Annotated in this window: 106 protein-coding genes, 1 tRNA gene and 3 pseudogenes (2 of these 110 running past the window's edge); 39 read left to right on the forward strand and 71 right to left on the reverse strand. The window is 70.6% G+C overall.

Translation table 11 applies throughout. The features are described from left to right. Nucleotides 1–697: the end of a D-glycero-beta-D-manno-heptose 1-phosphate adenylyltransferase gene (gene rfaE2 / locus V6U86_RS20780; protein WP_334505515.1), read on the forward strand. Its footprint begins 1148 nt before the window's first position; 697 of the gene's 1845 nt are visible here — the last part of the coding sequence; its start codon lies off the left edge, out of view; the stop codon is at nt 695–697. Beyond that, nucleotides 694–1572: a glycosyltransferase family 2 protein gene (locus V6U86_RS20785; protein WP_334505516.1), complete on the forward strand. Its 879-nt coding sequence runs from the start codon at nt 694–696 to the stop codon at nt 1570–1572. The genes rfaE2 and V6U86_RS20785 overlap by 4 nt, the downstream gene beginning before the upstream one ends. Nucleotide 1573: 1 nt before the next feature. On the opposite strand, the gene V6U86_RS20790 is transcribed toward V6U86_RS20785, so the two are convergent. From V6U86_RS20790 to V6U86_RS20800, 3 genes are read right to left on the reverse strand one after another with little or no spacing between them, the layout of a single operon-like run. Next, complete coding sequence (locus V6U86_RS20790) at nt 1574–2680, reverse strand: glycosyltransferase family 9 protein (RefSeq protein WP_334505517.1); 1107 nt, start codon at nt 2678–2680, stop codon at nt 1574–1576. A gap of 8 nt (nt 2681–2688) precedes the next feature. Next, nucleotides 2689–3240: an Hsp20/alpha crystallin family protein gene (locus tag V6U86_RS20795; RefSeq protein ID WP_334505518.1), complete on the reverse strand. Its 552-nt coding sequence runs from the start codon at nt 3238–3240 to the stop codon at nt 2689–2691. Continuing rightward, entirely contained in the window at nt 3240–3743 is a 504-nt protein-coding gene (locus V6U86_RS20800) for a DUF2231 domain-containing protein (protein WP_334505519.1), read from the reverse strand. Before V6U86_RS20800 ends, V6U86_RS20795 begins: the two co-directional genes overlap by 1 nt. Nucleotides 3744–3897: 154 nt before the next feature. On the opposite strand from V6U86_RS20800, the gene V6U86_RS20805 reads away from it, so the two are divergent. Together V6U86_RS20805 and V6U86_RS20810 are read left to right on the forward strand one after the other, a co-directional pair. Beyond that, on the forward strand, nt 3898–4515 hold the full coding sequence (locus V6U86_RS20805) for a pyridoxamine 5'-phosphate oxidase family protein (RefSeq protein ID WP_334505520.1): 618 nt from the start codon (nt 3898–3900) through the stop codon (nt 4513–4515). Between the two features lie 8 nt (nt 4516–4523). Beyond that, entirely contained in the window at nt 4524–5168 is a 645-nt protein-coding gene (locus tag V6U86_RS20810) for a class I SAM-dependent DNA methyltransferase (protein ID WP_334505624.1), read from the forward strand. Between the two features lie 128 nt (nt 5169–5296). Here the strand turns inward: V6U86_RS20810 and V6U86_RS20815 are convergent. Then, nucleotides 5297–5370 (reverse strand) — tRNA-Thr (locus tag V6U86_RS20815). Nucleotides 5371–5484: 114 nt separating this feature from the next. On the opposite strand from V6U86_RS20815, the gene V6U86_RS20820 reads away from it, so the two are divergent. Next, a complete protein-coding gene (locus V6U86_RS20820) occupies nt 5485–7257 on the forward strand; it encodes a metallophosphoesterase family protein (RefSeq protein WP_334505521.1) in 1773 nt (590 codons plus the stop codon). Between the two features lie 190 nt (nt 7258–7447). On the opposite strand, the pseudogene V6U86_RS20825 reads toward V6U86_RS20820, so the two are convergent. The 8 genes and pseudogenes from V6U86_RS20825 to tmk form a co-directional block, all read right to left on the reverse strand. Further along, nucleotides 7448–7657 (reverse strand): annotated as a pseudogene (locus V6U86_RS20825) (regulatory iron-sulfur-containing complex subunit RicT); the annotation flags it as partial. Further along, nucleotides 7658–8161: an AAA family ATPase gene (locus V6U86_RS20830; RefSeq protein ID WP_334505522.1), complete on the reverse strand. Its 504-nt coding sequence runs from the start codon at nt 8159–8161 to the stop codon at nt 7658–7660. Between the two features lie 96 nt (nt 8162–8257). Continuing rightward, the gene (locus V6U86_RS20835; protein WP_334505523.1) at nt 8258–9118 is read right to left on the reverse strand and encodes a PSP1 domain-containing protein; all 861 of its coding nucleotides are present in this window, start codon (nt 9116–9118) and stop codon (nt 8258–8260) included. 321 nt (nt 9119–9439) lie between these two features. Further along, nucleotides 9440–10114 (reverse strand): hypothetical protein, encoded by a 675-nt coding sequence (locus V6U86_RS20840; protein WP_334505524.1) that lies wholly within the window; start codon nt 10112–10114, stop codon nt 9440–9442. Then, a complete protein-coding gene (locus V6U86_RS20845; protein ID WP_334505525.1) occupies nt 10114–10419 on the reverse strand; it encodes a type VII secretion target in 306 nt (101 codons plus the stop codon). The genes V6U86_RS20840 and V6U86_RS20845 overlap by 1 nt, the downstream gene beginning before the upstream one ends. A 1-nt stretch (nt 10420) precedes the next feature. Further along, entirely contained in the window at nt 10421–10750 is a 330-nt protein-coding gene (locus V6U86_RS20850) for a YbaB/EbfC family nucleoid-associated protein (protein WP_007454690.1), read from the reverse strand. Nucleotides 10751–10872: 122 nt separating this feature from the next. Continuing rightward, nucleotides 10873–12132 (reverse strand): DNA polymerase III subunit delta', encoded by a 1260-nt coding sequence (locus tag V6U86_RS20855; protein WP_334505526.1) that lies wholly within the window; start codon nt 12130–12132, stop codon nt 10873–10875. Next, nucleotides 12132–14231: a dTMP kinase gene (tmk, locus tag V6U86_RS20860; protein WP_334505626.1), complete on the reverse strand. Its 2100-nt coding sequence runs from the start codon at nt 14229–14231 to the stop codon at nt 12132–12134. Before tmk ends, V6U86_RS20855 begins: the two co-directional genes overlap by 1 nt. A gap of 308 nt (nt 14232–14539) precedes the next feature. Here tmk and V6U86_RS20865 point away from each other — a divergent pair, with 308 nt between their 5' ends. Continuing rightward, complete coding sequence (locus V6U86_RS20865; RefSeq protein ID WP_334505527.1) at nt 14540–15748, forward strand: amino acid deaminase/aldolase; 1209 nt, start codon at nt 14540–14542, stop codon at nt 15746–15748. A 51-nt stretch (nt 15749–15799) separates the two neighbouring features. Here the strand turns inward: V6U86_RS20865 and V6U86_RS20870 are convergent, their stop codons facing one another. Further along, nucleotides 15800–16405, reverse strand: coding sequence for a TetR family transcriptional regulator (locus V6U86_RS20870; RefSeq protein ID WP_334505528.1), 606 nt, complete (start codon nt 16403–16405; stop codon nt 15800–15802). 226 nt (nt 16406–16631) lie between these two features. Between V6U86_RS20870 and V6U86_RS20875 the strand changes: the two genes are divergently transcribed. Further along, nucleotides 16632–17948, forward strand: a complete 1317-nt coding sequence (locus tag V6U86_RS20875; protein WP_334505529.1) for a D-arabinono-1,4-lactone oxidase — start codon at nt 16632–16634, stop codon at nt 17946–17948. A gap of 32 nt (nt 17949–17980) precedes the next feature. On the opposite strand, the gene V6U86_RS20880 is transcribed toward V6U86_RS20875, so the two are convergent. The 7 genes from V6U86_RS20880 to V6U86_RS20910 all read right to left on the reverse strand — a co-directional run bounded on the left by V6U86_RS20880 (nt 17981) and on the right by V6U86_RS20910 (nt 26308). Then, complete coding sequence (locus tag V6U86_RS20880; RefSeq protein WP_334505530.1) at nt 17981–18139, reverse strand: hypothetical protein; 159 nt, start codon at nt 18137–18139, stop codon at nt 17981–17983. A gap of 140 nt (nt 18140–18279) precedes the next feature. Beyond that, nucleotides 18280–21150 (reverse strand): type I DNA topoisomerase, encoded by a 2871-nt coding sequence (topA, locus tag V6U86_RS20885; protein WP_334505531.1) that lies wholly within the window; start codon nt 21148–21150, stop codon nt 18280–18282. A gap of 349 nt (nt 21151–21499) precedes the next feature. After that, nucleotides 21500–22261 (reverse strand): hypothetical protein, encoded by a 762-nt coding sequence (locus tag V6U86_RS20890; RefSeq protein WP_334505532.1) that lies wholly within the window; start codon nt 22259–22261, stop codon nt 21500–21502. Then, the gene (locus V6U86_RS20895) at nt 22252–22791 is read right to left on the reverse strand and encodes a hypothetical protein (protein WP_334505533.1); all 540 of its coding nucleotides are present in this window, start codon (nt 22789–22791) and stop codon (nt 22252–22254) included. Before V6U86_RS20895 ends, V6U86_RS20890 begins: the two co-directional genes overlap by 10 nt. 51 nt (nt 22792–22842) lie before the next feature. Further along, the gene (locus tag V6U86_RS20900; protein WP_334505534.1) at nt 22843–25203 is read right to left on the reverse strand and encodes a sodium-translocating pyrophosphatase; all 2361 of its coding nucleotides are present in this window, start codon (nt 25201–25203) and stop codon (nt 22843–22845) included. A 314-nt stretch (nt 25204–25517) separates the two neighbouring features. Next, the gene (locus tag V6U86_RS20905; protein WP_334505535.1) at nt 25518–25955 is read right to left on the reverse strand and encodes an ATP-binding protein; all 438 of its coding nucleotides are present in this window, start codon (nt 25953–25955) and stop codon (nt 25518–25520) included. Beyond that, on the reverse strand, nt 25952–26308 hold the full coding sequence (locus tag V6U86_RS20910; protein WP_334505536.1) for an STAS domain-containing protein: 357 nt from the start codon (nt 26306–26308) through the stop codon (nt 25952–25954). The genes V6U86_RS20905 and V6U86_RS20910 overlap by 4 nt, the downstream gene beginning before the upstream one ends. A gap of 131 nt (nt 26309–26439) precedes the next feature. Here V6U86_RS20910 and V6U86_RS20915 point away from each other — a divergent pair, with 131 nt between their 5' ends. The 3 genes from V6U86_RS20915 (at nt 26440) to V6U86_RS20925 (ending at nt 29900) form a co-directional block, all read left to right on the forward strand. After that, nucleotides 26440–28920 (forward strand): DEAD/DEAH box helicase, encoded by a 2481-nt coding sequence (locus V6U86_RS20915; RefSeq protein WP_442934983.1) that lies wholly within the window; start codon nt 26440–26442, stop codon nt 28918–28920. A gap of 99 nt (nt 28921–29019) precedes the next feature. Beyond that, on the forward strand, nt 29020–29229 hold the full coding sequence (locus tag V6U86_RS20920; protein ID WP_030334221.1) for a hypothetical protein: 210 nt from the start codon (nt 29020–29022) through the stop codon (nt 29227–29229). Nucleotides 29230–29321: 92 nt separating this feature from the next. After that, on the forward strand, nt 29322–29900 hold the full coding sequence (locus V6U86_RS20925) for a hypothetical protein (RefSeq protein WP_334505538.1): 579 nt from the start codon (nt 29322–29324) through the stop codon (nt 29898–29900). 500 nt (nt 29901–30400) lie between these two features. Here the strand turns inward: V6U86_RS20925 and V6U86_RS20930 are convergent, their stop codons facing one another. The 10 genes from V6U86_RS20930 to V6U86_RS20975 form a co-directional block, all read right to left on the reverse strand. Further along, nucleotides 30401–30826 carry an Rv3654c family TadE-like protein gene (locus V6U86_RS20930; RefSeq protein WP_334505539.1) on the reverse strand — a complete coding sequence of 142 codons (426 nt, stop codon included), beginning with the start codon at nt 30824–30826 and terminating at the stop codon, nt 30401–30403. Then, complete coding sequence (locus V6U86_RS20935; protein WP_334505628.1) at nt 30820–31212, reverse strand: TadE family type IV pilus minor pilin; 393 nt, start codon at nt 31210–31212, stop codon at nt 30820–30822. The genes V6U86_RS20930 and V6U86_RS20935 overlap by 7 nt, the downstream gene beginning before the upstream one ends. 50 nt (nt 31213–31262) lie before the next feature. Next, nucleotides 31263–31430, reverse strand: coding sequence for a DUF4244 domain-containing protein (locus V6U86_RS20940; RefSeq protein WP_334505540.1), 168 nt, complete (start codon nt 31428–31430; stop codon nt 31263–31265). A 22-nt stretch (nt 31431–31452) separates the two neighbouring features. Then, nucleotides 31453–32112 (reverse strand): type II secretion system F family protein, encoded by a 660-nt coding sequence (locus V6U86_RS20945; protein WP_442934984.1) that lies wholly within the window; start codon nt 32110–32112, stop codon nt 31453–31455. Continuing rightward, nucleotides 32109–33401, reverse strand: coding sequence for a hypothetical protein (locus V6U86_RS20950; RefSeq protein ID WP_334505541.1), 1293 nt, complete (start codon nt 33399–33401; stop codon nt 32109–32111). The genes V6U86_RS20945 and V6U86_RS20950 overlap by 4 nt, the downstream gene beginning before the upstream one ends. Further along, nucleotides 33398–34609 carry a TadA family conjugal transfer-associated ATPase gene (locus V6U86_RS20955; RefSeq protein ID WP_334505542.1) on the reverse strand — a complete coding sequence of 404 codons (1212 nt, stop codon included), beginning with the start codon at nt 34607–34609 and terminating at the stop codon, nt 33398–33400. The genes V6U86_RS20950 and V6U86_RS20955 overlap by 4 nt, the downstream gene beginning before the upstream one ends. Further along, nucleotides 34606–35709, reverse strand: a complete 1104-nt coding sequence (gene ssd / locus V6U86_RS20960) for a septum site-determining protein Ssd (RefSeq protein WP_334505543.1) — start codon at nt 35707–35709, stop codon at nt 34606–34608. The genes V6U86_RS20955 and ssd overlap by 4 nt, the downstream gene beginning before the upstream one ends. Nucleotides 35710–35929: 220 nt before the next feature. Further along, a complete protein-coding gene (locus tag V6U86_RS20965; RefSeq protein ID WP_334505544.1) occupies nt 35930–36940 on the reverse strand; it encodes a CU044_5270 family protein in 1011 nt (336 codons plus the stop codon). Beyond that, on the reverse strand, nt 36940–37494 hold the full coding sequence (locus V6U86_RS20970) for an RNA polymerase sigma factor (protein ID WP_334505545.1): 555 nt from the start codon (nt 37492–37494) through the stop codon (nt 36940–36942). Before V6U86_RS20970 ends, V6U86_RS20965 begins: the two co-directional genes overlap by 1 nt. Nucleotides 37495–37604: 110 nt before the next feature. Next, nucleotides 37605–38795, reverse strand: a complete 1191-nt coding sequence (locus V6U86_RS20975) for a serine hydrolase domain-containing protein (protein WP_334505546.1) — start codon at nt 38793–38795, stop codon at nt 37605–37607. Between the two features lie 100 nt (nt 38796–38895). Here V6U86_RS20975 and V6U86_RS20980 point away from each other — a divergent pair, with 100 nt between their 5' ends. The 6 genes from V6U86_RS20980 to V6U86_RS21005 all read left to right on the forward strand — a co-directional run bounded on the left by V6U86_RS20980 (nt 38896) and on the right by V6U86_RS21005 (nt 44318). Then, entirely contained in the window at nt 38896–39252 is a 357-nt protein-coding gene (locus V6U86_RS20980; protein WP_334505547.1) for a hypothetical protein, read from the forward strand. After that, on the forward strand, nt 39249–39512 hold the full coding sequence (locus V6U86_RS20985) for a hypothetical protein (RefSeq protein WP_334505548.1): 264 nt from the start codon (nt 39249–39251) through the stop codon (nt 39510–39512). Before V6U86_RS20980 ends, V6U86_RS20985 begins: the two co-directional genes overlap by 4 nt. 96 nt (nt 39513–39608) lie before the next feature. Further along, nucleotides 39609–40046 carry a hypothetical protein gene (locus V6U86_RS20990; RefSeq protein WP_334505549.1) on the forward strand — a complete coding sequence of 146 codons (438 nt, stop codon included), beginning with the start codon at nt 39609–39611 and terminating at the stop codon, nt 40044–40046. A 1407-nt stretch (nt 40047–41453) separates the two neighbouring features. Then, entirely contained in the window at nt 41454–41618 is a 165-nt protein-coding gene (locus tag V6U86_RS20995) for a hypothetical protein (protein WP_334505550.1), read from the forward strand. A 13-nt stretch (nt 41619–41631) separates the two neighbouring features. Continuing rightward, entirely contained in the window at nt 41632–42405 is a 774-nt protein-coding gene (locus V6U86_RS21000) for a DUF6338 family protein (protein WP_334505551.1), read from the forward strand. A 257-nt stretch (nt 42406–42662) separates the two neighbouring features. Next, nucleotides 42663–44318, forward strand: a complete 1656-nt coding sequence (locus tag V6U86_RS21005; protein ID WP_334505552.1) for an HNH endonuclease family protein — start codon at nt 42663–42665, stop codon at nt 44316–44318. Between the two features lie 45 nt (nt 44319–44363). Here V6U86_RS21005 and V6U86_RS21010 read toward each other — a convergent pair whose 3' ends face one another. Both V6U86_RS21010 and V6U86_RS21015 read right to left on the reverse strand, forming a co-directional pair. Next, the gene (locus V6U86_RS21010) at nt 44364–44831 is read right to left on the reverse strand and encodes an NUDIX hydrolase (protein WP_334505553.1); all 468 of its coding nucleotides are present in this window, start codon (nt 44829–44831) and stop codon (nt 44364–44366) included. 24 nt (nt 44832–44855) lie between these two features. After that, nucleotides 44856–46079 (reverse strand): helix-turn-helix domain-containing protein, encoded by a 1224-nt coding sequence (locus V6U86_RS21015; protein WP_334505554.1) that lies wholly within the window; start codon nt 46077–46079, stop codon nt 44856–44858. A 383-nt stretch (nt 46080–46462) separates the two neighbouring features. Between V6U86_RS21015 and V6U86_RS21020 the strand changes: the two genes are divergently transcribed. After that, complete coding sequence (locus V6U86_RS21020; protein WP_334505555.1) at nt 46463–46720, forward strand: hypothetical protein; 258 nt, start codon at nt 46463–46465, stop codon at nt 46718–46720. Nucleotides 46721–47491: 771 nt separating this feature from the next. Further along, nucleotides 47492–48292, forward strand: coding sequence for an HAD family hydrolase (locus tag V6U86_RS21025; RefSeq protein WP_334505556.1), 801 nt, complete (start codon nt 47492–47494; stop codon nt 48290–48292). Nucleotides 48293–48310: 18 nt separating this feature from the next. On the opposite strand, the gene V6U86_RS21030 is transcribed toward V6U86_RS21025, so the two are convergent. Continuing rightward, nucleotides 48311–49057: an oxidoreductase gene (locus V6U86_RS21030; protein WP_334505557.1), complete on the reverse strand. Its 747-nt coding sequence runs from the start codon at nt 49055–49057 to the stop codon at nt 48311–48313. 262 nt (nt 49058–49319) lie between these two features. On the opposite strand from V6U86_RS21030, the gene acs reads away from it, so the two are divergent. The 5 genes from acs to V6U86_RS21055 all read left to right on the forward strand — a co-directional run bounded on the left by acs (nt 49320) and on the right by V6U86_RS21055 (nt 58679). Next, nucleotides 49320–51284, forward strand: coding sequence for an acetate--CoA ligase (gene acs / locus V6U86_RS21035; RefSeq protein WP_334505558.1), 1965 nt, complete (start codon nt 49320–49322; stop codon nt 51282–51284). Nucleotides 51285–51519: 235 nt separating this feature from the next. Further along, nucleotides 51520–54315 carry an immune inhibitor A domain-containing protein gene (locus V6U86_RS21040; protein ID WP_334505559.1) on the forward strand — a complete coding sequence of 932 codons (2796 nt, stop codon included), beginning with the start codon at nt 51520–51522 and terminating at the stop codon, nt 54313–54315. Between the two features lie 333 nt (nt 54316–54648). After that, a complete protein-coding gene (locus V6U86_RS21045; RefSeq protein ID WP_334505632.1) occupies nt 54649–57042 on the forward strand; it encodes an immune inhibitor A domain-containing protein in 2394 nt (797 codons plus the stop codon). Nucleotides 57043–57173: 131 nt separating this feature from the next. Further along, the gene (locus V6U86_RS21050) at nt 57174–57671 is read left to right on the forward strand and encodes a hypothetical protein (protein WP_334505560.1); all 498 of its coding nucleotides are present in this window, start codon (nt 57174–57176) and stop codon (nt 57669–57671) included. 75 nt (nt 57672–57746) lie between these two features. Continuing rightward, a complete protein-coding gene (locus tag V6U86_RS21055; protein WP_334505561.1) occupies nt 57747–58679 on the forward strand; it encodes an alpha/beta fold hydrolase in 933 nt (310 codons plus the stop codon). 4 nt (nt 58680–58683) lie between these two features. On the opposite strand, the gene V6U86_RS21060 is transcribed toward V6U86_RS21055, so the two are convergent. Beyond that, nucleotides 58684–59049 (reverse strand): hypothetical protein, encoded by a 366-nt coding sequence (locus tag V6U86_RS21060; protein WP_030334177.1) that lies wholly within the window; start codon nt 59047–59049, stop codon nt 58684–58686. Next, nucleotides 59046–61910 carry an SseB family protein gene (locus V6U86_RS21065; RefSeq protein WP_334505562.1) on the reverse strand — a complete coding sequence of 955 codons (2865 nt, stop codon included), beginning with the start codon at nt 61908–61910 and terminating at the stop codon, nt 59046–59048. The genes V6U86_RS21060 and V6U86_RS21065 overlap by 4 nt, the downstream gene beginning before the upstream one ends. Nucleotides 61911–62062: 152 nt before the next feature. On the opposite strand from V6U86_RS21065, the gene mycP reads away from it, so the two are divergent. Further along, nucleotides 62063–63286 carry a type VII secretion-associated serine protease mycosin gene (gene mycP / locus V6U86_RS21070; RefSeq protein ID WP_334505563.1) on the forward strand — a complete coding sequence of 408 codons (1224 nt, stop codon included), beginning with the start codon at nt 62063–62065 and terminating at the stop codon, nt 63284–63286. A gap of 85 nt (nt 63287–63371) precedes the next feature. Here mycP and V6U86_RS21075 read toward each other — a convergent pair whose 3' ends face one another. Together V6U86_RS21075 and V6U86_RS21080 are read right to left on the reverse strand one after the other, a co-directional pair. Continuing rightward, complete coding sequence (locus V6U86_RS21075; RefSeq protein WP_030334171.1) at nt 63372–63665, reverse strand: WXG100 family type VII secretion target; 294 nt, start codon at nt 63663–63665, stop codon at nt 63372–63374. A gap of 21 nt (nt 63666–63686) precedes the next feature. Then, on the reverse strand, nt 63687–64007 hold the full coding sequence (locus V6U86_RS21080) for a WXG100 family type VII secretion target (protein WP_030334170.1): 321 nt from the start codon (nt 64005–64007) through the stop codon (nt 63687–63689). A gap of 288 nt (nt 64008–64295) precedes the next feature. On the opposite strand from V6U86_RS21080, the gene eccE reads away from it, so the two are divergent. The 4 genes from eccE (at nt 64296) to rarD (ending at nt 68209) form a co-directional block, all read left to right on the forward strand. Further along, nucleotides 64296–66218 carry a type VII secretion protein EccE gene (eccE, locus tag V6U86_RS21085; RefSeq protein ID WP_334505564.1) on the forward strand — a complete coding sequence of 641 codons (1923 nt, stop codon included), beginning with the start codon at nt 64296–64298 and terminating at the stop codon, nt 66216–66218. Nucleotides 66219–66278: 60 nt separating this feature from the next. Then, the gene (locus V6U86_RS21090; RefSeq protein WP_124778570.1) at nt 66279–66665 is read left to right on the forward strand and encodes a phage holin family protein; all 387 of its coding nucleotides are present in this window, start codon (nt 66279–66281) and stop codon (nt 66663–66665) included. Between the two features lie 123 nt (nt 66666–66788). Further along, nucleotides 66789–67286, forward strand: a complete 498-nt coding sequence (locus V6U86_RS21095) for a GNAT family N-acetyltransferase (RefSeq protein ID WP_334505565.1) — start codon at nt 66789–66791, stop codon at nt 67284–67286. Beyond that, nucleotides 67283–68209, forward strand: coding sequence for an EamA family transporter RarD (rarD, locus tag V6U86_RS21100; RefSeq protein WP_334505566.1), 927 nt, complete (start codon nt 67283–67285; stop codon nt 68207–68209). Before V6U86_RS21095 ends, rarD begins: the two co-directional genes overlap by 4 nt. Nucleotides 68210–68315: 106 nt before the next feature. Here rarD and V6U86_RS21105 read toward each other — a convergent pair whose 3' ends face one another. Next, nucleotides 68316–69026: an anti-sigma factor family protein gene (locus V6U86_RS21105; protein ID WP_334505567.1), complete on the reverse strand. Its 711-nt coding sequence runs from the start codon at nt 69024–69026 to the stop codon at nt 68316–68318. Then, nucleotides 69023–69538, reverse strand: coding sequence for a sigma-70 family RNA polymerase sigma factor (locus tag V6U86_RS21110; protein WP_051708644.1), 516 nt, complete (start codon nt 69536–69538; stop codon nt 69023–69025). Before V6U86_RS21110 ends, V6U86_RS21105 begins: the two co-directional genes overlap by 4 nt. Nucleotides 69539–69776: 238 nt before the next feature. On the opposite strand from V6U86_RS21110, the gene V6U86_RS21115 reads away from it, so the two are divergent. Further along, complete coding sequence (locus tag V6U86_RS21115) at nt 69777–71906, forward strand: PhoX family protein (RefSeq protein ID WP_334505568.1); 2130 nt, start codon at nt 69777–69779, stop codon at nt 71904–71906. Nucleotides 71907–71990: 84 nt separating this feature from the next. Here the strand turns inward: V6U86_RS21115 and V6U86_RS21120 are convergent, their stop codons facing one another. After that, the gene (locus V6U86_RS21120) at nt 71991–72773 is read right to left on the reverse strand and encodes an IclR family transcriptional regulator (protein ID WP_334505569.1); all 783 of its coding nucleotides are present in this window, start codon (nt 72771–72773) and stop codon (nt 71991–71993) included. Nucleotides 72774–72927: 154 nt separating this feature from the next. Here V6U86_RS21120 and V6U86_RS21125 point away from each other — a divergent pair, with 154 nt between their 5' ends. Next, nucleotides 72928–74151, forward strand: a complete 1224-nt coding sequence (locus tag V6U86_RS21125) for an MFS transporter (RefSeq protein ID WP_334505570.1) — start codon at nt 72928–72930, stop codon at nt 74149–74151. On the opposite strand, the gene V6U86_RS21130 is transcribed toward V6U86_RS21125, so the two are convergent. The 21 genes and pseudogenes from V6U86_RS21130 to V6U86_RS21230 form a co-directional block, all read right to left on the reverse strand. Beyond that, on the reverse strand, nt 74127–75212 hold the full coding sequence (locus V6U86_RS21130; protein WP_334505571.1) for a polyprenyl synthetase family protein: 1086 nt from the start codon (nt 75210–75212) through the stop codon (nt 74127–74129). The genes V6U86_RS21125 and V6U86_RS21130 overlap by 25 nt on opposite strands. Before the next feature lie 90 nt (nt 75213–75302). After that, entirely contained in the window at nt 75303–76856 is a 1554-nt protein-coding gene (nuoN, locus tag V6U86_RS21135) for an NADH-quinone oxidoreductase subunit NuoN (protein WP_334505572.1), read from the reverse strand. 52 nt (nt 76857–76908) lie between these two features. Further along, nucleotides 76909–78528, reverse strand: a complete 1620-nt coding sequence (locus V6U86_RS21140) for an NADH-quinone oxidoreductase subunit M (protein WP_334505573.1) — start codon at nt 78526–78528, stop codon at nt 76909–76911. 64 nt (nt 78529–78592) lie between these two features. After that, nucleotides 78593–80521 carry an NADH-quinone oxidoreductase subunit L gene (nuoL, locus tag V6U86_RS21145; protein WP_334505574.1) on the reverse strand — a complete coding sequence of 643 codons (1929 nt, stop codon included), beginning with the start codon at nt 80519–80521 and terminating at the stop codon, nt 78593–78595. Between the two features lie 12 nt (nt 80522–80533). Continuing rightward, on the reverse strand, nt 80534–80833 hold the full coding sequence (nuoK, locus tag V6U86_RS21150) for an NADH-quinone oxidoreductase subunit NuoK (RefSeq protein ID WP_030486270.1): 300 nt from the start codon (nt 80831–80833) through the stop codon (nt 80534–80536). Further along, a complete protein-coding gene (locus V6U86_RS21155) occupies nt 80830–81600 on the reverse strand; it encodes an NADH-quinone oxidoreductase subunit J (protein ID WP_334505575.1) in 771 nt (256 codons plus the stop codon). Before V6U86_RS21155 ends, nuoK begins: the two co-directional genes overlap by 4 nt. Next, nucleotides 81597–82238, reverse strand: a complete 642-nt coding sequence (gene nuoI / locus V6U86_RS21160; RefSeq protein WP_196920665.1) for an NADH-quinone oxidoreductase subunit NuoI — start codon at nt 82236–82238, stop codon at nt 81597–81599. Before nuoI ends, V6U86_RS21155 begins: the two co-directional genes overlap by 4 nt. 1 nt (nt 82239) lies before the next feature. After that, complete coding sequence (gene nuoH, locus V6U86_RS21165) at nt 82240–83592, reverse strand: NADH-quinone oxidoreductase subunit NuoH (protein WP_334505576.1); 1353 nt, start codon at nt 83590–83592, stop codon at nt 82240–82242. Continuing rightward, nucleotides 83589–86102: an NADH-quinone oxidoreductase subunit G gene (locus tag V6U86_RS21170; protein ID WP_334505577.1), complete on the reverse strand. Its 2514-nt coding sequence runs from the start codon at nt 86100–86102 to the stop codon at nt 83589–83591. Before V6U86_RS21170 ends, nuoH begins: the two co-directional genes overlap by 4 nt. Next, nucleotides 86102–87418, reverse strand: coding sequence for an NADH-quinone oxidoreductase subunit NuoF (nuoF, locus tag V6U86_RS21175; RefSeq protein ID WP_334505578.1), 1317 nt, complete (start codon nt 87416–87418; stop codon nt 86102–86104). Before nuoF ends, V6U86_RS21170 begins: the two co-directional genes overlap by 1 nt. Next, on the reverse strand, nt 87415–88413 hold the full coding sequence (gene nuoE, locus V6U86_RS21180) for an NADH-quinone oxidoreductase subunit NuoE (protein ID WP_334505579.1): 999 nt from the start codon (nt 88411–88413) through the stop codon (nt 87415–87417). Before nuoE ends, nuoF begins: the two co-directional genes overlap by 4 nt. Then, on the reverse strand, nt 88410–89735 hold the full coding sequence (locus V6U86_RS21185; RefSeq protein WP_091395578.1) for an NADH-quinone oxidoreductase subunit D: 1326 nt from the start codon (nt 89733–89735) through the stop codon (nt 88410–88412). The genes nuoE and V6U86_RS21185 overlap by 4 nt, the downstream gene beginning before the upstream one ends. Then, entirely contained in the window at nt 89732–90469 is a 738-nt protein-coding gene (locus V6U86_RS21190; RefSeq protein ID WP_334505580.1) for an NADH-quinone oxidoreductase subunit C, read from the reverse strand. The genes V6U86_RS21185 and V6U86_RS21190 overlap by 4 nt, the downstream gene beginning before the upstream one ends. Beyond that, nucleotides 90466–91143 (reverse strand): NuoB/complex I 20 kDa subunit family protein, encoded by a 678-nt coding sequence (locus V6U86_RS21195; protein ID WP_145785918.1) that lies wholly within the window; start codon nt 91141–91143, stop codon nt 90466–90468. The genes V6U86_RS21190 and V6U86_RS21195 overlap by 4 nt, the downstream gene beginning before the upstream one ends. 14 nt (nt 91144–91157) lie before the next feature. Further along, entirely contained in the window at nt 91158–91523 is a 366-nt protein-coding gene (locus V6U86_RS21200; RefSeq protein WP_007454588.1) for an NADH-quinone oxidoreductase subunit A, read from the reverse strand. 191 nt (nt 91524–91714) lie between these two features. Next, a complete protein-coding gene (locus tag V6U86_RS21205) occupies nt 91715–92992 on the reverse strand; it encodes a geranylgeranyl reductase family protein (RefSeq protein ID WP_334505581.1) in 1278 nt (425 codons plus the stop codon). A 139-nt stretch (nt 92993–93131) separates the two neighbouring features. Further along, nucleotides 93132–93356 carry a hypothetical protein gene (locus tag V6U86_RS21210; protein WP_030334118.1) on the reverse strand — a complete coding sequence of 75 codons (225 nt, stop codon included), beginning with the start codon at nt 93354–93356 and terminating at the stop codon, nt 93132–93134. Nucleotides 93357–93442: 86 nt separating this feature from the next. Continuing rightward, nucleotides 93443–94153, reverse strand: coding sequence for a demethylmenaquinone methyltransferase (locus V6U86_RS21215; RefSeq protein ID WP_334505582.1), 711 nt, complete (start codon nt 94151–94153; stop codon nt 93443–93445). Nucleotides 94154–94988: 835 nt separating this feature from the next. Continuing rightward, nucleotides 94989–96038: pseudogene (locus V6U86_RS21220) on the reverse strand (cell wall anchor protein); the annotation flags it as partial. A gap of 374 nt (nt 96039–96412) precedes the next feature. Next, nucleotides 96413–97603 (reverse strand): cyclic dehypoxanthinyl futalosine synthase, encoded by a 1191-nt coding sequence (gene mqnC, locus V6U86_RS21225; protein ID WP_334505583.1) that lies wholly within the window; start codon nt 97601–97603, stop codon nt 96413–96415. A gap of 218 nt (nt 97604–97821) precedes the next feature. After that, nucleotides 97822–97917: pseudogene (locus V6U86_RS21230) on the reverse strand (DUF397 domain-containing protein); the annotation flags it as partial. A 144-nt stretch (nt 97918–98061) separates the two neighbouring features. On the opposite strand from V6U86_RS21230, the gene V6U86_RS21235 reads away from it, so the two are divergent. Next, a complete protein-coding gene (locus V6U86_RS21235) occupies nt 98062–98346 on the forward strand; it encodes an AAA family ATPase (protein WP_334505584.1) in 285 nt (94 codons plus the stop codon). Here the strand turns inward: V6U86_RS21235 and paaE are convergent. The 6 genes from paaE to paaA are packed head-to-tail and all read right to left on the reverse strand — an operon-like array spanning nt 98334 to nt 102261. Next, nucleotides 98334–99470 (reverse strand): 1,2-phenylacetyl-CoA epoxidase subunit PaaE, encoded by a 1137-nt coding sequence (gene paaE, locus V6U86_RS21240; RefSeq protein ID WP_334505585.1) that lies wholly within the window; start codon nt 99468–99470, stop codon nt 98334–98336. The genes V6U86_RS21235 and paaE overlap by 13 nt on opposite strands. Further along, entirely contained in the window at nt 99467–99943 is a 477-nt protein-coding gene (paaD, locus tag V6U86_RS21245) for a 1,2-phenylacetyl-CoA epoxidase subunit PaaD (protein WP_334505586.1), read from the reverse strand. The genes paaE and paaD overlap by 4 nt, the downstream gene beginning before the upstream one ends. Then, nucleotides 99937–100662 (reverse strand): 1,2-phenylacetyl-CoA epoxidase subunit PaaC, encoded by a 726-nt coding sequence (gene paaC, locus V6U86_RS21250; RefSeq protein WP_334505587.1) that lies wholly within the window; start codon nt 100660–100662, stop codon nt 99937–99939. The genes paaD and paaC overlap by 7 nt, the downstream gene beginning before the upstream one ends. Further along, entirely contained in the window at nt 100659–100871 is a 213-nt protein-coding gene (locus V6U86_RS21255; RefSeq protein ID WP_334505588.1) for a hypothetical protein, read from the reverse strand. Before V6U86_RS21255 ends, paaC begins: the two co-directional genes overlap by 4 nt. Further along, nucleotides 100868–101188, reverse strand: a complete 321-nt coding sequence (gene paaB, locus V6U86_RS21260; protein ID WP_425778963.1) for a 1,2-phenylacetyl-CoA epoxidase subunit PaaB — start codon at nt 101186–101188, stop codon at nt 100868–100870. The genes V6U86_RS21255 and paaB overlap by 4 nt, the downstream gene beginning before the upstream one ends. Then, on the reverse strand, nt 101185–102261 hold the full coding sequence (paaA, locus tag V6U86_RS21265; RefSeq protein ID WP_334505589.1) for a 1,2-phenylacetyl-CoA epoxidase subunit PaaA: 1077 nt from the start codon (nt 102259–102261) through the stop codon (nt 101185–101187). The genes paaB and paaA overlap by 4 nt, the downstream gene beginning before the upstream one ends. Nucleotides 102262–102632: 371 nt before the next feature. Here paaA and V6U86_RS21270 point away from each other — a divergent pair, with 371 nt between their 5' ends. After that, nucleotides 102633–103619: a hypothetical protein gene (locus tag V6U86_RS21270; protein WP_334505590.1), complete on the forward strand. Its 987-nt coding sequence runs from the start codon at nt 102633–102635 to the stop codon at nt 103617–103619. Further along, the gene (locus tag V6U86_RS21275) at nt 103619–104575 is read left to right on the forward strand and encodes a serine hydrolase (RefSeq protein WP_334505591.1); all 957 of its coding nucleotides are present in this window, start codon (nt 103619–103621) and stop codon (nt 104573–104575) included. Before V6U86_RS21270 ends, V6U86_RS21275 begins: the two co-directional genes overlap by 1 nt. Before the next feature lie 134 nt (nt 104576–104709). Here V6U86_RS21275 and V6U86_RS21280 read toward each other — a convergent pair whose 3' ends face one another. The 3 genes from V6U86_RS21280 to V6U86_RS21290 are packed head-to-tail and all read right to left on the reverse strand — an operon-like array spanning nt 104710 to nt 107567. After that, nucleotides 104710–105561, reverse strand: a complete 852-nt coding sequence (locus tag V6U86_RS21280; protein ID WP_334505593.1) for a menaquinone biosynthetic enzyme MqnA/MqnD family protein — start codon at nt 105559–105561, stop codon at nt 104710–104712. Further along, nucleotides 105513–106940 (reverse strand): MFS transporter, encoded by a 1428-nt coding sequence (locus V6U86_RS21285; protein WP_334505595.1) that lies wholly within the window; start codon nt 106938–106940, stop codon nt 105513–105515. Before V6U86_RS21285 ends, V6U86_RS21280 begins: the two co-directional genes overlap by 49 nt. Nucleotides 106941–106982: 42 nt before the next feature. After that, nucleotides 106983–107567 carry a winged helix-turn-helix domain-containing protein gene (locus V6U86_RS21290; RefSeq protein WP_334505597.1) on the reverse strand — a complete coding sequence of 195 codons (585 nt, stop codon included), beginning with the start codon at nt 107565–107567 and terminating at the stop codon, nt 106983–106985. A 444-nt stretch (nt 107568–108011) separates the two neighbouring features. Between V6U86_RS21290 and V6U86_RS21295 the strand changes: the two genes are divergently transcribed. Next, entirely contained in the window at nt 108012–109262 is a 1251-nt protein-coding gene (locus V6U86_RS21295; protein WP_334505599.1) for an HNH endonuclease signature motif containing protein, read from the forward strand. Nucleotides 109263–109700: 438 nt separating this feature from the next. After that, nucleotides 109701–111938: a HelD family protein gene (locus V6U86_RS21300; RefSeq protein ID WP_334505601.1), complete on the forward strand. Its 2238-nt coding sequence runs from the start codon at nt 109701–109703 to the stop codon at nt 111936–111938. On the opposite strand, the gene V6U86_RS21305 is transcribed toward V6U86_RS21300, so the two are convergent. Next, complete coding sequence (locus V6U86_RS21305) at nt 111927–112535, reverse strand: hypothetical protein (protein WP_334505603.1); 609 nt, start codon at nt 112533–112535, stop codon at nt 111927–111929. The two genes, V6U86_RS21300 and V6U86_RS21305, sit on opposite strands and share 12 nt — an antisense overlap. A 256-nt stretch (nt 112536–112791) precedes the next feature. Here V6U86_RS21305 and V6U86_RS21310 point away from each other — a divergent pair, with 256 nt between their 5' ends. The 4 genes in view from V6U86_RS21310 to V6U86_RS21325 are tightly spaced (at most 10 nt apart) and all read left to right on the forward strand, a layout consistent with a single transcriptional unit that may run on beyond the window. Continuing rightward, on the forward strand, nt 112792–113436 hold the full coding sequence (locus V6U86_RS21310; RefSeq protein ID WP_334505605.1) for a transporter: 645 nt from the start codon (nt 112792–112794) through the stop codon (nt 113434–113436). Continuing rightward, nucleotides 113433–113729, forward strand: a complete 297-nt coding sequence (locus V6U86_RS21315) for a transcriptional regulator (RefSeq protein WP_334505607.1) — start codon at nt 113433–113435, stop codon at nt 113727–113729. Before V6U86_RS21310 ends, V6U86_RS21315 begins: the two co-directional genes overlap by 4 nt. A 10-nt stretch (nt 113730–113739) precedes the next feature. Further along, nucleotides 113740–114735: an ABC transporter ATP-binding protein gene (locus tag V6U86_RS21320; protein WP_334505609.1), complete on the forward strand. Its 996-nt coding sequence runs from the start codon at nt 113740–113742 to the stop codon at nt 114733–114735. 10 nt (nt 114736–114745) lie between these two features. Further along, nucleotides 114746–115093: the 5' end (the start) of an ABC transporter permease gene (locus tag V6U86_RS21325; RefSeq protein WP_334505611.1), read on the forward strand. Its footprint extends 390 nt past the window's final position; only the first 348 of its 738 coding nucleotides appear in the window; the start codon lies at nt 114746–114748; its stop codon lies off the right edge, out of view.

Consider the following 115093-nt stretch of genomic DNA (forward strand, 5'->3'; position numbering starts at 1 on the left):
CGACGCGCCGCTGCCCACCGCCGCCCAACTCGCCCAGCTGGCGGCCACCATCACCGTCTCGGACACCGGCACCTGTGTGTGCCGACGGGACGACCTGCTCGCCGCGCTCGACCAGCCGACAAACACCACGACCCACCCCGCTGTGGTCGGCGGCAACGAGTTGGACGCGATCGTCGCCGAGCACCGCGAGGCGGGACGGTCGGTGGTGTTCACCAACGGCTGCTTCGACGTGCTGCATCGCGGGCACGTGCGCTACCTGGAGCAGGCCCGCGCGTTGGGTGACCTGCTCATCGTGGCGGTCAACTCCGACGGCAGCGTACGACGGCTGAAGGGCCCGGACCGGCCGGTCAACCCGGTCGAGGACCGGGGGGCCCTGCTCGCCGCCCTCGCCTGCGTGGACCACGTGGTGGTCTTCGAGGAGGACTCACCCGCCGCGCTGATCGAGGCGGTCCGACCGGACGTGTACGTCAAGGGCGGCGACTATCCGCCGGAGCTGGTGCCGGAGGCGCCACTGGTGCGCCGGCTGGGCGGCCAGGTGCGCACCCTGGGGTACGTGCCGGACCGGTCCACCTCCGCGATCATCGAGCGGATCCGGTCGCACAGCCAGGATCCGTCCGCGCACCCCACGGAGCCCTCGCCGTACGCCGAGGACCGGCAGCCGGACCCGTCCCTGCGCACCCGCACCCAGGCGTCGTGAACCGCCCTCTCGACCTCGGCACAACGGCGGAGTTCCGCGCCGACCGGCTGGTCGACGTGCTGATTCCGACCCGGAACAGGCCCGCCGAGTTGGCCGTCACCCTGGGCGGGCTCGCCGCCCAGGACGGGCTGCCCGGCTTCGGCGTGGTCGTCAGCGATCAGTCCGATGGGGATCCGGCGTACGCGCATCCCGCCGCGGCCACCATGGTCCGGGCCCTGCGCCACCGGGGTCACCCGGTGCTGCTGACCCGCCGGCTGCCCCGTCGGGGGTTGGCCGAACACCGGGCGTACCTGCTCGCCGCCTCGGCCGCCCGGTACGTCCTCACCCTCGACGACGACATCTGGTTGGAACCGGGTGCGCTGCGCCGGCTGGTCACCGCGATCGGTGAGCTGGGCTGTGGGTTCGTCGGTAACGGCGTACACGGGCTCTCGTACACCGATGACGTGCGGCCGGAATCGCACGGCCACTACGAGGAGTGGGCCGGCCCGCCCACACCGGAACGGATCCGACCCGACACCCCGCAGTGGAAACGGGCCCGGATCCACTCCGCCGCGAACCTGCTGCACATCACCGAGCAGTTGGCGCTGCCGCCGGGCTCGTGGCGGGCGTACAAGGTCTCCTGGATCGGCGGGTGCGTGCTCTACGACCGGGCCAAGCTCGTCGACGCCGGTGGCTTCGACTTCTGGCGTCGGGTGCAGGAGAAGCACCAGGGCGAGGACGTGGCCGCGCAGCTGGCCGTGATGTCGCGTTACGGCGGCGCGGGAATCCTGCCCAGCGGCGCGTACCACCTGGAGTCCCCCACCACCGTCACCGACCGGGACGTGGAGGCGTGGGAGGTCGTCCTCGCCGACGAGGACACCCCGCAGCCGGCTTGACCTACCGGGTGAGCAACTCCCGGGCGGCCTCCAGCACCTCGATGACCGGTACGTCGGTCACGAACGAGTCCCGGTGCGGGCACTCGCCGTCGCCCGGCCGGTGCGGATAGATGCCCGGTGTGCAGTCGACCCCACAGACCGGGCAGTGCACGGTCCACGAGCTGATCGGCCGGTGCCGGCCCCGCAGCGGGCTGGCCCCGTTGATCAGGTTGCCGACCCAGAAGATGCCCACCGTGGGAGCGCCCACCGCGGCGGCCAGGTGCAACGGGCCGGTGTCGTTCGAGACGACCAACGCGCAGTCGGCGTAGCAACCCGCCAGCCCACCGAGGCTGAGCGTGCCCACCTGTGGGCGCACCGGCACCTGCGCCGCGGCGACGACCCGGTCCACCACCTCCTGCTCGGAGGGAGTGCCGGTGACCAGCACCTCGTACCCGTCGTCGTGCAACGCGCGGGCCACCTCGGCGAAGCGCTCCGCGGGCCAGCGGCGGCGCGTGTCGGTGGCACCCGGGTGCAACGCCACCCGCTGACGGCCCGCCGGGCCGAGCACCCGGGCGGCCTCGGCCCGGTCGGCGTCGGTCACCGCCAGCGTCGGCGTGATGGTCGTGGCCGGCGCTCCCACCAGCGCCACCACCTCCAGATAGCGGATCACCTCGTGCTGGTAGTAGACGTAGCGCAGCCACCGGTCCAGCGGCGGCGCGTCGTCGGCGCGCAGGCCGACGGTCACCCGGGCGCCGAGCCGACCGATCAGCGGGTTGGAGTTGGCGCCCCCGCCGTGGATCTGCACCGCCAGGTCGAATTCCGCACCGGTGGCAGCGGCCAGGAAGTCGTCCATCGACGACTCCGGCTCGCCCTGCTCCGGCGTACGGATGCCGGCCGCCGGCGGCACCACCAGCACCCGGTCCACCGGGCCGGGCCGGTCGCGCCAGAGCTTCGCGTGCCACGGCGCACCGAGCAACACGATCTCCGCCGAGGGGTACGCGCTGCGCAACGCGTCCAGCGCCGGCAGGGCGAAGATGAAGTCGCCGAGCGCGTTGGCGCGCAGCACGGCGATCCGCCGCACGTCCGGAAGGCGCTCGGCGGTCGGGCCGAGCACGGGAGGGCTGACCACGCGGCGCGCTACGGCCGGTCGATCTCGGTAGCGGTGTCCGGGCGGTGCAACTCCCGGTCCGCGGCGGGATCGGCCGGCATCGGCGTACCCGGCAGGAGGTCGCCGGAGCGCGGCCCGGTGCGCCCCACGGTGATGGTGCGCGGCGCGGGCCGGGTCGCCCGAGGCAGGCGGACCCGCAGCAGGCCGTGGTCCATCACCGCATCGATGGCGTCCGGGTCGACCCGCGCCGGCAGGTTGACCCGGTATTCGAAGCCGCGCGTCTCGAAGCCGCCGGGGATGCCCTGGTCGGCGTTGACCTCCGCCTCCGAGCGGGCCCGCACGCACAGCTCACGGTCGTCCAACTCGACCGCCACCTCCTCCGGCGCCACCCCGGGCAGCCGGACGACGACCTCCCAGCCGTCCGAGGTCTCGGTCAACTCGACGTCCGACGCCCCGGCGCGACCACCGACCAGGCGGCTCAGCTCGGCGCGCAGTGACTGCAACTCCCCCATCGGGTCCCAACCCTGCTGCCGGCTGCCCCGCCACCCTCGGCCGAAGCCACCGAACTGCTGCTCGCTCATCACACCCCTCCGATCCGCTGGGTCGACGCCGGCGGCCGCAGGGAGCTGGGCGCGTCCAGGCCGGCGTCGCGGTCGACGCCCACACCGAGCCGGTCGACCAGCTCGCCACCGAGCCAGGCGCTGATGCCGAGGATCGCCACCGCGACGACCTCGATGGCGACCAGGGCCCCGCCGGCGGCCCGCGAATCCGCGTTGAGCCGCACAACCCACACGGCGGCGAAGAGCAGGACCACCGCGACGTTGGCGCCGGCGTGCAGCAGACCCACCCGCTTGGCGCGGGTGCCGGTCGGGATCGCCAGCAGGTCGAACGAGCCGGCCGCCGCGGCGAGCAGGCCGCCGATCAGGCCAACGGTGATGTTCCAGTACGCGACCTCGCCGAGGAAGTCGGGACCACCCACGGTGTCGATCACATCGAACAGCACCGCCGTGGCCAGCAGCGCGACCGGGAACATGACCAGCATCGGATGGACTGGGTGACCCAGCACCTTGAGTCGGCTCTCCATCTCCCGGCCTCCACTGGTCGGCTGCGCTGCGCGACGGTCTCGTACGGCGGGCCGTACCCCCGGTGATCCGGCGCAAACCTCACGCTGGTCACGGCGGTTTAGGCTGACGAATGGTGGTGCCCGCCACCGGCTCAACGGTCGAGGGAGGATCAACGTGACGGTGGAGATCACCTCGCACGAGGAGTTGCGCGAACTGCTCGGCGTACCGCACCCGCGCGCCGCCACCAAGGACCGCCCCCGCCTGCACGAGCGGGACCGCGAGTGGCTCGACGCCTCACCGTTCTGTCTGCTGGCCACGGCCGGCGCTGACGGCACCTGCGACGTCTCACCCAAGGGCGACCCGGCCGGGTTCGCCCTGGTGCTGGACGACACGACAATCGCGCTGCCCGAGCGGCCCGGCAACCGGCGGGCCGACGGCTACCGCAACATCCTCGACAACCCGCACGTCGGGTTGCTCTTCCTGATCCCCGGGCGGACCGACACGCTCCGGATCAACGGGCGGGCCCGGCTCGTGCGCGACGCGCCCTGGTTCGACGACATGGTGGTCAAGGGGCACCGGCCGGTGCTCGCCGTGGTGGTGGAGATCGAGCAGATCTTCTACCACTGCGCGAAGGCGTTCCTGCGGTCCGAGCTGTGGCGGCCGGAGACCTGGCAGCCCGAGGTGTTGCCGTCCCGGGCACGCCTGATCAAGGAGGTCGAGGCGCCGGCGGAGACCCTGGAAGACCTGGAACGGCACTACGGCCCGGAGTACGCCACGAAGATCTACACCTGATCGTCGTGGTGACAGCAGACGACTGGCTGTCGCGGACCCGCACCTCCTACGACAGGGTGGCGGTCAGCTACGCGCACCTGGTACGCGACCTCTTGGCGCAGGCACCGCACGAACGAGCCGCGCTGGCGTCGTTCGCCGATCTCGTGCAGGGTGCCGGCGGTGGGCCGGTCGTAGAGGTGGGCTGCGGGACTGGGCGGATCACCGCCCACCTGCGCACGCTCGGCGTCGACGCCTTCGGGATCGACCTCTCGCCCGGGATGATCGACGTGGCCCGCCGTGATCACCCTGAGCTGAGGTTCGAGGTCGGTTCGATGACCGACCTCGATCTGGCCGATGGCTCGGTCGCCGGCCTGGTCGCCTGGTACTCCCTCATCCACATCCCCGACGACCAGATCGGCGCGGTGTTCGCGCATTTCCGGCGGGTGGTTCGTCCCGGCGGCCCGCTGCTGCTCGGCTTCCACGTAGGCGACCAGACGACGCTCAAGACGGAGGGCTACGGCGGCCACCCGATGAACGTGCACGTCCATCGTCGGCAGCCAGTTCAGGTGGCGGCCTGGCTGTGCCGGAACGGGTTCACCGTCGACTCGCAGACCACCGTCACCTCGGCGGAGAGCCGGCTCGGCGGCATCATCGTCGGACGACGGGAGCCCTGATCGCCAGTCGTCAACGGCCCTGAGCCACCCCATCGCCCTCAACGACGCCGGCGCGGATACGGCGTCGGCGGTGTCGTCGACCGTGGAAAACGGCGAAGCCCAGGCCAATGACCTGGGCTTCCGTACCGAGCCGCCTGACGGAATCGAACCGTCGACCTACGCATTACGAGTGCGTCGCTCTAGCCGACTGAGCTAAGGCGGCAACGATCAGCAAGTGTACGGCACCCCGGCGGCACCGACCGAACGGGATACCCCCGCCGAGCGTGCCAGCACTAACCGGACATCGGCCGCCATCTGGACGTTTACCGGACAGCGAATGATCGTGACCAGGACTACGCTGCGGCGGGTGAGCGACGAACGCGACGAATCCCCCCGCCCGGAGCGTCCTGACCGTGCGGCGGCCGGTGAACGCGCCGCCCACCGGCCACGCAACACCGATCCGCTGGAGTTGGGCTTCACGCCGCGCAAGCCGGTGCCGTGGCTGGCACCGTTCCTGCTGATCAGCACCGGCATCCGGACGCTGCTGGCGGTGCTCTTCGGGGCGTACCTCGACAAGCGCGAGTTGCAGAACGCGTTCGGCGACGGCGTTTTTCGCCAGGTCGGGCCGGACGGCGGGCTGTGGCTCGACTACGTGGCCGACCTGGGTGACGGCTTCAACGCGACGTACTCGGTGGCGTACCTGCTGGCGCAGCCCGAGCTGACCGTCGACGGGCACCGCCTGCCCCGGGCGCAGACCCTGGTGATGGGCGGCGACCAGGTGTACCCGTCGGCGGCCTACGCCGCATACGAGGACCGGTGCAAGGGCCCCTACCAGGCCGCGCTGCCGGTGGCGCCGGTCGAGAAGCCCACGCTCTTCGCGGTGCCCGGCAACCACGACTGGTACGACGGTCTCACCGCGTTCCTGCGATTGTTCGTCCGTTCTCGGGACCGGAACTTCGCGGGCTGGGGCACCGGGCAGTCCCGGTCGTACTTCGCGGTGGAGTTGCCGGCCGGCTGGTGGTTGCTCGGCGTGGACGACCAGTCCGGCTCGTACCTGGACGACCCGCAGTTGGCCTACTTCGACGAGGTGGCCCGGCGGCTCGGGCCGGAGTCCAAAGTGATCATCGCGGCGCCGGCGCCGACCTGGGTCAAGGCCGTCGACGACCCCACGGCGTACGACTCGATCGACTACTTCATCCGTACCATCATCGACCCGACCGGGGCGCGGGTGCGGCTGCTACTCTCCGGCGACCTGCACCACTACGCCCGCTATTCCGGGGCGGACCGGCAGCTGATCACCTGCGGTGGGGGTGGCGCGTACCTCTATCCCACACACAAGCTGCCGGAGCACATCGAGGTGCCACCGCGGGACACGCCAACCCGCAAGGCCAGCCCCGCCCAGCCGTACGACCTGGTGGCCCGTTACCCGGACGCCGCGCGGTCCCGTCGCTACGGCTGGGGCATCTTCCCCCGGTTGCCGTTCCGCAATCCCGGCTTCACCACGTTGCTCGGCACCCTGCACACCCTGCTGATGCTGGCCATGGCGGGGGCGACGGCGAACTGGGCCGACAGCACCGACCAGCGGCTGTTCACCGTCCCGCTGGTGGTGATGGTGCTGGTGACAGTGCTGGCTGCGGCCCTGTTCGCAAAGCCCCCGAGCGCGAGCGGCAAACGCCACGCGCGGCACTGGATCCTCGGCGTCAGCCACGGCGTGGCGCAGGTGTCTCTGGCGGCGGCCGGCACGTGGGTCTGGTTGGCGCTGCCGTTCTACGACTGGCCGTGGCCACTGCCGGCGGCCGCTGCGGCGGTGCTCTACGGCCCGGTGTCCGGTCTGGTGGCCAGTCAGCTGGTGGCGGCGTACCTGCTGGTGGCGAGCTCGTTCGGCGTGAACGTCAACGAACTCTTCGCCGGCCAGGGCATTGAGGATTCCAAGTCGTTCCTGCGGCTGCGCATCGACCCGGACGGCACGCTGACGATCTACCCGCTGGGGGTGGACCGGGTCTCCCGCGACTGGCAGGTGAACCCCGACCAGTCCCCCACCCAAAGCTGGCTGACCCCCAAATCCCCCTTAACCCCCCACCTAACCGAACCCCCCACAGTCCTGCACTAACCCACCCCGCTCCACGCCCACGCTCCGCGCTCCGCGCCCACCCCCGCGCTCCGCGCCCCGCCCCCGCGTTGATCATGAAGTTATTGCCCCGACACGCCGACAGAGATGGCAATAACTTCATGATCAACGGGGACGGGAAGGGGGGCGGGAGGCCGGGGGCCGGGCTGGGGAGTGGGGAGTGGGGAGTGGGTTAGGGGGTGTAGTGCTGGTCGTGGGCTTGGCGTGGGGCGCAGACGGAGGCTCGAGAGCAGGAGCAGCGGGAGCCGTCGGCGTCCAGGCGTACGGTCACCGCGTCTCTCGGGACGCTGTGGCCGACGACCCGGCCGTCACCTTCCGGGGTGGAGACCCGACTGCCGACCGCCGGGGCGGTCTCCTGGAAGCGTTGGTACAGCGGGTGTTCTCACTTGCCCGGAGACAGCATTACTTGACGAAGGATCTCGTCGACGACGCTCGCAAGAGGTGCGGTGGCGTCGATCACGCTACCGTTTCTCGGAATGTCTTCCCTCGTTCGATGCAATCGAACGATGAGTTCGCGCTCCGCCTCTCCCCCACCCCATTCGTCTTCCGATCGTCCGTCAAGTCGTCCTTGCAAGGTGTCCAGGTCGACGTCAAGCACGAAGACGCCATCGAACAGATCGATGAACTTGTGGAAGTTCCGTGAGCCTCCGCAGAAGAAGGTCACCTGCTCGGCGTGTTCGGCGACCAGCGCCTGCACGTCATGCACGCGCCAGATGTGGTGCTCGTGCCCGCGCCCGTCCAACGGCTCACCAGTCTCCGGGTCGCCTTGATAAGCCAGTTCCCGGTCACCATTGATGGCGTGGTAGCCACGCCGCTGCAGTTCTTTGCAGACCGATGTCTTACCGGTACCGGAGACGCCTTCGATCAGATAGTTCCGCAGGCCCATCGCCGGATCCCCATCAACACGGTGAGACAAATGCTGTCCCTCATGGCTGCTCGGTCATCTCAAGGATTTGCGACCGTGAGCGAGGAGGCACGCCGATCACCGCGCTGCACCCTCCGGGCCCGACTGGTCACGGCTGTCGTAGGCGCGGCGGGAGCCGCAGACGTCGGCGCGGGAGCACATGGAGCGCGAGCCGTCAGCGTCCAAGCGGACGGTCACCGCGTCTCTCGGAACGCTGTGACCGACCACGCGGCCCTCCCCTTCCGGCGTGGTGACCCGGCTGCCGATCGCCGGAGCTGACTCGGCAAACCGGGCATACAAAGGATGCTCGTACTTGAGGCAGCACATCAGCCGGCCGCAGGCGCCGGAGATGCGCAGCGGGTTGAGCGGCAGGTCCTGGTCCTTCGCCATCCGGATGGTCACCGGCTCGAAGTCGGTGAGGAACGTGGCGCAGCACAGGTCCCGACCGCAGGAGCCGATGCCGCCCTGCACCCGTGCCGAGTCGCGGGCGGAGAGCTGACGCAACTCCACCCGGCAGTGCAGGGTCGCGCCCAGGTCGCGGACCAGGGATCGGAAGTCCACCCGGTGCGGGGCGGTGAAGTAGACGGTGCTGCGCTCACCGCCGCTCTCGGCGGAGCCGAGCACATGGTCGACCGCCACCACCTTCATCGGCAGGCCGTGCGAGCGGATCAGCCGCTTCGCGGCCACCTTCGCCTCGGCCTTGCGCCGACGCAACGCCTCATCCCGGCGTAGGTCGTCGTCGCCAGCCAGCCCCACCAGGCGGGGGAAGCCGTCGGTCTCCTCGGTCACCCACTGCGCGGCCCACACGCACTCCGCCACCTCGGGCCCGTCATCGGTGGGCACCAGCACCCGGTCGCCCACCTGCGGACGCAACTCACCCGGGTCGAGATAGTAGAGCCGCCCGTACCGGTTGAAGCTGACCGCGCAGAGCATGCCCATCCCCCCACCCTACGACGGGTCGCGGCGCAGGGCGCACCGGCCGGCTACGCCCTGCTGCCATTCATGGCCGTCGACTCGACCCAGTGCCGGGCGTCCCGTCGTCTGGTTGCTCCTCGCCCGGACGGCTGAATCCGGGGCCGCGCGGAAGACAAGACCTGCCTCGACGGCGTTGAGTGGAGGCAGGCCTGCGGGGGGTGCAGGGGGAAGACCACGGCGTCGCCGTGGGCGCCGGCTCCGGTCAGGCGCCCGCGAGCGACGCCGTGGCCTGTCCAAAAGCAACCCAGCAACCCAGCAACCCGCCGGCAACCCGGGCGCAGTCGGTTACCAGCCGACCCGGGTGGGTTGGTCGTAGCGGGGTCGCCCGTCCGTCGGCGGACGCCACGCGGTCTCGGCCAGGCTCGGCGCCCACTGTCGCAGCAGCGTCTCCGCGCCGTCGTACGCGACGCAGAGCACCGCCAGAACCCGTGCGGCGATCTCGGCGGCGTCGGCCACACCAGGCCCGACCGGACCGGGGCGCGTCGACGCACCGCTGGCGGCGACGACGGCGACCGCTTCGGCCGAACGGAGCACGTCGGCCAACGTGCGGGCCAGTGCGAGACGGCTGCCCTCCACCCAGTCGGCGAGAGCGTCGGCGTATCCGGCGGTGGATTCGAGTCGCCCGACCAGGCTGTCCGGCCCCTCGTCGAGGTGGCGTAGCAGCGCGGCCCGCTGTTGCCCGTACGCCGTGGCGGCCGGGCCGGACCAGAGCACCGAGTCGGTGAGCGCGGCGGAGACGTCGTCGTACCCCCGGACGAGCCGGCGCACCGCGTGGCCGGCGCTCGCGAGCGGCACCGGGTGCAGGTCGAGGAAGCTGCGAACCGCGTCGCCTGGCAGCACCTGCATGCGGCGCAGCAGCGGCCAGACCCGGTGACCCTCGGGGACGCCGGCCGCGATCAGCGTGTCCACCCGGCGGAGCAGGTCGAGGCCGGGCTCGGCGAGCCGGTCCAGCGCGTCCATCACGGTTCCCCGGTGAGCCGGCGGCGGGCCGCCTGGTCGACCTCGGTGTAGCGGTCGGCGGCCTCCCGCACCGCCGCCGCGGCGGCGGCCAGTCGACCGGCGGCGGCGCGGGCCTCCCGGGCCCGGTCGTCGGTGGCGGTGGTCCACTGCCGGTGCAGCGCCCGCCCGATCTCGCCCGGGCGGCCCGGTGCGTCGGCACCGAACGCGGCCTGGGCCGGATCGCTGGCGGTGACGGTGTGCGAAACGACGGTGAGCGTGGCGCTCGCCTCGTCCAGTCGGGCGGAGAGCGCGCGCAGCGTGTCCATCTCAGGCCCCCGCGAGCGGTCGGTAGGCGGCGAACGTCTCGTTGTGCAGCTTCTCCCGGGCCCACTCGGCGGCGTCGGCTGCGGCGGTGACCGCGGCCTGCACGGAACCGGCCACGTCGCGTGGGCTGCGGGTGTGCAGCGGCCCGAGGAACCGGACGTCGGTGATCCGTCCGCCAGCAGTGACCACCACCTCGACCAGACCGTCCGGCGAGCGGACGGTCACCTCGACGGTCGACACCGCCTGGTCGAACTCGGCCTGGAGGGACTCGATCCGGCGGTAGCGTCGCACCGCCTCCTCGATCCAGGCTTCGTCGATCTCCCCCCGCGGCATCGGCGGACTCCTCCCGGGTGGCCCATCACTCAGTGTGCTGTCACCGTCACCACGGCACACGGACCGTACCGCACCACAATCGGGCCTGTCGATGCCTGTGGACAACGCCGGGAAAGTGCGGGTCAGCCCTTCCAGAGGGCGAGCATCATCGCCTCGACCGCGATCCGCGGCTTGACGTTCGCCTCGATGGCCGCACGGCAGGCGAGCACGGCCTCCAGCCGACGCAACGCCCCCTCGGCGTCCCACTTCTGGGCGCCGGCGCCGGCCAGCGCGGCGGTGTCGGTGTGCACCGGGGCGACGGGTGCGCGCAGCGCCATGGTGAGCGCGTCCCGGTAGAAGCCCGCCAGGTCGACCAGCGCCCGGTCCAGGGCGTCGCGCTGGGCCCGGGTGGCCCGGGATTTCTGCCGCTTTTCCAACTCCTTGAGCTGCCCGGCAGCACCCCGGATGGCGCCCGCCGCGCCCCGGCCGGTGCCGCCCGCACCGAGCGCGGTCTCCAGTGCCGCCCGCTCGGTCGTGTCGGCCTCGGTGACTGACGCCTCGGCCTCCGCCTCGGCCGCTTCGATCAGCGCGGACGCCGCGTCGAACGCCGCGCCGACGCCGGTCAGCCGGCGCGGCACGGCGAGCACCGCCTCGCGTCGCTTGCGGGCCTCCGGGTCGCGGGCAAGCCGACGGGCCCGCCCCACGTGCCCCTGCGCGGCCGCCGCCGCCCACTGCGCCACGTCGGGCGCGACGCCGTCCCGACGGACCAGCACCTCGGCCACCGCGGCGGCCGGCGGCTGCCGCAGGGGTACGACCCGACAGCGCGACCGGATGGTCACCGAGATGTCGTCCGGGTGGGTGGACGGCGCGCAGAGCAGGAAGACCGTCCGCGGCGGCGGTTCCTCGATCGCCTTGAGCAGCGCGTTGCCGGCAGCCTCGGTGAGTCGGTCGGCGTCCTCGATGACCACCACCTGCCAGCGCCCGCCGGACGGGGTGCTGGCTGCGCGGAGCACCAGCGCGCGCATCTCGCCGACGCCGATGGAGAGTCCTTCCGGCACCACCATCCGCACGTCCGCGTGGGTGCCGCCCATCGTGGTGTGGCAGCCGGGGCACTCGCCGCAGCCCGTGCCGTGCACGCACTCGAGTGCGGCGGCGAACGCCCGGGCGGCAACCGAGCGGCCGGAGCCCGGCGGCCCGGTGAAGATCCACGCGTGCGTCATCCCGGACGACGGGTCCAACCCGTCGGCCGGGAGCGCGTCGTCGCTGGTCGGGGCGGCGGCGACCAACGCGGGTGCCCGGTCGGCCGCGCCAGCCCGCAGCACGGCGGCGGCTGCTGCGGCGGCGCGGCGCAGCTCGACAACCGCCTCGTCCTGACCGACCAGGTCGGCGAAGACGTCCGGCATCAGGTCTTGTGCTCCATCGTCACCAGCTCCGCGTCGGATAACTCAGGCTGCACCGAGGTGTCCGGACCTTGCGCCGGTCGCGGGTGCACGATGCCGCCCGGCTTGCCGAGCATCTCCTCGACCCGCCGGACCACCAGCGTGGTGATCTCGCCGGCCGGTCGGGAAGCGTCGAGCACCAGGTAGCGCTTCGGGTCGGCGGCGGCGAGGTCGAGGAACGCGTACCGGACGCGCTCGTGGAAGGCGATCGACTCGGCCTCCAGCCGGTCGGTGCCGGTGTTGCGCGAGGCCACCCGGGACAGGCCGGTGTGCGGCTCGACGTCGAGCAGCACCACCAGGTCGGGCTTGAGGCCACCGGTGGCCCAGGAGGAGAGCCAGGAGACCTCGTCGACGGGCAGCGTCCGGCCGGCGCCCTGGTACGCCAGGGACGAGTCGACGTACCGGTCACTGATCACCACACCGCCCCGGACCAGCGCGGGTCGGACGACGGTGGCCACGTGGTGCGCCCGGTCGGCGGCGTAGAGCAGCGCCTCGGCCCGGGGGGAGGGCGCGTCCTCGCCGGAGGTGTCCAGCACCAGCGACCGGATCCGCCGACCGACCGCTGTGGCCCCGGGTTCACGGGTGACCACGACGTCGCACCCCTGGCCCCTCAACCGCTCGGCGAGCGCCGTGAGCTGAGTGGACTTGCCTGCGCCCTCGCCACCCTCGAACACCACGAACAGCCCGGCGGAGACGAACGGCTCGGCCGGCATCAGCGGCCGACCCCGGATGGAGCCCCAGAGGTCGGCGAGGACCGGTACGCCCTTCTTGTCGTCCATCTGGCCGAACGCGCTGATCCCGGCGAAGATGCCGGCGGCACCGGCGGCCAGCAGCAGCAGTCGGGTGGAGGAGACGGAGATGCCGAGGTCGGCGATCTCCAGCTTGCGCGAGCCACCGACGCCGACCAGCACGCTGCTCAGACCGATGGCCAGGATCAGCACCAGTCGGGTGCCGATCTGCACCACCGCGAAGACCCGGCCGCGCACCTCGTCGGCCACCTCCCCGCCCAGCAGTGTGGTGCCGGCCAGGAAGGCCATGCCGGCGCCGGCACCGACCAGCACCGCGCCGACGATCGCCATGGACAGGTGGATGGCGAAGGCGAGGGTCATCACGGCGGCGCTGGCCAGCACGATGCTCATGCCGAACCAGCGACGCCGGGACATCTCCTTGACGACCATCGGGCCGAGCCCGATGCCGAGCGCCAGACCGACGAAGATCGCGCCGAAGAGCAGCGAGAACGCGGCATCGCCGGCGCCGAGTGAGTTGGCGAAGAACTTGGCCGTGCCGACCACGATGCCGCCACCGGCGAACGCGCCGAAGATGCCCAGCACCAGGCCACGCACGAGCGGGGTCTGGCCGATGTACTTCCAGCCCTCGGAGAACTGCCGGAACATGCTCTGCTCGGAACGCTCCGCCTCGCCGCGCTGCGCCTCGCTGATCTCCTTGATCCCGAACGCCACCACCAACGCGGTGGCGAGCCGGGAGAAGGCGTTGAACCAGAGTGCGAGCTGAGCCGGTTCCGCCCAGTTCGGCAGGTCGCCGCCGACGGCACCACGGACGCCACGGTCGAGCACGGCGAGGCCGATGGCGGCGGCGACCGGGGTGAGGCCGTACGTGGTGATCAGGGTGAGCTGGTTGGCCGCTTCCAGCCGGGCCCGCGGGATCAGGTTGGGGACCGCGGCCTCCTTGGCCGGGATCCAGAGCAGGGTGAGCGACTCGATCAGGAAGGTAGCGATGAGCGCCCAGCCGACCACCAGGCCGCCTGCGGCGCCGCTGAGGGCGTAGAGCGGAATGGAGGCGAAGAGCACGAAGCGCAGCAGGTCACAGATGACCATGGTCCAGCGCCTGTCGAACCGGTCGGCGAAGACGCCGGCCACCGGGCCGAGCACCAGCGCGGGCAGCAGCCGGATCGCGGTGACCCCGCCGAACGCGGCGCCCTGGGCGGTGCTGCCCTGCACCTGCGAGGCGGCGAAGAGGGCGGTGGCCAGCAGGCCGAGCCAGTCGCCGAAGGAGGCCGCGCCGAGCACGATCCAGAGCCGGCGGAACGGCTGGATGCGCAGCACGGACCGGATGGCGGCATAACCAGACGGATCTACCTGACCACCGCTGGACGGGTTGGCGGCGTTGCCCGACTGGTCGCTCGATCGCGACACGCCGGGCGACTCGCCGCTGTTCTGGCTTTCGATGGCCGTACCTCCACGTGCCGGCCCATCGCTGGGCACCTCCGGTGCAACACTCTAGACCCGGTGGGGGCCACCCCCACGGGCGACATTCTCCTGCTCGCTGAGCCTAGGCCGCCGGAGGTACCGGCCGCAGCCCGGACGTACGCGAGGGTATTTCGCATTCTCCGTCAGACAGTTAGCGTGCACACGTGGCCATCGAAAGCGACAAACTTCGCGAGCGCCTGGATCGGGCGACTGCCCACCTCGACCCCCCGTACGCGGTGGTCGACCTCACGGCCTTCGACGCCAATTCGGCCGCCCTGGCCGATCGCGCCGCCGGAAAGCCGGTCCGCCTCGCCAGCAAGTCGGTCCGCAGCCGAGAGTTGATCAGCCGGGCTCTCGCGCGGCCCGGCTGGCAGGGCGTGATGGCGTTCACCCTGCCCGAGGCGATCTGGCTGGTCCGCGCCGGCGTCAGCGACGACGTGCTGGTCGCGTACCCGAGCGCGGACCGGGCCGCCCTCGCCGAGCTGGGCGCCGACCCGACACTCGCCGCCGCGATCACCCTGATGATCGACGGCACCGGCCAACTCGACCTCATCGACGCCATCAGGCCCCCGGGGCAGCGCGCCGAGCTACGACTCTGCCTGGATCTGGACGCCTCCTGGCGACCGCTGCGCGGCCGGGTGCACGTCGGCGTCCGCCGCTCACCGGTGCACAGCGCGCGGGCGGCCGGCGCGCTCGCCGCCGCCGTCGCCGGTCGGCCCGGCTTCCGGTTGGTCGGGCTCATGTCGTACGAGGCGCAGATCGCCGGCCTGGGCGACGCGCCGCCGGGGCAGACGCTGCTGGCCGGCGCGATCAGGCTGGCCCAGCGCGGGTCGTACCGCGAGTTGCTGGCCCGCCGTGGTGCGGCGGTCGCCGCGGTACGCGAGCACGCCGACCTGGAGTTCGTCAACGGCGGCGGCACCGGCAGCGTGGCCGCGACCAGCGCCGATCCCGCGGTCACCGAGGTCACCGCGGGATCGGGCCTGTACGGGCCGACGTTGTTCGACGCGTACCGCGCCTGGCGGCCCACCCCGGCGGCGTTCTTCGCCTGCGCGGTGGTCCGCCGGCCGACACCGGAGCTGGCGACGGTGCTCGGCGGTGGCTGGATCGCCTCCGGCCCAGCCGCCGACAGCCGGCTTCCCCGGCCATGGTTGCCGGCAGGGCTGAAACTGGTCGGCACCGAAGGCGCCGGCGAGGTGCAGACGCCGCTGTCCGGAGCGGCGGCGGCCGATCTGCGCGTCGGCGACCGGGTGTGGTTCCGGCATGCCAAGGCAGGTGAGCTGTGTGAACGGGTCAACGAGCTGCACCTGATCGAGGGGGGCACGGTGGTGGCGACCGTTCCCACCTACCGGGGTGAGGGGCAGGCCTTCCTCTGAGGCCGGGCAACCGCCCCCCACCGCCGGCCGAGACCCGCGCCCCGCGCCGACTCAGACGGCCTGGGCCGCCTCGGCCTGATTCCCGACGGTGGACCGGCCGTTGTCCGGGCCGTCGACCTGGCGGTGCAGGTACTCCCGGATGAGCGCCTTCGCCTCCAGCAGCACCCGCTCGTCGCCGTCGGACTTCCGACGGAACGCGAGCTTGATCAGCGCGTCCGCCGCCTCGACCGCGATCTCCAGCACGAAGCGCAGCTTGGGCACGTCGGTGAGCCCGAAACGCTCGGTGAGCACCCGGGCCAACTGGTCGGCGATCACGCCGTTGTTGTCCCGCTGCTCGTCGAGCAGGTGCAGGTCGACCACGTCGCCGAAGTGCAGGGTACGGAAGCCGGGGACGGTGCGGTGCATCGTGATGTACTCGTCGATGCCCGCGTCGACGCCGTCCCACCAGTGGGTCATCTCGTCGGACGCGAACCGCTCGTCGAGGCGCTGGAGGTAGGACTCCATGGTCCGCAGGGTCAACGCCTGCACGATGGCGCGCTTGTCCGGAAAGAACTGGTAGACCGACCCGATCGCCACCTCGGCCCGCTCGGCGAGCAGGGTGGTCGTCAGCCCCTCGTACCCCACCTCGTCGACGAGCTCGGCGCAGGCATCCAACATGCGCTGTACCCGCGCGACACTTCGACCTTGCACCGGTACGCGGCGCAGCGGCCCGGTCGTGGCGGCTGGTGTGGACACTCTGCGCCACCCCCCTTCGACGGATGAACATATCTCCACGTCACGAGTCCGTGACTACCGGTACAACGAGCGGATCGCAATTGCGGTATTTACCAGCTAGAACGTTCCTGATATGAAGTCAGTTCATATTCATGAATGAGGAGCGCGCATGGTCCGCACCGCACCGCCCAGGGCTGGATGGTCCAACTGGGCCGGGAACCAGCGTGGCAGCGCCAGCGCGATCCTGCGCCCCGGCTCGCCGGCCGACGTCGCAGAAGCCGTCCGATCTGCCGTCGCCGACGGCGCCCGGATCCGGGTGACGGGCAGCGGCCACTCGTTCACCGCCGTCGCGCTCCCCGACGACCGTCGGATGGACCTGTCCGAGCTGGACACCGTGGTCAGCGTGGACGTCGCCCAACGGCTCGTCACCGTGCCGGCGGGAATGACCCTGCACACGCTCAACGGCCTGCTCGCCCGGCACGGCCTCGCGCTGCCCAACCTCGGCGACATCGACGCGCAGACCGTCGCCGGGGCCATCTCCACCGGCACCCACGGCACGGGCGCCGGCTACGGGTGCCTCTCCACCTTCGTCGAGGCGATCACACTGGTCACCGGCACCGGCGAGGTGCTGCACTGCTCCGCCGACGAGCACCCCGACGTCCTCGCCGCCGCCCGGGTGTCACTCGGCGCGCTCGGCGTCCTGGTCGAGGTGACCCTGCGCTGCGTGGACGCCTTCGTCCTGCGCGCCCACGAACGCCCGGCCGAACTGGCCGACGTGCTCGGCGAACTGCCCGCGCTGATCGGCCGGCACGACCACGTCGAGTTCTACTGGTTCCCGTACACGTCCCGGGTCCAGGTCAAGGCCAACGACCGGGTACCCGCCAACGACCGGCCGCTGTCCCGCTGGCGCGGTTGGATGGACGACGACTTCCTGTCCAACCGGGTCTTCGCCGGGGCCTGCCGGCTCGGCCGGGCCGTGCCCGCGCTGGCCCCCGGAATCAGCGCGGTCTCCGCCCGCGCCCTCACCGAACGCCAGTACACCGGCCGCTCCGACCGGGTCTTCTGCACCCCGCGCCGGGTCCGCTTCGTGGAGATGGAGTACGGCCTGCCCCGCGAGGCGTTGCCGGAAGCGCTCGCCGCGCTCCAGCGCATCGTGGACGGCCTCCCGTTCAAGGTGCTCTTCCCGGTGGAGGTGCGATTCACCGCCCCCGACGACATCTGGCTGTCGCACGGCTACGGCCGGGACAACGCCTACATCGCCGTGCACCAGTACGTCGGCATGCCGTACGAGCCGTACTTCCGGGCCTTCGAGGAGGTGGCCACCGGGCTGGGCGGCCGTCCACACTGGGGCAAGCTGCACTACCGCGACGCCGCCTCGCTGGCCACGGCGTACCCCCGCTTCTCGGACTTCCAGGCCGTCCGCGACCGCCTCGACCCGAACCGCGTCTTCACCAACCCCCACCTGAACCACATCCTCGGCGCCTGACGGCACGCGCCAGCCGCGAGTCGCCGATCGCGCTAGAGCGCGAGGTCGTCCAGGTTCACCGCATTGGCCATGGCCTCGGCGCCCCTGTCGTTCAGGTGCATGCCGTCGCCGCTGTCCAGTGCGCTGTGGATGTGGTCGGGGGTGGGTGGGTCCGCGACCATACCGGCTAAGCAGCGAAGCTGCACGGGCATGCATGACAGGGAACACCCGAACACGGGCCGGATCGCGGCCGTCGAGCGGAAAACAGCAGCCAGAAACAGATCTTGGACAGTTTCCGTCCGGACAGAACGGAAACTGTCCAAGATCTGAACAGGCCAGGAGCGGCGGTGGGTTACTCCGTGCTGGTGGCGGCCTTGCGCGGGGCGGCCTTCTTGGCCGGGGCCTTCTTGGCCGCCGTCGCCTTCGCGGCCGTCGTCTTGGCCGCCGTGGTCTTCGCCGTGGTCGTCTTCTTCGCGGCCGTGGACTTGCTGGCCGCAGCCGTCTTCTTGGTGGCCGTGGCCTTCTTCGCCGGGGCCTTCTTCGCCGCCGCCTTCTTCCGCGGCGCCGGACCCTTCGCCCGCTTCTCAGCCAGCATCTCGGACGCTTCCTCGAGGCTCAACGCCTCCGGCGTCTGCCCACGCCGCAGCGACGCGTTGAACTCCCCGTCGGTCACGTACGGGCCGAACCGGCCGTCCTTGATCACCAACGGCTTCTCGGTCGCCGGGTCCACGCCCATCTCACGCAACGGCGGCGCCGCAGCGCGCCGTCCACGGGCCTTCGGGGCGGCCAGCAGAGCCAGCGCCTCGTCCAGCCCAACCGTGAACATCTGATCCTCGGACTCGAGCGACCGGAACTCCTCGCCCCGCTTGACGTACGGGCCGTAGCGACCGTTGTTCGCGAAGACCTCGACGCCGTCCGGCGCGACACCGATCAGCCGGGGAAGGCTGAGCAGCTTGAGCGCCTCCTCCAGGGTCAGCGAGTCGGGGGTCTGCGTACGCAGCAGCGACGACTTTCGCTCCCCGCTGGACACGTACGGGCCGAACCGGCCGGACTTCAGCACGATCGGCTCACCGGTGGCGGGGTCGTCGCCGAGCTTGCGCTCGCCGCTGCCGCCGAGGAACAGCTCGTGCACCTTCTCCGGGGTCAGCTCGTCCGGGGCAAGGCCCTCGGGGATCGGCGCCCGGTCACCCTGGGTGCCGCCCTCCTCGCCCTCGCCCGAAGCCGCAGCCGGGGCCGGCTGCTCGCCGCCGGGCAGCTCCCGTTGCAGGTACGGCCCGTAGCGGCCGACCCGCACCACGACCTCGCGGCCGTCGTCGTCGGTGAAGAGCGGGATGGAGTTGACGCTGCGGGCGTCGATGTCGCTGAGGTTCTCGGTGACCAGCTTCTTGAGCCCGCCGGAACGAGCGATGTCCTGGTCGCCGGCACCGTTGGAGCTGCCGAAGTAGAACGCGGTGAGGAAGTCGACAGCGGCGTGGTCGCCGCCGGCGATCTCGTCCAGCTCGTTCTCCATGGTGGCGGTGAAGTCGTAGTCGATGAGGCGGGGGTAGTGCCGCTCCATCAGCCCGATCACCGCGAAGGCCAGGAACGTCGGGATCATCGCCTGGCCGCGCTTGGTGACGTACCCCCGGTCCTGAATCGTCTGCATGATCGACGCGTAGGTGGACGGGCGGCCGATGCCCAGCTCTTCCAGGGCCTTGACCAGCGACGCCTCGGTGTAGCGCGACGGCGGCTGGGTGTGGTGGCCCTGCGCGGCCAGCTCGTCGGCGGTCAGCGGCTGGTCCTTGACCAGGGTGGGCAGCCGACGCTCGGCGTCCTCGGCCTCGGCGTTCTCGTCGTCGCTGGACTCGACGTACGCGCGCAGGAAGCCCGGGTCGGTGATGGTCTTGCCGGTCGCGCCGAAGTCGGCTTCCTCCTGCGCGGTGGAGACCGCCCGGATGCGCACCGACACGCTGGAGCCGACCGCGTCGGTCATCTGCGAGGCGATGGTGCGTCGCCAGATCAGCTCGTAGAGCTTGAACTCCTCGGCGGACAACTCCTTGGCCACCTCGCCCGGGGTACGGAAGTTGTCCCCCGCCGGGCGGATCGCCTCGTGCGCCTCCTGCGCGTTCTTCACCTTGCCGGTGTAGCGGCGCGGCTCCGGCGGAACGCTGCGCTCGCCGTACAGCTCGACGATCTGTCGGCGGGCCGCCGAGATGGCGGTCTCCGACAGGTTGACCGAGTCGGTACGCATATAGGTGATGTAGCCGTTCTCGTACAGCCGCTGCGCGGTGCGCATCGTCTGCTGCGAGGACAGGCGCAGCTTGCGGGCCGCCTCCTGCTGGAGGGTCGAGGTGATGAACGGCGCGTACGGGCGACGGCGGTAGGGCTTCTCCTCGACCCGGGTGACGGTGAACGGCCGCCCCTCCAGGCGGGCCGCGAGGCCCCGGGCACCGCTCTCGTCGAGGTGCACGACGCCGGCGCCGGCCCGGACCCGACCGGTGGTCGGCTCGAAGTCCTTACCGGTGGCGATCCGGTCGCCGTTCAGGGCGATCAGGGTGGCGTTGAAGGCCCGCGGACCCTCGCCGGCGTTGGTCACCGCGAGGGTGGCCAGGATGTCCCAGTATTCGGCGGTGCGGAAGGCCATCCGCTGCCGTTCCCGCTCGACCACGATGCGGGTCGCCACGGACTGCACCCGGCCAGCCGAGAGCCGCGGCATGACCTTCTTCCACAGCACCGGGGAGACCTCGTAGCCGTACAGGCGGTCGAGGATCCGTCGCGCCTCCTGGGCGTCGACCAGGTCACGGTCGATTTCCCGAGGGTTGGCCACCGCCGCCTGGATCGCCGGCTTGGTGATCTCGTGGAAGACCATCCGCTTGACCGGCACCTTGGGCTTGAGCGTCTCGACCAGGTGCCAGGCGATCGCCTCGCCCTCGCGGTCCTCATCCGTCGCCAGGAGGATCTCGTCGACCTCCTTGGCCAGCTTCACCAGCTTGCTGATCTGCTGCTTGCGGTCGGCGGAGACGACGTAGAGCGCGTGGAAGCCGTTGTCGACGTCCACCCCGAGCCGGGCCCAGGGCTCCTTCTTGTATTTGGCCGGCACGTCGGCGGCGTTGCGCGGCAGGTCGCGGACGTGACCGAAGCTGGCCTCCACGACGTACCCCGGGCCAAGGTAGCCCGAGATCGTCTTGGCCTTCGCCGGTGACTCGACGATGACCAGACGGGTGGTTCCAGCGTTGCTCGGCACGTCTCTCCCCGACCTCACTCCTGCTCGTGGCCTGCCGGCGCCCGGACAGCGACCGCTTTCGACCCCGCCGTCGCACCGGCGGTCCGGATGTCCAACGTAACGCGCCGCCCGCGTTTCGGGTTTCGCGGGCCGCAAACCGCTTCGACGCGGCGGTCGACACCGCCCCGCCGCGCTCGGCACTGCCGGACGGCGCCACCGTACACCGTGGGTAGGGCTCGAAGCGGGTCACTGTGACGATGGCGGACTCACGGCCGAGGTCCGACCCGCCCGTTTTCCGCCTGGATCAACCCGCCAGCTGTCCGGCACCGGACACCCGGACGCCGCTGCCGACCTGGGCGAAATGACCGGTTCACTGCCGAGTTGGCCAGGCTGCCGGCGGTGCGGCTCGCGGCGGTTCGCCGACCAACTCGGCCAGGCGGGCGAGTCGCCGGCGGCTGGTGATCCGGTACGCCGGGCCGCCATCCGCCGCGCCGAGCAGCGTCCCAGCCAGTCCGGCCGCCGCGAGCGCGCCGCCGATCGACTCCCAACACTCCTGGCCGTCGTCGGCGCCCAGCCGCAACAGGAAGCAGTCGGGAGGCTCCGGCGTCCCGGCGGCGGCGAGCCACAGCCGCAACCGCCGGCCGGTCAGATGAAAGGCGGCGGGTGGGCGTTTCGTCGTACCGTGCAGCCAGGCCGCCGCGAGCGGCTTCAAGACCCGGGTGTACGACGTACGAACGCCGTGTCGCTCGCCCTCGATCGGCTCCCAGCTCGCCGCCAGCCCGCGCGAGGCCAGTTCGGCGACGAGCACGTGCACCCGCCACGCGGCGTCCACCTGCACCGAGAGACGGGCGGTGCCGCCCATCCGGACCACCTCGGCGGGCCCGGCGAGCAGCCCGGCGAGGTCGGCGACGGTGGGTTCGGCCGCATCCGCGCCGAAGAAGACAAGTTGCCGGCCCGCGTCGTCACCCTGGGCCGGAGCGGAGCCGTGCTGAGCCGAGCCGCTCTGCGAGGGGCCGTTCTGCGGCGCGCCGCTGCGGCGTCGCCCGGAGGTGGGCGTGTCGGATTCGGGCGCGGGGAACAGCGCCGGGGGTGGCTGCGCCTTCCCGGTGTCATCGAGCCCGCTCAGCGACACTCCGGCACCTCGTCGAATGCCTGTTTCAACTCCTCGGAGTTGAGCTTGCTGGTGTCCAGCGCGCTGGCGTCGTACTCCTTGTTGAGGGTCTCCACCGCGGCGCGCACGCCGTCGTAGAAGACGGTCGGCTCGCCGGTGCCCAGGCCGTCGATGGTGTCCCGGGCGCGGCCGTACGCGTCCCGCATCTTCCCCAGTGAGCTGCGGAAACCCGCGGAGATGGCCTCGCCGTTGTCGGTCTCCGGGATGCCCGCCTTCTCCACCTTGCGGCGCGCGGCCTCACTGGCCTGCTCCGCCCCACCGAAGAGCCGCACCAGGTTCTCCTTGGCCTGCGCCGGCGTGGTCTGCGCGGTCATCTGCTCGTCCGTACTGCTGGTCAGCTTGTTGATCTCAGAGCGCCACGGGGTGAGCGCGCCGCAGACCGAGGCCGCCCAGGCTCGTGGACTGGGACCGCCGCCGCAGCCAGCCAGGATGACGATCGTGGCCAGGACCACCGTGAGCTTTCCGGCGGCAGACGCCCGGCACGTACGCATGCGTTGCAGCGTACGGCCTTTGGCCAGGTGTGGCACCGGGCCGGTCCCGGGTCAGGCGTTGACCGTCTCCGGATGGTGATCGGTGCTGCCCGCGCCGGTGTTGCCATCGGCGTCCGAGTCGGACATCGCGATGCCCTTGCGCTTGCTGAACACCACCGACGCCACGATGATCAGCGTCGCGACCAGCGCGATGCCGACGCGCAGGCCGACGTTGCGGTCGTCGCCGACGCTCCAGGCCACCACGGCGGGCGCGATCAGCAGCGAGACCAGGTTCATCACCTTGATCAGCGGGTTGATCGCCGGGCCGGCGGTGTCCTTGAACGGGTCACCGACGGTGTCGCCGATGACCGTGGCGGCGTGCGACTCGGAGCCCTTGCCGCCGTACGCGCCGTCCTCGACCAGCTTCTTGGCGTTGTCCCAGGCCCCGCCGGAGTTGGACAGGAACACCGCCATCAGGGTGCCGGCACCGATCGCACCGGCCAGGTACGCGGCGAGCGCGCCGGGCCCGAGGCCGAAGCCGACAGCGATCGGCGCCAGGATGGCGAGCAGGCCGGGGGTCATCAGTTCGCGCTGCGCGTCCCGGGTGCAGATGTCGACGACCTTGCCGTACTCCGGGCGCTGGGTGCCGTCCATGATGCCGGGCAGCTCACGGAACTGCCGGCGGACCTCCATCACCACGGCACCCGCCGAACGGGACACCGCGTTGATGGCCAGCCCGGAGAAGAGGAAGACCACCGCCGCGCCGATGATCAGGCCGACCAGGTTGCGCGGGTTCGCCACGTTCAGCGAGTTGAGGATCTCCGTCCCGACGTCGCCCACACCAGCCGTCGCGTACGCGCTGCGGAGCGAGTCGGTGTAGGAGCCGAACAGCGCGGTCGCCGCGAGCACCGCCGTGGCGATCGCGATGCCCTTGGTGATCGCCTTGGTGGTGTTGCCGACGGCGTCCAGCTCGGTGAGCGTGCGGGCGCCGTGCTCGTCGAGGTCACCGGACATCTCGGCGATGCCCTGGGCGTTGTCGGAGATCGGCCCGAAGGTGTCCATCGCGACGATCACGCCGACGGTGGTGAGCAGGCCGGTGCCGGCCAGTGCCACCGCGAACAGCGACAGCGTGATGGAGCTGCCGCCGAGCAGGAAGGCGCCGAAGACGCCGGCGCCGATCAGCAGCGCCGAGTAGACGGCCGACTCCAGACCGATGCTGATGCCAGCCAGGATCACGGTGGCCGCGCCGGTCTGCGAGCTCTTGCCGATGTCCTGCACCGGTCGCCGGTTGGTCTCGGTGAAGTAGCCGGTCAGCGCCTGGATCGCGGCGGCCAGCACGATGCCGATCACCACCGCGCCGATGGCCACCAGTCGCGGGTTGCCGGGCGCGTCGGTGAGCCCGCTGTCGAATTCGCCGAAGGTCGCCGGCAGGTACGCGTAGGCGGCGATCGCCACCAGCACCGCGGAGAGCACCGCGGACAGGTAGAAGGCCCGGTTGATCGCGGTCAGTGCGTTGCGGTCGGACGCGCGCAGCCGGGTGATGAAGACGCCGACGATCGCGATCAGCACGCCGATGGTGGAGATGATCAGCGGGAAGACCAGGCCCTCCTCGCCGAACGCGGCGCGGCCGAGGATCAGCGCGGCGACCAGCGTCACCGCGTACGACTCGAACAGGTCGGCGGCCATGCCGGCGCAGTCACCGACGTTGTCGCCCACGTTGTCGGCGATGGTGGCGGCGTTGCGCGGGTCATCCTCGGGGATGCCCTGCTCGACCTTGCCGACCAGGTCGGCGCCGACGTCGGCGGCCTTGGTGAAGATGCCGCCGCCGACCCGCATGAACATCGCGAGCAGCGCGGCGCCGAAGCCGAAGCCCTCCAGCACGGTCGGCGCGTCACCGCGGTAGAGCAGAACGACAACCGCCGCACCGAAGAGGCCGAGGCCGACGGTGAAGAAGCCGACGACACCGCCGGTCCGGAACGCGATCTTCATGGCCGCCTCGCGGCCACCTGCCCGTTCCCTCGCGGCGGCGGCCACCCGCAGGTTGGCTCTGGTGGCCAGCCACATGCCGGCGCCACCGATGAACGCGCTGAACAGGGCGCCCACCACGAAGAAGAGCGAGCGGCCGATCTTCACCGCGAGCTCACTGCCGTCGGTGTCGTGCACCGGAAGCAGGAAGAGCAGCACGACGGCGATGACGACGAAGATCGCCAGGGTGCGGAATTGACGGAGCAGGTAGGCGGAGGCGCCCTCCTGGACGGCCCCCGAGATCTCCTGCATTTTATCGGTGCCCTTACCAGCAGCCAGCACCGTTTTTGTCAGGGCGGCAGCGAAACCGAGCGCCACCAGCGCGACAACCGCGGCGATGACGACGTAGGTGACATTGCTTCCGGTAAGGGAAAGCCCGCCGCCGTCGGCGGCCAAGGTCTCGGACATCTGTGTCCTCCTGTTACCGAACATCGCGCCGGTGAGTGGAGACGCACTGACCGACGCCTGGATGCGGACTCGCAAGCGCGCGCCAACCCACCAGCGGACCAGCGATGAACACCCATACCCGCTGGCTGCGGGATGGGTCACTTGCTGACAACCCGGGTACTGTAGCCCTCCTCAGTGTTGGAGGTCACACCAAGGTGGCACCGTGTCGCGATGATCTTCGTCGCTGTGTTATGAAACGATATCTGATATAGGGCCCGATCCATGCAAAGAAGGCCGCATCCCCAGCAGGGGACGCGGCCTACGCAGCGCAATGGTCAGCGGTCGACCGGCCACACCATCCGCACCTCGGTGCCGATGCCCTCGTCGACCGGGCGCACCTGCAGGTCCTCGACGAAACCGGCGAGCAGCGCGAAGCCGACGCCAGTGGTCAGCGCCTCGTCGGTCAGCGACTCGTTGGCCAGCTCGTCCGGCGGCAGCGCGGTCAGGCCGATACCCGCCTCGATCGGCGCCCGGTCCACCACCCGCACGGCGTACGAGCCACCGTCGGACATCTCCACCAGCACCGGGTCGGCCAGGCCGTACTGCCGGTGCAGGGCCACCGCGCGCGTGCACGCCTCACCGATGGCCAGGCGCACCTCGTCCAACAGGTCCTCACGAACCCCGGCCCGCCGGGCGACGGCGACGCCGACCAGGCGGGCGGTGCGCACGTGCACCGGGGCGGGCGAGAACGAAAGCTTGACTGTCGCCATCACGCGCCGGCGCCCGCCGAGTCGGCGCTGACCGCCGCGTCGACGCTCGGGTGCAGCGGAAACACCTGGTCCAGTGCGGTGATCCGGAAGATCTTGAGCAGCGGCTCCTTGTCGCAGACCAGGGCGAACGAACCGCCGGCCGAGCGGAGCCGCTTGAGCGCGCCGACCAGCACGCCCAGCCCGGTGGAGTCGAGGAAATCCACCCGACCGAGGTCGACCACCACGTGACGCGCCCCACCGTCGATCAGTTCGAGGAGCCGTTCCCGGAGCCGGGGCGCGGTGTAGACGTCCACCTCACCACCAACCTCGAGCACCGTGTGCTCGCCCACGGTGCGGGTCGCCAGCGACAGCTCCATCGGTCCTCCTCGCCAGAGCCGTAAACTCTCGTGGGCATCTAACCACTACCACCGGCGCGGCCTGCGGACGCCAGCGGAGGCTTCCCCTTACCCCGGTGTCCGACTTTTCATCTCCGAACACCAGTGCGAGAGTGCAGGGCGTGACCTCCAACGACTTCAGCTCCGCGCGCCACACGCCGCGCCACGACCTGGAGTCGTCGCCCGCGGCCACCGTATCCGCTGGTCCCGGACCAGCGCCGGCCGACCTTGGTCCCGGCCTCGGGCCGTCGCCGACGGACCTGCTGCGCCGGCTGCGCGCCCGGGGCGCCGCCGACCCGGTCACCCACGTCGAACGGGTGCCCGCCCGCGCCGGGGTGCCCGCGCCGTGGCCGTCGTGGGCACCGGAGGAACTGCGCACGGCCTTCACCGGGCGCGGGGTGGTCGCGCCCTGGCAGCACCAGGCCGAGGCGGCCACCCTGGCGTACGAGGGCCAGCACGTGGTCGTCGCCACCGGCACCGCGTCCGGCAAGTCACTGGCGTACCAGCTGCCGGCCCTGGCCACGCTGCTCGCCGACCCCCGGGCCACAGTGCTCTACCTGGCGCCGACGAAGGCGCTCGCCGCGGACCAGTTGCGCGCCGTCGCCGCGCTGGAGCTGGAGGGGGTACGCCCCGCCTGCTACGACGGGGACACTCCGCGCGCCGAGCGGGAGTGGATCCGCCGGCACTCCCGGTTCGTGCTGACCAACCCCGACATGCTGCACCACGGCATCCTGCCCGGGCACGCCCAGTGGTCCGGCTTCCTACGCCGACTCGCGTACGTGGTGATCGACGAGTGCCACACCTACCGTGGCGTGTTCGGCTCGCACGTGGCGCACGTGCTGCGTCGGCTTCGCCGGCAGTGCGCCCGGTTCGGGGCCACCCCGGTGTTCGTGCTCGCCTCGGCGACCTCCGGTGACCCGGCCACCGCAGCCGGGCGGCTGACCGGCCTGCCGGTGACGGCGGTCACCGAGGACGCCTCGCCGCGCGGCGGGGTGACCTTCGCGCTCTGGGAGCCGCCGCTGCTGCCACCCGACTCGGGCTCCGCGTCCCCGGTGCCACCGGGCCCGTCGTCCCCGGTGCCGCCGCAGACGCACGGTGACCACGACGATCTCCGGCAGGTCCGCCGGTCGGCGCTGCGCGAGACCGCGGACCTGCTCGCCGACACGGTCGCCGAGGGGGTACGCACCCTCGCGTTCGTCCGCTCCCGCAAGGGCGCCGAGGTGGTGGCCGCCAACGCGCGTCGAGCGCTGGACGACGCGGTGCCGGGGCTCGGCGACCGGGTGGCCGCCTACCGGGGCGGCTACCTGCGGGAGGAACGGCGCGAGCTGGAACGGGCACTGCTGCACGGCGACCTGCTCGGCCTGGCCTCGACCAACGCGCTGGAGCTGGGCGTGGACCTGGTCGGGCTCGACGCGGTACTGATCTGCGGCTACCCGGGGACCCGGGCGTCGCTGTGGCAGCAGGCGGGCCGCGCCGGGCGTTCCGGGCAGGAGGCCCTCGCAGTGCTGGTGGCCCGGGACGACCCCCTGGACACCTACCTGGTGCACCACCCGGAGGCGATCTTCGGCGCACCGGTGGAGGCGACGGTGCTCGACCCGGCCAACCCGTACGTGCTGGCACCGCAGCTCGCCTGCGCCGCGGTGGAGGCACCGCTCACCCCGGCCGACCTGGCACTCTTCGGCGACGGGGCGAAGGAGGCGGTTGACGAGCTGGTCGCGGCGGGGGCGCTGCGGCAACGGCCCACCGGCTGGTACTGGCGGCACCGGGAGCGGCCCGAGGTGGACCTGCGCGGCGAGGGCGGCGCCCCGGTCGCCGTGGTGGAGTCGTCGACCGGCCGGCTGCTCGGCACTGTCGACGGCGGCTCCTCGCACTTCCTGCTGCACCCCGGCGCGGTCTACCTGCACCAGGGCGTCTCGTACGTGGTCGACCAACTCGACCTCGCCGACGGTTGCGCGCTGGTGCACGCCGAGGAGCCGGACTGGTCCACCCACGCCCGCGACGTCACCGAGCTGTCGGTGGTGTCGGTGCGCTCCTACGTGGACGCCGGGCCGGTAGGCATGTTCCTCGGTGAGGTGGATGTGACCAGCCAGGTGGTGTCGTACCAGCGGCGACGGATCGCCACCGGCGAGGTGATCGACACCCGGCCGCTCGACCTGCCCACCCGGGAGCTGCGCACGGTGGCGGTCTGGTTCACCCTGTCACCGCAGTCGCTGGCCCTCGCCGGGGTCCAAACGGCGGATGTGCCGGGTGCGCTGCACGCCGCCGAACACGCCGCGATCGGCCTGCTGCCGCTGATGGCCACCTGTGACCGGTGGGACATCGGCGGGCTCTCCACCGCGCTGCACCCGGACACCGAGGCGCCGACCGTCTTCGTCTACGACGGGCATCCGGGTGGCGCGGGGTTCGCCGAGCGGGCGTACGGGACGGCGGCGGCGTGGCTGCGCGCCACCCGGGACGCCATCGCGGAGTGCGGCTGCGAGACCGGATGCCCATCCTGCGTGCAGTCACCGAAATGCGGCAACGGCAACAACCCCCTCTCCAAACCGGACGCGATCCGGGTGCTCGACGTGGTGCTGACGAACCTGCCGGGCTGAGCAGCTTGCATGAATCGGTATGGCACGGGGCACAATGATGTGGGAGCGCTTCCATCGATGCCTATATTGCTGATCGCCCCCCGTGCCCGAGGAGAAGCTGTGGCCGACACCATCGCCGAGACCGTCGACCTGCTCTACACCATCGACCAGGACAATCTCACCCTCGACCAGCAGATCGCGCTGGGGTCGGCACTGGCCGCCCTGGCCCAGGCGGAACGGCTGGAACAGATCAACGAGCGGCTACGCGGCATCCACCAGGTGCTCAACACCTGGGCGCTGCGGGCCGCGACCTCCGTCGACAGTCGCTGAGGTCTGCTGGAGTGATCCTGCAAGGGCAGCAGGGGGCGCGACGGTTGTCGGGCTGTGCGAGACTCCGGCGCACCAACCCCAGAGGAGTTCACATGCAGCTTGACAACTTGCAGGGCCAGCACCAGTTCCACATCCGCCAGCGACTGCGCATGATGGTCAACCAGTACGAGGTCCGGGCGGTCGCGCCGGACGGCACCGAGGGTGAGTTGCTGGCGTTCGCGCAGCAGAAGCGGCTCGCCTTCAAGGAACAGGTGACCATCTACACGGATGATTCCAAGCAGCAGCCACTGCTCGGCTTCAAGGCCCGCCAGCGCATCGACCTCGGCGCCACGTACGACGTCACCGACGCGGCCGGCAACCCGATCGGCCTGTTCCGCAAGGACTTCGCCCAGTCGCTGCTGCGCTCCACCTGGCACGTCGAGCAGGCTGGCCTGCCGCAGGTGACCGGCCAGGAGCGGAGCCTGCCGGTGGCGTTGCTGCGTCGATTCGTCGACTCGCTGTCCTGGTTGCCGTACCACTTCGACTTCACCGCCGGCGGCCAGCCGGTCTTCTCCGTGGTCAAGAAGTGGGGCCTGCGCGACAAGTACATCGTCGAGGTGCAGAACCCGCAGATCGACCGTCGCCTGGTCATCGCGATGGCCGTCGCCCTCGACGCGCTCCAGAGCCGCTGACACACCCTGCCCGGACCAGGTCGGCGCGGTAACCCCCTCAGCGGTCGCCGTCGCGGCCACCCACTCCTCGGCCGCCGGCCGGAACCTGGACCTCGACCAGTCCCGGCCGGCAGGCCGCAGGAGCCCCGACCTCCGGGCGGCAGACCCTTGGACCGATTCCAGGCGGCAGACCGTTGGTGACTCGCCCCCCTCGCCCCCCCGGACGGATTCCGCTCCCCCTTTGGAGCTGATGTCGTAAGCGCATCACGCCTGATGTCGTAAACGATTCAGCTCCACAGCGCCCACCAACCCCACCAAGGCCCTGGCTCCTTCAGCCGCGCAACGGACTCCTACCCGCGCTTGACACCGCGACGCCGGTCAGGCCGCGAGCTCCATATGCCGTGCCCTTCTCTCGCCGCGTCCGGCGCCGCAGCTCTCGCCGCGTCCGGCGCCGCGTCCGGCGCGTCCGGCGCCGCAGCGACGGTGAGCAGAGACGCCGCCGCATGGCTGAGCCGCGCGGCTCAGGCCCGTACCGGGCCGGCACGGGCGCTCGCCGCGGCGACCCGGGTCAGGCCGGGTAGTGGCGTGAACGCCACCTCGACTGTCACCAGCACGTCCAGCCCGTCGAGGTGACAGCCGACCAGCCGGCCATCGTTGCGACCGGCGAGATCGGCGGCGGACGCACAAGCCGCGGCGTCACCATCGAGCGCCCGGGCTGCCCCGGCCAGCGCGCCGAGGTCCGCTGCTACCGCCGCCCGCTGGCTCGCCGTTGCAGCGGCGACGATGGCGGCGCCGAACGTCCCGAACGCCACGAAGACGAGCCCCATCGCCAGCAGCAGAACCGTCGCGCCACCTCGCTGCTGGTCCGGCCGATCATCAGTAAGCCCTCCGGCAGCCGGTGCATGACCGGAGCCTGGTGACCTGACGCCAGTTCGTCGCACTACCAACTCCCCTCGTGAGAGCCCGGTTCGACGGCTGCGACGGCGGTGGCGACCACGGTTATGCGCGGTAGCCGCCCGCCCAACGTCCGGACGGGTGCCCGTACCGTCGCCTGAGCCCGGTCGCCGTCTACGGACACCGACACCGTCGCCCCCGGCGGCGCCGCGCGACCGCCCTCCGCGCTGCCGTCCGCGCCCCGGGCTGCGGCGAGCGCCGCCTCCCGGGCGGCGTGCAGGCAGCCCGCCTGCGCGCTGACGGCGTTGACCGCGGTCAGACCGGCCAGCAAAAGCAGGAGCAGCGCCGGCAGGCCGGCCGCCAGTTCGGCGGTGAAGGACCCCCGGTCCCCGCCAGCAGCTCGTACGAGGACGCGAAGCCTCCGCCCGCAGCGTGCCACCGGCCCGGAGACGCTCGACCCTGAATCGCGGCTGGCCTGCCGGCGCCCGATCACTTCAGTGCACGGTCGATGACGGCGGTCAGCGCCGACTGGACGTTGCCAGAGGTCAGCACCTTCAACAGGATGCCGGCGAAGGCGACCGCGGCGAGCGTGCCGACGGCGTACTCGGCCGTGTTCATTCCGGCATCGCCGCTTAGGCGTGCGATGAGTTTGCGCATGACTGTTTCCCTTCTCGATGGGTCAGAGCACATCGCCGAGAACGGCGACGATCACCGGCACCAGGCCGGCGAGAATGAACGCCGGCAGGAAGCAGAGCCCCAGCGGCAGGACGATGAGCACACCCGCCCGGCGGGCCGATGCCTCGGCAGCGGTGGCCCGGTCGGCGCGCAGGTCGTCGGCGAGCCGGGTCAGCGCGCCGGCCAGGGCGGCGCCACTGTTGGCCGAGCGCAACGCCGCCGCGGTGAGACGCTCCGCGCCGGGCACCCCGTCCAATGCGGACCAGGCCTCGGCCGGGCCCCCGCCGAGTAGCAGCGTGCGGCCCACCCGGGCCAACCGGCCAGCGAGCGGCCCGTCCAGCGCCTCGGCGACGGCCAGCACCGAGCGATCCACCGGGGCGCCCGCCCGCATCGCCGCGCCCAGGAGGTCGGCTGCGAGCGGCAGGTCGGCGGCCTCCTGTTGCCGCCGCTTGCGCACGGCGGGCGGCTCGATCCGCCGTAGGAGGAGGTCGAGCAGGATGGCGGCGGGCAGCGCGCCGAGCAGCCCGGGCCAGCCCTCGACGACGATGGCCACGGCAAGCCCGCCCAGCGCCGCCGCGAGCCGAATCGCGTCCGGCCGCCGTCGACCGGTCGAGCTGGCCTGGCCCGACATGCTGGGCTGGCCGGCCGGGCCCCGGGCCGTCATGCGGCTCGCCCCGGTGTCGCGCCCAACCGTTCTGCCCAGAGCAGGCCGACGACCTGCAGGGCCACCGCGACAACCGCGCTGACTCCGCCGACGGTGCTGTGCAGGAGCACCGCCATCGGGTCGACGCCGATGCCGTACCCGAGCCCGATCCCACCGATCGGCAGCGCCGCCAGTAGCCAGGCCGTGGCGCGGGCGCCGGCCGCCTGGGCTGCCGCTGCGGCCAGGCCCCGGTCGGTCGCCCGCGCGTCCGCCTCGATCCGCTCGACGAGCTCCGCCAGCGGCGCGCCGGTCCGATCGGCCAGCCGCACCGCCGCCGAGGTCAGCTGACGTAGGCGGCCTCCCCCGTCGCGCTCGACGACCGCCACCCCGAGAGTGTGCGGAACGGGCATGCCGGCCCGTAGGTCCGCCGCGAGGCCGCAGAGCTGATCCAGCCCACGTCGCCGGTCCCGCTCGGCGCTCCGGTTCGCGCGCCACCGCAACACGCCGCGCACTGCCAGCGTGCCGTACCCGGCCATCGCGACCGCCGCCACCGGGCCGCCGACCACGGCGCCCACACCGCCACCGAGCAGACCCACCAGTGGCAGCACCCGGGTCATCGATCGCGGGACGCGCACCGACGGCGGCGTACCCGGCGTGCTGTCGCTCGCGCCGACGCGCCGATGGTCACGGCATTCGGCGAGCGCGCGCTCGCCGGCCACCGCCACACCGGACGCGTCGCCCCGACCGCCCGCGCCCAGGTCGCCGTGCCCATCGGCGGTTGCCAGGCCGGAGACGTCGTGTCGACCGCCCCCGTCCACACGGCCGGCACTGATCGCGACCGTGGCCGCCGACTCGCCGGGCTGTTGTCCCGCATCGAGCAAGGTGGTGGCGTCCTCCGGCCGAACGGTGCCCGCCGGCCGGCGGAGATCCCGACGGGCTGGCGGGCGCGTCGGACCCTCCGGACGGGTGAGCCCGCGCGCCGTTCCCGGCCATTTCGGGCGGCGGCTGACGTCCCGGTCGGGCCAGCCGAGCGCCGTCCGTGTTCCGTGGGCACCCGCTGCGGCACCTGGCTCACAGGCGACGCCGACCGGATGACCCGAGGTCGGGGCGGTGCCGTCGACCGACCCGTCCGGCGTGCGACCGAGTTCCCTGATCCACTGCACCAGGGCGTCATCCGGATCGAGACCGCCGACCCCGCGTCCCGGCGCCAACACGCGACGTCGGCGGGCCCGAATGCTGCGTACCGGCCATGCCACCAGGGCGGCGGCGGCCAAGAGCAGCGCCGCGACCAGCATCGTCTCGGCGGTCATGCCGGACCCGCCGATCCGGGCCACGGCTCGCTGAGGATGGGCGGCACCGCCACCCCACGTTCCCGCAGCAGCGCCCCGAGTGCACGGGCGGCGAGCCCGAGCCCGCTGCCGCGTACCCAGGCGGGCACCACGGTGACGATCCGTTCGGGCCCTTCGGGCAGCAGCAGGCAGACCGACTCCAGGACACGGCCCTGGCTGCCGCGTCGCACCTGGAACAACACCTGCAACGCGGCGGCCACCTGGGCGTGCAGCGCAGCGCGGGGCAGCCCACCCAACATGCCCAGGGCCTCCAACCGGGCCGGCACGTCGGACGGTGTGTTGGCGTGCAGCGTGCCGGCACCCCCGTCGTGGCCGGTGTTGAGCGCGGCCAGCAGGTCGACCACCTCACCGCCCCGGCACTCCCCGACCACCAGCCGGTCCGGGCGCATTCGCAGCGCCTGTCGGACCAGGTCCCCGAGGTTGACCACGCCCGTGCCCTCCACATTGGCGGTACGCGCCTGGAGCCCTACCACGTGCGGATGCCCCGGACGCAGCTCGGCGGCGTCCTCCACCAGCACGATCCGTTCGGTGGCCGGCACCATGCCCAGCAAGGTGTTGAGCAGGGTCGTCTTGCCCGACCCCGTGCCTCCGGTCACCAGGTACGCCAGCCGGGCCGCGACGACGGCGGCGAGCAGGGGTGCCAGCGGTCGCGGCACGGTGCCCTGGCGCACCAACTCGTCGAGGGTGAACGGCCGGTGCCGGAAGGTCCGCAAAGACAGGTAGGGACCGTCGGTCGCCACCGGCGGCAGCACGGCGTGCAGTCGGGTGCCGTCGGGAAGCCGGGCGTCCGCGTACGGGGAGCCGTCGTCGAGCCGACGCCCCGCGCTGGCGATCAGCCGCTGCGCCAACCGGCGGACGTCCTCGGGCGAGCCCACCGGAACGGCGACCTGGTGCAGCCCCGAGCCGCGGTCGACCCAGACCCGAGCACCGTTGACGAGGACGTCGGTGACCTCCGGGTCGGCGAGCAGCGGTGCCAGCGGCCCGGCACCGACGAGGTCGTCACGCACCCGGTCGGCGATGCGCAGCATGGCCGTGTCACCGAGCACGGCGGCGCTTGGCTCGGCCCGTACCGCGGAGACGATCGCCGCCGCGGTGACCGGGGTGGTGGCTGCGGCGATCCGCTGTCGTACCCGGGCGGCGAGCGTGCCGTCCTCCGGCCGGCCGGTCATGCCGCACCCGTGGCCGGCACGCCGGTCAGGTCGGTGACGATCCGTTGGCAGAGCGCGGCCAGTGGGCCCTTGCCCCCGGCGGCCGGCGCCTCGCCCCGCTCCAGCCCACGGCAGAGCCCCGGCTCGGGGCGCAGCGTGCCGGCCAGCGGGAGGCCCAGCGCGCGTGCCACCTCGGGCGCCCGCAGCCGCCCAGGGGCGGGCCCGCGCACCACCACCGAGAGCGCGGCGCAGTGCGGGGCGGCTGCGGCCACCACCCGAGTAGCGGCCGCGGTGGCACGTAACTCGGCCGGCACGACGACGAACGCCTGGTCGGCGGCTTGCAGCGCCACCACGGCGGCGTCGTCCAACTGTCGGGGCAGGTCGATCACCACGAAGTCCCGCCCACGGCGGGCCGCGTCGACGGTCGCCGCCATCGCCGTCGCCGGCAATGGCAGCATCTCGCCGCGGTCCCACGAGAGCACCACGAGGTCACCCCGGCTGGGCAGGGCCTGCACCAGCGCCGGGGCGTCCACCCTCCCGTCAGCACCGGTGAGCGACGGCCAGCGCAGGCCTTCCAACTGCTCCCAGCCCAGCACGAGGTCGAGACCACCACCGAGCGGGTCGGCGTCGACCAGGAGCGTGCGCAGCCGGGATCGGGCGGCGGTCACCGCTAGACCACCGGCGAGCACACTCGCGCCCGCACCGCCCCGACCGCCAAGGACCGCGACGATCCGGGCGTCGACGCCGGCCGGGCGGTCCGGATCATGTTCGGCGAACCGATCCACCAGCCACGGCTCCGCGGCCGGCAGCGTGGCGACGTGCTCGGCCCCGATCAGCTCCGCGATCTGCCAGCCGGGGTCGAGCTGACCGGCCCGGCCGATCAGCACCAGCCGGGGCCGCTGCGGCAACCGGGCGCGCAGACACGCCTGAGCCTGGTCGGCGCCGAGCAGCACCACGGGCGCGGAAAGCCAACGGGTACGGGCAGCCGCCGGATCGCGGGCGAGCTCCAGCTCGGTCCCGCCGACGGCGGCCAACCGGAGCACATCATCGAGCAGATCGTCGTCGCCGGTGACGACCAGCGGAAGCCGGCGGATCGGCGGAACCGTGGTACGGGGTGGCATCGCGGCCTCCAGCGGTCGGGCTCTGATATGCCGCTGACAGTGCTCGGAATCCGCCCCACGGGCCGCCCAGATGTAGTCGCCTGTGGACAACCTGGTGGGCTGTGGAAAACCCCCGCCGAGACAGTTGATCTGCTACGAGTGGGGGCAACGTCGCAGCTACTGCCGCTGCGGGAAAGACAGCGAGGCCGCTCCCGAGAGGAGCGGCCTCGCAAGTCGGCGGTCAGCCGACCCGGTCGGTCCAGGCGGTATCGAGGATCACCTTGTACGAGCTGATCCGCACGGGCGACAGTGTCAACAGCTCACCGGCGAGCAATTCGCCCGTCGTCGGGTCGAAAATCAGAAGTGATTGCTGGTCGTGCTCGCGGTCGTCGAAGGTGACGGCCACTCCGTGCCGGCCGGCGCGGTCGGTGACCTGCCCCCGCCAGCGGAAGCCGGGCACGTCGGCGAGGACCCGCAGGACCGCCGCTCGGGTCGCACGCGGTACGACGTACCGGCCGTAGAGCGTGCTGACCTCCTTGCTCGCCGCCCCCGCCCCGTACTCGACCTTCAGCCGCTCCCGCAGCTCGGACGGGACGGCCGACGGTGGCTTGAGCTCCCTGGGCGATAGCGGAATGACACTCGGTGCGGGAGTGCCGGTGGCTGCCGGCCGCGCACTGCTTTCGCGCTGCCAGTAGTCCCGAGACTCCTGGTCGGGGTACTGCGGCTCCAGTTGGGAGCTGGCCTGGCTACCGGTCCCGTCTGCGGCCCGCCAGACCTTCGTCTCGCTGGCAAAGGCCACGTGGTGGCGACCATCGGCGGACGTCATCACTGGATCGCCCCACAGCTTCGAGTGGTGATACATGTAGCGCCCGCTCTGGTGGTCGTACGCCGCGTCTTTGATCTTGTCGGCCAGCATGCGCAGCTGCGGGCCGGCGGCCGGCGGATTCGCGTCGAACTGGTACGCGACCGGCACGAGTACCAACCCCGCTGCCGCCGCCGGTTCGTCCGGCGTGTCCGCTGCGCCCCCGCCGAACGGCTGGAGCACCGCCACGGCACCCACCGCGACCGCCAGCGTGCCGGCCACCAGGACCACGCGGCGTGCCGGTCGTACGCGACGACGCCCGGCCACCGTCTCGGTGGCGTCGGCGCGGTCGATCAGCTCGCGCGCCGAGACCAGCGGTGGCCCGACGGCGGCGTTCCGGGCCGGGTCGGCCGGACCGAGAAGAGTACGGGTTGGCTCTGCTCCGAACATCACAGATCCTCTCGAATGGTTATCAACACCGGGCTACGCCGGGTCTGCCCGGGCCGGTCCGACATCGCTTCGGCAAGACGGCGGCGCGCGCGATGCAGGCGCACCGCAGCGGTCGCCCCGGTGCAACCGAGAACCCTGGCCGCCTCCGACACCGTCAGCTCCTCCCAGCCGACCAGCCGGAGGATCTCCTGGTCGAGGTCGTTCAGGTTGGCCAGAGCAGTCCGAATGTCGGCGACACCGACGCTCGTGTCGGCGCCCGACGATCCGGCCAGTCGCTCGAGGTCGACATCGGTGATCGAGAGGAGGTCCGGTGCGGCACGTCGCGACCGCCACTGGTTCGCCAGAAGGCGCCGGGCCACCCCGTACAGCCAGGGCAGGCTGCGCTCCGGCACCTCGGCGCGGCGACGCCAGGCGACGACGAAGACCTCCTGGGCAAGCTCCGCGGACGCATCCCGGTCAGCGAGCCGGCGCAGGCCGTATCGGACCATGTGCTCGTACTCGGCGGCGTAGAGACTGGTGAACCAGCCCTCGTCCCGCTTCTTCGGTGGACCCACCCGAACCCCCATTGCCTCGGCGACTCTCACAATGGCTTGTGTCGCTGAGGACCTGAGGATTACCGCGCGGCCTCGGGCGGGTGCCGCCGACCGGGAAACGAACGCTGCGGTCAGTCGTCGATCGCCTGGTAGACGGTGGTCCAGAAGTCGTGCCACATCGGCAGCCGCTGGTCGCCAGCGTGCGCCCGCTGCATGAACACCATCGCCGTCAGATCCTCGGCGGGGTCGTTGTACCAGGCGGTGCCGTAGAAGCCGGGCCATCCGTAGCTGCCGACCGAGGGCCCGAGGTGCGTACGGCGGGTCCGAACCGACATTCCGAAACCCCAGCCGATGGCGTCAAAGTATCCGGGCCAGAACCCGGAGACGGCCTTTTGCGCCTGCGTCAGGTGGTCGCTCGTCATCAGCGTCACCGCCGGTCGCGACAGCACCCGCTCACCGCCGTGTGCGCCCCCGGCGAGCAGAGCCGAGGCGAAGGCCAGGTAGTCCTGGGCGGTCGAGACGAGCCCACCGCCACCGGACTCGAACATCCGGGGTCGACTGAACCGCCCGTCGGGGGCGTCCTCGACGACCGGCTCGCCGGTGGCGGCGTTGTCCTGCTCGTACGCGGTCGCCAACCGGTCGATGCTCTCGCTACCCACGTTGAACGCGGTGTCGGTCATGCCAAGCGGCTCGCAGACCCGCTCGCGCACGGCATCCCCGAAGGACACGCCGGTGGCCCGGGCGATGAGCACACCGGTCACGTTGGCGGCGGTGTCGTACATCCAGCGCTCACCCGGCTGATGGACGAGCGGAAGGGCGCCGAGCTGGCGGATCCACTCGTCCGGCGACGGATATTCGAGTGCGTTGAGCGCGTCGGCGATCGGGACCGTTCCCGGCTCGGCGGGGACCATGCCGGTGCCGAGGGTGCCGTCCAGTACGTCCCGCAGGGTTATCGGGCGTTCCGCCGGGACGGTGGCGCCCAGCGGACCGTGCGGATCGGCGAGCACTGTCATGTCCGCCAACTCCGGCAGGAGTTCGTCGACCGGGTCATCGAGACGGAGGGTGCAGTCCTCGACCAGGGTCATCGCACACGCGGCCACGATCGGCTTCGTCATCGAGCCCAGGCGAAAAATCGTGTCAGCCGCCATCGGCGTCCGCGACCCCGGGCCCTCGAACGCAAGATGACCCGTCGCCTCGATGTGCACCTCGCCGTGCCGCGCGAGGACGGTCACCACGCCCGGGACGAAGCCGGACTCCACATGGTGCTCAAGCAACCCCCGCAGCCGAGCCAGCCGTTTCGACGAGAAGCCACCAGCAGCCACCGATTCCCCTCCTCAGCTCGTCCCGTTCGGCAAATTACACGCCGCACGGCGATCACACGGTCCCACGCACTCGGCTCTACCCAACGAGCCGCAGGCTCTGATGGCGACTATCGGCGGGCTGGTCAAGCAGGCCGGTGTCGGCGACGACATTCGGCAGGGCGAGATCGAAACCGGAGAAGCGTGGTACGAACCCTGCGACCTGCTCATCGCCGATCCGGACCGGGCAAAGGGGGCCCGACTGCAGCTCAATGCAGTGTGGGCCGCTGGCCTTGAGGTCAACCCCGTGCCGTCTTTCCAGAACATCCAGCCCCCGATGACCCTCTTCGACGTCAGGGTGGTCCATTTGCCCGATGCGTCTGCGGCCGTCGCCGCCGCAACCAAGGCGCGAACTGCACGAGCGACGAGTTCCGCCTCAACATCGGCCAAGCGACTGCCCGGTGGGGGTCACGCGCGGTGACCATCGATTCGACGAGCGCGCGGCTAACCACGGCGACGGTGAAACGAGTGAACCCGGAGATCGACGCAGGGGTGGACTATCTGCCCGGCGACGCCCGGCTGGTGTTCGCGCACGGATCACTGCTGATCAGCATCGAAGCCCTCACGCTCTGGCCTCGCAAGCAGAACTCCGCCTCCGAGATCACCGCCATGGCTCAAGAGAAGGCGACGATGCTGGCAGAGGCGATCGTGAAAACCCTCCCAAGGTCAAGCGGGAATTGACGCCGCACGTCACGACGAGGCCGTGGTGGGAATGCGGCAGTTGCACCCCGGCCAGGCCCTTCTTTTTGCGCTCACGCGCGCGCGTATTGTCGCGGCATGGCCGCCTCTAAGCAGCACATCGAGCGCGAGATCGTGCGTATCCTTCGTGCTGCGCAACAAACCACCGCCGAGCGCCGCACGATCCATCTGCGCGACCTCGCCGAGCAGATGGTCGAGCTGCGCGAGCACTACCTGACGCCGTCCGGCGACCCGGACTGGACCGGCCGCACCGGAATGTACCGGTACGCCGTACGCGAGCTGTACGCCCAGGCCGGCTACAGCCCCGAGGAGCGGAAGGTCACCCAGACCTCCACCCGGTACCACGTCGGCAATCTGGTGCGCGCGCGTGTGCCACAAGAGACCGCCGACGCTCTCGGCCTGGTACGCACCAGCCCGCAGGACCGCAGCCGCATGCGCGCCCGCCGCGACCGCGACGAGCTGCGCGAGCTCCTGGCCGAGGCCCGCGAGCTGCTGGCCGCTCAGCGCAAACCTTGACCCCTCGCTTACGAGCTCTGTGCACCGCGTCCGCGCACGTCCGGCAACGGCTGCACCGCTCGTAGCGCCGTCCAGGCCAGGGCTCTCCTCTGGCCGCAGAAACGCCGCCGATGGACGATCTGGACGAGCCGGAGGACGACCTGTGACCAGCGGAGTAGCGCTCCCGGCAAAGGGACGACCCCCGTCGGGGGGAAAGTGACCTGACGTAGCAGGGAGTGTGATCAAGTGCCGTACCGCGTGGTCAGGCGCATCGGTCGTGCCGTCGAGCATGATCGAGCCGGGCTGCGCGGTACGACGTTCGCTGACGATCCGCTGACTTCCTGCGCTTTGCGCCGAACCGCCAGCGATCAACCGTGACGGGCGCTACTGGCCGCCCGGCGCCGCTCTCGCCGAAGTCGCCAGTTCGGCTTCAATCCCCCATGCCTGTCGATGTGCTCGCACAGCTCGCGTTGACGGTAGGCACCAGGCACACCACGTCCAACGGCCACCCAGAACGCCTTGGCCTCGCCCAGGTGCCCGCTGCCGGTGTACCAGTACAGTCCTGGATTCTCCTCACGAAGTGCCCACAGAGCCACCGAAGCAAGGCCCTGACGCTGGTACTCCTCAGCGGTGTACGGCTTGTCGACCCAGGCTGTTCGGCAGTGCGGGCACACGATGTATTCGACGGCAAAAGCGAACTCCCGGTTGAGGTTCCCCTGTCGGCACCGCCAACCGAAGTACCTACCTGATGCGGTGTCCTGCCAGGGTGTGTCAACGGTCGGGAGTTGGCCGACCGAGTAGCGCGGGCGCTTGTCGATCCGCCCACGTGTCGCGTGGTACAGAGCATCCCGAAGTGGAGCCCGCCCCGACCATCGACCAACGCCGGTGAGTGCCTGGTCACAGAGCAGCCGGACGGCTCGCCGAACCTCTTCCGTCACAGAACCAACGCTATCGGCAGCGTGACCTGCGCTCCAGGTACGGAAGCGGTTCGTCTTCGCCCGCCAGAAGCTCAATTTGGAAGATCGTTCTCGGCAGTCGGGATCTGCCCGGAACGCCTAGTCAGTGTGGGTGGCGTGCTGCCCGATCATGACCGCTCTTGACCGCCTGGGACACCGGTTGCTGGCAAGGCAGCGCGGTGGGCGCGTGGCTGTCCGGCGGCGTGTGGCTTACCGCCCCCGGCCTGTTGGGCCGGGGGCGGCTTGCCGTGTCGCCGGTTTTCCGCGCGCCTGGACCCCGGTATCCGGTGGCAAGCCGCGAAGCGGCGCGGCAGCCAATCACCCGGCTCGCGAAGGACGTTGACCACCTTGCGATCGTCACATCTAGGGCTGGCGTGCTTGTCGACATCCCGACTACCACTCGTTAGCCAGCGGCGTCGCGTTGTCGTACGCTGCTCGGGCGCGGCGGGCACGAATCCCGGAGGGGCCCAACATGGCAAAAGGCAGCGACAAGTCGAGTGGCAAGCGGCACGTCAGTACGCCGAGCGGTGAGTTCCGGCAGGAGACGGTGTCTACGGCCCAGAAGCCACCGCGGTCCACAAAACTGAGCCCCGAGGCGAAGGCGTCCGACAAGTCCGGGTCGAAGAAGACGAAGTAGGAGGGGCAGTCGGGTGGTCCCGTCCAGCCTCGTCGGGTTGGTGCTGTTCGTCGCGCTGCTTGCCCCCGGCTTTGCCTACGTTCTGCTTCGAGAGCGGACGACCCCGAGGGGCGTCTTCTCACCCTTCCGGGAATCGCTAACGGTGGTTTTCGCCAGCGTTGCCTGCCTGGCCGCCGTCGCCCTGCTTCATACGGGTCTACGGGCGTTACTTCCGGATCACACCCTGAACGTTCGCGAGCTAGTCAGGGATCCGGCCAGCTACGCCCGAGAGCACCATGTCAGCGTGGCCTGGTGGTCCTTCGCTCTACTTGTCGGGGCGGTCGTGATCGGCGTGGCTGCTGCTCACCCTCGCGTTCTCGACATAAGTAAAAGGCTCGGGTTCAGCCGGGTGCTGGGCTCGATGACGGGCTCAAACGGCGGCAGTATCGACACTAGGTCTGCCTGGCACAAGGTCATGCACATGTACGACGAAGAGGGCGCCGGGCCCATCTTCGTGGGTGCCTCCATGGACGATGGCAGCTACGTGCAGGGCAGGCTGTATTCCTTCAGCCCCGTACCTGAGGAGACTCAGGATCGGGAGATCCTGCTGTCGGCTCCAATCTCCTTGACCTCTAAGGAGGGGCTGACTGGACGAGTGGATGCCCAGTTCTCGGTGATCTCTGCCCGTCGTATCGTCCGCCTAGACGTGAAGCACTTCGAGCAGGGCGAGGACGTGGATGAGGCATGGGTGGGCCCTGAATCGAAGGGCGGAGACAACGTCCGCCGGTGGTGGCAGTTCAAGGCATGAGAATGTGAGCTACTAGCGCCGGGGCATCTCTGGGGAGGGTCGGGGTTCGGGCCGGAGCCCCTAGGTCTTTAGGTTCTGTCGTCGGCCAGCGTGGCCGGCTGGCCCGGCCGATGCCGGCCGAAGGCCGCCAGCAGGCCGGGTCGGGCCGGCGCGGGCCGCTTGCGGGCCACCTTGATCCTAATGAGAACGTTTCGGCAACATGTTCGTCAAATGCTCTAGATAGTACCTTGAGGAGGTCGCGGCAATGGGGAGGCCGAATGGCTAAGCATTTAGTAAATCTGGATGCGCTCATTAAGCGTGAGGATTTCCGGATCGTCGCACCTGGGGGTGCATCGGGCCCCTCAAGCCTTACTAACACGATGAAGGTTACGGAGCTTTCCATAGAAAGCTTGACGTATCATGTTCTTCGCAAGCCGGACTTTCAGCGAGAAACCTCAAATTGGACACCAGAGAAGGTGGCTGAGCTAGTTGAGAGTTTCCTTGAAGGAGACCTGATCCCCTCGATTATCCTTTGGCGTTCGCCTGAAAGTGGGAACATTTTCGTCATAGATGGCGCGCATCGCTTAAGTGCATTAGCAGCTTGGGTGAACGATGACTATGGCGACAAAGATATCTCGGTCAAATTCTTCGCGAACAACATCCCGAGAGAGCAAAGGAGGGCGGCGGAAGCCGCACGGCAGGCGGTCGAGGAAAGGGTGGGCACCTACATCTCCTTAGCTTCGGCATTACGCCACCCGGAAGAAAGCACCGAGAAGCAAACCCGACTTGCGCGCAATTTGAGCTCGTTTGCTGTTCACCTTCAGTGGGTGGTTGGTGAGGCGGGTAAAGCCGAGGACTCGTTCTACAGGATTAATCAACACGCGACACCGATTAATCAGACGGAACTCGACATCATCAAGGCGCGGCGGAAGCCTAATGCGATGGCTGCCCGTGCGTTCATCCGCGCTGGCACGGGTCACAAGTACTGGTCTGAGTTTGATGCGCCAACCCAGGCAAAAATTGAGAGCATCGCTGAAGAGGTTTACGCTCTAATCTTCAAACCTGATCTAGAAATGCCTATTAGAAGTGCTGACCTTCCGGCGGGCGGGAACGGGTATTCGGCTGACAGCTTGAACATGGTTTTCGGACTTGTTAACTGGGTGAACGGTCTGAAGCCAGAAATGTGGCAGCGCAGTGAGGATCGCCGAAGCGGAGGCAGTGCCAGTTCTGAGATGCTACCCGACGACCGGGATGGCAGCGCAACGATGCAATTTATGCAGTCCGTCTGGAGGGCTGCGAGTCGTATAGCCGGCAATGGGCCAGCTTCGCTAGGATTCCACCCTGCGGTCTATTTCTATGGATCGACAGGAAGGTTTCAACCCTCCGCCTTTGTTGCTGCAGTAGAGTTCGCACTTGAGCTCGAAAGGCGACGAGATCTGCATAAGTTCACCGATGTGCGATCACGGTTTGAAGATTTTCTGGTCAAGTACAACTATTTTCGAAACCAGCTGTCTAAAGGATACGGGGGTGGTCTCCGACCTCTTCAGCCGATTCTGCAAATGTATCTCACGTTGTTTGAAGAGCTTTCCTCTGGTGAGTCCAACGAAGTGGCAATCGTGGCGAAACTTCGGGCTCATCCTCGGCTGATGTCACACCTTAAGCCGCAAAGCACGGAAGACCGTAAGCATGGTCGGAACTTTTCGTCTGAGACGAAGAATACTATTTATCTTAGAACTTATTTGAGCTCTGCCCCGAGTTGCGCACTGTGTGCGGCTCGCGTTCCTAAGGGATCTATGTCAATTGACCACAAGATCCGGAAAGAAGGTGGCGGTACGGGTGCGCCTGAAAATGGACAAGTAACACATCCGTACTGCAATACCGGTTACAAGGAGGGCGCGCATTCCAGGGCTAGCAGAAAGGTGAAGGAAGGTTGAGCGTGAAGCTGGCTTCGGTCGGGTAATCCGCATCTCTTGGTGCGATTATTTAGGTGCCCCATGTTCTGCGTAGATTGCTTTCGTTCTGGAGCGGGCCGTCGCTGCCGTATGGAGTCGGCGGGCAAGCCTGGTCGGCCCGTAGTGATCGAGGGCATCAATATCGACGTATCGCCATTCAGTCAGCTCGCCGTCCCCGAAGCGGATGGATCGTTCCTGCTCGGGGGTGAGGATGCCACCGTCGAAGACGAAGAGAAGCTTGTCGCCCTCATTGTCGGCGGGTGCCCAGTCGACGACGAGCATGGGGCCAAGAGGTACCGTGAGGCCAAGCTCTTCTCCAATCTCGCGTTTGCACGCCGCCCGAGGGGACTCGCCGGGTTCGACATAGCCCCCCGGGATGTCCCAATGGTCTTTGTAGCTGGGCTTTACGAGAAGGACTCGGCCGTCGGCGTCAAAGAAGAGGGCGCCGGCGGCGACGCGTGGGGTTGCCATGGGTGGCATCTCGTTGGCCGTCACCAGGGCAGCCTAGATGGACTGGGTTCAGTCGAGCACCTTGAGTCGCTGGGCCAGGCCAACCAGTTCGACCGAGGGCTTGCCGCGCTGCCGTCGGATCCAGGTCAGCGCGAGTTGGCGGCTGAGAAAGTGGTGCCGAACCTGCTCGGGTGCCATCTGTTCGGCGTCGAGGATGACGGCCTGGGCGTCGTCGACGCGGTTCCACGAACTGTAGGCGCGGGCGACTTCGAGGGCGTGTCGTACGCGGCGTTCCATCGGTAGCCCGGCGGTGTCGACGCGCGGGCCGAGGTCGATGGCGACCTGCAGGTCGCCCAGCTCGGCGGCCGTGGCGACGCGGTGGATGGCGACGTTGGTCGGGCCGAACGCGGTCCAGAGGTGGTTGGCATCGGCGCCGAGTCGGGCAGCGGCCTTGTCGGCGGCGGCGAGGAAGGTACGAGTGGTGGGGACGTCGTTGGAGCGGGCTGCGGCCATCGAGCCGGACAGGAACAGCGTCCCGTAGACGGAGAGCAGCGCTGGTGTGGCGTGCGTTAGGTGAGGTTCAAGGTAGCCAGCAGCGTCTTCGGTGAGGCGTAGAGCTTCGGTGTAGCGGCCGGTGGCGTGCAGGGCATGTCCGACGGAGCGGTACAGGGAGCCGGTGACAAGAGGGTCACCCGTGGGTCGGACGGCGGCCAAGCCGCGGTCGGCGGCGATCCACGCCAGGTCGCTCTCCCCGAGTTTAGTGAGCTGGGTAGCCGCGAGCTGGTATGCCAAACCGAGGAGCCGACGGGCCTGGTCCTGGTCTTCGCCGTCGTGGTGGTCGGCGGCGGCCTGGGCGCGGTGCAGCAGCTCGGGCAGGCGGCCGGTCACATACCCGAAACGGGAGTCCTGGTAGGCATCCCAGAGTGCGCCTACCTCCCTCCTGAGCACAGCGACGCTCGTTGGCTCCGCGTCAGTGCCGCTGCCGAAGGGGCCGAGGACGCGGTAGTCCATCAGGGCGGCACGGAGGCCGGGGACGGTCGCGGTGCCGCTGTCGCCGGTCCAGTCGAGCAGCGAGGGTTCGCCGAGCAGGTCGCCGAGGGAGACGTCCAGGACTTCGGCGAGGGACTTGATGACGGAGAGCCGGTCCAGCTCGATCCGGTTGTTCTCGATCTTGCCCATCCAGTCGGCGGTGCGGCCGATGAGTCCGGCGAGGACTTCCTGGGACAGGCCGCGTCGGTAGCGGTACCAGGCGACGCGTTCGCCGATGGTCAGGTTGTTGGTTCTTCCGCGCACTGATTCACCGTCTCCCCTCGGTCGGCTGCGACCCCGGAAGGATTTTCCGGGTTGCTGGGCGGTATGTGCCACAACCTGTGTGCATGACGGGGCCGAACGTATCGAGCAACTGCCAATCCTGCTCGGGCGCGGGCTGGAAGTACACCCTCGCCCGCACCGCTGTCCGGGGGATGGGGCGTGGGTCGGAGCGGAACCGATCTCTGGCCCGACGGTCCTGCCTGGACTGCGCGGGTTCCGGTCGCGCGGCGACCTGCTGAGGCTGGCCCGGGGTGGGTGCTGGTGTGGGGCCGCGACCCGAACGACGGCCCGTGAATAGCCCGCCCGCCTCGGCGCTTCGCACACCGACGCCGCGTCAGCCGGGTGTCCCCGTTCCGGGTGATCTGGTGCTGATCGATGGTCGGGCGTCGGTGCAGTTCGGCGGCGATCGGGTGCTGTGGCTGCGGGTGACCTCGGTGTGCGACAAGCCGACGTATTACGGCTGGGTATGGCTCACCGGTTACTCGATCAAGCCGGCGAGCGGCGAGGCGCTGGCGCGGCGGGAGGTCTTTGTGCAGATCGCCGGGCTTCAAATCCAGCCAGGCAAGACCGACAGCGCGCCGCCTCGCAGCGTGGCGCCGGTGATGAGGAGGCGCGGTGTTTGACGTTCGGGTACGACTCGGCGCGGTGCTGGACATCGACGCGGTCGATCGTCTTCTGCCCTCGGACGGGCCGGTGCGGTTGTGGGTGACCGGGGTACGGCTGGTGGCTAACCGCCCGCCGCGCGACGAGTGGATCTGGGTAGAGGGCTTCAGGCTCTCTCCGTCAGGCCGTCGAGGCTCTCAAGCACAGATCCTGGTACGCGCAACTAAACTTCCACCGGAGGACTCAGTCCATGGAGCGTCCCCGCCGACGTGACAGATCGGAACGGCCGGGAACAGCAAGCGGACCTCCGACCGCTGCGGCGGTGCTGGCGCGCTCGGCACCTGTACACACACGGGCCCGAGCACTACGCCGACGGCCCGGCTGACCTTCGCTGCCGATTCGCTGACTTTCCGCCCGTCGCCTCGACCGGCCGACCCGGGAGGTGTGCCTTTACCTGGCCGGAAGCGCTCCCGGCAAAGGGACGACCCCCGTCGGGGGGAGACGGGGGTCGTCGGAGGTTCGGCTCCGGGGGGGGTCGAGCCGAACCACTCAGCGGTCACGGGGGGTGCAACCGCTGAGGGTCTGCTTGTTTCGAGGATGTGAAAGCTCGTCGTACGGACAAGTCTGCCTGAGCGGGCCCGTCACGTCGAGTGGTGCCGACTCCACTCAGTGCGAAAATCTCCTCGCAGAGTGTGAGCGTGATCACGCAAAGCGGAGAGCCCGCAGGTCTGAGGGGTGGCATGACCCCGGGCACCCGCCGACGATAGACCATCCGGCTAGACTTTCGCGCCGTGGGCCGAAGTGCCGCTTTCTTCGATCTGGACAAGACCGTCATCGCCAAGTCGAGCGCCCTGGCGTTCGGTCGGCCGTTCTACCGGGATGGGCTGATCACCCGGCGTGACGTGGTCAAGTCGGCGTACGCGCAGCTGATGTTCCGGCTGGGCGGCACCGACGAGCAGACCATGGCCCGAACACGGGACTACCTGGCTGCGCTCTGCAAGGGCTGGCAGGTGGAGCAGGTCCGCCAGATCGTCGCGGAGACGCTGCACGAGCTGATCAACCCCTACGTGTACGCCGAAGCCGCCGCCCTGATCGTGGAGCATCAGGCGGCTGGGCGGGACGTGGTGCTGGTGTCGGCGTCCGGTGAGGAGATGGTCCGGCCGATCGGCGAGTTGCTCGGGGTGACCGATGTGATCGCCACCCGGATGACGGTGCGGGACGGCCGGTACAGCGGCGAGGTCGAGTTCTACGCGGCCGGCCCGAGCAAGGTGGAGGCGGTCAGCGAGTTGGCCGCTGCGCGGGACTACGACCTGGCTGATTCGTACGCCTATTCCGACTCGTACAGCGATCGCCCGCTTCTGGAGTGCGTAGGCCACCCCAGTGTGGTCAACCCGGATCGGCAGTTGCGCAAGCTGGCGTCGGAGAACGCGTGGCCGGTGTTGGAGTTCCGGCATCCGATCCCGTTGGGCCGGCGGCTGCGGGAACGGCCGGCGGTCCCGGTGGCCGCGGCGGCTCTGGGCGTCGGGGTGGGCGTGGCCATCGGCATCGCCTGGTACGGCCGGCACCGTCGCACCCGAGCCACCACCGCCTGACCAATCCACCGACACCGCTCAGGCGGCGGCGAGGATCTCGTCTCCGATGGCGGTGAGCTGGTCGGCGCCCACCTCGACGGCGGCCATGTAGTGGCGTAGCCAGGAGCGCAGCCCGTCCGGCGTGCCGGTGGCGAAGGCACCGGCCGCGCCGACGTACTCGGGCTCCCGCTCGCGGTGCCCGACGTCGACGGCGAGCAGGCCGCGCGGGTCGAGGCCGCTGGCGAGGAGCACCAGCCGGGCGGCCCCACGGGCCACCACGCCGGACGGCCCGGCGAACGGGCGCAGGTTCAGCAACTCCCCGTGTACGACTGCGGCGAGCACCAGCGGGGAGACCTTCGTGCCGCCGGCGACGAGGCCGGCCAGCCCGTCCAGCCGGGTGGCGACCACGGGGTCGGCCACCGGGCGGCCCAGCTCGGCCTCGGGGACGATGTCGCGGGCGGCGAGTACGTGCAGCTTGGCGAGGGCCTGGCGGGGCGCCTTCGGCCACAGCTCGCTCAGACCCGGCAGTGCCCCGGCGACCCGCAGCGCCCCCTGGAGCACCGGGTCGGTGACGGTGCCGGCCCGGACCGCCTCGCGCTCGTGGACAGCCCCTTCGAGGGCCGCGCTGGCCACCGCGGAGCGCAGGCTGACCTCGGCGGCGACCTGTCCACCGTGCCGGCGCAGCGCCCGGTGCCCGAGCGCCTGGTCGAACCGTTCACGGGCCTCCTCGACGGCGGCGGCGATGTCGGCGAGCGCGAGCAGGGGCGCGAGCGGGTCGGTGGTCACCCCGCCACGCTAACGACCCGGCCCGGCCCGGCGGGCCGCACCCGCCCGCAACGCGACCCGGACCACCCGACCCGGGCGGCACGGGCAAGGTCGACACGGCGCCTCGCGCGGTGACCCGGGCGGGACCGGCGGGGATGGGCCGTCGGGCGCGCGGCGGGGGCCACTCGGCGCGAGGCGCTGGGCAGCCGTGGCCGGCCGAGGGCTCCGCGACTACCCTCGTGCCATCGAGACGCAGGTCACCCCGAGGATGAGGAGCCACGGCATGAGCGAGGCATTGGCCAATTTGCTGAGCGAGACGCGCCAGTTCCCCCCGCCGGCCGAACTCGCCGCGCACGCCAACGTCACAATCGACGCGTATGCCGAGGCTGAGGCCGACCGGCTGGCCTTCTGGGCGAAGCAGGCCGATCGGCTGGCCTGGTCGAAGAAGTGGGATGAGGTGCTCGACTGGTCGAACCCGCCGTTCGCGAAGTGGTTCGTGGGTGGGCAGCTCAACGTCGCGTACAACTGCCTGGACCGGCACGTCGAGGCGGGCCGGGGCGACAAGGTCGCGATCCACTGGGAGGGCGAGCCGGGCGACACCCGCACCATCACGTACGCGGACCTGCACGCGCTGACCTGCCGGGTGGCGAATGCGCTCACCGACCTGGGGGTGACCGCCGGCGACCGGGTGGCCATCTACCTGCCGATGATCCCGGAGGCAGCGGTGGCGATGTTGGCGTGCGCCCGGATCGGCGCCGCGCACAGTGTGGTCTTCGGTGGCTTCTCCGCCGACTCGTTGAGCAACCGGATCCAGGACGCCAGCGCCAAGGTGGTGATCACCGCGGATGGTGGTTACCGGCGGGGCAAGCCGTCGGCGTTGAAGCCCACTGTGGACGAGGCGGTGGCGAACTCGCCGTCGGTGGAGCACGTGCTCGTGGTCCGCCGCACCGGCGAGGACGTGGCGTGGTCGGAAAAGGACCACTGGTGGCACGAGACGGTGGAGACCGCGTCGGCCGAGCACACCGCGCAGCCGTTCGACGCCGAGCATCCGCTGTTCATCCTGTACACGAGCGGCACCACGGCTCGCCCGAAGGGCATTCTGCACACCACGGGCGGCTACCTCACCCAGGCGTCGTACACCACGCACGCGGTGTTCGACCTGAAGCCGGAGACGGACGTCTACTGGTGCACCGCCGACATCGGCTGGGTCACCGGGCACTCCTACATCGTGTACGGCCCGCTCTCCAACGGCGCCACCCAGGTGATGTACGAGGGCACCCCGGACACGCCGCACAAGGGCCGGTTCTGGGAGATCGTCGACAGGTACAAGGTGAGCATCCTGTACACCGCTCCCACCCTGATCCGCACGATGATGAAGTGGGGCGACGACATCCCGGCCGGCTTCGACCTGTCCTCGCTGCGGCTGTTGGGCAGCGTCGGCGAGCCGATCAACCCGGAGGCGTGGATGTGGTACCGGCAGCACATCGGCCGGGGCGAGCTGCCGGTCGTGGACACCTGGTGGCAGACCGAGACCGGCGCCATCATGATCTCGCCGTTGCCGGGGGTGACGGCGGCCAAGCCGGGTTCGGCGATGACGCCGCTGCCGGGCATCGTGGCCGACGTGGTGGACGACCAGGGCCAGTCGGTGCCGAACGGTGGTGGCGGCTACCTGGTGCTGCGCGAGCCGTGGCCGTCGATGCTGCGCACCATCTGGGGTGACGACGACCGGTTCATCGACACGTACTGGTCGCGTTTCCAGGGCATGTACTTCGCCGGCGACGGCGCGAAGAAGGACGACGACGGGCACATCTGGCTGCTCGGCCGGGTGGACGACGTGATGTTGGTGTCCGGGCACAACATCTCGACGACCGAGGTGGAGTCGGCGTTGGTCTCGCATCCGTCGGTGGCCGAGGCGGCGGTCGTCGGCGCGACCGACCCGACCACCGGTCAGGCGATCGTCGCGTTCGCCATTCCGCGGGGCAGCACGGACATCGCCGGTGACGCCGGCGAACAGCTCATCGCCGACCTGCGTAACCACGTGTCGAGGACGCTCGGCCCGATCGCCAAGCCGCGGCAGATCATGCTGGTGCCGGAGCTGCCGAAGACCCGTTCGGGCAAGATCATGCGCCGGCTGCTGCGGGACGTGGCGGAGAACCGGTCGCTGGGCGACGTGACCACGTTGCAGGACTCCTCGGTGATGGACCTGATCTCCTCGGGGATGAGCGGCACGAAGTCCGACGAGGACTGACGGTAGGCGTACCCCAGCGGTGGGTGGCGGTCCGGGCGGACCGTCACCCACCGTTGTCTTTTGTGGAGGTACGCCACCAAGGGCCATGTGATATCCCGGTTAAACAGATAACGCATCGATCACGTTCCTGCCGTACGGGTTGTTCGTCATTTAGTTTCACGCTCGTCGGGCGGCCCCGATGAGCTTCACGGCACACCGGGTTCGGCCGACGTCATCTGTCCGAGAACGGAGTGGCATGAAGAGAAACTCCCGTCCGGGGTCGCGCCGACGACTACTCGTCGCGTTGCCCGTCATCGCCCTCGCGGCCACGTCACTGACCGTGAGTGGCAGCGCGGCCGCCAAGCCTTCGTCCGACACCCCCCGGGCGGTGATCGGGGCGGACGAGTACTACATCAACTACGCCGAGCCCGAGGTACAGCCGGGCACCTCCGGCCGCGAGGTGAAGGGCAAGGGTGGCATCTACACCCCTGCCGTGGAGTCCGCGCGTGAGTTCGACCAGAAGCACGCCCAAGGCAACCCGGTGACCGCACGGCAACTGGCCAAGGACGAGGCCAAGTCGCTGAAGACGGGCCAGAACCCCCGCAAGTTCAAGAAGGCGCCGACCACCCAGACGGCGAAGCTGCTGACGCTGCTGGTGGAGTTCAACAACAACGCCAACGACGACTTCACCGACGTGATGGTCCCCAAGACGGTGTTCGAGGATCGCACCTGCGTCCCCGGCACGGTCCAGAACGGGCCGAAGCACAACAAGATCCCGGACCCGGCGAGGTTGCCCCACAAGGACAACAACTCCATGTGGGTGCCGGACTTCTCGCCGCAGCACTACAACAAGATGCTCTACAGCAAGAAGGGCATCACCGAGCGGGTCCGCACCGACCTGAAGGGCCCGGACGGCAAGAAGGGCATCGACCTGTCCGGTCGCACCATGCACAACATGTACCTGGAGATGTCCAAGAACGCGTACACGGTGGACGGGCAGGCCAGCCCGTGGATCACCGTGCCGCACTCGGAGGGCTGGTACGCGGCCAACCGCTGCTTCCAGGACGAGACCGGCGCCTGGGTCCCCGGCCGTGAGCAGTCGATGAACGGCCACCCGGACAACCCGGCCGGCGCGGGCCGCCTGGCCACCGACGCGATCGACGCGCTCGTCGCGAAGGACCCGAACTTCCCGTGGGCCGACTACGACATCGAAGACCAGGCCGACCGTGACGGTGACGGCAACTTCTTCGAGCCGGACGGCGTGATCGACCACCTCGTGCTGGTGCACGCCGGCCAGGGCAAGTCCCGTGGCGGCGGCGCCGAGGGTGTGTACGCCGTGTGGGCGCACTCCTCCACGGTCGCCGGTGGCTACACCATCCCGGGCACCAACATCAAGGCGTCGAACTACATCGTGCAGCCGGAGGACGCCGGTGTCGGCGTCTTCGCCCACGAGTTCGGCCACGACCTGGGCCTGCCGGACCTCTACGACACCTCCGGCAACGCCGACTCCGACGTGGACTTCTGGGATTTGATGGCCTCGGGTTCACACTCGGGTGAGATCTTCCAGGCGCTGCCCACGCACATGGGCATCTGGGACAAGTGGGTGCTCGGTTGGGCCGACCCGCTGACCATCCGCCAGGGGTCGAACCCCCGCGAGGTGAAGCTCGGCCAGACGTCGCGCACCCCGATCGACTCCGAGGACGGCATCAAGGTCGACCTGCCGGACAAGGTGACGACGCTGGCCACCCCGCACAGCGGCACCAAGATGTGGCACAGCAACAACGACCAGGAGTGGGCCGACGTCAGGCTGACCCGCTCGGTCGACGTGCCGGCGGCTGCCGACTCGAAGTTCTGGATGTGGAACAACTACATCATCGAGGATGACTGGGACTACGGCTTCGTCGAGCTGTCGACCGACGGCGGAACGACCTGGACCGAGCAGAAGGTGTACAACGAGGCCGGCACGGCGGTCACCACGCCGGACGGCTACCCGGACCCGAACGGCCGGATGAACGACTTCGGCGGCAAGAAGTACGGCCTGACCGGCAGCACCGACGGCTGGCGGCACGACTACGTCGACCTGTCGGCATACGCCGGGACGACCGTGCAGCTGCGCCTGCGCCAGGCCACCGACGAGGCGTTCCAGGAGCGCAACTGGTTCGTCGACGACTTCTCGGTCACCGGCGGCGGCGCCACCACCTGGAGTGACGACGTCGAGGGCGACGCCAACGGCTGGACCGCCACCGTCGACACCTTCGTCGACACCACCGGCGGGGGCTGGAAGGTCTCCACCGGCACCGAGATCCACGCCCAGTTCTACCTGGCGGAGTGGCGCAACTTCGACGGCTTCGACGAGGGCCTGAAGTACACCTACGACACCATCTACTCGCACGAGGCGTGGAAGGTCGACCGGATCAAGTACAACGCGCCGGGCATGCTGGTCTGGTACCGGGACACCGCGCGCGGCGACGTCAACCACGTCACCGGGCAGATGACCGCACTGCCCAGCTACGGGGCCAAGGGCGGGTTGCTCATCGTCGACTCGCACTTCGACCCGCTGCGCCGCACCGGCGAGGCGGCGGTGAAGGACCCGTCGGTGACGGACAACCTGCCCAGCCGCCCGCAGTCGTCGAACGCGGCCTTCACGCTCCAGCGGACGTACCCGTTCACCGAGTGCCTGGAGGCGGCGGACGAGCCGTACAGCGCGTACTGCACGAAGTTCAAGGGTCTGCCGCCGGTGAAGAAGTTCACCGACGCCCAGGGCTGGTACCCGGGCATCGAGATGCGCGACGGTGCCGCGTACGCCCGGGACAACGACGCCTCGGTGGTCCTGCCGTCGCGCGACAACGCGCCGTACACCACCCGGGTCACCAACCCGGATGGCAGCCCGGCGCCGGAGTTCTACGGCGTGACCCTGGGCGGCGGCGCGATCGTGCTGGGCACCGGCAACCCCGGTGACCAGGGCGTGAACTACGGCGTCTCGCTCACCATCAAGAAGGCGGCCGGGGACAACTCGTCGGCCACGATCTACGTGACCCCGGCCAAGAAGTAGCGGTTTCGCGGATCGACAACTGAACGGTGGGGCCGGTGGCGGAGACGCTGCCGGCCCCACTGTCGTACATCGATCACATTGATCGAAATGGGTCGCTGTATACGGGATCGGGGCAATCATCGCTGGTCAACATGGCTGATGAAGCGCGGATGTGTGACGGTGAAAAGCGTTCCCAACAAAATCTTGCAACAAATCGACGCGTCCGTCTTCCCACCCGTCCCAGCAGTGTCTATGTTCACCATTGGTCCCACTAGTGGGATCGATCTCCCACCGGCCCGTACCCCCGTTGGGCCGGTTCCCTCACACCGGAGGTACCACGTGCGCAAAGTCGCAGTGGGTCTGCTCGGGCTCTCACTGACGGCGACAGGCCTGGCGTTCGGACCGTCCGCCAGCGCCGCGCCGCAGCCAAAGTTGCCGACGGCCGCGCCGTCGGTCGCCGAGCCCGCCCATGTGGACCATGACCTGCCGAACCCGCTGGAGGACAAGCGGCGCGCCCTGCGCCAGGAGGGCCTGAGCGAGGTCCTGACCGGCAAGTCCAAGGCACAGAAGATCAACGGCAGCACGGTCGTCAAGGTTGGCAAGACCCAGGCCACAGGGGCCAACGCCCGCATGGCCAAGGCGAGTACGACCCCGACCGAGGATCAGTACGTCGAGCTCTCCCGGGAGCGGACGGACAAGATCTTCGTGATCCTGGCCGAGTTCGGTAACGAGCGGCACCCCAGCTACCCGGACCAGGACACTGACCCGGACACCGCCGGTCCGACCCGGTTCGATGGCCCGCTCCACAACGAGATCCCGGCTCCCAACCGCGCGGTGGACAACTCGACCGTCTGGCAGTCGGACTTCAACGCGGACCACTACCGGCAGCTCTACTTCGGCACCAACCCGGGTGACGAGTCGCTGAAGCAGTACTACGAGGCCCAGTCCTCGGGCCGCTACAGCGTCGAGGGTGAGGTCACCGACTGGGTCAAGGTCCGGTACAACGAGGCCCGCTACGGTCGCTCCGGCGGCTACCCGTGCGCCTCGAACGTCTGCACCAACACCTGGGCCCTCGTTCGGGACGCCGCGAACCAGTGGGTCGCCGACCAGAAGGCCTCCGGTCGCACCGACGCCCAGATCGCCGCCGACGTCAAGTCGATGGACGAGTGGGACCGGTACGACTTCGACTCGGACGGCAACTTCAACGAGCCGGACGGTTACATCGACCACTTCCAGATCGTCCACTCCGGCGGTGACGAGGCCGACGGTGACCCGCACCAGGGTGAGGACGCCATCTGGAGCCACCGTTGGTACGCCTTCGCGTCCGACCAGGGCAGCACCGGCCCGGTCAACTTCCCGGCCGGCGGCACCCAGATCGGCAACACCGGCGTCTGGATCGGTGACTACACGATTCAGCCGGAGAACGGCGGCCGTAGCGTCTTCTACCACGAGTACGGCCACGACCTCGGCCTGCCGGACGACTACAACGTGATCAACGGTGGCGACAACAACAACGAGCACTGGACCCTGATGGCCCAGAGCCGGCTCGGTGCCAAGAACGACGCCGGCATCGGCGACCGTGGTGGCGACCTCGGCGCGTGGAACAAGTTCCAGCTCGGCTGGCTCGACTACGAGGTGGTCGTTGCCGGGCAGAAGAAGACCATGACGCTCGGCCCGCAGGAGTACAACTCGCCGGAGGCCCAGGGCGTCGTGGTCGTTCTCCCGAAGCGGGAATACAGCTTCGAGAACGGCGAGCCGGCCGAGGGCAGCAAGCAGTTCTTCTCCGGCAACGAGGACGACCTCAACAGCACGATGACCCGCACCCTGGACCTCACCGGGAAGTCGACGGCGTCGCTGTCGATGAAGGGCCGCTACAACATCGAGGCCGGCTTCGACTACATGTTCTTCGAGGCGTCCACCGACGGGGGCCAGACCTGGTCGCCGCTGCCGGGCACCGTCAACGGCCAGCCGATTCCGGAGATCTCTCCGGGACGTCCAGCGCTCGACGGCACCAGCAACGACCAGTGGGTCGACATCAACATCCCGCTGGACGTGGTGGCGGGCAAGGTCGCGCAGTTCCGGCTGCGTTACCAGACCGACGGCGGTGTGTCCGACGGCGGCTTCTACGGTGACGCCATCACCGTGACCGCGGACGGCCAGACCGTGCTCTCCGACGGTGCCGAGACCGGCGCGCCCGGCTGGGCCCTCGCCGGTGGCTTCGAGATCGTCGCGGCCACGTACACCCGCGAGTTCGAGAACTTCTACATCGCGGGCACCCGGTCGTACATCTCGTACGACAAGTACCTCAAGACCGGCCCGTACTTCTTCGGCTACTCGAACACCCGCCCGGACTACGTGGACCACTACGCGTACCAGGAGGGTCTGCTGATCTCGTACTGGAACCTGCGGTGGGCGGACAACGACACGTTCGCGCACCCGGGTGAGGGTCGCAACATGATCATCGACGCGCACCCGCAGCCGATCTACAACCTGACCGGTGCTCCGTGGCGGGCCCGCGTCCAGGTCTACGACGCGCCGTTCAGCCTGAAGAAGGCCGACTCGTTCACGCTGCACCTCAACAGCCGGGCCGAGTACATCCGCGGCCAGGCGGCGCAGCCGCTGTTCGACGACACCAAGCAGTACTGGTACCCGGAGCTGCCGAACCACGGCGTCAAGCTCCCGGCCACCGGCACCAAGATCAAGGTGCTGGAGCAGGACGGCATCAACACCAAGATCCGCATCTCCTGATCGTCGGATCACGCGACACCAGCACCACCGCGATGCCCGGGCAGGTCACCTGCCCGGGCATCGCCCTTTCCCGAGGCAACCCCGTGCGGCCGGTGCGGAACCCCGGCGCGCCCCATCGCGTCCGATCGCTCGTGCACCCGCGAACCCGCGCCACCCTGACCAGCGCCGGCCTTGCCCTCACCCTGGCGCTGACCGGCTGCGCCGCCGACACCCGCAACGGAGACAGCGTGTCCGCCGAGCAGGACCCATCCGCCACTCCGGCCGACGAGCCATCGCCGTCCGCCACCCCCACCCCACCCACCGCCGCCCCGGCGGACTCCTCCCCGACCGGCCGACCAACACGGTCTCGGACTCCGCTGCCGACCTTGGGCCCGCCCACCGGGCCACCCCGCGAGCCGTCCGACCTGCGGAAGAAGCACCTGGTGGCCGGCCGGATCAACAGAGGCGGCGACGGGCCCTGCTACGGGCTGATCACCGACGACGGCCAGCAGTACGCGCTACACGGTGCCGGCCTGGGGACCTTCGGAGTCGGCGTGGTCGTTCGGGTCACCCTCGGTCCGGCCGACCCGGCAGTCGACTGCGGTCCGGGCATCCCGGCCAGCATCGTCAAGATGAGCACCGTCGGCTGAACCAACACCGCCAGTCCGAGGCGCCCGGGGGTCGGCAGAACGGCCGCCCGGTACGGGGGTCCTAGGCTGTCAGCCATGACTGACCAGCGCGGCGGAGCCGTCGACGAGTCCTGTGTCCTCACCGAAGGGCCGTGGACGCACCGCTTCGTCGGCGCCAACGGCAGCCGGTTCCACGTCGTCGAGGCCGGCACCGGGCCGATGGTGCTCTTCCTGCACGGCTTCCCGGAGCACTGGTGGGCGTGGCACCAGATGCTGCCGGCGGTCGCCGACGCCGGCTTCCGCGCGGTCGCCGTCGACCTGCGCGGCTACGGCGCCAGCGACAAACCACCCCGGGGGTACGACGGCTACACCCTCGCCGCCGACATCGCCGGGCTGATCCGCGCGCTCGGTGAACGATCCGCGACGATCGTCGGCAGCGGCCTCGGGGGCATGGTCGCCTGGACGGTCGCCTCGTTCCACCCGTCCCTGGTCCGCCGGCTCGTGGTGCTGGGGGCCCCGCACCCGCTGCGGCTGCGCGCCGCCATCTTCGCCGACCCGCGCGGGCAGTTCACCGCCTCCACCCCGGCGTTGAAGTTCCAGCTACCCCGCTACGAGCACGTGCTGACCCGTGACAGCGCCGCGGCGGTCGGCGAGATCATGCGCCGCTGGGGCGGCCCGCACTGGGTGGCCGGGCCTGACTTCGAGGCGTACGTCGAGCGGTGCCGGGAGGCGATGCGCATCCCACAGGCCGCGTTCTGCGCTCTGGAGGGTTACCGCTGGGCGTTCCGCTCGCTGCTGCGGCTGCACGGCTACCGGTTCGTCCGTCTGATGCAGAAGCCGCTGGGCGTTCCGACCCTGCAACTGCACGGCGCCCTGGACGCCGCCTCCCTGCCCCGGACCGCGCTGGGCTCCGGCCGGTACGTCGTCGCGCCCTACGAGTGGCGACTGCTCGACGGGGTGGGGCACTTTCCGCACCTGGAGGCACCGGAGCTGGTGCTCGGCGAGATCCTGCGGTGGGCGAAGACCTGACCGGTCAGACCCGCTGCTCCCGCAGGTCGGTGACCTCGGCGGCCGGCGCCCAACCCTGGTAGACGCCGAAGTCGAAGACCTCCAGCCGCATCGCCTCGGCCACCGGCCAGCGACCACCGGTGTATTCCACCCGCAGCCAGGCGTCGTGTTCGCCGAGCACGATGAACGGCTGCCCCTTCCAGGTGCAGGTGGTCCGCACGTACGCCAGATCCTCGATCTCGCTCGCCGGCAGCACCCGGACGTAGCGGCCCGCCCGGACCTCCTCGAACCCCTCACCGGGCTCGGGCTGGTATAGGCGGATGTCGTCGCCGTCCGGGCTGGCCTGGTATTCCCGGCCCTGCCAACGGGCCACGTAACCGTCGCGCATCACGCCTCCCCGACCCGTCGCCAGGTGACCGAGTCGGTGTCCAGCTCCGCGACCACCCGCTCGGTGCCGTCCGCGCCGATCCGCCAGAGTTGGGCGCCGTGCGGCAGGCGCGCGCTGTCCACTTTGAACTCGGCGACCACGTCGCTGCTCTCGCCCGGGGCGAAGCCGTTGCCCCGGAACGGCGCGCGTTCGATGACCCAGCCTTCCATGGCCCGCATCGCCGACTCGTTCTGACCGCCGTACGGGATGCGGTAGAGGCTCGGCCGGTGCGCCGGCCAGCGCAGCACGTAGATCTCGTCGGCGTCCGGGGCGAACGGTGAGCCGGGGTAGCTGAGGCCGAGCGCGTCGTGCAGCTGGGCCGGTGTGGTCAGGTGGGACAGTTCACCGGCCCGGTGCACGAACCCGGACACCCGGTCGTACCCACGATCCAGGTAGTACGCGAGCTGGCTGGGCGCGATCGCCTTCTGCATGACCGTTGGCCGGGTCGGGTCGACCGCCGCGGGGGCGTACCGGGGGCGGGCGGTGGGCTCGGCCACGGCCGGCGCTTCCTCCTGGTCCACCTCCAGGTCGTCGCCGAGCCCCACCTCGGCGGCCCAGTTGGCCAACGCGACGATCTGCTCGCCGGGCAACTTGGCACCGACCGGCGTGCCCGGGTTGACGGCGAACGACCAGTCCTCGTCGGGCCAGCGCCGGATCAGTTGTGCGAACTTCACCCGGACGGTGTCGACGTCCCCCTCGACATGGTCGGCGAGGCGCTCCGGCGACGTGTAGACCACCACGTACGTCTCGCCGTCGAGCTGCCCCGTGCGCCAGACGAAGCCCGGGTCCCCCGGGCGGCTGCCCCGCACCGAGTCCGGTGCCGCCGGCAGCAGCACCCGGGCCAGCAGCAGGGTGGACAGGAAGGTGTCGGTGCTGCCGGAGCCGGCAGCGTTGAGCAGGTCCTCCTCGACCGTGTTGGCCGGCTCGAAATCGACAGGCGTCGGCTCGTCGGCCGGCGGGCGCGGACCATCGTCAGCGATCGTGCTCTCGCCGCCGGCCCGGTCCGTACCGGCCAGGTCGACCGACGAACCACCGCTGTCGGCGAGATCGACGTCGACCGGAGCATCGGTACGCTTTTCGCCCACGCTGGGCTGGGCGGCCTCGGCCGGCGCGGTGGGGTGCGGGACGGACGGGCTCGGGGCGGGCGGGCTCGGGGCGGGCGGGGCGGGGCTGAACGACGGGGGCCTGGACGGGCTGGGCTCGAAGGTCGACGGACCGAACAGGCCGGGGTCGGCGGGCACCGAACCGAACGGTGGCGGGGCGGTCGCGGCGGGGCTGGGAGACGACGGGCTGAACAGGCCTGGACCGGAGGGCGCCGAGCCGAACGGTGGCGGGGTGGCCTCGGCGGGGCTGGGCCGGCGGGCCGCCTCGAACGGCGCGGTGTCTTCGACCGGGTCGGTGAGGTCACGGGACTCGATGATGGTGCCCTCGATGACGATGGGCGTGAAGCCGCGGCGCGGCGCGGGTGGCCCGGAGACCGGTTCCGCGACGGACGCCGGCAGATCCTCCGCCGGCCCGAACCGGCCCGGCCGGTCCTGCGGGATCGCCTGCGTCGCCTCCGCCGACAGGCCGGACCGCCCAGGCGCACCGGTCAGTGGAGGCCCACCGGTCATCCGGAACGCGCGGGTGGGCTCCTCGGCCAGTGGGTTGTGCCGGCGCGGAGGCAGCGGCTGGGTGATCTCCTCGCCGGATGGCGGCGCGTCCAACCCCCGGGACGCGCCGAGACCGCTCTCCGGCCGACGGATCTGCTGGGTTGCTGCCGGGTCAGCTGCCATCTGGAAGGCCCGCGTCGCCGTGTCGTCGGCCGTCGCATCGGCTGGGCGGCGGCGAGGAAAGGGCTGGCTGCCTCGCCCGAACCGGGTCGGCGGGGCCGCCCGGTCACCGGGACGCCCTCCACTCTGGGCCGGATCGCGGGCTGGGCTGGGGTCGAAGAAGGAGCGCCGAGGTGCCGCCTGGGGGCCACTGTTGCCGCTGCCGGTGGCGGGGCCGTCGACGTCGTCCGGCTTTGTCGCCGCCGGCCAGCCCATGCTCGGCCTGGGCTGATCGGTGGTGGGGCTGGCGGACGCCAACGGGGTGAACCGGGACGGCCGGCCGGTGCGGGGCAGGGCTCCGGTGCCAGGCGCGGGCCGGGGCGGCTCGGTCGGGTGCCGCTGGCCGGCGGCGGGCAGGTCCTCCTCGCCGGGTCGGCGCGGCGGCTCAGGGGGCACGGATGACCGGGGTGTCGGGCCCGGCACCGATGGGGCACCCAGCCGGGGAGCGCCGTCCCGCGTGGGCCTTCGGGGCGAGATCGGGGCACTCTCGGGGCCGGACGAGGCCGCCCCCGTCGCCGGAGACGATCCAGCGGCTGGCGCGGCGTCCCGGGGTGGCATGCCGGGCCGGGTGCGGGCCAACGTCTCGGCCCGCTCCAGGCGAGCGCGGGCACCCATGGCACGGCCGGGCAGTCGCACGTCGCCTCGGGACAGCTGCGACACGAACCAGGCCGGCAGGTAACCCTCGACCGGCAGACCCGGATTGACGGCGAGCCACCACTCGTGGTTGGGCCAACCGGCCGCGAGATCGGCGAAGGGGATGCGTCGGTTGCTGCCGGCGTGATCACCGAGGCAGGCCCGCAGTGCGGCGGCGGAGGTGAAGGCCAGGACGTGGGTTCGGCCGCCGGTGGTCCAGGTGCCCCATCCGGCGGCTGACTGGCCGGGCCGCGTCGGCGCGGAGACCGGCAGCAGCACATCGGTGCGGGACAGGAGCCGGAAGTAGAGCTCCTGGTCGTTGGCGCGCAGCGCGTCGCGCATCGCCACCTCGGCCTCCGTGGCCGGCTCCCATTCGGTCACGGCCACCTCCCCTTCCGAGAACAGGCCACAGGTATCGCGTACAACCTACAAGGTGGCATCAAGATCACAATGGCTGGCCGGTGGCGGTCTGCCAGAGCGCGGCGGAGGCGATAACATCCCGTTCCGGAGCCGACACGATACGGAGGGTGTCGATGTCCCGAGCGATCACGCGCCCCGTCCTCGCAGGTCTGGCCGCCAGCCTGTTGACCGTACCGGCCCTTCCGACCGTCGCCGCCGCCGCCGGGCTCCGGGCCGCACCGGCCTGCGCCACGCCACTCGCCCCCGTCCGACCGGTCGCGGCCACACCCTGGCCACAGCAGCGGTACGACCCCGCGCGGCTCGCGCCGCTGGCCACCGGTGCCGGGGTGATCGTCGCGGTGGTCGACTCCGGGGTGGACCGGGTGCACCCACAGCTGGCTGGGCGGGTGCTGACCGGCACCGACCTGCTCGACAGCGGCGGGGACGGCGGTCGGGACTGCGCCGGGCACGGCACCGGTGTGGCGAGCATCATCGCGGCGGCACCCCGCTCCGACGTCGCCTTCCGCGGGCTGGCGCCGGGTGCCCGGATCCTGCCGGTGCGGGTGAGTGAGCAGCAGGTGGTGCAGGGGCGCGAGTCGGGGCGTACGGTCAGCGCCGACGAGTTCGCCCGGGCCATCCGGTGGGCCGTCGACCACGACGCCGACGTGGTGAACCTGTCCGTGGTGCTGTACGCGGACGACCCGGAGGTCCGTGCGGCCGTGCGGTACGCGGTCGACCGGAACGTGGTGCTGGTGGCCGCCGCCGGCAACCTGCACGACAGCGGCGACCCCCGACCGTTCCCCGCCGGTTACGACGGGGTGCTCGGCGTGGGCGCGATCGGGGCGGACGGCGGGCGGGCGACGTTCTCGCAGACCGGCCCGTACGTCGACCTGGTCGCGCCGGGCAGCGAGGTGCTGACCGCCGCCCCCGGTGCGGGCCACCATCGGGTCGAAGGCACCAGTTACGCGGCGCCCTTCGTGGCCGCCACGGCCGCGTTGCTGCGGGAATACCGGCCGGAGCTGACCGCCGCCCAGGTGGCGGAGCGGATCATCGCCACCGCCGATCCAGCTCCCGGAGCGGGCCGGGGCGGCGGGTACGGCGCCGGCGTGTTGAACCCCTACCGCGCGGTCACCGAGACCAGCGGCGGGCGGGCGGCCGGTGCGCTGCCGGTCGCCGCGCTCGCCGACGAGCGGGCCGACCCGGCGCAACTCGCCCGCCAGACCCGCCGGGCCGCCGCGCGTGACCGGGCTTTGCTGGTCGGTGCGGTGGTCGGCATGACGGCGGTCACCGTGGCGCTGCTGGCCCTGGTGGCGCCCCGGGGCGCCCGTCGACGCTGGCGCCCTGCCGGCCCGGCCTGAGCTCGCCCACCTGCGGCCCCGGCCCCCGACCGGCTGCGGGCGGGGCGCTGGCCCGGCCACGGTCAGCGCTCCCGGCCCACATCGCTCACTGGAACAGCCCGGTGTTCTTCTTTTCGGTGTCCAGGTAGTCGGTGGCGGAGTCGTTCACCGCCAACCTGATGTCACGCAGCATCGCCTGGAGGTCCTGTGAGGCCGAACGCCATCGCGCCTGCCGCTGCTCGTAGGCCTGCCGCGCCTCGCCCGTCCAACTCGCCACCAGCGGCGCGGCGTCCCGTTCGAGTTGACCGAGTTGCGCATCGAGGGTGTTCAACGCCTTCTGAATGTCAGCGCCGGCCTGCTGCAGCGCGGCGAAGTTGACGACCAGCACACCATGGTCCATCGGATTCCCTCCCCAGTGGGATCAGAGCGGCAGTTGGATGCCGCCGCGGTTGGTGCCGGCCACCCGGCTGGCCACCTCGTCGTCGGACACGTCGTATTGCCGGCCGGCGGTGCGGATCGCCCCGGCCGTCTCCCGCAGCGCGCGGTGCAGCGCGGCCTGGTCCTGTGACCACTGCTGCTTGACCTGCTCGAACGACCGCCCACCAGCGCCACGCCAGGCCTGCTGCAACACCTCCAGCTCGGCCAACAGGCCGGTCAGCATGGACTGCAACGACTGGTCCACCTGCTCGAACTTCGCGGCGGTCTGCTGCATGACCGCGGCTTCTGCCTTGGTTTGGGACACCCGGACGTCACCTCGTCTCTCGGATCGCACCTGGCCGTCGACGCGCCCACCCTGGGCGACGCGTCGTCGCTTGGCCCGGTCGTCGAGCACTGAGACACGGGTCAGCGAAGGACTTCGTGGCTGACGGTAGCGACCTCGTAGCGGTTCTGCTACCCCCCGCCCTTCCCCTGTGGACAACCGAGGCGGCCATCGGTCGCTTACGATGTGCCGCAGCCACGTCGCGGCGCGTGACGGCCCGTCGGGGGCGGTCGGCCGCCCGACCCGGTCCCCACTGGTCGAGGAGGCACGGTGCCGGCGATCACCACCGGAGGGCCACTCGCAGCGACCCCGATCGGCTCCGAGGCAGGCGACTCCCCACCCACTCCACGTCGCCGGTCGCCCAGCCGCCGGTCGTCGGTGGACCGCTGGGTCGCGGCCGGCCGTCGCGCGGGCGCACGAGCGCGAGCCGGCCAACTGGTCACCGCGCAGGTCGCGACGGCGCTCGTCCTCGTCGCCCTCGGCCGACCCGCACCGGTCGTCACGGTGGCCGCCCTGGCGGCCGTGCTGCTGGTGGCGGCCGCCTGGGTGCCCGTTCGGGGGCGGTGGCTCTTCGAGTGGCTGGGCACCGCCGTCGGGCACCTCACCCGTCGGCGGGCGATGACCGGGCCGGCCGGAGCGGCCGAACTGCTCGACCTGGTCGCCCCGGGCACCGTCGTCCGCTCGACCGAGCTGACCGGCGGGCCGGCGGCCGTCCTGGAGGACACCACCGGCATGGTCGCGCTCCTGGAGCTCGGCGACCCGGGCGATCTGCTGGGTGACGCGTCCCAGTCGATCCCCGCCCCGGCCGCTCTGCTCCCGCCGGCCGGGCCGGACCTGCCCCCGCTGCTTGTCCAACTACTGCTCGCCGGCGCACCGGCACCGGTGCCGAGCGCCGGTGGCACAGTCGGCACGTCGTACCGGCAGCTGACCGACGGGCGGCTCGCCGGGCGGGAACGGGCGGTGGTGGCGGTCCGGGTGCTGCGGGTGAACGGTTGGTCCGAGGAGGACCTGCGCCGGGTGCTCGCCGGCACGGTTCGCCGGATCGTCCGACGCCTCGGATCGGTGGCCGCGCGGCCACTCGGGGTGCCCGCGGCGCTGCGCGTCCTCGGCGAGTTGGCCCACCAGGACGGCGAACCGGTCCGGGAGACCTGGCCGGTGATCCGGTCCGGCACGCTGGTCCAGGCCACCTTCCTACTGACCCAGTGGCCCGACCCGGGCGGCAGCGCTGGACGCCGGCTGGTGCCCCGCCTGCTCGCGCTGCCGTCGACCGCCACGACGGTGTCCGTGTGCTCAGGTCCAGCGCCGACGATGACGATGTCGTCGGGGCCGCCGGCGACCGGCGGGGTGTCGACCGAGCTGACGGTACGCCTGGCGGCCGGGACGGCGACCGAGTTGACGGCGGCCACCGAGGCGTTGATCCGCCTGGTGACCGACCTGGGCGGAAAGCTGCGACGGCTCGACGGCGCGCACCTGGGCGGGCTGGCCGCCACCCTGCCGCTGGCGTTGGCGGCGTCCGGAGCGCAGCCCCACCCACCGGCACTCGGGGCGCAGCACGCCCCAACGGTGGACGACTGGGAGCTATCCCTTGGCGACGCGGGTCTGATGGTCGGCACCAACCGGCACGGCCGGGCCGTCACCGTGCGACTGTTCCGGCCGGAGAGCACCCGCGTGCTGCTGGTCGGCGGGGTGCCCGCAGCCCAACTGGTGGCCCTGCGCGCGCTGGCACTGGGTGCCCTGGTGGTGGTGCAGACCGCCCGGCCACGCGCCTGGGAGCCGTTCGTCCGGGGGGTTGGCGCGCCGGGCGGCACGATCCCGTTGCTCCCGCCCGGTCGGGCGGTCGCCGACGGCGTGGGCACCGCGCTGCGTCCGTTGCTGCTGGTCGTGGACGCCGGGCCGGTGGCAGCCGAGGCCGCGCCGGGTCCGCCGTGGCGGGCCACATTGGTGGTACGCGACGAACTGACCCCGGCGGACGTGGACGCGTTGAGCCGGGCCGACCTGGCGTTGCTCCAGCCGCTGACGTCCGCCGAGGCCACCCTGGCCGGAGCCGCGCTGGGGTTGGGCGGCTCCGCCGAGTGGCTGACCCGGATCCGGGCGGACATGGTGGCCGTGGTCAATCGCCGGGCGCTGCGCTGGGCACTGCTCTCCCCCACTCCGATCGAGGCGCAGCTGATCGGGCCGCCCAAGCGCGGCTGATCACCAGGATGGCCAGCTGCCGGGTTACGCCGGTGCGTGGTCCGTGGCACGATCCCCGCCATGGGTTTTCTGAAAGGTCTGCTGATTCGGCTGGCCAGCACAGCTCTGGCTTTCTGGCTGGCCACGCTCCTCATCCCGGGCATCACTCTGGATTCGAACTCGGCCACCGAGACGGTGACCACGCTGCTTCTGGTGGCGGTGATCTTCGGTGTGGTCAACGCGGTTCTCCAGCCGATCATCAAGACCGTCGGCTGTGGCTTCTACCTGCTGACCCTGGGCCTCATCGCCCTGGTGGTGAACGGGTTGTTGTTCCTGCTCACCAGTTGGATCGCCGACCAGGCCGGGCTGCCGTTCTCGGTGGACGGTTTCTGGCCGGCAGCCGTGCTGGGCGCTCTGTTCGTGAGCATCGTGACCTGGATCCTCGGCGCCGTCCTCGACCGGGACTGACCGCCAGACAGCACCGACCCGGCCCGCCGGGGCCCCGACCTCGTAGGGGGCTCCGGTGGGCCGATGACCAGAGTTCGGGAATTGGCCGGCCGGAGCGCCCACCTCGACGGTTAGCGTCGCGGCATGTTCTCACTGACCCACACCGACGGCCACCAGCTCAGCACCGATCCGGCGCGGATCGATCTGGACCTGGTGCACGACTGGTTGTCCACCGACGCGTACTGGGCGCTCGGGCGGGACCGGGAGACCACCGAGCGGGCGTTCGCCGGCTCACTGCCCTTCGGCATCTACCGGCCGGAGGACGGCCGCCAGGTGGCGGTGGCCCGGGTCGTCACGGACGGCGCCACCTTCGCCTGGCTCTGCGACGTGTACGTCGACCGCGCCGCCCGAGGCCGGGGGCTGGGCGGGTGGCTGGCGGGCGCGGTCCGCGACCACCTGGCCGAGCTGGGCGTACGCCGGATCCTGCTCTGCACGAACGACGCACACCAGGTGTACGCGGGGGTCGGCTTCACGCCGCTGGATGCCCCGCAACGGTGGATGCAGCTCGACCGGCGGCCTCCGGTGACGCCGATCACCGGAAAGGAACCAAGCAGCACTACGCCCCTTACGGTGGAGGCGTGACGTCTCTCCGCCTGGGATACCTCTACGGCCTCGGCGCGTACCTGCTCTGGGGTTTCTTTCCGCTCTATCTGAAGCTGCTGCGACCGGCGGGCCCGCTGGAGATCCTGGCCCACCGGATCGTCTGGTCGGTGCTCTTCGTGGCCCTGCTGCTGGCGGCGCTGCGCAACGTCGGCTTCCTGCGGGCGCTGCTGCGCCGCCCCTGGGCGGTGGCGGGGATCGTCGTCGCCGCCGCGCTGATCGCTGTCAACTGGGGCACCTACATCTACGGGGTCAACTCCGACCGGGTGGTGGAGACCGCGCTCGGCTACTTCATCAACCCCCTGGTCGTGGTGTTGCTCGGGGTGACGGTGCTGCGGGAGCGGCTACGCCCGGCGCAGTGGGTGGCGCTCGGGATCGGCGCGTCGGCGGTCGCGGTGCTCGCCGTGGACTACGGCCGGTTGCCCTGGCTGGCGTTGACCCTGGCGTTCAGCTTCGCCGGCTACGGCCTGGTCAAGAAGCGGCTCGGACTGCCGGCGGCCGAGGGGCTCTTCGTCGAGTCGGCGGTGCTGGCGTTGCCGGCCCTGGGCTACCTGGGGTGGTTGACGGCGAAGGCCGACCTGACCTTCGGGCACGTCTCGGCCGGACACACCGCGCTGTTGGTGCTGGCCGGGGCGGCCACGGCGATTCCCCTGCTCATGTTCGCCGGGGCGGCCAACCGACTGCCCCTGAGCAGCCTCGGCATGATCCAGTACCTGGCGCCGATCCTTCAGCTCGGCTGCGGTGTGCTGATCTTCCACGAGCCGATGCCGCCGGCCCGCCTGGCCGGCTTCGCACTGGTCTGGCTGGCCCTGATCGTCTTCACCGCCGACGCCGTCCGCACCTCCCGCCGCACCCGCCAGTCCCGCCGATCGACCCCGCTCCCGGCCCCGGTCCCCACCCCGTAATCCCACCCCCGATCCCCGCGATCTTGCAGTTTCGGTCGCCGATATGCCCTGCCATGCCCCTTATGAGAGCGCAGAAAGTGCAAGATCGCGGAGGACCGGGGGCGGGTTAGGGGACGGCGTAGGTGAGGAGCGGGGTGCCGTCGGCCTTCTGTAGCTCCACGCTGGTCAGCTCGGCGTCGGTGAACCTCGTGGCGCCGGTGAAGCTGAGGTCGTCACCAGGGGCCGCGAGCCAGGAGCCGATCTGCTCGGTGGCGCCGTTCGGACCACGCGCCACCAGCCGGAACGGGTACGCCTTGCCGTAGCTCGTCCGCGCGTCGTACCCGCACCGCATGGTCACCTGGGTGCCCCACTTGGTGCCGACCAGCCCGATGTCGGCGTGCACCGGGCCGGCGGCGGCCACCGGCCGCATGGAGACCATCGACACCTGCGGGCCGGGGGTGCCCTGTGCCTGCGGGGAGGGTGCGACCGGTCGGGGCAGCACCGCTGCCGTACCGACACCGACGACCAGGGCCAGCCCGGCGGCGGCCAGTGTGGTCAGCGCGTACCGTCGCCGGTCAGCGGTGCGTTCCCGACGACGCCGCCGGCGGGCCTCGTCGAGCAGCGCGGGCACCCGGGGCGGGGCGGGCGGCGGCAGGATCTGCTCCAACCCCGCCGGGTCGAGGCGCCCGAGCAACCCGGGCAGGACGGCGATCTCGGCGACCGCCTCCCGGCACGAGGCGCAGCCGCCGAGGTGCCGCTCGTAGGCCGCCCGCTCGGCCGGGGCCAGGGCGCCCAGGACGTACGCGCCGTCGTCGTAGGCGAACTCGCACCGGGTCATCCCGTCACCCCCATCTCGGCCAGGACCAACCGTAGAGACCGCAGCGCGTAGTGGGTGCGGGATTTCACGGTCCCTGGCGGTACGCCCAGGCGGGACGCCGCCTCGGCCACCGACCGCCCCTGGTAGAAGCACTCGACCAGCACTTCCCGGTGGGTCGGGCTGAGCCGGTTCAGCGCCTCGGCGACGGTCCACGCCTCCACCGCGCGTTCGGCCTCGTCGATCACCTCGGGTGGTTCGGGCAGATCGTCGGTGAACACCTCGCCGACCCGGGTGGATCGCCGCCGCCAGGCGTCGATGGCCAGGTTGCGGGCGGTGGTGAACAGCCAGGACCGCACCGATCCACGTCTCGGGTCGAGTGACTCCGGATGTCGCCAGGCCCGCAGCAGCGTCTCCTGTACCAGGTCCTCGGCCCGCTGTCGGTCCCCGTTGACCAGCCGCAGGGCATGGGCGTACAGCGCCTCCGCGTGCTCGTCGTGCAGCGCGCGCAGCAGTTGGGCGTCGTGGTCGCTGATGGCGGTCTCCTCGCTTCCGGCGCGCGTCCGGCGGTGCGTTCGCCGGGGAATACGTGCGGTCACGCCAATAGGTTCAGCCCGAGGTCAGGCCGGTTGCGTGACGGTTGCGTGCTGGTTGCCGCCCACGAAGGTGTTCATGCCCGGTTCACACAGCGGCCGACGAGCGCTCACCACGTCCTCCTAGCGTCCGGCTGGTACGCCGCCTGTCGTGCCATCGACTTCTCTGGAGGCCTCTCCCATGAGCGACCGTCCCCGGCTGCTCCCCCTGTTGACCGGCGCCCGGCATGGCACCCGTGACGCCATGACGTGTCTGTACCGGTGCGGAAACGCCTGTGACCACCCGGTCCCGAACACCTCCGACAACGCGTACTTCGGCGACGTGGTGAACGCCGAGATGTCCCGGCGTGGCGTGGTCCGGGCCGGCGCGGTGGGCGCGCTGGTGCTCGGTTTCGGCGGCGCGGCAGCCGGTGCGCTCGCCGGCGCGGCCCCAGCCCTGGCGGCCCCGACCACCACCCCGGACGTTCCGGAGGCGTTCGGTTTCGGGCGCCCCAGCACCGGAGTCGGCAGCGGCGCGCTGACCTTCAAGCCGATCCCGCCGAACAAGCTGGACACCCTGGTCGTGCCGAACGGCTACGACCACGCCGTGGTGATCAAGTGGGGTGACCCGGTGCTGCCGGGCGCGCCGGAGTTCAACCTGCGCCACCAGACCGCCGCCGCGCAGTCCAGGCAGTTCGGTTACAACAACGACTTCGTGGGTGTGCTGCCGCTGGACAAGCAGGGCAAGCGGGCGCTGCTCGTGGTCAACCACGAGTACACCAACGAGGACCTGATGTTTCCGGGCTTCCCCGGCCTGGACGGGCTCTCCGTGGAGCAGCTGCGCACCGCCATGGCCGCGCACGGCATGTCGGTGGTGGAGCTTGAGCGGGTCGCGGGCACCGGGCAGTGGAAGCCGGTTGGCAAGGGTCCGCGGCCGTACAACCGGCGGGTCACCGCACTGAGCACCAAGTTCGACCTGACCGGCCCGGCCGCCGGCTCGGCCTGGCTGAAGACCGCCGCGGACCCCAAGGGCCGTACGGTCGTCGGCACGTTGAACAACTGCGCCGGTGGCGTGACCCCGTGGGGCACCGTGCTCTCCGGCGAGGAGAACTTCAACCAGTACTTCGTGGGGGCCGATGCCGCCCCGGCCGAGCTGAAGCCGAAGCTGGACCGCTACGGCATCGGCACCGCCAGCCGCTACCCGAGCGGCAGCCGCAGGTGGGAGCGCGCGGACGAGCGGTTCGACCTGGCGAAGCACCCGAACGAGGCACACCGGTTCGGTTGGGTCGTCGAGATCGACCCGTTCGACCCGGAGAGCCGCCCGCGTAAACACACCGCGCTGGGCCGGTTCAAGCACGAGGGCGCCAACGTGATCGTCGCGAAGGACGGCCACGTGGTCGCGTACATGGGCGACGACGAGCGGTTCGACTACCTCTACAAGTTCGTCTCGGACAAGAAGTTCATGAAGGGCAACTCCTGGGCTGCCCGCAAGCACAACCTGACCCTGCTGGAGTCCGGCACGCTCTACGTGGCGAAGCTCGACCAGAGCAGCGCCGCCGAGATCGACGGCTCGGGCAAGCTCCCCACCGACGACGCGTTCAACGGCCGGGGTCGCTGGATCAAGCTGGTCAGCGGCAACCGGTCGTTCGTCGACGGGATGACCGCCGCGGACGTGCTCACCTTCACCCGGCTCGCCGGTGACAAGGTCGGCGCGACCAAGATGGACCGCCCCGAGGACGTCGAGCCGAGCCTGCTCACCGGCAAGGTGTACGTGGCGTTGACCAACAACACCAATCGCGGCGTCGGCAACAACCCGAAGGCGGACGAGGCCAACCCGCGCAACGCCAACAAGCACGGGCAGATCCTGGAGCTGGTCGAGGACCGCAACGACAACGCCTCGGAGACCTTCGCCTGGTCGCTGCCGATCGTCTGCGGCGACCCGACCGACCCGTCGACCTTCTTCGCCGGGTACGACAAGACCAGGGTTTCCCCGATCTCCTGCCCGGACAACGTCGCCTTCGACGCCACCGGCAACCTCTGGATCTCCACCGACGGCAACGCGCTGGGCAGCAACGACGGCCTGTTCGCGACGGCGGTGGAGGGTCCGGAGCGGGGCCACCTCAAGCAGTTCCTGACCGTGCCGATCGGCGCGGAGACCTGCGGCCCGTTCATCACCGGCGACAACCGCTCGGTCTTCGTCGCGGTGCAGCACCCGGGCGAGATCACCGGGGCCTCGGTGGAGAACCCGGCCTCGAACTGGCCGGACGGTGACTACGCCAAGCCGGGCGTGGTGGTCACCTGGCGCCTCGACGGCGGCCCGGTAGGCAGCTGAGCGGCCCTGACGTTGTTCCCGGCGGTCCGGCGCTGGACCGCCCCGAGAGGCCCTCTCCCAGCCGGGGAGAGGGCCTCTCGGCGATCAGTTGTCGGCGGCGATGCCATCGGCCACGCTGCGGGCCACGCTGAGCAGCTTGGCGCGTACCACCCGGGCGGAGGTCATCATCTCGCTGGCCGGCAACGCGCAGGCCAGCACGGTGCGGCGTTCCATGTCCTTGTCCGGCGCGACGAGCACCGCGGCGCAGGCCACCCCCTGCCGGAACTGCCCCATCTCCAGCTGCATGCCGCGCCGGTCACCGGCGGCCAGGTCGGCCTCGAAACTCTCGGTGGTGGTCAGCGTGGCGGTGGTGAACGGGCGCATGCCGTACTCGCGCAGATAGCGGTAGCGCTGGTCGCTCGTGAGGGTGGCGAGCAGCGACTTGCCGAGAGCCGTGGCGTGCGCCCCCTCGTCGAAGCCGGGGACCAGGTCCTCCAGGTGGGGCGAGCGGTGCCCCTCGGCGACCGCGGTCAGGGCCACCTGGCCGCCGACGAACCGACCGAGGTAGTGGCTGTAGCCGGTGTCCAGGGCGGCCCGCCGCAGCGTCTCGCCGACCACCGGCGGGCCCCGGAACGCGGTCACCAACTCCCGGTACCGGTCGGCCACCTCCAACCCCACGATGTACGTGCCGTCCTCGCGACGGATCACGTAGCCCTCGTAGGCGAGGGTGCGGACCAGGTGGTAGGTGGTTGCCACGGTCAGCTCACAGCGCCGGGCGATCTGCTTGACGGTCAGGCCTTTCGGGGCGCGACCGACCGACTCCAGCACCCGTAGCGCGCGGGACACGCTGCGAATCAGGTCCGAAGGTTCTGCCAAGGGGTCGCGCACAACCACCTCCGCCGCCGGGGACTTACACCATATGAAAAACAGGCCCGGTGCGAAATGCCTGTTCGGGTCGAGGATGCCAGATCACCATCCACAGCTTGTGCCCAGTCGATCACCAGGAGTGCCCTGAGCCGGGCTCGCGTAGGTTTGCCGAACGATGACCGACACCTCCCTCACCCCCGATCCGACCAGCGCCCGACCCCACCCGGTCCGAGCGAGCGTTGGCGCAGTCGTCACCACCGTGGCCTGCGTACTCCCCGTCTTCCTGCTCGGCGGGCTCGCCGTGCAGATGGGCACCGACCTCGGCTTCTCACCGGCCGGCCTGGGCCTGGCCGTCTCGGTCTACTTCGGGGTCAGCGCGCTGGCCTCGGTGCCCTCCGGCCGCCTGGTCGAGCGGTACGGACCGGCCCTGGTAGCCCGCTGCGGCATCCTGCTGGCCGCCGGGTCGATGCTGGCCGTGGCGGCCTTTGCCCGGTCGTACCCGGTGCTGGTCGGCCTGCTGGCGCTCAGCGCCGCCGCGAACGCGCTCGGTCAGCTGGCCAGCAACGCCGCCCTGGCCCAGCACGTGCCGGCCCGCCGGCAGGGGCTCTCGTTCGGGGTCAAGCAGGCCGCCATCCCGGTCTCCACCCTGCTGGCCGGGGTGGCCGTGCCCACCATCGCGCTCACCGCCGGCTGGCGCTGGGCGTTCGTGGCCGCCGCGCTGGCCGCGTTGACGACGCTCGCCGCCGTACCCCGGCAGTTGCCCGGCCTGGCCCGGCGGGTCGGTGCCACCCGCGCCGGGCGGGCGACGGCGGCGCTGGTGGTGATCGGTGCGGCGGCGACGTTGGCCTCGGGCGCGGCCAACGCACTCGGCACCTTCCTGGTGGACTCGGCCGCAGCCCGGGGCCTGTCGCCGGGCCTCGCCGGCCTCACCCTGACCCTGGGCAGCGCGGTCTGCGTGGCGGCCCGGGTCGGCGCCGGCTGGTTGGCCGATCGCCGCGACACCGGTCACGTCGCCGTCATCGCCGCGATGCTGCTCGTCGGCGCGGTCGGGCTGGGTCTGCTCGCCTTGACCGGCTCGGTGCCGTTGGTCGTCGGTGTGGTGCTCGGCTTCGGCCTGGGCTGGGCCTGGCCCGGCCTGATGAACTTCGCGGTGGTCCGGCTCCACCCGCAGTCACCGGCCGCCGCCACCTCGATCACCCAGACCGGGGTGTACGCGGGCGGCTGTCTCGGCCCGTTGAGCCTGGGTCCGCTCGCCGCCCACCTCGGCTACCCGGCGATGTGGACCATCGCGGCCGGTGCGATGCTGCTCGCCGCCGCCCTCATGCTCGTCGGGAGCCGACTGTTGACCCGCGCCGCCGCGGGTCGGGGCGTGGATCAGCTGGTGCGGTCGGCGATGTAGTCGCAGAGCGACTCGAGCGCGCTGCGGGACGGGCCGTGCGGCAGCGGGGCGAGCTGCGCGCGGGCCTCCTCGGCGTAGCTGCGCACTGTCTCCCGGGCCCGCTTGAGCGCCGGGCTCTCCCGCAGCAGCCCCAACGCCTCGGCGTGCAGCGCGTCGTCGGTCAACGGGCCGGTCGCCAGGATCTCCCGCAGCCGCACCGACGACGCGTCGGAGTCGTCGGCCTCACGGGCGTAGAGCACCGGCAGCGTCGGGACGCCCTCGCGCAGGTCCGTGCCGGGGGTCTTGCCCGACTGCACCGACTCGGAGGCGATGTCCAGCAGGTCGTCGGAGAGTTGGAAGGCGACGCCGATCGTCTCGCCGTACCCGGCGAGGGCCTCCACGTGCTCCGGGGCGGCACCACCGAACATGCCGCCGAACCGGGCCGACGTGGCGATCAGCGAGCCGGTCTTCTCGGCGATCACGTTCAGGTAGTGGGTCACCGGGTCGTCATCGGCGCGCGGCCCAACGGTCTCCGCGATCTGACCGTGCACCAGCCGGGCGAAGGTGCGCGCCTGCAACCGGACCGCCTCGGGGCCCAGGTCGGCGGCGATGTCCGCCGCGCGGGCGAAGAGGTAGTCGCCGACCAGGATGGCGACCGAGTTGGTCCACCGGGAGTTCGCGCTCGGCGCGCCCCGACGGACGACGGCCTCGTCCATCACGTCGTCGTGGTAGAGGGTGGCGAGGTGGGTGAGCTCCATCACCACGGCGGCCGGGACCACCTGCGCGGCGGCCGGGTCACCGAACTGGGCGCCGAGCGCCACCAGCAACGGCCGGAAACGCTTCCCACCGGCCTCGACGAGGTGCCGGGCAGCCTCGTTGACGAACGGATCGGCGCTGGACACGCTGGCCCGCAACTCGACCTCGACCGTGTCGAGCAGGCCCACCACGGACGCCTCGACACGGGCATCGGCGAGGTTGAGGCCAAGCGCGCCGAACTGACTCGTGCTCGCCCGACCCCGCCGACCGCCGGAGCCGGAGGCACCTGAACGCTCGCCCGCCGGATTCACCACGCCATCAACCATGCCACACCCGTTCGACCTGCTCCGGGCCGGGGATACGCACCGGGGGCCGGCGCGTGAACACGTGCCGACCCCCGGTGATCGATCCTTTGGCTATCGAACGAATTCGGCGGCTCCGGTAGCCAGATCGAGCAGCGGCGCCGGGGCGACACCCAACACCAGGGTCGCCAGCACACCGATCATCAGCGCGGCCGAGGTGAGCCCACCGGGCACGGTGACGGTCGGGGTGGACTCGCCCGGCTCGGAGAGCCACATCATCACCACGACCCGCAGGTACGGGAACGCGAGCACCATGCTGGTCAGCACACCGGCGATCACCAGCCAGGCCTGACCACCCTCCAACGCCGGCCCGAAGATGGCGAACTTGCTGGTGAATCCACTTGTCAGCGGAATGCCGGCGAAGGCCAGCAGGATGAACGTGAACAGCGCGGCGAAGAACGGCGACCGCCGGCCCAGCCCGGCCCAGCGGGACAGGTGGGTGGCTTCGCCGTCGTCGTCGCGCACCAGCGTCACCACGGCGAACGCGGCCAACACCGAGAAGCCGTACGCGACCAGGTAGAACATCGTGCCGGCGAGCCCGTCGCGGCTCGGCGCCAACACACCGACCAGCAGATAGCCGGCGTTGGCGATCGAGGAGTACGCGAGCAGCCGCTTGATGTCGGTCTGGGTGACCGCGAGCACCGCACCCACCAGCATGGTCAGCACCGCCACCGCGCCGAGGACCGGCGTGAAGTCCCAGGTGGCGTCGGCGAACGCGACCTGGAAGACGCGCAGCAGGGCACCGAACGCGGCGACCTTGGTGCAGGCCGCCATGAACCCGGTGACCGGGGTCGGAGCGCCCTGGTAGACGTCCGGCGTCCAGACGTGGAACGGGGCCGCCGCCGCCTTGAAGAGCAGACCGATGGCGAGCAGCGCCATGCCGGCGAAGAGCAGCACCGGGCTGGCCGGCGAATCGCTCACCGCCGCGTGGATGGTGGCGAAGTTGACGCCGGCCGGGCGGCCCGGGATGCCGGCGGTGAAGCCGTAGATCAGGGCCACGCCGAACAGGAAGAACGCGGAGGCGTACGCGCCGAGCAGGAAGTACTTCATCGCCGCCTCCTGGCTCAGCAGGCGCCGGCGACGGGCCAGCGCGCAGAGCAGGTAGAGCGGCAGGGAGAAGACCTCCAACGCGATGAACATGGTCAGCAGGTCGTTCGCCGCCACGAAGATCAGCATGCCGCCGATCGCGAACGTGGTGAGCGGGTAGACCTCGGTGAGACCGTTACGCCCCTCGGCCTGCCGCCGGTCGTCGGCCGACTCGGCGGTCACCGCGGCCTGGGCGACGAACGCCCCGCCCCGCTCGACCGAACGGTCACCGATCAGCAGCAGCGCCATCGCGGCCAGCACCAGGATCGCGCCCTGGAGGAACAGCGTCGGCCCGTCGATCGCGAGGGCCTGGCCGGCGGTGATGATCCGCTCATCGGCGCTAAGGACCACCATGGTCAACGCCGCGAGCACCGCGAGCAGCGCCAGCGTCAACTGCACCAGGTGCCGCCAACGCCGGGGCACCAGGGCCTCGACCAGCACGCCGAGCAGCGCGGTGCCCAGCATGATCAGGATCGGAGCGATCGCCGCGTAGTCGATCGACGGCAGTTTCAACTCGGTCACCGGGCCAACCTTTCGTTCGCGACTGCGGGGCTCGCAAGCTCACTCCTCGCGCTCACCGCGCCGCCTCCTGGACGGTGCCGCCCACGGACGGCGCCGGGTCGGTTCTGCCGATGTCGTCCATGGTCGCCTGGACGGCGGGGTTGATCACGTCAGTGACCGGCTTGGGGAAGAAGCCGAGCAGCACGATCAGCGCGATCAGCGGGGCGACCACGACCTTCTCGCGCAGGTTGAGGTCCCGACGCATGCCGTCGACCTCGGTCAGCGCCGGGTTGAGGGTGCCCTGGGTGGTGCGCTGCACCATCCACAGCACGTACGCGGCGGCCAGGATGATGCCGAGCGTGGCGATGACCGCGACCGGCTTGTTCACCGTGAAGGTGCCGATCAGCACCAGGAACTCGGAGATGAACGGCGCCGTTCCGGGCAGCGCCAGGGAGGCGAGACCGGCGAAGAAGAGCACCCCGGCGAGCACCGGGACCAGCTTGCCCGCCCCACCGAAGTCGCTGATCAGCGCCGAACCACGCCGGGAGATCAGCATGCCCACCACCAGGAAGAGCAGGCCGGTGGCCAGCCCGTGGTTGAGCATGTAGAGCACCGCGCCGGTGCCAGCCTGGGTGGTGAACGCGAAGATGCCGACCCCGATGAAGCCGAAGTGCGCGATCGACGTGTACGACACCAGCCGCTTGAGGTCGTTCTGGCCGACCGCCAGCAGCGCGGCGTAGACGATGCCGATCACGCCCAGGGCCAGCGCCCACGGCGCGAACCACTTCGACGCCTCGGGGAACAGCGGCAGGCAGTAACGCAGGATGCCGAAGGTGCCGACCTTGTCCAGCACGCCGACCAGCAGCGCTGCGGCACCCGCCGGGGCGGCGCCACCGGCGTCCGGCAGCCACGTGTGGAACGGGAAGAACGGCGCCTTGATCGCGAACGCGAGGAAGAAGCCGAGGAACAGCCAGCGTTCGGTGCCGGTGCTGATGTCGACCTGCGAGAGCGCCTGCCAGTCGAAGGTCTTCCCGCCGACCACCCACAGCCCGATCACCGCGGCCAGCATGAACAGACCACCGACGAGCGAGTAGAGGAAGAACTTCACCGCCGCGTACTGCCGCTGGTGGCCGCCGTAGCTGCCGATCAGGAAGTACATCGGCACCAGCATGACCTCGAAGAACACGTAGAACAGGAAGACGTCGGCGGCGGCGAAGACGCCGATCATCGTGCACTCGAGGACCAGCAGCAGCGCGAAGTAGACGGGCACCGACCGCTTCGACGAAGCGAGATTTCCGGCGCGCGCAGCGCCTTCCAGCGGGGCCGAGCCAGGTCCGTGTTTGGTCGCGGTTGGCGCCCCGGAAACCTCGTCCGCGTCGTGCCAGGACGCCAGGATCACCAGCGGGACCAGCACCGCGATCAGCATCAGCATCACCAGCGCGATGCCGTCGGCGGCGAAGGTGAAGCTGACACCCCAGTTCGGAATCCACGAGTACGACTCGCGGAACTGGAACCGGTCACCGCCGGCGTTGAAGCTGACCCACATCACCACCGAGAGCACCAGCACCAGCAGCGACCAGGCGAACGCCACCTGCTTGGCCAGCTCCGGGCGGTGGCGCGGCAGGAAGGCCACCACCAGGGCGCCCACCAGCGGCGCCACGGTGAGCACCGAGAGGAACGGGAAGTTGGACATTATGCGGCCTTACCTCCGTCGTCACTGCGTGGTCCGCCGGCGGGGGCGGCCGGAAAGAGGTCGATCACGCCAACCACCCCGCCTGCACCGCCAGGAACGCCGCCATCACCAGCAGCGCACCGGCCAGGATCGAGGTGGCGTACGAGCGGACAAAGCCGGTCTGCATCCGGCGGAGGCGACCAGAGCCCCCGCCGACTGCGGCGGCGAGCCCGTTGACGAGCCCGTCGATGCCCCGGTTGTCGAGGTACACCAGCGCCCGGGTGAGGAAGATGCCCGGCTTCTCGAAGACCGCCTCGTTGACCGCGTCGGTGTAGAGGTTGCGCCGGGCGGCGGTGACCAGCACCCCGGCCGGCTGCGGCGCGGTGGCCGTACCGGCCCGGAACAGGAACCAGGCGAGCCCGGCGCCGAGCACGGTGACCAGCAGCGACAGGATCGTGATCACCGTGTGGGAGAGCACTCCGTGCGCCGCGCCGGCGGTCTCCTCGCCGAGTACCGGCGCCAGCCACGACGCGACACCGTCGTTCCAGGCCATCAGCCCGCCGGCCACGACCGACCCGGCGGCCAGGAGGATCAGCGGGATGGTCATCAGCTTCGGCGACTCGTGCGGGTGCTCGATGTCCTCGGTCCACCGCTGCGGGCCGTGGAACGTCAGCACGAACAGCCGCGTCATGTAGAACGCGGTCAGCCCGGCCCCGAGCAGCGCCGCCCCGCCGAAGAGCCAGGCGGTCCAGTCCTCCCGCTCGAAGGCGCTCGCGATGATCGGCTCCTTCGAGAAGTAGCCGGAGAGCGGCGGGAGGCCGATGATCGCCAGCCAACCCATCATGAAGGTCAGCCAGGTGATCTTCATGTGCTTCGAGAGGCCACCGAATCGGCGGATGTCGACCTGGTCCTTCATCCCGTGCATGACCGAGCCGGCGCCCAGGAACATGTTGGCCTTGAAGAAGCCGTGCGCCAGCAGGTGGATGATCGCCAGCGCGTACGCCCCACCACCGAGGCCGACGCCGACGAACATGTAGCCGATCTGGCTCACCGTCGACCAGGCGAGCACCCGCTTGATGTCGTCCTTGGCCGCACCGATGATGCAGCCGATCAGCAGGGTGAGCGCGCCGACGCTGACCACCACGAGTTGCAGGGTCGAGTTGGCGGAGAAGATCGGGTTGGACCGGGCGATCAGGTAGACGCCCGCGGTGACCATGGTCGCGGCGTGGATGAGCGCCGACACCGGGGTCGGACCCTCCATCGCGTCCGGCAACCACGCCTGGAGCGGGAACTGACCGGACTTACCGGCCGCGCCCAGCAGCAGCAACAGGCCGAGGATCAACACCGTGGTGCCGGTCAACGCGCCGACACCGTTGAAGACCTCGTCGTACTGGGTGGTGCCCAGGGTGGCGAACATGATGAAGATGCCGATGGCCAGGCCGGCGTCGCCGACCCGGTTCATCAGGAACGCCTTCTTACCGGCGGTGGCCGCGCTCGGCCGGTCGGTCCAGAAGGAGATCAGCAGGTACGACGCCAGACCGACGCCCTCCCAGCCGAAGTACAGCATCACGTAGTTGTTGCCGAGCACCAGCAGCAGCATCGCCGCGACGAACAGGTTGAAGTACGCGAAGAACCGACGACGGCCCGCGTCGTGCGACATGTACTCCACCGCGTACAGGTGGATCAGGAAACCCACCCCGGTGATCAGCAGTACGAAGACCGCGGCCAGCGGGTCGAAGAGCAGGCCGAAGTCGACGCGCAGATCACCGACCGCGATGAAGTCCCAGAGGCTCAGCTCGACCGACTTGTTCTCCAGGCCACGCAGCTGAAAGAAGAAGCTCAGGCCGAGCACGAACGCGGCGCCGATGGCGGCGACGCCCAACCAGTGCCCCCAGCGGTCGGCCCGGCGGCCGAGCAGCAGCAGGATGGCCGCGCTGACCAGCGGGATCGCCACCAGCAGCCAGACGCCCCCGAACAGCCCCGTGGCCTGGGCGTATTCCACAGTCTCTTCCACCGGTGGACCCCTCTAGTACTTGAGCAGGTTGGCGTCGTCGACGCTCGCCGAGCGTCGCGTCCGGAAGATGGACATGATGATCGCGAGCCCGACCACGACCTCGGCCGCCGCCACCACCATCACGAAGAACGCCATGATCTGGCCGTTGAGGTCACCGTTGATCCGGCTGAAGGTGACCAGCGTCAGGTTGGCCGCGTTGAGCATCAGCTCCACGCACATGAACAGCACGATCGCGTTGCGCCGGACGAGCACCCCGGCGGCGCCGATGGTGAACAACACCGCCGCGAGGACCAGGTAGTAGTCAGGCGTCATGAGTCCGTCCCCTTCAGCGTGGTCTCCTGCGCGGTCAGCTCCCGCACGGGCAGGATGTCCGGCGTGCTCCGCTCAGAGAGACGGCCGTCCGGCAGTCGGGCCGGGGTGGCCACCGAGGACGAGGTCGCGAAGACGCCGGGGCCCGGCTTGGGGCCGGGGTAGTTGCCCGGCGCGAAACGGGCCCGCATCGTCGACACCTGGTCGACCTTGTCCTGCTTGCGGCGCTCGATGTGCGCGAGCACCATGGCGCCGACCGCCGCGGTGATCAGCAGCGCCGAGGTCAGCTCGAACGCGAACACGTACTTGGTGAAGAGCAGTCGGGCGATGCCCTGCACGTTGCCCTCCGCGTTGGCCTGCTCCAGGCCGACCGCGGTGGTGCCCTCCAGCGCCCGGTAGAGGGCGCCGCCGACCAGACCGGCGAAGCCCAGCCCCAGCGCGATCGCGGCGACCCGCTGGCCGCGCAACGTCTCGATGAGCGAGTCGGTGGAATCCCGACCGACCAGCATCAGCACGAAGAGGAAGAGCATCATGATCGCGCCGGTGTAGACGATGATCTGCACCATGCCGATGAACGGCCCGGCCTGGAGCACGTAGAACACGCCCAGGCAGAGCATGGTGAGCACCAGCCAGAGCGCGGAGTGCACCGCGTTGCGCGCGGCCACCATCCCGATCGCGCCGATGAGCGCGAGCGGCCCGAGGATCCAGAAGGTGACCTCTTCGCCACCGGACACCGCACCCGCCGCGGCCAGCACCGTAGACGTGGTCATGCTTTCTCTCCCTTGCCGGCCGCGACGCGCTGGGCGGCCTGCTCGGCGCCCGGGAACGTCACGCCGGGGTGCTCCTCGACCTGGTAGCGGCCGGGGCCCATCGGGGACGTCTCGGCACCGGCGGAGGTGCCCGGGTTGTCCAGCGCGCCGACGTAGTAGTCCTTCTCGCTGTCACCCAGCCGCATCGGGTGCGGCGGCTGCTCCATGCCCTCGAGCAACGGCGCGAGCAGCTGCTCCTTGGTGAAGATCAGGTCCTGCCGGTTGTCCCGGGCCAGCTCGTACTCGTTGCTCATGGTGAGCGACCGGGTCGGGCAGGCCTCGATGCACAGCCCGCAGAAGATGCACCGGGCGTAGTTGATCTGGTAGATGCTGGCGTACCGCTCACCCGGCGAGAAACGCTGCTCGTCGGTGTTGTCGCCACCCTCGACGTAGATCGCGTCCGCCGGGCAGGCCCAGGCGCACAGCTCGCAGCCGATGCACTTCTCCAGGCCGTCCGGGTGCCGGTTGAGGATGTGCCGCCCGTGGTAGCGCGGCGCCGACACCGGCGGCTTGAACGGGTAGTCGGTCGTGACGACCTTCCTGAACATGTGCGAGAAGGTGACACCGAATCCCTTGAACGTTCCGGTGATCGCGCCCACGTCACACCTCCCTGGAGTCCGAGCCGGCAACGATGTTGGCCGGCTCCCGCTCGGCGACCACGCGCGTGATACGCGGGCTCGGTGGTACCTGAAGATCCATCGGTGGCAGCGGGAAGCTCCCGTACGGCCGGTTGTCGACCAGTTCCTGCGTCGTCGGCTTCGGCTGCGGCTTCCGGGTCGGCCAGAAGATCGTGGCGATCAGCAGGATTCCGGCCGGAATGCCGACCGCGATCATCTTGCCGCGGGTGTCCCAGCCCTCGATGGAGCGAAGGCCCGACAGGACCAGGATCCAGACCAGGTTGATCGGCAGCAGCACCTTCCAGCCGAGCCGCATGAACTGGTCGTAGCGCAACCGGGGCAGCGTGCCACGCAGCCACACGAAGACGAAGACCAGCGCGATCACCTTGCCGAAGAACCAGAGCATCGGCCACCAACCGGAGTTGGCGCCCTCCCAGATGGTGATCGGCCAGGGTGCTCGCCAACCGCCCAGGAACAGCGTCGTGGTGACCGCGGACATCGTCACCATCGCGACGTACTCACTGAGCATGAAGAGCGCGAACTTCAGCGAGCTGTACTCGGTCATGTAGCCGGCGACCAGCTCGGACTCGGCCTCGGGGAGGTCGAACGGCGCCCGGTTGGTCTCACCCACCGTGGCGATGAAGAAGATGATGAAGCTCGGCAGCAGCAGGATCGCATACCAGCCCGGCGCCGGGATCGTCTGGCCGAAGATGGACAGCTGCGTGCCGTCACCCTGGGCGGCGACGATCCCGCTCGTGCTCATCGTCCCGGCGGTCATGAAGACCGCCACGATGGACAGCCCCATGGCGACCTCGTACGAGATCATCTGGGCGCTCGACCGGAGACCACCGAGCAACGGGTACGTCGAACCGGAGGCCCAGCCACCCAGCACGATGCCGTAGACGCCCATCGACGAGCAGGCGAGCAGCAGCAGCACCGCCACCGGCACATCGGTGACCTGCAACGGCGTGTGGTGACCGAAGATGCTCACCATCGGGCCGAACGGCACCACCGACAGGGCGGTGACCGCACAGATCACCGAGATGGTCGGCGCGAAGAAGTAGACGACCTTGTCGGCCGCCTTCGGCAGGATGTCCTCCTTGAAGGCCATCTTCAGGCCGTCGGCGAGGGTCTGCAGCAGGCCGAACGGGCCGACCTGGTTGGGGCCGGGCCGCACCTGCATGTAGCCGACCACGCGCCGTTCGAACCAGACACCGAGCAGGGTGGCCAGCAGCCCGAAGACGAACGCGAAGACAATCTTGCCGAGAACCAGCCACCACGGATCCCGACCGAAGTCGGCAAGCGTCGGATCCTGGGCCAGGTAGATCGGACTCACTGGTTACCCCCGGAGTTGAGGAGCGGGCCCGGGAGACCGGTCTCGTCGGCCGCCACGCGCCCGGCCGGGATGGCCGTGCTCGGTGCGGGGACGGAGATCCGGACGACCGCGCCGGACGTCGCCCCGAGGCTGCGCCGCACGGTCGAGCCGGGTGAGTTGGTCGGCAGCCAGACCACGCCGTCCGGCATCTCGGTGAGTTCCGCCGGCAGGGTCAGCGCCCCACGGTCGGTGCCGACCGTGACGGCGTCACCGTCGACCACACCGAGCACCTCGGCGGTGCCCTTACCCAGCCGGACCACCGGCGGACGGGCGGTCCCGGCGAGGTTCTCGTCGCCCTCGGTCAGGGTGCCGAGGTCCACCAGTTGGTGCCAGGTGGCCAGCACGGCCTCCCCGGCGTTCGGCTGCGGCACCCGGCCCGGCGCGACCGACGGCGCGGCCGGCCGCGACATCCGCGTCGCCGGCAGCGTGGCCAGCTCACGTCGCACGCTCAGCACATCGGCCGTGCCGAGGCGCACGTCGAGCAGCGCGGCCAGCGCGTCGAGCACCCGGCCGTCGGTCATCGCTGCGGTGTTCAGCACCGCCTCGAACGGGCGCAGCCGGCCCTCCCAGTCCAGGAAGCTGCCGGCCTTCTCGGCCACCGGGGCGACCGGCAGCACCACGTTCGCCCGCCGGGTCACCGCGCTGGCGCGCAGCTCCAGGCTGACCAGGAACGGCACCGCGTCCAGGGCGGACTCGGCCAGTCGCGGGTCGGCCAGGTCGGCCGGGTCGACACCGCCGACGACAAGCGCGCCGAGCTGCCCGTTGGCGGCTGCGGTCAGGATGCCGTCGGTGTCGCGACCGGCCTGGCTCGGGATCACTCCGGCCGGGATGTCCCACGCCTCACCCAGCTCGGCCCGAGCGGCCGGCTCGGTGACCAGGCGTCCACCGGGGAGCAGGTTGGGCAGGCAGCCCGCGTCGACCGCGCCGCGGTCACCCGCGCGCCGCGGCACCCAGGCCAGCTTCGCGCCGGTACGCCGGGCCACGTCGGCCGCGGCGGAGAGCCCACCCGGCACGGTGGCCAGCCGCTCGCCGACGATCAGGATCGCGCCCGGCGCGCTCAGCGCCTCGCTGACCGTGGCGTGCTCGGCGAGCACGCTGGCCTCCTCGCCCGGCACCACCCGGGCCAGCTTGGCACCGAGCTTCTCCAGGCCGCGGGTGGCGAACGGCGCCAGCGCGTACACCGTCAGGGTCTTCTTCAGGTACGCCTTACGCAGCCGCAGGAAGAGGATCGGGCACTCCTCCTCGGGTTCCAGGCCGACCAGCACCACCGCCGGCGCGTTCTCCACGTCGGTGTAGGTGACGTCGGTGACCCCGGCGACCGAGCTGGCCAGGAAGTCGGCCTCCTCGCGGGAGACCGGCCGGGCCCGGAAGTCGATGTCGTTGGTGTTCAACGCGACCCGGGCGAACTTGGCGTACGCGTACGCGTCCTCGACGGTCAGCCGACCGCCGGTGAGCACCGCCGTGCCCTGCCCGCTCTCCCGAGCCGCGTGCAGCCCTTCGGCGGCGACGGTGAGCGCTTCACTCCAGGACGCCTCGCGCAGCTCACCGGTCTGCTCGTCGCGGACCAGCGGAGTGGTCAGCCGGTCGGCGGCCCGGGTGTACTGGAAGCCCCACCGGCCCTTGTCGCAGTTCCACTCCTCGTTCACCGCCGGCTCGTCGCCGGCCAGCCGACGCAGCACCTTGCCGCGCCGCCAGTCGGTGCGCTGCCCGCAGCCGGCCGAGCAGTGCTCGCAGACGCTCGGGCTGGAGACCAGGTCGAACGGGCGGGCGCGGAAGCGGTACTGGGCACCGGTCAGCGCACCCACCGGGCAGATCTGCACGGTGTTGCCGGAGAAGTAGGAGTTGAACGGGACGTCCCCGCTGTCCTCCCCGGACTCCGCGCCGTACGCGTCGTCCCGGTAGATGTTGATTTCCTCGGCGGACGACCGGCCCATCAGGTCGATGAACTTGTCGCCGGCGATCTCCTCGGAGAACCGGGTGCACCGCTGGCAGAGCACGCACCGCTCACGGTCCAGCAGCACCTGGCTGCTGATCGCCATCGGCTTCTCGTACTCCCGCTTGTGCTCGTGGAAGCGCGAGTCGGTGCGGCCGGTGGACATCGCCTGGTTCTGCAGCGGGCACTCGCCGCCCTTGTCACACATCGGGCAGTCCAGCGGGTGATTGAGCAGCAGCAGCTCCATCACCCCCTCCTGCGCCTTCTTGGCCACCGGGGAGGTGAGCTGGGTACGCACGACCATGCCGTCGGCGACGGTCTGCGTGCAGGAGGCGACCGGCTTGCGCTGCCCCTCCACCTCGACCAGGCACTGCCGGCACGCGCCGGCCGGGGCCAGCAGCGGGTGGTCGCAGAACCGGGGGATCTCGGTGCCCATCTGCTCGGCGACCCGGATCAGCAGCGTCCCCTTGGGGGCGGTGACCTCGACGCCGTCGATGGTGAGGGTGACCATGTCGGTCTGCTTGGCTACGTCCGTCATCAGTGAGCTCCAACCAGCTGCTTGTCGGAGAGCTTCGGCGCGGTCCGTCCCTCGATGTAGTCGAGGTAGTCCTGCTTGAAGTACTGCAATGACGAGGTCACCGAGCTGGTCGCGCCGTCACCCAGGCCGCAGAACGAGCGGCCGAGGATGTTGTCGCAGGTGTCCAGAAGGGTGTCCAGGTCCTCATGGGTGCCCTGACCGGCGAGGATCCGCCGGTAGACCCGCACCATCCAGTAGTTGCCCTCGCGGCACGGGGTGCACTTGCCGCACGACTCGTGGTGGTAGAACTCCAACCACCGGTACGTCGCGTAGACCGGGCAGTCCTGGTCGGAGAAGATCTGCGTGGCCGTGGTGCCGAGGATCGAGCCGGCCGCCGCCACCCCCTCGAAGTCCAGTGGCACGTCCAGGTGCTCGGCCGCGAGCAGCGGGGTGGACGAGCCGCCCGGGGTCCAGAACCGCAGGTTGTGGCCGGGCTGCATGCCACCGGCCAGCTCCAGCAGCTCGCGCAGCGTGACACCCATCGAGCACTCGTACTGGCCCGGGTTGGCGACCCGGCCGGAGAGCGAGTAGATCATCGGCCCGGAGGACTTCTCGGTGCCCATGCTCTTCCACCAGTCGGCCCCACCGAGCACGATCGGCGGGACGCTGGCGATGGTGCCGACGTTGTTCACCACCGTCGGGCTCGCGTACAGGCCGTGGGTGGCCGGGAACGGCGGGCGCAGCCGGGGCTGACCCCGGAACCCCTCCAGCGAGTCCAGCAGGGCCGTCTCCTCGCCGCAGATGTACGCCCCGGCGCCGGAGTGCACCACCAGCTCCAGGTCGTAGCCGCTGCGCAGGATGTTCCGGCCCAGGTAACCCTTGTCGTACGCCTCCTGGACCGCGTTGCGCAGCCGACGCGCGGCGTGCACCGCCTCGCCCCGGATGTAGATGTAGGCGCGGGCGGCCCGGATCGCGTACGACGCGATGATCACGCCCTCGACCAGCGCGTGCGGGTCGTGCGTCATCAGCGGCAGGTCCTTGCAGGTGCCCGGCTCGCCCTCGTCGGCGTTGACCACCAGGTAGTGCGGCTTACCGTCGCCCTGCGGAATGAAGCCCCACTTGAGGCCGGTGGGGAAGCCTGCGCCGCCTCGGCCCCGCAGCCCGGAGTCCTTGATCAGCTGGATCAGGTCGTCCGGGTGGGCCTTGAGCGCCTTGCGCAGTGCGGCGTAGCCGTCGAGCTGCTCGTACGTGCCGATGCGCCAGGCGTCCGGCGACAGCCAGCGCTTGGTCAGCACCGGCGTCAGCTTGGCCAGCGTCTCCGGGCGGGGAGTGGTCACTTCTGGGCCCCCGTTTCGCTCGCGTCCGCCGGTCCGACGCCGTCGGCGTCCGTCCCGGCCTTCGCTTCGGTGAGGTTGCGCTCCTGCGCCCCGGCCTCGTCGCCGGCGGGCTTGCCGTCGCCGGCCGGCGCGTTGGCCGCCACGCCGGCAGCCTGCGCCTCCTGCGCGTCCCGGGACGCCGGTGGCGTGGTGTTCGTCGGGGCGGACGCCCCGTCGCCGCCCTTGACCGGTGCCGCGCTGGCCTCGGCGGGCGCCGGCTTGGCGGCCTCCGCCTTCGCCTTCGCCTCGGCGGCGGCCTTGTCGGCCTCGGCCTTGCTGCGGATCGGGGTGTTCGGGTCGAAGCCCGGGACCGAGACGCCGTGCTGCTGGGCCAGCCGCAGCCCACGCAGGGTGGGCTCACCCGGCCCGCCGTCGGCGACGGCACCGTCGCGTTCGTCGGCGAAACCGGCGAGCTGCACCGCCATCTCCTTGAGGGTGCAGAGCCGGGCGCCCCGGGTCGGCATCGGCCGCCCACCGGCCCGCAGCTCGTCGACCACCCCGACGGCGGTGGAGGCGTCCACGCCGTCGAAGAAGTCGTAGTTGACGGTCATCACCGGGCCGTAGTCGCACGCGGCCAGGCACTCGGCGTGCTCCAGCGTGATCGTGCCGTCGGCGGTGGTCTCGTCGTGCCCGACGCCCAGGTGCTCGGCGAGGGTGTCGTAGACCTCCTGGCCACCGAGCACGTTGCACATGGTGTTGGTGCAGACGCTGACCAGGAAGTCACCGGTCGGCTTGCGCTTGTACATCGTGTAGAAGGTGGCCACCGCGCCGACCTGGGCCTTGTTCAGCCCCAGCACCTCGGCGCAGAACGCGACCCCGGCCGGGGAGACGTACCCCTCTTCGGCCTGCACCAGGTGCAGCAGCGGCAGCAACGCCGAGCGGGACCGGTCGGCCGGGTAACGGGCGATGATCTCGCGCGCCCGCTCCCGGGTCTCATCAGTGAAAACAACACTCATCGGTCACAACCACCCATCACCGGGTCCAACGAGGCACCGCCGGCGATCACGTCGGCGATCAGACCGCCCTCGGCCATCGCCGGGAGGGCCTGGAGGTTGACGAAGCTCGGCTCCCGGTAGTGCACCCGGTAGGGCCGGGTGCCACCGTCGGAGACCGCGTGCACGCCCAGCTCGCCGCGGGGCGCCTCGATGGCGACGTACACCTGGCCCGGCGGGACCCGGAAGCCCTCGGTCACAAGCTTGAAGTGGTGGATCAGCGACTCCATCGACTGACCCATGATCTTCGCGACGTGCTCCAGCGAGTTGCCCATGCCGTCCACGCCGATGGCCAGCTGCGCCGGCCAGGCGATCTTGCGGTCGGCGACCATCACCGGGCCGGGACGGAGCCGGTCCAGCGCCTGCTCGACCAGCTTCATCGACTCCCGGATCTCGGCGAGCCGGACCTGGTAGCGGCCCCACACGTCACCGTCGGGGTGGGTCGGCACGTCGAACTCGTACGTCTCGTAGCCGCAGTACGGCATGGTCTTGCGCAGGTCCCAGGCGAGGCCGGCGGAGCGCAGCACCGGGCCGGTGATGCCGAGCGCCACGCAGCCGGTGACGTCCAGCACCGCGACGTTCTTCGTCCGCTCGGTCCAGATCGGCTGGCCGGAGAGGAGGTCCTCGTACTCCTTGAGCTTCTTCGGCATCATCTTGAGGAACTCGCGGATCTTGACGATCGCCTCGTCCGGCACGTCCTGCGCCACACCGCCCGGCCGCACGTACGCGTGGTTCATCCGCAGACCGGTGATGGTCTCGAAGATGTCGAGGATGTACTCCCGCTCGCGGAAGCCGTACAGCATGATCGAGATCGCGCCCAGCTCCATGCCGGTGGTGGCCAGCCAGACCAGGTGCGACGAGATCCGGTTGAGCTCCATCATCAGCACGCGGATGGTGGTGGCCCGCTCGGTGATGTCGTCGGTGATGCCGAGCAGCTTCTCGACGGCCAGCGCGTACGCGGTCTCGTTGAAGATCGGGGCGAGATAGTCCATCCGGGTCACGAACGTCGAGCCCTGCACCCAGTTGCGGTATTCGAGGTTCTTCTCGATGCCGGTGTGCAGGTAGCCGACGACCGAGCGGGCCTCGCGGACCGTCTCGCCCTCAAGCTCCAGGATCAGCCGCAGCACTCCGTGCGTGGACGGGTGCTGCGGACCCATGTTGACAACGATCCGCTCGTCGTTGATCGGGTCGGTGCCCGAGACGATCGTGTCCCAGTCCCCGCCGGTGACGGTGAAGACCCGGCCCTCGTCGGTCTCGCGCTCGCTGGCGTAGTTCGACGTCGTCACTGGTAGGACCTCCTCCGGTCCGGCGGCGCGATCTCGGCGCCCTTGTACTCGACGGGAATGCCGCCGAGCGGGTAGTCCTTGCGCTGCGGGTGCCCCTCCCAGTCGTCCGGCATGAGGATCCGGGTCAGGCTGGGGTGGCCGTCGAAAACGATGCCGAACATGTCGTACGCCTCCCGCTCCTGCCAGTCAGCGGTCGGGTAGATGGCGGTCACGCTGGGCAGGTGCGGGGCCTCGACGGAGACCGCGGCCTCCAGCCGGACCCGCCGCCGGTACGTCATCGAGGTGAGCAGGTAGACCACGTGCAGCCGGCGTTCGTCGGCGCCCAGGTAGTCCACGCCGGACACCGACGAGCACAGCTCGAACCGCAGCGCCAGGTCGTCCCGCATCACCTGGCAGACCTCGGCGATCCGCCCCGGGCGTACGTGCAGGGTCAGCTCACCCCGGTCGACCACGACCTTCTCGATGGCGTCGTTGAAGGCCGGGTACGCCTCTTCCAGCGCGTCGCGGACCTCGTCGAAGTAGCCCCCGTACGGCCGGGACGCCTCCTCGATGGGCTGGCGCTGGCGGACCAGGCCGCCGTAACCGGACACGTCGCCGGTGCCCTGGTTGCCGAACATCCCGCGACCGGCCGGGCTGGCCGGCGGGAACTCGGCGGGGGCACCACTGGTGGCGCCGGCCGGCACCACCGGCAGCGGTACGCCGCCGTCGTTTGGCTTGTCCGTGGGTGACGTCATTTCGGGCCTACCTGCGGGTGGAGGTGGTTCTGAGCGTTCATCCAGTTCTCGATGCGCAGCTGCTCCTCGCGGCCCTCGCGGACCGCCCGGGTCCACTCGGCGCGTCGGGCCTTGTCGTTGCGGTACGAGGAGGGCATCGAGCCGTAGGGGACGACCGGAACGTCGCCACGCTCCTGGCGGGCAGCGAGCATCTTGCGACCGTTCGGGCCCAGCGGCTCGTACATGATTTTTTCGCGGAGCTTGAGGATCGCGTCGATGAGCATCTCCGGCCGGGGCGGGCAGCCGGGGAGGTACATGTCGACAGGCACCACGTGGTCGACGCCCTGCACGATCGCGTAGTTGTTGAACATGCCGCCGCTGCTGGCACAGACGCCCATCGAGAGCACCCAGCGCGGCTCGGCCATCTGGTCGTAGATCTGGCGCAGCACCGGGGCCATCTTCTGACTCACCCGGCCGGCCACGATCATCAGGTCGGCCTGCCGGGGCGACGCCCGGAAGACCTCCATGCCCCAGCGGCCCATGTCGTAGTGCGGACCACCGGCGGCCATCATCTCGATGGCGCAGCAGGCCAGGCCGAAGGTGGCGCCCCACACGGACGACTTCCGAGACCAGTTGACCAGCTTCTCCACCGAGGTGAGCAGGACGCCGGCGGGAAGCTTCTCCTCGATGCCCATCTGACGTTCCTTCCTCAGTCCCAGTCCAGGCCGCCGCGCCGCCACACGTAGGCGTACGCAACGAAGACCGCGACGATGAACAGGACCATCTCCACGAAGCCGAAGATCGGCAGAGCGTCGAACGAGACCGCCCAGGGGTAGAGGAAGATGATCTCGATGTCGAAGACGATGAAGAGCATCGCCGTCAGGTAGAACTTGATCGGGAACCGCCCGCCGCCGACCGGCTGCGGGCTGGGCTCGATGCCGCACTCGTAAGCCTCGAGTTTGGCCTTGTTGTAGCGCCGGGGACCGGCGAAGCGGGCGGCGCCCACGGAAAACAGCGAGAACGCCGCGGCGAGGGCGAACAGCCCGATGATCGGTGCGTAAGGCGAGAGCGACATCGTTTTCTCCTGCTCGTCCTTCCCTGCCCTCGGTGCTTGACGAAAATCACACTATTCACGTCCCTCGCAGTGGCAGTCGGCGGGGGTCGATCTTTGTCGGCTTCGGGGCCGTGACCAGCACCGATGCCGTCCTACGTATACGGTTCCCGCTGTCATCGATGACCGCTGGACCCGCAAGGCCACCCCTCGCGCTACACGGCGGGAGCGGCTTTCGTCATCGCGTTGATGACCCGATCCATCGCGTCCCCGCCGCGCGGGTCGGTCAGATTGGCCAACAGCTTGAGCACGAAACGCATCAGCGTCGGGTGCGGCATGCCGTGTTTGGTGGCGAGCCGCATGATCTCGGGGCGGCCGATCAGTTTCACGAAGATGCCGCCCAACCGGTAGTAGCCGCCGAGCCGGGCCTTCAACTCGTTCGGGTACGCCAGCAGCGCGCGCTCCCGCTCCGGGCCGGCCGGCCGGGCGAGGGCCTGGACCACGACCTCCGCGGCCAGTTCGCCGGACTCCATCGCGTACGCGATGCCCTCACCGTTGAACGGGTTGACCATGCCGCCCGAGTCACCGACCAGCAGCACGCCACGGGTGTAGTGCGGCACCCGGTTGAAGCCCATCGGCAGCGCGGCACCCAGGATCGGGCCGTCGGCGTTGGTCTCGTCGGTCATCCCCCAGTCTTCCGGGGTGTTCGCGAGCCAGTCGGTGAGCAGCCGGCGGTAGTTGGTCTTGCCGAACGCCGAGGACGAGTTGAGCACGCCCAGACCGACGTTGACCCGACCGTCACCGAGGCCGAAGATCCAGCCGTACCCGGGCAGCAGGTTGTCGCCGCTGTCCTTGCTGCGCAGCTCCAGCCAGGACTCCAGGTAGTTGTCCTCGTGTTTGGCCGGCGAGCGGTAGTAGCGGCGGACGGCCACGCCGATCGGCCGGTCCTCCCGCTTGGCCAGCCCGAGCGCGAGCGGGAACCGGCCGGAGACGCCGTCCGCCGCGACGACCAGCGGGGCGTGGAAGGTGGTGGGCTCCTTGCCCGGCCCGACCTCCGCCTCGACGCCGGTGACGTGGCCATCGCCGTCGAGCACCGGGCCCAACACGTTGACGCTGGTCCGCAGCTTCGCGCCAGCGGCCACCGCCCGCTGGGCGAGCAGGTCGTCGAAGTCCAGTCGCGTTCGCACCAGACCGTAGTTGGGGAAGCTGGCCAGCTCCGGCCAGTCCAGTTCGAGGCGCACCCCGCCGCCGATGACCCGCAGGCCGCGGTTGTGCAGCCAGCCAGCCTCGGGTGAGGTGTCCACACCCATCCGGATGAGCTGACGCACCGCGCGCGGGGTCAACCCGTCGCCGCAGACCTTCTCCCGTGGGAACTCGGTCTTCTCCAACAACAGCACCCGTACGCCGTGCCGGGCCAGGTGGTACGCAGTCGCTGATCCACCGGGACCGGCGCCCACGACAATGACGTCGGCGTCATGTTCCACCGCGGTCATTCGCGCCTCCTCCCGCATGCTCGTGAAATGCTTCACAAGCCAGACGGGACGAGTGTATGACCGGCGTCATACCAGCACAGGATCAGGGGTACCTAAATCGCCGATGTGACAGCCCAGCACCGTCCACAGCGGTCAGGTGTCACGCCGGGCTGGAGGCGTCCAAGCCCGCGTCGACCCGGATCGTCTCTGGCAGATGTTCGCGCAGCGCCCCACCCGCCGCCCGGTCCAGTGCGGCAAGCACCTCGGCCACCACCTGCCGGACCTCGACCGGATCGGCCCCAGCCAGCTCGCGCAACTGGGCGATGAGTTCGGCCGCGTCGTCGTCGGTGGCGGCCACCGGGTCCGCCGGGTCTGCTCCGGTCATGCGATCGAGCGTACGGGGCAAAGTGGACTAAAGACCGATATTAGCGGAACCTGAATAATGTCCGTGCCCGCCGGTGCGGTCCGCCGCTACTCGCGGATCCCCCGGTGCAGGGCCACCACGCCACCGGTCAGGTTGCGCCACGCCACCCGCCCCCAGCCGGCCGCGGCCACCCGTCCGGCCAGCGCGGACTGCGCCGGCCAGGCCCGGACCGACTCGGCGAGATAGACGTACGCCTCGGGGTTGCTCGACACCGTGCGGGCCACCGCCGGCAGCGACCGCATCAGGTACGACAGGTAGACCGTCCGGAAGACCGGGTTGACCGGGGTGCTGAACTCGCAGACCACCAGCCGGCCACCTGGCCGGGTCACCCGGGCCAGCTCACGCAGCGCCGCGTCGGTGTCGTTGACGTTGCGCAACGCGAAGGAGATGGTCACCGCGTCGAAGCTGGCGTCGGCGAAGGGCAGGCGCAGCGCGTCCCCCGCCAGCAGCGGCACCTCGGGCCGGGTCCGCTTGCCCGCGTACAGCATGCCCAGCGACAGGTCCACCCCGACCGCGTACGCCCCGGACTGGGCCAACTCGCGCGTCGAGACGCCGGTGCCCGCGCCCACGTCCAGCACCCGCTCGCCCGGCCGCAGCCCGAGCGCCGACCGGGTGGCCCGGCGCCAGGAGCGGTCCTGCCCGAGCGAGATCACCGTGTTGGTCAGGTCGTAACGCTCTGCCACGCCGTCGAACATCGCGGCGACCTCGTGCGGCTGCTTGTCCAGACTGGCGCGCTGGCCCTGCGGAGTACGGCTCACCCCACCACTCTGCCAGCCGTCCATCGACCGACGCTCGGAGGGTGGCGTGGCACGCAGCCGAGACGCGAAAGGGCGGGGTGGTAAGCCCACCCCGCCCTCGCGTCGTGCCTACGTCCGGACGCCTCGGTCAGGACGCGTGTCGCCATCGCACCCGTCGCCGTCGCGCCTGTTCCGCGCGCCGTCGATCAGGGCGCCGGTGTCAGTCGGTCGACTTCTCCTCGGTCGGCGAGACCAGGACCACCTTGCGACGACGGGTGAGCACCAGCAACGCTCCGCCCACGAGCAGGATGATCACGCCGATGCCGCCGATCAGGCCGACCTGCACACCGGTCACCGGCAGGCCGCCGCCGCCCGAGCCGCCACCGCCGGAGCCGCCACCCGGCGAGACGGTCGTGCCCGGCGTCGTCGTACCGCTCGGGCCCGGCGTCGGCGTGGCCGTCGCGGTCGGCGTCTCGGTCGGGGTGCCCGTCGCGGTCGGCGTCGGGGTCGGAGTCGGCGTCTCAGACGGGGTCGGCGTCTCCGTCGGGGTGACCGTCGGCGTCGGGGTCGGAGTCGGCGTTTCCGTCGGAGTCGGCGTCTCGGTCGGAGTCGGCGTCTCAGTCGGCGTTGGCGTCTCAGTCGGCGTTGGCGTCTCAGTCGGCGTTGGCGTCTCAGTCGGAGTCGGCGTCTCAGTCGGAGTCGGCGTCTCAGTCGGAGTCGGCGTTTCCGTCGGAGTCGGCGTCTCGGTCGGAGTCGGCGTTTCCGTCGGAGTCGGCGTTTCCGTCGGAGTCGGCGTTTCCGTCGGAGTCGGTGTCTCCGTCGGAGTCGGCGTTTCCGTCGGAGTCGGCGTCTCCGTCGGAGTGACCGTCGGGGTCGGGGTCGGCGACTCGGTCGGAGTGACCGTCGGCGTCGGCGTCGGGTCCACGGCCACGTCGACGAACACATCGAAGATCGCCTGGTTGTCGCCCTCATCGACCTCGGTGAAGGTCTTCCGCTGCGCGTTGGTGGCCCGCCGCGGCTGCTCCTCGGGCTTGCCGGCTGCCGCGTCCAGACCTTGCGCCACCAGCTCGCCGACCCGCAGCACCGGCTCGGTGACGTCCTTGTCGACGGTCACCTTGATGTCCGCCGTGTAGTAGTCACCGGGCCGGATCACCGCGCCGTCGTCCTGACAGAGCGCCTGGGCGACGCCGAAGGTCTGCATGGTGCACGTGTCCGGCAGAGTGTCGAACGTGACGCCCGCCGGGAGGGTGAGCACGTAGGCGATGCCGGTGGCCTTGCGGCTGCCGTCGTTGTAGACCGCCCAGTCGACCGGCACCGTCTCGCCCGGCCGCACCGGACGGAGGTCCGGGTCGTCGCCGTTGACACCGTTGACCACGACGTTCGCGTTGACGTCCTGCACCCAACTGGTCAGGTCGTACCCGGGCTCGGTGACAGTGATGTCGTGCCTGACCCTGTTGTCTTCCTTGTTGGGGTCCTCGGTGGCCGAGCGGATGTTGACCACCAGAGCGCCGGCAGCGCCCTTGCCGCCGGTGGAGAAGATCGGGATGCCGAAGTCCTCGCTGGTGCCGGCGGCCAGGTCGCCGAGGCGGCAGGTGAACTTCTCACCGTTCACCCGGCAGCCGTCGGGCACCACGACCCGGACCTTGTTCAGGTTCAGTTTGCTGGTGTCCACGGTGTAGGTGACGCCCTTGGCGTCTTCCTTGCTCCGGGTGTTGTCGACGGTGAACTTGAACGGCTTGCTCTTGGCCTCCGTGACACCCTTCGCCAGGTTGTAGCTGAGCGGTACCAGAGCCAGATCGGCCTGCTCGGCCGCCAGCACTGGGGCGGCCACGGCGGCGATGCCGCCGGCCGCGAGCAGCGCCACGACACTGGCGCGCACCAACGTCGAGCGGTGGAACGCTGTCATCAGTCCCCCGGGGGTAGGGAAGAAAGAATGGTTGCGGAACGAGCGGACGTTATCGGAGGCCGATCTTCCACGCCAGCAGGCGGACCCGTTTTCAGCCGTCCGGCCGGAGCTGGGCAGACAGTACGGGCGGGATGGTCACCCATCCCGCCCGTACTGCCGTGCGTTATATGAACGACCCGCACCGGGCCGATGGAGGACAGCGCCGTCCGTCGACGGTGATGACAGATATGAGCCGGGACGCTAGCTGTCGGCGATCATCTCCACCAGCCCCGCGCCGGACAGCTTGACGCTGCGGCGGCGGGGACCACCCGTACCGCCGGGGTGATCCGGCGGGAGCATGAGCATCGGTCAGCCGAACGGCCGGGCGTAGACCGTCAGCTGACGTCGACCAGCGGCAGGGGTCGGCCCGCGCCACCGCCGGGCAGCGCGATCGACGAGAAGTGCGAGACCACCCGCTCGTCGGTCGGGTCGTCGGCCGGCGTGTGGTGCACGGCGAGCCGGTTGTAGAGGGTGTCGCGCTGGGCGGGAATCCGGTCCGCCGAGCGGATCATGCCGATCAGCTCGTGCAGGTTGGAGCGGTGCCGGGCACCGGCGGAGGAGATGACGTTCTCCTCCAGCATGATCGAGCCGAGGTCGTCCACGCCCATGTGCAACGCGAGCTGCCCGACGTCCTTGCCGGTGGTCAGCCAGGACGCCTGCAGGTGCGGCACGGTCTCGAAGAAGAGCCGGGCCACCGCGACCAGCCGCAGGTACTCCAGCGTGGTCGCCTGGGTGCGGCCCTTCAGGTGGTTGTTCTCCGGCTGGTACGTCCACGGGATGAAGGACCGGAAACCGCGGGTGCGATCCTGCACGTCCCGGATCATGCGCAGGTGCTCGATCCGTTCGGCGTGCGTCTCGCCGGTGCCCATCATCATGGTGGCGGTCGACTCGATGCCCTGCCGGTGGGCCAGCTCCATGACCTCCAGCCAGCGCTCGCCCGACTCCTTGAGGGGCGCGATGGCCTTACGGGGCCGCTCGGGCAGCATCTCCGCGCCGGCGCCGGCGATCGAGTCCAGGCCGGCGATCTTGATCCGGGCGATGGCCTCGTCCAGGCTCACCCCGGAGACCTTCGCCATGTGCAGGATCTCGCTGGGCCCGATCGAGTGGATGACCAACTGCGGGTACGCCTGCTTGACCGAGGAGAACAACTCCTCGTAGTACTCCACGCCGTAGTCCGGGTGGTGCCCGCCCTGGAGCATCACCTGGGTGGCGCCCAGCTCGACCGCCTCGCCGCACCGGCGCAGGATCTCCTCGGTCGGGTGGGTCCACCCTTCCTGGTGCTTGGGCGCCCGGTAGAACGCGCAGAACTTGCACGCCGTCACGCAGACGTTCGTGTAGTTGATGTTGCGGTCGATCAGGTAGGTGACGACGTTGTCCGGGTAGCGCCGCCGGCGCACCGCGTCCGCCGCCTCGCCCAGCGCGTGGAAGGGCGCCTCGGTGTAGAGCAGCAGCGCCTCCTCGGGCGTGATCCGCCCACCGTCCGCGCCGCGCTGCAGGATGTCGTCGATCTCCCGGCTCACCGTCACACCCCGAGCCTACGCCGCCGACACGCCCCTTCCTGGAGGGGTGTTCGTGGCTGTGATCCGCTCCGCACACCCCTGATCGCGCTGGGTCCAGGATCTCGACGAGGTCGAGCTGCACCCTTCCCGCGATCTTGCACTTGCTGTCGCGACAAAGGGGGCGTTGCGCGCATCTCGGCGACCGAAACTGCAAGATCGGCGCGGGCGGGGCGATCCCGCCTCGGTCACCGGGATTGGCGCCCCGTACCAGGCACGGCCTCAACGAAACGCGACCAAACCGCCCGGTCAAAGGCCAGGACCGGGCCGGCTAGGTCCTTCGAGTCGCGTACGGGCGATCGCGTGGGTCAGCTCGGCCACACCGAGGCTGGGGAGGCGACACTGCCGTGGCAGTGGGAGCCGGCCCGCACCCGCAGTTGGTTCGACCTCCTGCAACTGGCAGTACGGGCACTCGACGCCGGCGGCTGTTGGCCGTCGACCTGGGCAGCGAGTTGCATCCGCTCCTCACCACCGAACTGATTCGCCTCTTCCACGAACCGGGCACCAACCCGCACGGTGCACAGCTCATCTTCAACAGTCACGACGTCGGCCTTGTCCGGGTCCGCGATGGCCTCGACGACGTGGAGGGCAGATACCTGAGGGGCCGGTACGGTGCCGTGCCCTTCCTGGACCACGAGCTACTCGATCTTCTTGAAGACGTGGTGAGCGCCAATCCGTTCCGTGAGCTGCCGGTCGTCCGTCAGGCGTCGTAGTCGACAGTGAGCTTGTCGGTGGTCGGGCTGGACTGGCAGGTCAACACGTAGCCGGCGGCCAACTCGTCGGGCTCCAGCGCGTAGTTGCGGGCCATCGTGACCGCCCCGTCGACGACCTTCGCCTTACAGGTCGAGCAGACACCACCCTTGCAGGCGTACGGCAGCTCGCCGCGCACCTTCAGCGCGGCGTCCAGCACCCGTTCCTCGCGACCCATCGTGAAGCTCGACGATCGGCCGTCCAGCACGATGGTGACCTCAGCCCCGGCACCCGCCTGGTCGACGGGTCGGCGCACCGGCTCCGGCGGCGCGTCGACGTGGAACAGCTCGGTGCGCACCGCCGACTCGGGCAGCCCGCGTGCGGTCAGCACGTCCCGGACCTCGACCACCATGCCGTACGGGCCGCAGAGGAACCACTCCTCGATCAGGTCGGCCGGCACGATGGTGCCCAGCATCCGGCCCAGCCGCTCGGCGTCGATCCGACCGGAGAGCAGCGGCGACTCGCCCTGTTCCCGGGAGAGGACGTGCACCAGGTGCAGTCGGGTCGGGTAGCGGTCCTTCAGGTCGGCCAACTCCTCGGCGAACATCACCGTGTTCGCCGTGCGGTTGCCGTACACCAGGGTGAAGGTGCTGGCCGGCTCGACGGCCAGGGCGGTCGCGACCAGCCCGAGCACCGGGGTGATGCCGGAGCCGGCGACGACCGCGCCGTAGTGCCGCGTGCGGTCCGGCGCGAACGCCGTGGTGAAGGTGCCCAGCGGCGGCAGCACCTCGACGATGTCGCCACCGCGCAACGCCCCGCAGGCGAACGCCGAGAAGGCCCCGCCGGGGATCTCCCGCACCCCGATCCGCAACCGACCGTGCCGGGCCAGGTCGTCGGGGGTGGAGCAGATCGAGTACGACCGGCGCACGTCCGCACCGTCCGCACCAGCTGAGCTGGTAGGCCCGGCTCCGCCGGGAAGACGGACCGTGAGGTGCTGGCCGGCGCGGAACGCGAAGGTTTCCCGCAACTCCTTGGGTACGGCGAACGTCACCGCCACGGAGTCGTCGGTGAGCCGGTCGACGGCGGCGACTGACAACGGGTGGAAGACCGGCCGGCGGCGAACCGGGCGGGTGATGGTGACAGTCACAGCGCCTTCAGGTGGTCGAAGGGTTCGGAGCAGGAGCGGCACCGCCACAGTGCCTTGCACGCGGTGGAGCCGAACCGGCTGACCTGCTCGGTCTCCGGCGAACCGCACTGGGGGCAGCGGACCGCGAGCGTCAGCGACACGACGCCGGCGGCGGGCACCCGGGCCGGCGGGGCGATCCCGGCGGCGGCGAGCTTGGCCCGCCCACCCTCGGAGATCCAGTCGGTGCTCCACGGTGGGCTGTAGACGGTCCTGACCTCGGCCTCCGGATGGCCGGCAGCGGTGAGCGCGCGACGGATGTCGGCCCGGATCACGTCCATCGCCGGGCAGCCGGTGTAGGTCGGGGTGATGGTGACAGTGACCCGGCCAGTTGTCGGATCCTCCTCGACCGCCCGCAGGATGCCCAGCTCGTCGATCGTGATGACCCGGATCTCCGGGTCCACCACGCTCGCGGCGGCCTCCCGCGCTCTCACCACTTCGCTCCGGGGTGAGCGCGGTGCAGCACCTGCATCTCCGCGAGCAGGTAGCCCAGGTGCTCGGTGTGCATGCCGGCCCGCCCGCCGGCCGGGGCCCAGGCACCTGCCGGCTGGGTGAGCGTCGCCTCGGCCAGCACCGGGCCGACGACCTCGTCGAACGCCGGCCGCAGGGTGGCCGGGTCGACCGGCGCCGCCGGGTCCGCGGCGAACAGCTCATGGGTGTACGGCCACACGTGGTCGACGGCGGCCTGCATCCGACGATGCGACTCCTCGGTGCCGTCACCGAGCCGCTTCACCCACAGCGCGCCGTGGTCCAGGTGGTACGCCGACTCCTTGCGCGCCTTCGCGCCGATCGCGGCCAACCGCTCGTCCGCACAGCCGGCCAGCGCCGTGTACAGCGGCAGTTGGTACGCCGCCAGGAAGAACAGCTTCGCCATCGTCACCGCGAAGTCGCCGTTGGGCAGCTCGACCACCAGCGCGTTGCGGAACTCGCGGTCGTCGCGCAGGTACGCCAGGGCGTCCTCGTCACGCCCGGCGCCCTCCAGCTCGCCCGCGTACGACAGCAGCAGACGCGCCGCGCCGAGCTGGTCGAGGGCGATGTTGGCCAGCGCGATGTCCTCTTCCATCTCCGGGGCACGGGTGGTCCACTCGGCCAGCCGCTGGGCCGCGATCAACGCGTCGTCAGCGAGGGCGAGGGTGAAGTCGAAGGGCCCGTTCATGCCGTCACCTCGCTGAGCTGGCTGGTTCGCTCGCTGCGCTCGCCCCGCGCAACCACCTCGCTCCGCTCGTCGGTGGCGCGAAGCGCCCCGCTGCTGAGCTGGCTAGTTCGCTCGCTGCGCTCGCTCCGCGCAACCACCTCGCTTTGCTCGGCGGTGGCGCGAAGCGCCCCGCTGCTGAGCTGGCTGGTTCGCTCGCTGCGCTCGCTCACAGGTGGGCCACCCCGTCCGGCACCTCGTAGAAGGTGGGGTGGCGGTAGACCTTGTCGGCGGCCGGGTCGAAGAAGGCGTCCTTCTCGTCCGGGCTGGACGCGGTGATCGCGCCGGCCGGCACCACCCAGATCGACACGCCCTCCTGGCGGCGGGTGTAGAGGTCACGGGCGTTGCGCAGGGCAAGCTCGGCGTCGGGGGCGTGCAGGCTGCCGACGTGGGTGTGCGACAGCCCGCGCCGGGCCCGCACGAAGACCTCCCACAAGGGCGAATGACTCGTCATGCCGGGTTGCTCGGCTTGCTCGCTACGCTCGCTCACGCGGCCACCGTCTCCTTCTGTCCCGCACGCTTCGCGGCGTACGCCGCGGCGGCCTCGCGTACCCATGTGCCGTCGGCGTGCGCGGCCCGGCGGTGGGCCATCCGCTCCCGGTTGCACGGCCCGTTGCCGGAGATCACCCGCCTCAGCTCGTCGTAGTCCGGCTGGGTGTAGTCGTACGCCTGCCGCTCGTCGTTCCAGCGCAGGCCTGCGTCGGGGATGCGCACCCCGAGGATCTCGGCCTGCTGGACGCACATGTCGACGAAGCGCTGGCGCAGGTCGTCGTTCGAGAAGCGCTTGATCTTCCAGGCCATCGACTGGGCGGAGTGGGTGGAGTCGCCGTCCGGTGGGCCGAACATGGCCAGCGACGGGTACCACCATCGGTCCACCGCTTCCTGGGCCATCGCGTGCTGCTCGGAGGTGCCGTGCGCCAGGGTGTGCAGGATCTCGTAGCCCTGCCGCTGGTGGAACGACTCCTCCTTGCAGACCCGGATCATCGCTCGGGCGTACGGCCCGTAGGAGCAGCGGCAGAGCGGCACCTGGTTGACGATCGCCGCGCCGTCCACCAGCCACCCGATGGCACCCACGTCGGCCCAGCTGAGGGTGGGGTAGTTGAAGATCGAGCTGTACTTCTGGCGGCCGTCGAGCAGCAACTGGACCAGCTCGTCGCGGCTGATGCCGAGGGTCTCGGCGGCTGCGTAGAGGTAGAGGCCGTGACCCGCCTCGTCCTGCACCTTGGCCAGCAGGATCGCCTTGCGCTTGAGCGACGGCGCCCGACTGATCCAGTTACCTTCCGGCTGCATGCCGATTATCTCGGAGTGGGCGTGCTGGGCGATCTGCCGGATCAGCGTCCGCCGGTACGCGTCGGGCATCCAGTCGCGGGGCTCGATCTTCTGTTCGGCGTCGACCACGTCGGCGAAGTACGCCGCCAGGTCCTCGTCGGGCGCGGGCCCGCCACGCCGCCCGCGCGCCGCCGCTGCCCGCAGCTCGGCCTCGGCGGCCTCGACCTCGCCCAGCAGGCCGCCGGGCACCTCGTCCGGGGTGCCGTCCGGGGCGGAGAAGTCGTTGCCATACATGACGCTAAGTGTTACAGCTTGCGCCTCGTTGCACCAGGGGGTGTAACAGAAATCCGAGGATCCCATGCGTAGTCGAATGACTGCTTTGTGCTATCTGAGCCTTGGCAAATCGCCGTGACTTGGACCACGGAACAAAGATGAAACCCTTCAAAAACCTCATACCGGCCCCATAACTCGCCTTTATCGCAGGTTGCCTAGTGTCGAACCCTGGCGTCCGCCCGGTCCGGACGTAGACTTCTGCCGGACAACCGATCGGCTGCCGTACATCGACATCTCCACAGAGGCCACCTCCCCCGGCCTCGGCGATTGCACCGATTCGTCCCGATGACAAGCCGGTCCCCCCGGCCCTGACACCTGGAGTTCACCCACTCATGCGATCTCGCGTGACCCTGGTGCTCGCCATCACGGCAGTCGTGCTCGGCGGCGTCCTGCTGGTCCCCACCGCGTACGCCCGACTCGCCAGTGACGACAGCGGAGGCGGCGGAGGCGGCACGTCGAGCGTCGCCGCGCCCGCACCCACCCCACCACCGCCGCCCACCCTGGCGGCGGGCCCGGTGTCGGTGAGCTTCAAGGGTGAGTTCTTCTCGTGGGCCCTGCTTGATCGCAAGTCGGGCAAGATCTCCGGGTCGTCGAACATGACCGCGACCAGCTCCACCGAGTCGATGATCAAGGCGTGGATCGTCTCCGACTACCTGCGACAGCTCGGCGACAAGGAGCCGCCCGCAGCGATGAAGGAGGCCGCTCGACTCGCCATCATCGACAGCAACGACACCGCGGCCAACAAGGTTCACGCCGCTGCGGGTGGCTCCTACAAGGCCTCGTCGAGCAGCGTTCCCGACGCGGTGATCCAGCGGGCGATCAAGATCTGCGGGCTGACCGACACCAAGCGCGGCAACACGAAGCCGTACACCGGCTTCTGGAGCTACACCCGAATGTCCCCCCGGGACGCGGTCCGGGTCGGCGACTGCATCGCCGACGGTAAGGCCGCCGGGCCGAAGTGGACCAAGTGGGTGCTGGAGCAGATGAGCAAGGTCAGAGGCACCACCGCCGCCAAGGACCAGAAGGCCTCGTACGGCGGTGGCCGCTGGGGGATCATCGACGGTCTACCGAAGTCGATCACCTCGCAGGGGCCGGTCAGCATCAAGAACGGCTGGACCCCGATCTACGGCGACGGCAACTGGCACGTCAACTGCCTCGCCGTCACCAGCAAGTGGAGCCTCGCGGTGATGCTGCGCTACCCGATCAGGACCGGTCTGGACTACGGCGCGAAGGTCTGCGCCAGTGTCGCCACCCAACTGGTCACCCCGCAGCCGGGCGCCGCGCTCAAGGTGCCGCAGCAGCCGGTCGGGAAGCTCTGATGGCCGGCAACCGTCGGGTGGATCGCGGCGGCGAGGCTTCTCCGATTCGGCTGATCGCCGTCGCGGTCATCCTGATCGGCTTGGTGCTGGTGTCGCTGCGGCTGCTGCCCGGGTCGCCGTTCGAGTCATCCGCCGCCGCCAAGTGGGGCGACGCCGGCTCCAGCACGAACGACCGCCCCACCGGCTCCGGCACCGACCGCAGATCCCGCCAGTCGTCCTCGCCGTCACCGAGCCCCAGCCCGTCGCTGGAGCCGCTGCCCTTCGTGGCCAAGGACCTCAGCCTCGACATCGAGGGCTGGTACTCCTGGAGCGTCCTGGACCGTCGAACCGGAAAGATCATCGGTTCGAAGAACATGGACGAGACCAGCACCACCGCCTCGATGATCAAAGCCTGGATCGTCGCGGACTACCTGCGTCGCGCGGCCGACGCCGGCCAGACCCCGAGCGACGCGAAGCTCGCCGACGCGACCCGGATCATCCGGGACAGCGACAACACCCGGGCCGAGCAGTTCTACAACCTGGTCGGCCGGGACGCCTCGATCAAGCGGCTGATCTCCATGTGCGAGCTGACCGACAGCAGCGTCGCCCCCGACAAGGGCTGGAGCCGGACGGCACTCTCACCCCGGGACACCGCCCGGATGGCCAACTGCATCGCCACCGGCACGGCCGCCGGGCCGAAGTGGACCAAGTGGCTGCTCAACGAGATGAAGCTGGTTCGCGGTGCCGGCGACTTCGGTATCCGCAAGGCCTTCCCGGCCGCCGAGCAGAAGAAGATCGCCATCAAGAACGGGTGGATCGACCGGACCAGGGAGCAGGAGATGCACATCAACTGCCTGGCCATCGGCGACACCTGGACGATGGGCGTGATGGTCAAGTACCCGATCAACATGGGCTACGACTACGGCATGAAGAACTGCGAGAAGATCACCGAGGCGCTGCTCCGCACCGGCACCTGAGCCACCCGGGGTCCTGGGGTTCTGGGCCCGAGGTTCTGGCCCGGGGCCGTGACACGGCCCGGCGCGCTGACCCCGGGCTCCGCCGGCCCGGCGCCGCTGACCCCGGCCCGCGCGCGGCCTCGGGGCGAGCGGGGTCAGCCGGCGAAGAACTCGGGACCGCCGTCCGGCAGCGCCGGGGCCTCGCCGATGGCGGCGGCCCGTCGGGCCCACTCGCGCAGCCCGGCGACCTGCCGGTCGCCGAGGGAGAAGTCGAGGGTCCGGAAGTACGTGGCAAGCGTCTCCGCGTCGAACGTCTCCCAACGCGCCGCCGCCTCGGCGACCTGGTCCAGCTCCGCCAGGCAGAGGTCCCGCGAGCGCAGGAAGGCCTCGTGCACCTCCTTCACCAGGCCCGGGTGGGCGGCGGCGAAGTCGCGGCGGACCGCCCAGACGGCAAAGACCATCGGCAGCCCGGTCCACTCCCGCCACGCCTGCCCGAGGTCGGTGACCGTGAGGCCCTTCTGCGGAGCCTCGTAGTAGGCCCGCAGTGCCACGTCCCCGATCAGCACGGCGGCGTCAGCCTCCAGCAGCATCTGGGTCAGATCCGGCGGGCAGCGGAAGTATTCGGGCCGCACGCCGTACTGCTCGGCGAGCAGCAGCTGAGCCGTCATCACCCCGGTCCGCGAGGTCGAGCCGAGCGCCACCCGGGCGCCATCCAACTCGCCGAGGGGACGGGTGGAGACCATGTTGACCGAGAGCACCGGCCCGTCGCTGCCCACCGCCAGGTCCGGCAGGAGCAGCAGCTCGTCGGCGTGCTTCAGATACTCCAACAGCGTGATCGGGCCGATGTCGAGGTCGCCGGCGACCAGCGCCGCGCTCAACCGGTCCGGCGAGTCCTTGTGCAGGTCCACGTCGAGCAGGGCACCGGAGCGCATCAGACCCCAGTAGATCGGCAGGCAGTTCAGGAACTGGATGTGCCCGACCCGCGGGCGTGCGATGCGCTCAGCCATGGCCCGACCGTATCCCCGGCTGCCGGCTCCGGCTCGGCGGGCCGGCCCGGAGTGGCCAAGCCCGCACTTGACGACCGTCGTGCCGCCCCGGCTAAGACCGGCACGAAGGCCAGCACCACCAGCAGCCCGACCACACCGGCACCGGCGATCAGCGGCCGAGGCGGAACGACCGCGAGCAACGCCCCGCCGATCAGGAAGCCCGCCATCGAGCCACCCTGCACCGCCGCGCCGTAGCTGGCGTACGCCCGGGCGCGCATCGCCTCTGGTACCCGCCGAGCGGTGAGCAGGTTGGCGAAGACGTTATCGCCACCGTTGGCCGCACCACCCACCAGCCAGAGCGGCACCAGCACACCTGCCGCCGGCACCGTCGCCGCCAGCAACACCATCAGGCTGCACACGGCCAGGGTGGCCAGCACCCCCCGTACCAACGCGCCGTCGTCGTCGAGCCGCCGGGCAAGTCGTACGGCGAGCCAGGTCCCCGGCAGCATGCCGGCCATCCATGCGGCGCTGACCAGGCCGTACGTGGTCGCCGAGCCCTCCAACGTCTCCCGGATGAAGAAGACCTCGATCACGTTGATGCCGCCGATCGCCGCGATCACCACGGCGGTGCTCACCACCATGACGAGCATCAACGGATCGCGGCGCAGCCGCCAGCTGATCTCCGTACCCCCGGGGGTTGCCACGCCGCCCGAGACGGCCGGGCCGGCGGCGGCCTCGCTGCTCACGGCGGCCTCGCTGCTCACGGCGGCCTCGCTGACGGCGGCCTCGCTGCTCACGGCAGCCTGGCCGGCGGTGGCGGGCCGCCGGCCGCCGCGACGGGTCCGCAGCAGCAGGCCCGCGACCACAAGCGCCAGGTAGGTCACGGCATCGAGAAGCAGCGGTACGCGGGTGCCGAACTGTCCCACCAGCAGGCCGGCCAGCACCGGGCCGCCGAGCGCACCGAGCGAGACGGCGGTCTGACTGATCGCGCTGGCTCGCGGCAGATCGGCCGGGCGCACCATGGCCGGCAGCAGCGCGGCGAGGCAGGGTTGGGTCACCGCGAGCCCGCAGGCCAGCAGGGCGACGAGCCCGACCACCAGGACCGGTTGCTCGACGACGGCGAGGAGCGCGCAGATTGCGGCCTGCCCGAACCCGATGGTCACCAGCAGGGTACGGCTGTCCGTCCGGTCGGCGAGTCGGCCCGCGAGTGGGGCGAGTACCACCAGGGGCAGGGTGGCGGCCAGTAGCAGCCCCGACACGGCCAGCCCACCGGCACCGGCACCCTGTAGCGCCAGCGCCAGCGCGGTTGCGGCGAGGAAGTCGCCGCAGATCGTGGTGCCGCGAGCGGCGGCGGCGATCCAGACGTCCGGCCAGCGCGACTCGTCAGTTGTGAAGGACATACTTCGAAAATAATCCTTCACAACTGATTCATGCAAGCCTGGCTATGCCAGCGGCACCGTCCGGTACTGCACCGCGACCGTGCGCGCCCCCGACGGCGGGTCACCCTGCCGCCGCCGCGGGTGATAGGGCCGGAGCAGCGCCAGCACCGCCTCGTTCAACTCGGCCAACTCGTCGGCGGTGAGCAGCAACAGCGTGTCGGTGAACAGGGCCGTGTCATACCACTCGACCGGCTCGTCCCCGGCGCGCCGCAACCAGTCCCGGGTCCGCTCCATGGCCCGGACCGCATGCGCCTCCACCAGCGCCTGCTCGGCTGCACGCGCCTCAGGCCCGGCATCACGCCCCGCCTCGACCAGCACACGCACACTCGGCACACGCCACAACCGCTCGCGCGCGTCCCCCCGGCTCGGCGCCTGCTCGACCAGGCCGAACTTCGCCAGCGCCCGAAGGTGGTAACTGGTTGCGCTCGGCGACAGCCCAACGATCTCGGCACACTCGGTGGCAGTCCCACCACTCTCGCGACTGCTCAAGTACTCCATGATCGCGATCCGGGCCGGATGGGCCATCGCCCGCATCACCTGGGGGTCGCTGATCGTCATCCGGCGCGAATCGGAGCGGGCCTCGGTCATAAGCCCATGATCCCGGCAGGTACCCCAACCTGCCATCACCCCCGCGTCCCGCTCAGACCACCGCGCGTCGGCCACGCTCTACCTGCGGCAGCGAACAGGCGGATTCGACGGTGGGCACGAGGCTTGGCGGCGTGGCCTAAATGGCGAGCGTGGTTGGGCGTCTCAGCGGCGCGGCCTCGCGGCGCAGCCTCGCGGCGCAGCCTCGCGGCGCAGCCTCGCGGCGCAGCCTCGCGGCGACGTGGCGCAGCCTCGCGGCGACGTGGCGATGTGGCGCGGCGGCACGGCTTGGCGGAGGGCTTTGGCGGACGCGCAAGCCGGCACGGCAAGCGAGCAGGGGGCAACGGGCAGCGGGCAGCGGGCAGCTCACGGTGATCGACGAAATGTCGTTCCGCTCATTGATCAGGACGACTCCAAAGTGTCGTACACCAGTTCTATTCTGGTTCCATGTTGGAGGCGTTGGCGCAGGTGGGCGGTGCGGTTGACGAGTGCGCCGGGACCGCGCTCTGGGGGCTTTCCGACGACGAGTTGCTCGCTTCCCTCGACACGACTCAGCTACTGGCACAGCGGTTGGCCGCCATTCAGCTCGGGCTGGTCCGCGAGTTGGACGGTCGCGGCCTGGCGGTCGCCCAGGGCGCCTCGTCCACCGCAGTCTGGCTGCGGGAGCGGCTCCGGCTCTCGGGTCGCAGCGCACGCCAGTTGGTCCAGCTCGCTGCCATCATCGACGCCGCCCCACCAGCGGTGCGCGACGCGCTGCTCAGCGGTGCCATCACCGTCGAGCAAGGTCGGGTTGTGGCCGAGACAATCGCTGCCCTGCCGGTGGAGGCCGGCCCCGAGGTGGCCGACAAGGCCACCCAACTGTTGATCGCCTGGGCCGAGCGTTTCGATCCGACAAGCCTGAGCAAGCTCGGCGAGCGGGTCCTCGCGCACGTCGCCCCGGACCTGGCCGACCAGGCCGAGTTGAAGGCTCTGGAGCGGGCCGCCGAGCGGGCCGAGGCCCGCCGGCACGTCACGCTCTCCGAGCAGCACAACGGGCAGGTACGCCTCAGCGGCAACCTCGACACCGAAACCGCGAGCCTGCTGCGCGAGGCGATCGATCCGCTCTGCGCTCCAGCAGGTGAGCACGATGACCGCAGTCCTGGTCAGCGCCGCGCCGACGCATTGGGCGAGATCTGTCGACTGGCGCTACGCACCGGGCAGCTGCCCGACAACGGCGGCGACCGTCCTCAGCTGGTGGTGACCGTGTCGCTGGACGAGTTGGTCAACGGCGTACGCGCCGGAACCCTGGAAACCGGTGTGCGCCTCACGCCCGGTGCGATCCGCCGCCTGGCCTGCGACGCTGCTGTGCTGCCGGCTGTGCTGGGCGGCAACAGCCAGGTCCTGGACGTCGGCCGCCAGCGCCGGCTCTTCACCGGCCCGTTGCGGCGCGCGCTGGTTCTGCGGGATGGCGGTTGCGCCTTTCCTGGTTGTGACCGACCGCCGAGATGGTGCGACGGCCACCACATCCGACACTGGGCCGACGGTGGGGTGACGGCGCTGAGCAATGCGGTGCTGCTCTGCGGCTACCACCACCGGTTCATCCACCGTGGCGACTGGACGGTTCGTCTCGCGGCGGACGGTCGACCTGACTTCCTCCCGCCAAGCTGGCTCGACCCGACGCGCACCCCACGTCGCAACCTCTACCACCGTCGCTGCTGATGCCGCCGACCACACCCACGCCGCCCGCGGCCGCACTCCCCTGCGGCCGAAAGCCCCACTCGAAACCCCGCTACCCAAGTCGCGTCGCGCGGTGATCGACTCGACTTTCTGTAAAGCGGGGCGTCGTGCCCGCCGATACACCGCGACTTCCTGAAAATCGAGTCGATCACGGTGCAGGGTGGGGCGGGCGCGGTATCGAAGGTGCCGCGCCACCTGGCAACAGGTCACTTCGGTGGGCTCTCGACCGGGCAACACGCCAGCTCGGATGGGTGGTCGTGTCGGTAATTCGCTGGCTGCGCCGGGTTGGGGAGCGTAGGGTTGCAGGCCGCTTGACGGCCGAGGTGAGCTGCACCGGAACGGGCGTCTTCGCGCCGGGCGGCCGGCCATCCGCCCCCGGACACGCGAGCGCGCAGCAGATGTGAACGATGGGACGTCAGCATGCCCGCACTTGACCTCGACACCCACCTCAGCACCGACACCGACAGCGGCCTCGATGCGGACCTGGCCGGCGAACGCGCACACCTCACCACCTCGCGGGCGGCGTTGGCTCGGATGCGGGCGAGGGCCGAGTCTCTCTTCGCCACCGGTGACCAGGTGGCCGGCGACGCGTACGCGGCCGAGACACTCGGCCGCACCCTGGCCCGCCGGGTCGCCGAGCTGGCCGACGACCCGACCACACCGCTCTTCTTCGGCCGCCTCGACTTCGCCGGCACCCCGGACAACGGCACCACCGAAAGCAGCACCACCACCAGCACCACCACGAGCAGCACCACCACGAGCAGCGTCACCACAAACAGCAGCACCACAAACAGCAGCACCACCAGCGACAGGCCCACAGCCAGCGGGACCACGAGCGACCTGACCGCACCCGACGTCAGCGGTGATCATCACGGGCGGCGGTATCACGTGGGGCGGCGGCACGTCACCGACGAGCGTGGTGAGCCGCTGGTGCTGGACTGGCGGGCACCGGTCTCCCGCTCGTTCTACCGGGCCAGTGTGCGGGATCCGCAGGGGGTGGCGGTCCGGCGGCGGTTCGGGTTCAGCAACGGTGTGCTGACCAGCTTCGAGGATGAGCGGCTGGATCGGGGCGAAGAGCTGGGTACGACCAGTCGGATCCTCACCGCCGAGATCGAGCGTCCGCGCGTCGGGCCGATGCGGGACATCGTCGCCACGATCCAGCCGGAGCAGGACGAGCTGGTCCGGGCCGATCTCGCCGACTCGATCTGTGTGCAGGGTGCACCGGGTACCGGGAAGACGGCGGTGGGCCTGCACCGGGCGGCGTACCTGCTCTATCTGCACCGGGAGCGGTTGCGGCGGGCGGGTGTGCTGATCGTCGGGCCGAACCGGGCGTTCCTGTCGTACATCGCGGCGGTGCTGCCGGCGCTCGGTGAGGTCGAGGTCGAGCAGGCGACGGTGGAGGAATTGATCTCCCGGGTGCCGGTCCGGGCGGTCGACGCGCCGGCGGTGGCCGCACTCAAACACGACGTACGGATGGCGAGCGTGCTGCGGCGCGCGGTGCAGGCACAGATCGGCACCCCGACCGAGTCGATCACCGTGTCGGACGGGTCGTTCCGTTGGCGGATCGGGCTGGAGCCGTTGCACCGGATCGTCGAGGAGACCCGCCGGGAGGGGCTGCCGTACGGCACGGGTCGGGAACGCGTTCAGGCGCGGGTGGTAAGCCTGCTGCAACGGCAGTCCGAGGCGCGGCGTGCGGAGTCGCCAAGCGATGCCTGGCTGCGTCGGATGAGCCGCTGCCGGCCGGTGCTCGACTTCCTGGACGCGGTCTGGCCGGCGCTCACCCCGGAAGGGCTGGTGCACGGCCTGTTCTCCGATCCGGGCCGGCTCGCCGCCGCCGCGGACGGGCTGCTCAGTGACGACGAGCAGGCGCAGCTCGTCTGGGCGAAGCCGGCCCGTACGCCGAAGGCGACCCGCTGGACCGCCGCCGACGCGGTGTTGATCGACGAGGCGACCGGGCTGCTGGAACGGCTCTCCGGGTTCGGGCACGTGGTGGTGGACGAGGCGCAGGACCTCTCCCCGATGCACTGCCGGGCCATCGCTCGGCGCAGCGAGCACGGCTCGGTCACGCTCCTGGGTGACCTCGCCCAGGGCACCGCGCCGTGGGCGGCGAGAGACTGGAAGGAGTCCCTCGCCCATCTGGGCAAGCCGGACGCGGTGGTGGTTCCGTTGACTGTCGGTTTCCGGGTGCCCGCCGCGGTCGTCGCATTCGCGAACCGGCTGCTCCCGGCGCTCGCGGTGGACGTACCGCCGGCCGAGTCTCTGCGCCGCGACGGCGGCCTGGATGTGCGTACGGTGACCGACCTGACCTCGGCGACGGTGGCCGAGGTGCGGTCGGCGCTCGCGCACGACGGCTCGGTCGGTGTGATCGCCGCCGACGATGCGGTCGACGGCCTGCGCGCGGCGCTGGCCGAGGCCGGCGTCGAGACCGCGACCGCCGACGACGTGGCGGCCGCGGAGCGGGTCACCGTGGTGCCGGCGACGCTGGTCAAGGGCCTTGAGTACGACCATGTGGTGGTGGTCGAGCCTGCGGCGATCGTCGCGGCCGAGCCGCGCGGGTTGCACCGGCTGTACGTGGTGCTCACCCGGGCGGTGTCCCGGCTGGCGGTGCTGCACGTTGCGCCGCTGCCCGCCCCGCTCGTCGGCGGGTCAGACGGCTGACAGGGCCGCCGCGACCTCCCGTAGCGGGCGGCCGGAGTCGGCCAGCGGCACGTGGAACGACAGCCACGACCCGTCGGCGAAGTCGATCCGCAGCCGCTTCCAGTTCAGCCGGTACCTGCCGAACCGGGCGGTGACGGAGGTGCGCGGCACCGCCCCGAGCAGTTCGATGTCGGCCTGCGCCCGTTCGTCCGCGGCCGAGCTGGAGAGCAGGCCGACGGGTGCGGTCGCGCCGAGCAGCAGCCGCTGGTCGGTGACACCCAGCACGAGGTACCGGAGGCCGAGGCCTTTCGCCGCCCCGGTCAGGGCATGGTGCAGTACGGATGCCCGGGAGTCTGGTGCGCCGCGACCTCCGACGCCGAAGAAGAGCCAGTCGACCGCGTCGTCCGCCCGACCGAAGGTGATGTTCGGTGACAGCACGTTGAGCAGGACACCGAGCAAGCTCGGCCGGCCTGCGGCGGGTGGCGCGGACGATTGGGAGGGCGGTGCCGGGGTCAGCCCTCCACCCGCTCGGACCTGGGCCACCGCGCGTACCCGATCGTCGGCCGGTAGCAGTCGGGTGAGCCCGTCGACGTACCGTGCCTGACTTCCGTCGATCATCAACGGTTGTCGGCGGGCCGGCGCGGACCGGTGCCCGGCTCGTCGACGACCGCACCGGCCAACTCGCGGGCCCGGGCTGCGGCGGCCTCCCGCGCCCGGTTGGCGGCGGTGGTGAACACGGACCCTCCCCTGTGGCCTGTGCGACGGATCAGTCAGTCGCGACGACTCCCCACCATAGGCACCGCTCGCCGTGATCGGGGCCCCGCCGGTGATGACGGGGTCACCCGCCTTGACTTTGTTCCGTAAAGTAGTTTGCGTGGACCTCGATGATGATTCCCCACCCACCGACGCAGCGGCCGCGCTCCGGCTGATCCAGGATCAGCGGTCGGCGACGGCACGCCGGCTCGATCCCGACGCCCGTCTGCTCTACTGGCCGTGGGGTGTCGCCTGGCTGGTCGGCTTCGGGCTCTTCTTCCTCCAGTTCACCCCGGGTGAGCAGGCGCTGGTCCGGCTGCCGGGCTGGCTGCCGCCGACCGTCCTCTTCATACTGCTCGTGGCCGCCGGAGCGATTCAGGCGGTGGTCAGCGTGCGGGCCTACGGCCAGGTGACCGGCGACTCCGCCCGGCGTGGAAAGTGGTACGGGTACGCCTGGGCGCTCGGTTCGTTGAGCGTCTACGCGGGGCTGGGGCGGATCGCCGAACATCTGCCGCCCGACCTGGCCGCGCTGCTCTGGTCGGCGACCGCAGTCGGGTTGACCGGCGCGCTGCACATGGCCGGCGGGGCGGTCTGGCTGGATCGGGACCTGTTCCGACTGGGCGTCTGGATCAGCGTGATCAACCTGGTCGGGGCGTTCGCCGGGCCGGGCTGGCACCCGCTCATCGTGGCGGTGGCCGGCGGCGGCGGAATACTGGTGGCCGGCGCGATTGCCCGGCGGCGACAGCGGCAGCGGCAGCAGCCGTGACCGAGCTGGATCCGGTCATCCATGCCCAGGCCCGACTGCGGGTGGTGGCCAGCCTCTCCGCACTCAACGTGGGCGACAAGATCGCGTTCCCCCGCTTGCAGGAGCTGCTCGCGATGACCGCCGGCAACCTTTCGGTGCATCTGCGCAAGCTTGAGGACGCCGGTTACGTCGAGATCAGCAAGACCCACCGTGGACGCACCCCGGCGACCCTGGTCCGGCTCAGCCAGCGCGGCCGGCTGGCGTTCGAGGAGTACACCGAAGCGATCCGCGCCCTGCTCGACCCCACCTCGTGAAGGAGCAGTCATGATCCTCGCCCGCGCCGACCAGGCCAGCCGCCGGTACGGCGACGTCCTCGCCCTCGACCGCGTCGACCTGGAAGTCCGGGCCGGTGAGCTGGTTGGCCTGCTCGGGCCGAACGGCGCCGGCAAGAGCACCCTGATGAACCTGCTGGTGGGTCTGCGCCGTCCCAGCTCGGGGCGGGTCGAGCTGTTCGGTGGCGACCCCCGCGATCCGGCGAGCCGGCGACAGATCGGGGTCACTCCGCAGGAGACCGGCCTGCCCGGGACGCTGCGTGTCGGCGAGGTCGTCGACTTCGTCTCCGCGCACTACCCCGACCCGGTGCCCCGGGCCGAGCTGCTCGACCGCTTCGGCCTCGCCGACCTCGCCCGACGGCAGACCGGTGGGCTCTCCGGCGGGCAGCGACGCCGGTTGGCGGTGGCGCTGGCGTTCGTCGGCCGGCCCCGGCTGGTGCTGCTCGACGAGCCGACCACGGGCCTGGACGTCACCGCCCGGCACACCCTGTGGGACGCGATCCGGGCCTTCCACGAGGACGGCGGCACCGTTCTGTTGAGCAGCCACTACCTGGAGGAGGTGGAGGCACTGGCCCACCGGGTGGTGGTCATCGGGGAGGGCCGGGTGCTCGCCGACGACACCGTGGACGCGGTGCGCGGCATCGTGGGCGTACGCCGGGTCAGCCTGGTCGCCGACGACCTGCCCGACCTGCCCGGGGTGGTTCGCACCGAACGGGTCGACGGTCGGCTGCACCTGCTCACCACCGACGCCGACGAGCTGGTCCGCGCGCTGGTCACGGCAGGGACTCCGTTCACCGACCTGGAGGTACGGCCGACGTCGCTGGAGGAGGCGTTCCTCGCCATCACCAGCGGAGACGCGGCCACCGGGGACGCGCCCACCGGCACCGGCCGACCCACCGCCGCCGCTACCGGCGGCCGAACCAGCACCGCCGCTACCGGCGGCCGAACCAGCACCGCCGCTACCGGCGGCCGACCCACCACCGTCTGAGGAGGCGACAGTGCAGCTCGCCCTGGTCCACGCCCGCTACCAACTTCTGGAGATCATCCGGATCCCGGTGGCCGTCTTCGGCAGCGCCTTCTTCCCGGCCGCCGCCATGATCTTCTTCGTGGTGCCCTTCGCCGGTGACGATCCGGTCGGTGCCACCTACGCCACCGCGTCGATGGTCACCTTCTCGGTGATGAGCGCCAACATCTTCCAGTACGGCGTGGGTGTCGCCGAGGACCGCGACCAGCCCTGGAGCCCGTACACCCGGACCCTGCCGGCCGGGCCGGCACCGCGGTTCGCAGGCCGGGTGCTGGCCGGTCTGGCGCTGACCTACCTTTCGTTGATCCCGGTCGTGGTGATC

It is taken from the genome of Micromonospora sp. CPCC 205558 (assembly GCF_036902955.1).
In the GTDB taxonomy this organism is placed as follows: domain Bacteria; phylum Actinomycetota; class Actinomycetes; order Mycobacteriales; family Micromonosporaceae; genus Micromonospora.

What these genes read in the sequence shown, in the direction of transcription:
- V6U86_RS20795 (WP_334505518.1), bottom strand. Translation starts at nt 3,240, where the DNA reads ATGAGCGAGCAGCAGTTCGGTGGCTTCGGCCGAGGGTGGCGGGGCAGC.
- V6U86_RS20800 (WP_334505519.1), bottom strand. Translation starts at nt 3,743, where the DNA reads ATGGAGAGCCGACTCAAGGTGCTGGGTCACCCAGTCCATCCGATGCTG.
- V6U86_RS20820 (WP_334505521.1), top strand. Translation starts at nt 5,485, where the DNA reads ATGATCGTGACCAGGACTACGCTGCGGCGGGTGAGCGACGAACGCGAC.
- V6U86_RS20830 (WP_334505522.1), bottom strand. Translation starts at nt 8,161, where the DNA reads ATGGGCCTGCGGAACTATCTGATCGAAGGCGTCTCCGGTACCGGTAAG.
- V6U86_RS20835 (WP_334505523.1), bottom strand. Translation starts at nt 9,118, where the DNA reads ATGGGCATGCTCTGCGCGGTCAGCTTCAACCGGTACGGGCGGCTCTAC.
- V6U86_RS20840 (WP_334505524.1), bottom strand. Translation starts at nt 10,114, where the DNA reads ATGGACGCGCTGGACCGGCTCGCCGAGCCCGGCCTCGACCTGCTCCGC.
- V6U86_RS20845 (WP_334505525.1), bottom strand. Translation starts at nt 10,419, where the DNA reads ATGGACACGCTGCGCGCGCTCTCCGCCCGACTGGACGAGGCGAGCGCC.
- V6U86_RS20850 (WP_007454690.1), bottom strand. Translation starts at nt 10,750, where the DNA reads ATGCCGCGGGGGGAGATCGACGAAGCCTGGATCGAGGAGGCGGTGCGA.
- V6U86_RS20855 (WP_334505526.1), bottom strand. Translation starts at nt 12,132, where the DNA reads ATGCCGGACGTCTTCGCCGACCTGGTCGGTCAGGACGAGGCGGTTGTC.
- V6U86_RS20870 (WP_334505528.1), bottom strand. Translation starts at nt 16,405, where the DNA reads ATGTTGGATGCCTGCGCCGAGCTCGTCGACGAGGTGGGGTACGAGGGG.
- V6U86_RS20875 (WP_334505529.1), top strand. Translation starts at nt 16,632, where the DNA reads ATGGTCCGCACCGCACCGCCCAGGGCTGGATGGTCCAACTGGGCCGGG.
- V6U86_RS20880 (WP_334505530.1), bottom strand. Translation starts at nt 18,139, where the DNA reads ATGCCCGTGCAGCTTCGCTGCTTAGCCGGTATGGTCGCGGACCCACCC.
- V6U86_RS20895 (WP_334505533.1), bottom strand. Translation starts at nt 22,791, where the DNA reads ATGCGTACGTGCCGGGCGTCTGCCGCCGGAAAGCTCACGGTGGTCCTG.
- V6U86_RS20900 (WP_334505534.1), bottom strand. Translation starts at nt 25,203, where the DNA reads ATGTCCGAGACCTTGGCCGCCGACGGCGGCGGGCTTTCCCTTACCGGA.
- V6U86_RS20910 (WP_334505536.1), bottom strand. Translation starts at nt 26,308, where the DNA reads ATGGAGCTGTCGCTGGCGACCCGCACCGTGGGCGAGCACACGGTGCTC.
- V6U86_RS20925 (WP_334505538.1), top strand. Translation starts at nt 29,322, where the DNA reads ATGCAGCTTGACAACTTGCAGGGCCAGCACCAGTTCCACATCCGCCAG.
- V6U86_RS20940 (WP_334505540.1), bottom strand. Translation starts at nt 31,430, where the DNA reads ATGCGCAAACTCATCGCACGCCTAAGCGGCGATGCCGGAATGAACACG.
- V6U86_RS20945 (WP_442934984.1), bottom strand. Translation starts at nt 32,112, where the DNA reads ATGACGGCCCGGGGCCCGGCCGGCCAGCCCAGCATGTCGGGCCAGGCC.
- V6U86_RS20950 (WP_334505541.1), bottom strand. Translation starts at nt 33,401, where the DNA reads ATGACCGCCGAGACGATGCTGGTCGCGGCGCTGCTCTTGGCCGCCGCC.
- V6U86_RS20955 (WP_334505542.1), bottom strand. Translation starts at nt 34,609, where the DNA reads ATGACCGGCCGGCCGGAGGACGGCACGCTCGCCGCCCGGGTACGACAG.
- ssd (WP_334505543.1), bottom strand. Translation starts at nt 35,709, where the DNA reads ATGCCACCCCGTACCACGGTTCCGCCGATCCGCCGGCTTCCGCTGGTC.
- V6U86_RS20965 (WP_334505544.1), bottom strand. Translation starts at nt 36,940, where the DNA reads ATGTTCGGAGCAGAGCCAACCCGTACTCTTCTCGGTCCGGCCGACCCG.
- V6U86_RS20980 (WP_334505547.1), top strand. Translation starts at nt 38,896, where the DNA reads ATGGCGACTATCGGCGGGCTGGTCAAGCAGGCCGGTGTCGGCGACGAC.
- V6U86_RS20990 (WP_334505549.1), top strand. Translation starts at nt 39,609, where the DNA reads ATGGCCGCCTCTAAGCAGCACATCGAGCGCGAGATCGTGCGTATCCTT.
- V6U86_RS20995 (WP_334505550.1), top strand. Translation starts at nt 41,454, where the DNA reads ATGGCAAAAGGCAGCGACAAGTCGAGTGGCAAGCGGCACGTCAGTACG.
- V6U86_RS21005 (WP_334505552.1), top strand. Translation starts at nt 42,663, where the DNA reads ATGGCTAAGCATTTAGTAAATCTGGATGCGCTCATTAAGCGTGAGGAT.
- acs (WP_334505558.1), top strand. Translation starts at nt 49,320, where the DNA reads ATGAGCGAGGCATTGGCCAATTTGCTGAGCGAGACGCGCCAGTTCCCC.
- V6U86_RS21040 (WP_334505559.1), top strand. Translation starts at nt 51,520, where the DNA reads ATGAAGAGAAACTCCCGTCCGGGGTCGCGCCGACGACTACTCGTCGCG.
- V6U86_RS21055 (WP_334505561.1), top strand. Translation starts at nt 57,747, where the DNA reads ATGACTGACCAGCGCGGCGGAGCCGTCGACGAGTCCTGTGTCCTCACC.
- mycP (WP_334505563.1), top strand. Translation starts at nt 62,063, where the DNA reads ATGTCCCGAGCGATCACGCGCCCCGTCCTCGCAGGTCTGGCCGCCAGC.
- V6U86_RS21075 (WP_030334171.1), bottom strand. Translation starts at nt 63,665, where the DNA reads ATGGACCATGGTGTGCTGGTCGTCAACTTCGCCGCGCTGCAGCAGGCC.
- V6U86_RS21090 (WP_124778570.1), top strand. Translation starts at nt 66,279, where the DNA reads ATGGGTTTTCTGAAAGGTCTGCTGATTCGGCTGGCCAGCACAGCTCTG.
- V6U86_RS21095 (WP_334505565.1), top strand. Translation starts at nt 66,789, where the DNA reads ATGTTCTCACTGACCCACACCGACGGCCACCAGCTCAGCACCGATCCG.
- V6U86_RS21105 (WP_334505567.1), bottom strand. Translation starts at nt 69,026, where the DNA reads ATGACCCGGTGCGAGTTCGCCTACGACGACGGCGCGTACGTCCTGGGC.
- V6U86_RS21115 (WP_334505568.1), top strand. Translation starts at nt 69,777, where the DNA reads ATGAGCGACCGTCCCCGGCTGCTCCCCCTGTTGACCGGCGCCCGGCAT.
- V6U86_RS21125 (WP_334505570.1), top strand. Translation starts at nt 72,928, where the DNA reads ATGACCGACACCTCCCTCACCCCCGATCCGACCAGCGCCCGACCCCAC.
- V6U86_RS21130 (WP_334505571.1), bottom strand. Translation starts at nt 75,212, where the DNA reads ATGGTTGATGGCGTGGTGAATCCGGCGGGCGAGCGTTCAGGTGCCTCC.
- V6U86_RS21140 (WP_334505573.1), bottom strand. Translation starts at nt 78,528, where the DNA reads ATGTCCAACTTCCCGTTCCTCTCGGTGCTCACCGTGGCGCCGCTGGTG.
- nuoK (WP_030486270.1), bottom strand. Translation starts at nt 80,833, where the DNA reads ATGACGCCTGACTACTACCTGGTCCTCGCGGCGGTGTTGTTCACCATC.
- V6U86_RS21155 (WP_334505575.1), bottom strand. Translation starts at nt 81,600, where the DNA reads ATGACCACGTCTACGGTGCTGGCCGCGGCGGGTGCGGTGTCCGGTGGC.
- V6U86_RS21170 (WP_334505577.1), bottom strand. Translation starts at nt 86,102, where the DNA reads ATGACGGACGTAGCCAAGCAGACCGACATGGTCACCCTCACCATCGAC.
- nuoE (WP_334505579.1), bottom strand. Translation starts at nt 88,413, where the DNA reads ATGAGTGTTGTTTTCACTGATGAGACCCGGGAGCGGGCGCGCGAGATC.
- V6U86_RS21190 (WP_334505580.1), bottom strand. Translation starts at nt 90,469, where the DNA reads ATGACGTCACCCACGGACAAGCCAAACGACGGCGGCGTACCGCTGCCG.
- V6U86_RS21195 (WP_145785918.1), bottom strand. Translation starts at nt 91,143, where the DNA reads ATGGGCATCGAGGAGAAGCTTCCCGCCGGCGTCCTGCTCACCTCGGTG.
- V6U86_RS21200 (WP_007454588.1), bottom strand. Translation starts at nt 91,523, where the DNA reads ATGTCGCTCTCGCCTTACGCACCGATCATCGGGCTGTTCGCCCTCGCC.
- V6U86_RS21205 (WP_334505581.1), bottom strand. Translation starts at nt 92,992, where the DNA reads ATGACCGCGGTGGAACATGACGCCGACGTCATTGTCGTGGGCGCCGGT.
- V6U86_RS21210 (WP_030334118.1), bottom strand. Translation starts at nt 93,356, where the DNA reads ATGACCGGAGCAGACCCGGCGGACCCGGTGGCCGCCACCGACGACGAC.
- paaC (WP_334505587.1), bottom strand. Translation starts at nt 100,662, where the DNA reads ATGAACGGGCCCTTCGACTTCACCCTCGCCCTCGCTGACGACGCGTTG.
- paaA (WP_334505589.1), bottom strand. Translation starts at nt 102,261, where the DNA reads ATGTATGGCAACGACTTCTCCGCCCCGGACGGCACCCCGGACGAGGTG.
- V6U86_RS21270 (WP_334505590.1), top strand. Translation starts at nt 102,633, where the DNA reads ATGCGATCTCGCGTGACCCTGGTGCTCGCCATCACGGCAGTCGTGCTC.
- V6U86_RS21275 (WP_334505591.1), top strand. Translation starts at nt 103,619, where the DNA reads ATGGCCGGCAACCGTCGGGTGGATCGCGGCGGCGAGGCTTCTCCGATT.
- V6U86_RS21280 (WP_334505593.1), bottom strand. Translation starts at nt 105,561, where the DNA reads ATGGCTGAGCGCATCGCACGCCCGCGGGTCGGGCACATCCAGTTCCTG.
- V6U86_RS21285 (WP_334505595.1), bottom strand. Translation starts at nt 106,940, where the DNA reads ATGTCCTTCACAACTGACGAGTCGCGCTGGCCGGACGTCTGGATCGCC.
- V6U86_RS21290 (WP_334505597.1), bottom strand. Translation starts at nt 107,567, where the DNA reads ATGACCGAGGCCCGCTCCGATTCGCGCCGGATGACGATCAGCGACCCC.
- V6U86_RS21295 (WP_334505599.1), top strand. Translation starts at nt 108,012, where the DNA reads ATGTTGGAGGCGTTGGCGCAGGTGGGCGGTGCGGTTGACGAGTGCGCC.
- V6U86_RS21300 (WP_334505601.1), top strand. Translation starts at nt 109,701, where the DNA reads ATGCCCGCACTTGACCTCGACACCCACCTCAGCACCGACACCGACAGC.
- V6U86_RS21305 (WP_334505603.1), bottom strand. Translation starts at nt 112,535, where the DNA reads ATGATCGACGGAAGTCAGGCACGGTACGTCGACGGGCTCACCCGACTG.
- V6U86_RS21320 (WP_334505609.1), top strand. Translation starts at nt 113,740, where the DNA reads ATGATCCTCGCCCGCGCCGACCAGGCCAGCCGCCGGTACGGCGACGTC.